Below are 114849 nucleotides of genomic sequence, written 5' to 3'. Positions count from 1 at the left end.
GACGAGCTCGTGACCGACGCCGAGGGCAACTCGGAGATCTCGGGCACGGACTTCGCACTGGCCTACGTCGACGAGATCGAGCAGGGCAAGCACCCGCGGCAGCGGTTCACCGTCGCCCACTGAGGCCGATGACCTTCGGCCCGGGCGGCGGACCGCCCGGGCCGAAGGTCAAGATCCGGTGACGACCTCTGCGACTCGCGGACACACAGCGCAATGTGTGCTGCGCAGTGCCACGGTGGAGGGCATGAACCTCACGACTGGCCTCATGACAGGGGCGGCCATGATCTCGGTCGCCGGCCTCCCCTTCGTCATGGCCTGGGTCGAGCAGACCCTGATGACCAACACCCGCGTCAAGCCTCCCCGGAGCTGACCTACGCCACGAAGTCCGGCCACCCCGCGTCGAGGTAGTCGACGAAGCGGTCACTCACGCTCTCCGCGTGCAGGTGCTCCCGGGTCACGGGCAGCGCCTGCATGGCGAAGGCCCCGTCCGCCTCCACCCTCCGCGGGAAGTCGTGGTGGACGATCGCGGCGCGGCCGAGATCGACGAAGTCGGCTCCCTTTGCCAGGCACCACCGAGCCTGCTGGGCCGAGCGGATCTTGCCGGCGACGCCCAGGCGCGTCTGCCCTCGCTCGAGACGGGTGAAGGCGTCGATGAGCAGGTCGCCCTCCTCGTCGACGGTCATGAAGGCGTCCCACAGCGACATGTCGACGTAGTCGACGAGGCCCGAGTCGAGCACCCACTGGGCGACGGTGACGCCCTCATCGAGGACGATCCCGTTGCCCTGCGGCGTGAGGCGGATCCCCACCTGGAAGTCGGGGCCGGTCCGCTCCCGGATCCCACGCAGAACCTCGAAGAGCATCCGAGCACGGTCCTCGAGGGAGCCGCCGTAGCCGTCGGTGCGGTGGTTGTGCCGGCCGTCGAGGAACTGGCAGATGAGGTAGCCGTGGGCGCCGTGCACCTCGACGCCGTCGAAGCCGGCGCGCTCCGCACGTTCGGCACCGACGACGAAGTCCTCGACCGCCTGCTGCACCTCGCCGGTGCTCAGGGCGCGGACCCCGCGCTCGGGATCGGCCCACGGGGCGACGTTGTCGACACCGGTGACGGTCGGGTCGGAGCGGCGGCCGCCGTGGTGCAGCTGGACGGACGAGACGCTGCCGGCCGCGCGGATGCCGTCGGCCAGACGCGTCAGGCCCGCGAGGTGCCGGTCGTCGCTGATCCCGAGCTGCCCACCCCACGCCTGCCCCGCCCGCGAAACGTAGGTCGCGCAGGTCATCGTCAGGCCGAAGCCCCCTTCGGCACGGGCCACGAGCCAGCGGTACTCATCGTCGGAGAGGGTGCCGTCGGCGTGGCTCTGGGTGTTGGTGAGCGGGGCGAGGGCGAAGCGGTTGGCCCAGGCAGGGCCGTGCCCCAGCTCGAGGCGGTCGTGGAGAGTGGTCATGGCGCCATCCTCTCAACGCCCGGCCGGCCGGCCGCACGCTGGTCGAGGTGCGAAGGCCGCCAGGCCTGAGGTGCGAAGCCAACGCTGGTCGAGGTGCGAAGGCCGCCAGGCCTGAGCCTCGAGACCCCGGATCCGACGCTACGCCGCTGCTCCGTACGACGGGTCAGATCCGGTGCCTGTGGATCGTCGAGATGCGATCGGCGGGGATCTCGCTACCGTGGATGCAGTTCGGGGGCGGGCTCTGCCCCACATGCGACGAAGGGGAGAACCCGTGCAGTCCACGCGAGGCGCAGCGATCCTTGCTGCCGTGGCGGTCCTGACCGGTGGCCTGACGGCCTGCGGCGACGACAGCGAGCCGCAGGAGTCGACGACCACCGCCTCCCCGATCGACCGCAGCACCGACTCCCCCTCTTCGTCGGAGTCGAGCTCTTCGTCGGGGTCCGAGACCTCGTCCGGCGACGGCTCGGGTGGCGACGCTGAGCTCCCTGACGACTTGCCGGCCGAGGCCCGCGAGAACACAAAGGAAGGAGCCGCGGCTTTCGGTGAGTACTACCACACTGCATTCGGCGACGCCGCAGAGTCGGGCGACACCCAGTTGATCGAGTCGCTGCGGTCTCCGGATTGCAAGGCGTGCATCGCTGGCGAGAAGCAGATTTCGGATGACAAGGCGAAGGGCTGGGTTCGAGACAGCAACCCCTACTCATTCAGCAAGTTGTCCGCAACCAAGCGACCCGACGAGGGGTACAAGGTGACGATGGATGTCAAGGCTAAGAAGCACTACCGAGTCGACGCCTCCGGAAAGCGCAATGCCACGGTGAAGCCTGTCAGCTTCGACCTCACCCAGCACGTCATCTGGACCGGTGACCACTGGACCATGAACTCGTGGATCGCCCAGATCCAATGAAACTCACATTCACCTTTGCCGCTATGGCGTTGATCGCAGCACTGATCGCGCCGCAGGCCAGTGCCGAGCCGACCGACCCTCCAGCCGTGGTCGACGACGCCAGCATCTCGGCCTCGGCCGTGGGCAATAACATCGATCCTGGCACCGAGAAGGCGGGCGCTAACGGCGACGCCCCGCCGGTCGACCTCAGCCGTCCCGTGTCGCAGCACATTTCCAGCACCACCGTCAGGGGCCCCGCCAAGAAGGACAAGGTCGAGGTCAAGTACGTCCCCTGTGACAATTCGATGCCCCAGTGCGAGGGCACTCGAGCGGGGTGCATCACCGAGTCCGGGAACCCCAACAACTTCGACCTGCCGGTCATCACCCAGGTCAGTGTCAACGACGGACCGTGGCAGTCCTCGGCTCGCGCATCGTGCGGGCCTCCCCGAGCCGTCACGGTTCCGGGTGCCCCGGGCGAACCGCCGCGAACCGTGCCGGTCCAGCCCCCGCCAGTGCCGACCATGGCCCAGATCCAGACCGCCTTCCGCGAGCTGCCCTTCAGCAAGCCCAGCGTGAGCATCCAGCCCAAAGGCAACAAGACGCTCAAGGGCCTGAAGACCTTCTACGCCGCCGCCTGGCCCGGCGACTCCGGCCTCCAGCCCGGCGAGACGAGCAAGCCGGTGAAGCTGTTGTCCTGGACCATCGACTTCCGGGTCGCTGCGCAGGACTACCGCTACGACTTCGGCGACGGCACCACCTCAGGGTGGACGACCAGCACCGGCGGCACCTACCCCGACGGGGACGTCACCCACACCTACAAGAACACCGGCGACAAGGACGTCAAGGTCGACGCCCGCCTCACCGGCCAGTACCGCGTCAACGGCGGCCAGTGGCAGGACATCGCCACCGTCGCCGACCTCCAGGACGAGCCCGTCGACACCCTCGAGGTCCTCGGCACCCGCACCCGCCTGACCTCCTACACCTACTGACCGGGCAGCGACGCCACGTTCCGCTCCGCATGATTCACAGCACGAGTCAGGGGCGTACCGGCCGATTCAGCCATGCCAACACGGTCACCAGGAGCGCGTGACCCACCAGCCGGAGCAACGGCGTAGCGTCCGATTCACCCCCTTCATCCCCTCCCCGCTGCCCTCACCCAAGCGCGAGACTGGCCTCATGGCTCTCACCGACGCTGCCTACCAGTCCGACCCCGGCGGTCCCCTCGACGTCGACCACGAGCTCTACGACCGCATCGGGTCGATGACTCAGGGCCGGGAGCTCGTCGACTCCTTCACCATCCCGATCCGCAGCGGCCGGGCCTGGGAGGTCCCCGCCGGGCACGTCTGCCGCATCGTCACCATCGAGGGCCCGCAGGTCGCCGACCTCAACCTCTGGAACCTGCACGACCCCCGCGAGCGCCTCTGGGCCTCCCGCACCCGCCAACTCCAGGCCGCCCACGTCTCGCTCCACGACCGGCTGTGGTCCAACCTGCCCTTCCTCCGCCCCCTCGTGACGATCACCGGCGACTCCCTCGCCGACTACGGCGTCGACGACGAAGGGGGCCGCGTCCACGACCTGCTCGGCACCCGCTGCGACCCCTACGTCAACCAGATGCTCAACGACGCCCCCTTCGACTACCACTGCCACTCCAACCTCACCCGGGCCGTGCGGCCGTGGCATCTCACCGAGCTCGACGTCCACGACGTGCTCAACGTCTTCCAGTGCACCGGGCTCAACGACCGCGACGAGTACTTCATGAAGACCTGCCCCGCCAAGCAGGGCGACTACTTCGAGTTCTTCGCCGAGATCGACGTGCTCGCGGCTCTGTCCACGTGCCCGGGCGGCGACCTGTCGGTCCCGATGTTCGGCCCGGACGCGGGCGACGCCGAGTCCGTCTGCCGCCCGCTCGGCATCGAGGTCCACCGGGTCCCGGACGAGGCGCTCGAGGGCTGGTCCCCGCCGGCGCGCGCCGCCTACGCGCAGGACCACGGGCTGGCGGCCCGCCCCTGGCGGTGAGGGGCTCCCCCTTCGCCCGACGTCACCGACGCCCCCGCCACCCGGAGTCGTTGTGGTCATTGCGCCCACCGACCACGACCCAGGTCCGCGCCCCCTGCGGCGTGACGTGCAGCGAGAGCCCCCGGGGATAGAAGCCGGACGCCCCGCTGGCGAAGACCCGCCCGGGCGGCATCGGTGCCGGCCTCACTCCCCGACCCCACGAACCGATCGGGGTCACCATGACCTGCGGCCTCCACGGCACATCCGTGACGTCGTGCACCAGCGCCGGCGGGGCCCCAGCGAGGATCCGCCGCACCCGCAGGTGCGTCCTGACCGCGCCCCAGACGACACCGAGCCCGACGGCCCCGAGCACCGCGAGCAAGACGACGATCCCGAACTGCCACAGCCCAGGAGACGAGGTGTGGACGTCGTCGTCGGTCACCCACACCTGCATCTGGTCGCCGACCTGGTCGTGGCCGCCGCACTCCGTGACGGTGTCGACCCGGCTCCGTCCGTCCTGCTGCCACTCGAGCGTCAGGTGCTTCCGCGTGCCATAACTCCGACGGCCGGAGCGGCACCGCCCGTCGACCTCGATCTGGGTGATCGTCGCGGTGTACTCCTCGCTCTGCCACAGGACGTGCTGACGCATCTCGCTGTCGACGGCGACCAGCCCGAGGCCGACGACGGCCATCGCGAGCAGCACCACGCACCAAGCGATCGCCTTCTTGACCGCAGACCGGACGTGGTGGTGGAGCAGGCGGATCTCGGAGGGCGGCACAGCCAGTTGTCTACCAGCGACGAGCGCGCCCGCGCCCGAGGCGAAGGGGGGAGCACTCCCCTTGGCCCCGGGCGGGGCCCGCATCAAGCTAGTGCCGCACCCCGCGCATCGCCCGACGGACCGCCTCGTCGAAGCCGACGAGACCCTGCGCCGGCAGACCCACGAGCTCGTCGAGGTCGTGCTCGCGCCGCACGACCTCGTGCACGAGGCTGCCGACGAGGGGCTTGGCCACGGCGGCGTCGACCGGCGTGACGAGCCCGACCCAGTGGCTCGCGAGCCACGGCGTGAGCACCGGCAGCGTGAGCACCACCCGTCGCCGCAGCCCGGTCACTGCCGCGAAGCGCTGGATCATCTGCTCGTAGGTCAGCACCTCGGGACCGCCGATGTCGAAGGCTCGGTCGACCTCCGCAGGCAGGGAGGCCGCACCGACGAGGTAGTGCAGCGCGTCGTCGATCGCGATCGGCTGGATCCGGTTGCGCAACCACTGCGGGGCGACCATCACGGGTAGCCGCTCGGTGAGGTAGCGCAGCATGTCGAAGGAGACCGACCCGTTGCCGAGCACGACCGCTGCCTGGAGGACGGCCGCCGGCACCGGACCGTCCAGCAGGATCTGCCCGACCTCGACGCGCGAGGCGAGGTGCTCCGACAGGTCCGCACCCTCGGGGTGCAAGCCGCCGAGGTAGACGATGCGCCCCACCCCGGCCTCGCCCGCGACCGCGGCGAAGCCCTCAGCGAGCTCTCGGTCGCGGCGCGCGAGATCACCCCCGCCGTCCATCGAGTGCACGAGGTAGTAGGCGACGTCGGTCCCCGACAGCGCCCGGCGCAGGTCGGCCTCGGACGTCGCGTCGCCCTCGACGACCTCGACACGGTCGGCCCAGTCGCGGCCGCGCAGTCGCTCGCTCGAGCGCGTGAGGACCCGCACCTTCCAGCCGTCGTCGAGCAGTCGGGGCACGAGCAGCCCGCCGATGTAGCCGGTGGCGCCGGTGACGAGTGCGGCGCCGGGCTCTTCCGGCGCGGCGAAGGGGGTGGAAGTTTCGGACATGGGTGGATCACCTCAGGAGGTCGAGGGCGGGTGGAAGGAGCACGAGCATCGAGCTGGACCAGATGACGTGGGTGATGACCGGGGCGAGCACTCCCCCGGTGACCCGACGCTGGGCCCCGGTGAGCAGCCCCAGCAGCAGGGCAGCAAAGGTGAGCATGACGTTGCCGGTGGCGGCGGTGACAAGTGTGTAGACGAGGGTCGTCACGGCGAGCGCGTGCCGACTACCGACCGCGGCGAAGAGGGCCCCGCGGAAGAAGAGCTCCTCGCCGACCCCCGTCACGACGGTGATGAGCCAGACGATCGGCAGCGAGCCGTAGCGGGCGTGGTCGAGCACCGCATCGACCCGGTCGGCGAGCCACGGCACCGCGCCGACGACGACGGCGCCGGCGACGAAGACTCCGACGGCGAGCAGCGCCAGTGCCACGGGCTGCACCACCGGTCGCGCCAGCCCGGACTCGCGCGTGTGTGCCCACCCGACGTGCAGCCTCCCGGCCGCCAGGCCCCCGACCGCCCACACCCCGGCGAGCGCCAGCCCGCCGACGTAGAAGGACTCGTCACCAGGCGGGATGCGCAGGGTGACCGCGAGGACGACCGCTCCGACGACGAGGGTCAGCGCGCTGACCACCCGGCGTCGGCGTACCAGCGCGTCGGGCTCCCGGTGATCACGCGGCACCGGCGCGACAACCGCTGCTGCGATGAAGGCCCGCAGTTCCACCACGGGGTGGATCATGCCCGGGTCCGCTCGTACCGGTCCAGCGCCTCACGTCGCTCCTCCGCGTGGTCGACGACCCGCTGCGGGTAGCCGTGCGCGTACCCCTCGTCGTGGTCCCACGGGGTGTGCGCCGTCGCGCCCGGCAGGTGCGCGAGCTCGGGCACCCAGCGGCGCACGTAGGCGCCGTCGGGGTCGAAGCGCTCCCCCTGCCGCACGGGGTTGAAGACACGGAAGTACGGCGCCGCGTCCGTCCCGGTGCCGGCGACCCACTGCCAGCCGTGGGAGTTGGAGGCGAGGTCGCCGTCGACGAGGTGGTCGAGGAAGTGCCGCGCCCCGACCGGCCACCACACGTGCAGGTCCTTGGTGAGGAAGCTCGCGACGACCATCCGCACCCGGTTGGGCATCCAGCCCTGCGCCGCGAGCTGGCGCATCCCCGCGTCGACGAAGGGGTACCCGGTCCGCCCCTCGCGCCAGGCCGCGACGAGCCGGTCGGTCTCCGGACCCTCGTCGTAGGGCAGGTGGGCGAGGACATCACGCAGGTCCTGCCAGGCCGACTCCGGGTGGTGCCACAGGACGTCGGCGTAGAACTCGCGCCAGGCGAGCTCGGTGACGAAGCGCTGCGCGCCCTCGCGGTCGCCGTCGGGGTGCGCAGCGAGGTCGGCGAGCATCGTGCGCGGGTGGATCTCGCCGTGGGCGAGGTGCACCGACATCCGGCTCGTCGCGTCGAGGTCCGGTCGGTCGCGAGCGGTGTCGTAGTCGACGAGGTCGTCGTCGAGGAAGGCCTGCCACCGGCGCAGGGCAGCCTCCTCCCCTGCCGGTCCGTCGACCGCCTCTTCGTCGGCGGCGGCCAGGACCGCCGGGAGCCCGTCGTCGCCGAGGCCGTCGAGGAGGTCGGCGTCGACGCGCCTCCACTCGACGTCGGTCCTGCCCGCGGGCTCCGGCCAGCCGTGGTCACGCCAGGCCCGGGCGAAGGGGGTGAACACCTTGTAGGGGGTGCCCTCACCGGTGCGGACCAGGCCCGGCCCGATGGCGTAGGGACTGCCGGTGGTCACCAGCTCGCGACCTGCAGCAGCGAGCTCGTCGGCGACAGCCGCGTCACGCTCGCGGCCCTCCGGCGTCGTGTCCCGGGTGACGTGCACCCGGTCCGCGCCCACCACCTCGGCCGCCCGCGCCACGAGGTCCACCTGGTCGCCGACGCGTACGACGAGGGCGCCCCCGGTCGCCCGGTGCAGCGCGGCGAGCGAGCGTCGCAGCCGCTGCGCCGGCGGACGCTCGTCGTCCACCTGACCCGGTTCGAGCACGACGAAGGGCAGGACCTCCCCTTCGTCATGGGCGGCGAGGAGCGCCGGTTGGTCGGCCAGACGCAGGTCCCGGCGAAACCACATCACGCTCGTCACGAGCGCCCCGCCAGTCGCGAGGACAGCGCCGTCCACGCGCGCACGGGCAGGAGGCGGGCGAGCTTCATCGTCACCGCCATGGGCCACGGGAAGACGATCTCGGGTCGGCCCGACTCGAGGCCGTCGGCGATCTCGCGCGCCGCCTCGTCGGCGTCGATGATGAAGGGCATGGGGAAGGAGTTGCTCTCCGTCATCTCCGTCCGGACGAAGCCGGGGCAGACCGTCGTGACGCGAACTCCCTTCGCGGACAAAGACGCTCGCATGGACTCCAGGAGGGTGATCTGGGCCGACTTCGTCGCGGCATAGGCCTCGGCCCCGGAGAGGCCGCGGTATCCGGCGACCGAGGCGACGCCCACGAGGTGACCGCTGCGTCGGGCGACCATGTCGGGCACGGTCGCGTCGACGACGTGCCCGAGACCGAGAAGGTTGACCTCGACGTGCCGGGCGAACTCCTCGGCCTGCCAGTCGGTCGCGTCGAAGGTGTGCCAGTAGCCGGCACACCACACGACCGTGTCGATGGGCCCGATGGTCTCGCCCACCTGCCGTGCCCCCTCGAGCACCGCGGCGTGGTCGGTCACGTCGACCGGGACGGTCGCGAAGCGCCCCCGGGACAGCTCGTCGAGGCGATCCGCCCGGCGCGCGCTCACGGCGACGATCGCTCCGCGCTCGTGCAGCTCCTCGGCGAGAGCCGCGCCGATGCCGCTCGACGCCCCGACGAGCCAGACCCGCTGCCCCACCAGGCTGCTCACAACAGCACCTCGCGCTCGAGGCGGATCTGCGCCACGTCGAGGTAGCCGGCGGCGAAGCCGGCCTCGCAGTAGGCGAGGTAGAACTCCCACGTGCGCCGGAAGGTCTCGTCGAAGCCCGCCGCGGAGATCGTCGGCCACTGCTCCAGGAAGCGCTCGCGCCACCGGCGCAGCGTCACCGCGTAGTCCTGGCCGAAGTGGTGCGCGCTCGTTACCCGCAGCGAGGTGTGCCGCTCGGTCGTCTCCTCGATCGCCCGGGTCGAGGGGATGAGCCCGCCGGGGAAGATGTGCTTCTGGATCCAGCCGTAGGACCGCCGGGTCGCGAGGTAGCGATCGTGCGACATGAGGATCGACTGGATCGCGGCCACACCTCCGGGTGCGAGCAGGTCGTCGATCGCCCGGAAGTAGGTCGGCCAGTACTCCTCGCCGACCGCCTCGATCATCTCGACGCTGACGATCGCGTCGAACTGGCCGGTCACCTCGCGGTAGTCCTGCAGCCGCACCTCGACCCGGTCGGCGAGCCCGGGGTCGAAGGCGTCGGCCGCGGCGATGCGCTCCCGCGCCAGGTCCGCCTGCTCGCCCGACAGCGTGATCGTCGTGACGTGCGCCCCCCGGCGGGCCGCAGCGATCGCCAGCGACCCCCAGCCGGTCCCGATCTCGAGGACCCGGGCACCAGCCCGCACGTCGGCGGCGTCGAGCACCGCCTCGATCTTGGCGCGCTGCGCGTCGGCGAGGCTCTGCTCGGCCACCGGTCGGCGGTCGTCGAAGAGGGCCGAGCTGTAGCTGAGCGTCTCGTCGAGGAAGGCGGCGAAGAGCTCGTTGCTCAGGTCGTAGTGCGCCTCGATGTTGGACCGCGACCCGGAGAGCGTGTTGCGGGTGGCGGCGGGGATGCTCCGGTCGACGACCCGGCGCAGTCGGCTCAGCCCGGCGGGGATCATCGTCGTCATCCGCTCCGCGAAGGGCACGAGCGCGTCGGCGAGGTCGGTGCCCGGCGCCGCGTCCCAGTCACCGGCCATGTAGCCCTCGCCGAGACCGATCTTCGGGTGGTGCGCCATCCGCTCGTAGAGCGCCGTCGGGCGCAGCATCCGCAGGGTCGGCGCGGCGGGGTCGTCGGCCGCGCCGCCGAGCGCGCGACCGTCGGGCAGGGTGACCCGGACCGGGACCCGGCCGAGCACGGTGGTGAGGATCGGGCGGTTCAGATGTGCGCGCACGCACCACGGTCGCAGGGAGGGCCGGCGCAGGCACAGCGGTCGGTCGAGAGCGGGGGCGGTCATCTCAGGTCCTCCTGGTGGTGGGGGCTGCGGGGCTGGATCGGCAGGCGCCTGGCCCACAGCCAGACGCCGTGGAGTCGGATCAGGGCGGTGACCCGCCAGGTCATGGGCAGGTGACGAAGGGCGGTGCGCACCACCGCAGCTCGTGACGCCTGCCGGATCGCCCCGGTGGTCGTCGCCGTGAGCACCCGCTCGCCGTCGCGATCGAGCGCGACGGTGACCGCGACCCGGTCGGCGTCGAGGTGCATGCGCACATCGTAGGTGCCGCGGGTGTCGTTGAAGGGCGAGACGTAGAACTGCTTGTCGGTGCGCGTCCGCCCTCGGTCGTCGAGCTCGAGCAGGTAGGCGTGCCGCTCGCCGTAGGTGTTGTGCACCTCGAGGACCGTGGCGCGCAGCCCCCCGTCGGGCGCGAGGCACCAGTAGACGGTGAGCGGGTCGAAGACATGCCCGAGGACCCGGGCGTGGGTGAGCATGACGATCCGGTCGTCCGCCGCGAGGGTCGTGCCGCGGCGGGCGAGGAAGCGCTCGAGGTCCCCCGGATGCCACCACCGAGCCGGCCGTCGTCGAGGTGGTCGCGAGCGCAGATGCGCGTCAGGAGCGACAGCGGCCAACGGCGCCGCGGCAGGTCGTCGACGTCGACGAGCCACTGGTAGTGCCGGTGGGTGAAGGCGTGCTCCATCGGGGTCCGTCGTCGGTGGCTCACCGTACCGACGACGAGGCTCGGCAGGGTCGGCAGCGTGGTGAACGTGGGCGCGGTCGTCACCACGACACCCCGAGACGCTGCGCGGCCTCGACGCCCGAGCGGCACCCGTCCTCGTGGAATCCCCACCCCAGGTGCGCCCCCGCGAAGGCGAGCCGGTCACCGCCGGCGGTACGCAACCGGGCGGCAGCAGCGACCGCCTCGCGCGTGAAGACCGGGTGCGCGTAGTCCATCCGGGCGACGACACTCCCTTCGGCGAAGTCATCGGCAGAGTTGAGCGAGACGAGCAACTGGTCACCGGTCTCGTCGAAGCCCTGCAAGCGGTTCATCCAGTAGGTGACCCGGGGCCGGTCGGCGCCACCGCACGTGGCGCTGCGGTAGTTCCACGAGGCCCGGGCCCTCGGCGCCGTCGGGAGCAGGCTGGCATCGCGGTGCAGCACCGTCGCGTTGCGGGAGTAGCGGATCGCGGCGAGGTCCTCCCTCTCCTGCAGAGTCGCGTCGGCGAGCAGGGCGAGCGCCTGGTCGGCGTGGGTCGCGACGACCGCCCGGTCGAAGGACGTGACCCCGGCGGCGGTGCGCACGTCGACGCCGTCGGGGTGTCGCGTCACGGAGGTGACCGGAGCACTGGTGCGCACATCGCCCAGCCGCGCGGCGAGCACGTCGACGTACGTGGCCGACCCGCCGACCACTGTCCGCCACGTGGGCGAGCCGGAGACGCTGAGCATCCCGTGGTGCTCGAGGAAGGCGAAGAGGTGCCGGGCGGGGTAGTCGAGCGAGTCATCGTCCCCGGAGGACCAGACGCAGGAGACGAGCGGCAGCGCGAAGTGGGCGATGAAGTACGCAGAGAAGCCGCCCTCCTCGAGGAACTCGCCCCACGTCGGGTCGCCCGGGGACCTCCCTTCCCCCGGTCCGTGCAGGAGGGCTCGCGCGGCCCGGTGGAAGCGCGGGATCTCCCAGAGCATCCGCACGAAGTGCGGGTCGGCCGCCCGCCGGGGCTGCGCCAGCACCGCTGCGGCGCCACGCCCCCCGGCCCACGACAGGCCGCACCCGTCGCAGGTGATGGACATGCTCATCTCGGTCGGCCGCGTCGCGATGTCGAGCTCGCGGAAGAGCCGCAGCAGGTGGGGGTAGGTGCGCTCGTTGTGCACGATGAAGCCGGAGTCGACTCGGACCGGACCGGCGGCGGTGTCCACGGAGTGCGTGTGGGCGTGGCCGCCTAGGCGCTCGTCGGCCTCGAAGAGGGTGACCTCGTAGGACCGGGCGAGGACGTGGGCGGCGGTCAGGCCGGAGACCCCGCCGCCGATGATGGCTGCGGTGGGTCGAGAGGCTCGATCTCGGGGCTCGGTCACGTCGTGCGCTCCAACGGGGGACGAAGGGGGGACCTCACGGGTTCGTCGCCGAAGGGCCGCAAGGATTGTTCAACCTTTGTCCAAAAGGTAGGGTGAGATCTGTCCACATGTCAAACCTTTGTCCAAGGATGGTTTCGTCGTGAAGATCACCCGCACGATCCCCGCCCCCGAAACTCCTCCGAGTGCCGTCTTCGCTTACCTCAGCAACTTCACCACGAGCGAGGAGTGGGACCCCGGCACGCTCGAGACGACCCTCGTCGAGGGTGACGGTGGCGTCGGCAGCCGCTACCGTAACCGGTCGGTCTTCAACGGACGCAAGACAGAGCTGACCTACGTCACCGTCGACCTGCAGCCGGACCGGCTCGTCGTCATGCGCGGGGAGAACTCGAGCGTCGTCGTGCACGACCGGATGTCGATCCGCCCGGGTGCCGGCGGGAGGGGTAGCGCGCTCGTCTACGAGGCCGACTTCCGCTTCAAGGGACTCGCCCGGCTGGCCACGCCGCTGCTCCGGCGTCCGCTGACGCGCCTGGGTGACGACGCCGAGCAGGCGCTCGCGCGGGTGCTGCCACGACTGTGACGGAGCCGGAGGCCCCCTGATGTACACGATCAAGCGCGCCGCCGAGCTGACCGGCGTCCCCGCCGCCACGCTGCGGGCCTGGGAGCGCCGCTACGACGTGGTCGAGCCGCAGCGCACCGACGCCGGATACCGCCTCTACGACGACGAGACGCTGGCGCGGCTGCGCACGATGGCCGAGCTCGTCGCCGACGGCTGGACAGCGAGCAATGCTGCGGCAGAGGCGGGCCGACGCCACAGCGGCACGGGGTCACCCTCCCCCGCACCATCGGCGCCCCCCGGCCCGCCCGCCCCCTCGCGGGCGGACGGCCCCCACGTCGAGGCTCCTCCGTCGCACCTCAGCACACCGCCTTCGTCCGGCGACGAGGCGACCCGGCGTCTGCTCGACGCCGCCGCTGCGATGGACCCGACCGGGGTCGCCGCAGTTCTCGACGAGCGATTCGCCACCGGCTCCTTCGAGGCGGTCGTCGACGACTGGCTGATGCCCGCCCTCGTCGAGCTCGGCGAGGCGTGGGCCGACGGCCGGGTCACGGTCGCCGGCGAGCACCTCGTCGCGCACACCGTGCTGCGGCGGCTGGCTGCCGCCTACGACGCAGCTGCCAGCCGGACCGGTGGACCACGCGTGATCGTCGGCCTGCCCGCCGGGGCGCACCACGAGCTGGGGATCTTCGCCTTCGCCGTCGCCCTGCGTCGGCTGGGCGTCGACGTCGTCTACCTGGGCGCCGACCTGCCTACCGACGCCTGGACCGCTGCTCTGACGGCCCACACCGCGCGGTGCGTGGTCATCGGCGTGCCGCGGCGCCCGGACGCTCGCACGGCCAGCACGCTCGCCAAGGCCTTGGCCGACCACCACGGGGTGACCGTCTGCGTGGGCGGCAGCCACCAGGACGACGTCGACGCCACCCGACTCGGTCACGCGGTGGGGCCCGCCGCCGCCGAGGTGAGCCGGCTCCTGCGAGGCGGCCGCAGTCGGCGCGCCCACGCGTAGACTCCGGGGCACCCGACGACAAGGACGGATCAATGTCGATCTCCCCCACCCTCGTGGGCTCCGGCCCGACCAAGGTCATCGCGGTGCACGGCTGGTTCGGCGGCGCGGACGGCTGGGGCCTCCTGCCGGACCTGGTCGACACCGACGCCTGCACCTTCGCCTTCTTCGACCTGCGCGGCTACGGCTCGCGACAGGGCGAGGCCACCGACTTCTCGCTCGATGACGTCGCCGACGACGTCTTCGCCCTGGCCGACGAGCTCGGCTGGGAGCGCTTCGCGCTCGTCGGGCACTCGATGGGCGGCGCTATGGTGCTGCGCGTCTGGAGCCGCCACCCCGAGCGGGTCACTGCCCTCGTCGGCATCTCCCCCGTCCCCGCCTCGGGCGTGCCGCTCGACGAGGACGCGCAGGCCCTCTTCGGCGGAGCCGCCGAAGAGCCGGGCAACCGCCGCGCGATCATCGACTTCACCACGGGCAACCGGCACCCCGGCAGCTGGCTCGACGCGATGACCGCCTACACGCAGGAGCACTCGACGCCCGAGGCCGTCGGCGGCTACCTGACCTCGTGGACCGGCGCCGACTTCGCCGCTGAGCTGCCCGAGCCGAGCATCCCGGTGCACGCCGTCGTCGGCGCCCACGACCCCGCCCTTGGCGAGGAGACGATGCGCGCGACCTGGCTGAAGCAGATCCCCGGCTGCGAGCTCACGGTGCTGCCCGATGCCGGGCACTACGCGATGTTCGAGTCGCCCCTGGGCCTGCTGGCAGCCATCGAGGCGACCCTGCCCGCTGCGTAGACTCCGGGAGCCATGAGCACCCTGCAGACCCTCGACCGCGGCCTCGAGGCGATCGAGATCATCTCGCGGCGCACGAGCGGCACCTCGCCGGCAGCGCTCGCTGACGAGCTCGGGGTGCACCGCGCCGGGGCCTACCGGGTGCTCGCGACCCTCGAGCAGCGGCACCTCGTGGCCAAGGGCAGCGACGGCCTCTACCGCCTCGGGTCCGGCGCTCTCGCCTACGCGGGGCGCTTCATGAGCCAGTACCGCCTCGCCGCGCAGCCGCTCGTGCAGGACCTCGCCGACGACACCGGGTGCACGGCCTTTGTCTCGATCGCCGACCGCGACGAATCGGTCGCGATCGCGGTGGCCGAGCCGGGCGCGCGCGGCGCGATCGGCATCAGCTACCAGATCGGCACCCGGCACGCGATCACCCAAGGCGCCGACGGCATCGCCATGCTCGCCCAGCGCGCACCCTCCCCGAGCGACGCCGAGGCCGTGCGGGTGGCCCGCGACCTGGGCTACGCCGTCTCCGACGGCCAGGTCCAGCCCGGCACAGTCGGTCTGGCGATGGGCACCGGCAGCATCGCAGACGAGGTCGAGGGCTCGATCGGCGTCATCCGCCTCGGCGCCCCCGCCGACCTCGACATCGAGGGGCTGCTCTCCCACGTCCGGCAGGCGAGGGACCTCGTCACCCGGCTCTGACCAGGCCCGCACCCGACGCTGACCCACTCGGCCTCGGCGGGACCCCCGCGCCTCTTGACCGGACCCCACACCTGCCCTAGGTTGTGCGCTGAACGCACATGACGTGCGCTGTCCGCACAAGGGAGTGCCCAGCATGACCACCTGTCCCATCACCGGAGCCGTGTCGGCGGCTGCGGCCGACTTCGACCCCTTCGGCGACGGCTACCAGCAGGACCCGCCGGCCTACGTCGCGTGGTCGCGCGAGGAGGAGCCGGTCTTCTGGTCACCGCAGCTGGGCTACTGGGTCGTCACCCGCTACGACGACATCAAGGCGATCTTCCGCGACAACCTCGCCTTCTCCCCCGCGGTCGCGCTGGAGAAGATCACGCCGACGAGCGACGAGGCCGATGCCGTGCTGGCCTCGTACGACTACGGCATGGCCCGCACCCTGGTCAACGAGGACGAGCCGGCCCACATGGAGCGACGACGTGCGCTCATGGCCCCCTTCGCCCCGGAGCACCTGGCCCACCACCAGCCGGCCGTGCGACGACTCGTCCGTGAGCACGTCGATGCCTTCATCGACACCGGTCGCGCCGACCTCGTCGACGAGATGTTCTGGGAGGTCCCGCTCACCGTGGCGCTGGAGTTCCTCGGCGTCCCCGACGACGACAAGCCCAAGCTACGGGAGTACTCCGTGGCGCACACCGTCAACACCTGGGGTCGGCCCGAGCCCGAGGAGCAGGTCGCCGTCGCCCACGCCGTCGGCAACTTCTGGCAGTACGCCGGCGGGGTGCTCGAACGGATGCGCCAGCGCCCCGACGACGAGGGGTGGATGCAGTACGGCATCCGGGCCCAGCGGGAGCAGCCCGAGGTCGTCACCGACTCCTACCTGCACTCGATGATGATGGCCGGCATCGTCGCCGCCCACGAGACCACGGCCAACGGCATCGCCAACGCCGTCAAGCTGCTCCTCGAGCACCGCGTCATCTGGGACCAGATCTGCGCCGACCCCTCGCTCATCCCCAACGCCGTCGAGGAGTGCCTGCGACACAACGGGTCCCAGGCCGCGTGGCGTCGCATCACGACCCGGGCCACCGAGATCGGCGGTGTCCCGATCCCCGAGGGCGCCCGGATCCTCATGGTCTCCTCCTCCGGCAACCACGACCCGCGGCGCTTCGAGGACCCCGAGCTCGTAGACGTCCACCGCGACGACGCGGCCGACCACCTGACCTTCGGCTACGGCGCCCACCAGTGCCTGGGCAAGAACCTCGCCCGCATGGAGATGCAGATCTTCCTCGAGGAGCTGACCTCGCGGCTACCGCACATGCGGCTGGCCGAGCAGGAGTTCAGCTACGTGCCCAACACCTCCTTCCGCGGGCCGGAGCACCTGTGGGTCGAGTGGGACCCGGCGGCCAACCCCGAACGCACCGACCCCTCCGTCCTCGAGCCCCGGCTGCAGGTCAACATCGGCGAGCCAACCGCGGCGCACCACAGCCGGCCACTGCGGGTCGAGCAGGTGGTCGACGCCGCCGACGGGGTCCGCCACATCACCCTCGTGAGCGCCGACGGCACCGCCCTGCCGGCCTTCACCCCCGGCGCCCACATCGACGTCCAGTGCGGCGACACCGGCATCGTGCGCCAGTACTCGCTGTGCGGCGCGCCGCCCACGCCGGTCCAGCCGGAGGGCTGCCCGGTCCCCCACACCCCGCGCCCCGAGCGCTACGAGATCGCCGTGCTGCGCGAGGAGGAGTCGCGGGGCGGCTCCACATGGGTGCACGACCACGTGCGCGAAGGGGAGATCCTCACCGTCCGTGGACCGCGCAACCACTTCCGGCTGCCGGAGCAGGCGCAGCGCTACGTCTTCGTCGCCGGCGGCATCGGGATCACCCCGATCCGGTCGATGGCGGCGCGGGCGCGACGCGACGGCATCCCCTACGAGATCCACTACCTCGGGCGCGAGCGCTCCCGCATGGCCTTCGTCGACGAGCTCGCCGACGAGCACGGTGAGCACCTGCACGTCCACTGCTCGTCCGAGGGCGGCCGGGCCGACCTGCGCCGTCTCATGGACGACCTCGCCGAGGAGGGCCGCGCGGGCGGGGTGCACGTCTACGCCTGCGGACCCCAGCGGATGATCGACGACCTCACCGCCGGCAGCGAGGACTGGCCGGAGGACACGGTCGTCTTCGAGCACTTCTCCTCGACGCTCGGCGCCCTCGACCCCGAGCAGGAGCACGAGTTCACCGTGCACCTGGAGGACTCCGACGTCGACCTCGTCGTCACCAACGACCGCACCCTCCTGCAGACCCTGCGCGACGCCGGCCGGGAGATCCCGTCCAACTGCGAGGAGGGCCTGTGCGGCACCTGTGAGGTGCCGGTCCTCGACGGGGCGGTCGACCACCGCGACGTCGTCCTGTCCACCGCCGAACGCCGAGCCGGCGACCGGATGATGTCGTGCTGCTCGCGAGCAGTCGGCAACCGGCTCGTCCTCGGGCTCTGACACCCCAGTCCACCCACCGACCCACACCTAAGGCAACCAATGTCGCTTGCACTCCTGGGCATCTTGATCTCCCTGGCACTGCTCATCACCCTGGCCTACCGCGGCCACTCCGTGATCGCCGTCGCCCCCATCGCGGCCTCGATCGCCGTCCTCATGTCGGGCGCGCCACTGCTCGCGAGCTACACGCAGGTCTTCATGCCGGCGCTCGGCGGCTTCATGGCCAACTTCTTCCCGCTCTTCCTCGTCGGCGCGATCTTCGGCCGGCTCATGACGGTCAGCGGGTATGCGCATGACATCGCCGGATGGATCTCCGGGGTCCTCGGGCCGCGCTTCGCCATCCTCGTCACGACGCTCGCGACCGCGCTCCTCACCTACGGCGGCGTGAGCGCCTGGGTCGTCGTCTTCACAATCTTCCCGATCGCCACCTCGCTCTTCGCGCAGGTCGACATCCCGCGTCGTCTGATGCCGGCCGCGATCGCGCTGGGCATCTTCACCTTCGCCACCGCCGCCCTGCCCGGCTCGCCGCAGATCCACAACACGATCCCGACGAAGTTCTTCGGCACCAACACCTTCGCCGCACCCGGTCTGGGTCTGCTCGGCGCGGTCATCGTCTTCGGCCTGGGCATGCTGTGGCTCGAGCGTCGGCAGCGTCAGCTGGCCGCGGCCGGTGAGTCCTTCGCCGACCCGACCGAGGCGGAGATCAAGGAGACCGAGCGCACCGGGGCACCGCTGCCGACCGGCGCCGCGCGGGTCAGCGACCCCGACGTGCTCGACGGCGAGCGGCCCGACGGCGACGGGGCCACGCAGGCCGGCCCCGCGCGCACCTCCGTCGCGACGGCCGAGCGTCCCTCCCCTTCGTCCGCCGTGGCCATGGCCACTGAGGGCACCGAGGGCAGCGGCCAGCGGCCCACCGCTCTCGCCGGCCTCGTCGGGCTGGCCCCGATCCTCGTCATCGTCGCGGTCAACGCGCTGTGCACCTACGTCGTCTTCCCCGCCCTCGACGTCAGCTACCTCGCCGAAGAGAAGTTCGGCGCGACGGACCTGGGTGCCGTGACCGGCATCTGGTCGGTGACGGTCGCGATGCTCGCCGGCATCCTGCTCGTCTTCGCCCTGCGACCGGGGTCCTTCACCCCGTACGTCGAGGGGATCACCGAGGGCGCACGCAACGCCGTCCTGCCGGTCTTCAACACCGCGAGCGAGGTGGCCTACGGCGCCGTCATCGCCTCGCTGGCCGTCTTCGCCACCGTCCGCGACGGCCTCTTCGGCGTCAGCGACAACCCGGCCATCGTCGCCGCGGTCTCGACGACCGGCATCTCCGGCCTCACCGGCTCGGCCTCCGGTGGCCTGACGATCACGCTGTCGACCTTCGGCGAGCAGCTCGCGCAGATGGCGACCGAGCAGGGGATCTCGATGGAGCTCATGCACCGGGTGACGGCGATGGCCGCGACGGGCTTCGACTCGCTGCCCCACAATGGAGCGATCATCACGCTCCTGCTCGTCTGCGGGCTCTCGCACCGTGAGTCCTACAAGGACATCTTCGCTGTGACCGTGGTCGTGCCGATCATCGGCCTCGTCGTCGTCACCGCGCTCGGCCTGACGGTCGGAACCTTCTGACCCCCTCCGCCCCAGACCCGACACCCACCAGGCGGAGACCCCGCCGCAGACGAAGGAGTGACCATGGCCCACTACCGCCAGGTCGGACCCGTGCCGGGCAAGCGGCACACCCTCTTCAAGGACGACGACGGCCGCATCCTGTCCGAGGAGCTCATGGGTGAGGAGGGCTTCAGCTCCGACAGCTCGCTGCTCTACCACCGGCACATCCCGTCGAGCATCGTCGGTGCGCGACCGTGGGAGCTGCCCGACCAGACGCTCACGCCCAACGAGCCGCTGCTCCCCCGGCACCTCAAGCTCCACGGCCTCTTCACCGACGAGCAGGCCGCGAGCACCGACGCGGTGACCGGGCGCCGGCTCGTCCTGGGCAACGGTGACGTGCGCATCTCCTACGCCCACGTCGGGCTCACGTCCCCGTTGTACAAGAACGCGATCGGTGACGAGTGCGTCTACGTCGAGCGCGGCTCCGCGCTCCTCGAGACGCAGTTCGGCGCGCTCGAGGTGGCCGAGGGCGACTACGCGATCATCCCCCGCGCGACGATCCACCGGTGGGTGCTGCGCGAGGGCGAGACCGCGCGCCTCTACGCGATCGAGGCGAGCAGCCACATCGCCCCGCCGAAGCGCTACCTCTCCCGCTACGGCCAGCTGCTCGAGCACGCGCCCTACTGCGAGCGCGACCTGCGCGGACCGACGCAGCCGCTGCTCGTCGACGGGCAGGACGTCGACGTCCACATCAAGCACCGCGGGCGCGGCCCGAGCGGCATCACCGGCACGATCCACACGGTGCCGGAGCACCCCCTCGACGTCGTGGGCTGGGACGGCTGCCTCTACCCCTACGTCTTCAACATCCGCGACTACATGCCGATCACGGGCAAGGTGCACCAGCCGCCACCGGTCCACCAGGTCTTCGAGGGGCACAACTTCGTCATCTGCAACTTCGTGCCGCGCAAGGTCGACTACCACGAGCTCGCCGTGCCGGTGCCGTACTACCACTCCAACGTCGACAGCGACGAGATCATGTTCTACGTCGACGGCGACTACGAGGCGCGCAAGGGCTCGGGCATCGGCAAGGGGTCGATCTCGGTGCACCCCGGCGGGCACGCACACGGCCCGCAGCCCGGTGCCGTCGAGGCATCGCTCGGCGCGGAGTACTTCGACGAGACGGCCGTCATGGTCGACACCTTCCGCCCGCTCGACCTCGGCGAGGGCGGCGTGGCCGTCGACGACGGGGTCTACGCGCGATCGTGGACCGGCGGGCGATGGGTGGGCGACGCATGAGCGCCGTGCCCGAGCAGTTCGTCGCGTTCTTCGACGACGCCGCGACCTTCCCGCCCGGGCTCGCGCCCGTGACGCAGGCCGTGACCGACCACGTCGCGCGCCGCTCGACGCTCCTCGAGGGTGCTGTGGGTCCGGCCGTGCTGTCGCTGGCGGACCTGTCGGAGGCACGCCGGGTCGCGGCCGGCCTCGACCTCTCCGGTGGTCCGGTCGAGGTCTCCGTGGTCACGCCGGCGGGGCGGCTCGGCGAGGCCCTCGAGATGGCGAAAGGGGTGGCCCCCGAGCTGCAGGTCGTGGCCGTCGAGCTCAAGACCGACCCCGACGACCGCGCGGTGTGGGAGGCGCAGATCCGCGAGGCCGCTGCGGTGGCCGACGTGCCGGTCTACGTGGAGCTGACGGCAGCCCAGGTCACGCAGGGCGCCCTCGACCTGCTGGCGGGGACCCCCCTTCGGCTGAAGTACCGGACGGGCGGCATCGAGGCGCACCTCTTCCCCACCCCGCAGGAGCTCGGCGACGTCCTCGTCGCCGCGGTGGCCGCCGGGCTGCCCTTCAAGCTCACGGCCGGGCTGCACGAAGCGGTCCGCTACACCAACGCCGAGACCAGCTTCACCCACCACGGCTTCCTCAACATCGCCCTGGCCACGCAGGCCGCGCGCGCCGGCGAGGACCGGGACGTCGTCGCCGGCTGGCTCGCCGAGACCGACCCGGCGCGACTCGGCGGGGCCGCGGCCGCCTCCGACGGGGCGTGGCGCTACTCCTTCACCAGCTTCGGCACGTGCAGCGTCGGCGAGCCCGCCGACAGCCTGCACCGACTCGACCTCTTCCCCGCCCTCTGACGACAGGACGCTCCATGACGACTGCGGCACAACGACTTTCGACCGAGGGCTTCGGGCCCGACAACCTGCCCTACGGCTCCTTCTCCCCCGCCGGTGGCGACCCGCGACTGGGCGTGCGCCTCGGCGACGCGGCGATCTCGCTGCGCGACCTCGTGCCGGCCGTGGCCGCTGCCGGCGGTCCCGCACTGGCCGTTGAAGCGGGCGACGCGGCGTCCGGGAGCAATCTCGACGCCCTGCTCGCGGCCGGCCACACCGTGTGGCAGCCACTGCGGACGTGGCTGCACCAGGTCGTCACGACCGACGGGCTCGATGGCATCGTCGCGGCGGTGTCGACGCCGGTGTCCGAGGTGACGATGCACATGCCCTTCACCGTCGCCGACTACGTCGACTACTACGCGTCGGAGCAGCACGCGAGCAACATCGGGCGGATGTTCCGCCCCGACCAGGCACCGCTGCTGCCCAACTGGAAGCACCTGCCCGTCGGCTACCACGGCCGCGCCGGCACCGTCGTGCCGTCCGGGACCAACGTGCCGCGACCCAAGGGGCTGCGGCCCGAAGAGGGCGGGACCCCGAGCTTCGGCCCGTCGCGCCGACTCGACATCGAGGCCGAGCTCGGCTTCGTCGTCGGCGGGTCCGCGCCCGAGGGTGAGGTGTCGGTGGACCGCGCCGCAGAGGAGCACCTCTTCGGGGTCGTGCTCTTCAACGACTGGTCGGCCCGTGACATCCAGGGCTTCGAGTACGTGCCGCTCGGGCCGTACCTCGGCAAGTCCTTCGCCTCGTCGATCTCGCTGTGGGTCGTGCCGTGGGAGGCGTTGGCCGCCGCGCGGGTGGCGCCGCCCGAGCGAGAGCACGCCCTCGCGGAGTACCTCGACGACACGGGCCGGGACTGGGCCCTCGACATCACGATGGAGGTCGAGCTCGACGGCGAGGTCGTCTCGCACCCGCCCTACCGGACGATGTACTGGACCGCGCCGCAGATGGTCGCGCACATGAGCGTCAACGGCGCCTCGCTGCGACCGGGCGACTTCTTCGGCTCTGGCACCGTGTCGGGCGACGAACGCGACCAGCGCGGGTCCTTCATGGAGCTGTCGTGGGGCGGCAAGGAGCCGCTCGTGCTCGCCGACGGTCGCGAGCAGCGCTTCCTCGAGGACGGGCAGACGGTCGTGCTGCGGGGTCAGGCGCCGGGCGCCGACGGGTCGGTCATCGACTTCGGTGAGTGCGTGGGGACGATCCTGCCGGCGCGGTGAGTCCCTGTGTAGGTCAAAGACACCCCGCGTGCCTTTGCACGCGGGGTGTCTTTGACTCGCAGGGATGGTGACCTGCTGGACGGTCGCCATCACCTCTACCTGCGCGGTCGGGCGGTGACGGCCGGACGCCTCCGATCAGCTGACGAGCCGGGTGCGCGTCCCGAGGACCTCGAGCTCGGTCACCGGCTCGTCCTGCAGGTCGGCCACGGCACCGAGGTCCTGCCAACCGCCGCCGTTGACGCGGTACTGGCCGACCAGCCTCGCCTCCCTCGCTCCAGTAGTACCTGGCAAACGCCGTCGCGCCCTCGTCGGTGTGCTCCTTGGCCTCTGCCGGGACCTCGGGAGGGTCCCCCTTCGCGCTGGAGGACGACGAGCTCGACCCGGAGCTCGACGACGAGCTGCTGCTCGAGGAACTCGAGGGCTCCAGGGGCTTGACGGTGCTCGAGCTGCTCGACCCGTCGCCGTCAGGCTCGTCATCACCGCAGGCGGACAGGCCACCGATGGCCAAGGTCATGGCGGCTATCAGGGCAGCAGGTCGTCGAACGGATCGCACGCGCCTCCTCCCTCGGACCCGTCGCCGGGCCCTCGCTCGACCATCCACAGTAGAGAAATCGCTGGGGTTCGTACGTCGAGTTGTCCACAGGGGGCTTCGAGGCTTCGGCCGCGGGCGGCCTCGCACCTCAGCCACCGGGCAACGCGGGCGGCCTCGCACCTCAGCCACCGGGCAACGGACAGCTCGCTGGGTGGAGGTGTGAGCGACCGCCTATGCGGTCGCTGGCACCTCGACCCACGACGCCGGGGCGGGTGCGTCTACATTGACGCCGTGACGACGACCGAGCGCATCCACGCGCGCCTCATCACGCGCGACCTCGACGCCGAGGCGGCCCTGCCGGAGCCGGTGCGGCGCGACGTGCCGCGCAACTCCCTTCGCCTCATCGGGGCCAACGCGCTCCAGTCCTCCGGCGACCAGACGGTCAGCGCGTCGACGGTCCTGCCGTGGCTCTTCCACGCGATCGGTGTGCCGGCGGCGCTCACCGGTGCCCTGGTCCCGATCCGCGAGTCGGGCTCGATGCTCCCGCAGGCCTTCCTCACCCCCTTCGTCGTCCGGGTCCGCCGGCGCAAGCTCGTCAACGTCGCCGGCGCGCTCGTCCAGGCCGCGGCCGTGGCCGTCATGGCCATCACCGCAGCCGTCGGCAGCGGGGTCGTCGCCGGTCTGGTGATCCTCGCGGCGCTCGCCGTCTTCTCCCTGGGCCGGTGCCTCACCTCGATCGCCTCCAAGGACGTGCAGGCGAGGGTCGTGCCGAAGGGAGAGCGCGGCCAGATCAACGGCCTCGCCACGACCGCCTCCGGACTCGTCGCCATCACCCTCGGTCTCGCCGTGCGCGCCCTCGGCGAGGGGCTTGACGCCCAGACCCTCGCCGCGATCCTCGGTCTCGGGGCCGCGCTCTGGGTCGCCGTCGCCGGCGTGTGGGCGAGCATCCGCGAGCCGGTGACCCTTCGAGACGGCGCTGGCGCGCCTCCTCAGGGACCGGACAGTGACGAGGCAGACGAGGGGCAGAGCTGGTTCGCCGAGACGATCACCCTGCTGCGGGAGGACGCGACCTTCCGCAACTTCGTCACCGTCCGCAGCTTCCTGCTCGTCTCCTCGCTCAGCCCGCCCTTCATCGTCACCATGGCCGTGCAGGCGGGGGCGCCGGCGCTCACCGGGCTCGGCGGCTTCATCATCGCGTCGGGTCTGGCGGCGCTGCTCGGCGGCCGGGTCTTCGGCCGGATGGCCGACCGCTCCAGTCGCCGACTCATGATGCTGGGCGCTGCCCTGGCCTCACTCGTCCTCGTGGCCCTCGTCGTGGTCGACACCGCTCTCGACCTGGCCGGCGACAGCCTGCTCACCTACGCGATCTTCGTCGGCGCCTACTTCCTCGTGACGATGCTGCACACGGGCGTGCGCGTCGGACGCAAGACCTATGTCGTCGACATCGCCGACGGCGACCAGCGGACGACCTATGTCGCCGTCTCCAACTCCGCGATGGGTCTGGTGCTGCTGGTCGTCGGTGCGATCACCTCGGCCATCGCCGGGCTGGGCATCGTGTGGGCGCTGCTCTTCCTCGCCGGGCTCGGGGTGCTCGGCGTCCTCTCGTCGAGGCGGCTCCCGGAGGTCGAGGGCGCGGCCTGACCGGGGAAGGCACGTGGGGCGGCCACGTGGGGCGGCGACGCGCCACGGCCACGCACGACGAGGCCGTACCGTTGGGCCGGTGACCGGCAACACACGTGACATCGAAGCAGGCGTCCACCGCGACTTCCGGGAGGAGATGTCCTACGGGTCCTACCTGGCCCTCGACACCCTGCTCGACGCGCAACGACCGATGAGCGAGCACCACGACGAGATGCTCTTCATCGTCCAGCACCAGACCTCCGAGCTCTGGCTCAAGCTCGTGCTCCACGAGACCCGCTCGGCGATGGCGCTCCTCGCCGAGGACGAGATGCGCATGGCACTCAAGCGGATCGCCCGGGTCAAGCACATCCAGCGCACCCTCACCGACCAGTGGTCCGTGCTCGCGACCCTCACGCCGACGGAGTACCAGGAGTTCCGGCCCTTCCTCGGGCACGCGTCGGGCTTCCAGTCCTGGCAGTATCGCGCGGTCGAGTTCGCCCTCGGCAACAAGCACGCCGGCATGCTCCCGGTCCATGCCAGCGACCCCGAGGCGCACGCCGTGCTCAGCGAGCTGCTCGAGGCGCCGAGCCTCTACGACGAGTTCCTGCGGTACCTCTCCCGCCGCGGCTACCCGATCCCGCAGCGCGTGCTGGAGCGCGACGTCACCACGGCCCACGTGCTCGACCCCGAGCTGACGCGAGTGCTCACCGACATCTACCGCGACGCCGAGCAGCACTGGGACGTCTACGAGGCCTGCGAGGAGCTCGTCGACCTCGAGGACAACTTCCAGCTGTGGCGCTTCCGCCACCTCAAGACCGTGCAGCGCACCATCGGGATGAAGACGGGCACCGGCGGCTCCTCCGGCGTCGGGTTCCTCCAGCGGGCGCTCGACCTGACCTTCTTCCCCGAGCTCTTCGCCGTGCGGACGGAGATCGGGGCATGAGCGGGGCGACGGCGGGCACCGGTGCGGGAGCAGTGGGCAGCGGTGCGGGAGCAGCGTGCAGCGGTGCGGGAGCAGCGCAGCTGCGCGCCCGGGCCGCGCAGCTCGACGCGGCGGATCCCCTGCGCCACACCCGGGACCTCTACCTGCCCTCCCCCGGGCTCGTCGCCTATCTCGACGGCAACTCGCTGGGGCGCCCCCTTCGCGCCACCGCGGAGCGGATCGCCGACCTCGTCGCCGGGGCCTGGGGCACGCGGCTCATCCGGTCGTGGGACGAGCAGTGGATGGAGCTGCCGCTGCGGCTCGGTGACCGGATCGGCGAGGTCTGCCTGGGCGCCGCCGCCGGCCAGACGGTCGTCGGCGACTCGACCACGGTCATGCTCTACAAGCTGCTGCGGGCAGCCGTCGCCGCGGCCGGTCCGGAGCGACCCGAGATCATCCTCGACACCGAAAACTTCCCCACCGATCGCTATGTGGCAGAAGGCATTGCGGCCGAGACCGGCGCGCAGCTGGTCTGGCTCGAGCCGGACCCGGCGAAGGGGGTCACCCCCGATCTCGTCGCCGGCGCCCTGACCGACCGCACCGGTGTCGTCCTGCTCTCCCACGTCGCCTACAAGTCGGCCTGGATCGCCGACCTGCCCGAGATCACCCGGCTCGCCCACGACGCCGGCGCGCTCGTCCTGTGGGACCTGTGCCACTCCGTCGGCGTCGTGCGCAGCGACCTCGACGCGCACGGTGTCGACCTCGCGGTGGGGTGCACGTACAAGTTCCTCGGTGGCGGGCCGGGGGCGCCGGCCTTCGGCTACGTCGCGGCGCGCCACCAGGAGCGGCTGCGCCAGCCGATCCAGGGGTGGATGGGGCACGCGGACCCCTTCGTCATGGGGCCGGGGTACCGGCCGGGCGCGGGGATGCGCGGGTTCATCTCCGGCACTCCCCCGGTGCTCGGCATGGTCGGCATCGAGGACACCGTCGACCTCATCGAGTCCGTGGGGCTGGATGCGGTGCGCGACAAGGCTGCCCGTCTCGGGCGCTTCGTCATCCAAGCCGTCGACGAGGTGCTCGCGCCGCACGGCGTCCGCGTCGTCTCACCGCTCGACGACGAGGTGCGCGGCGGGCACGTGACCCTTGCGCACCCGCGGTTCCGCGAGGTGTACCGGACGCTGTGGGAGCAGGACGTCGTGCCGGACTTCCGCGAACCGGACGGGATCCGGATGGGCCTGTCGCCCCTGAGCACGAGCTACGGCGAGGTCGCCGAGGCGCTCGTCATGATCGAGGCGCAGCTGCGCGACTGATCGCGTCGACGACGGCCGGCCAGTGCGGTGAGGTCGGGTCGATGAGGTCGAAGTGGTCCGCGCCGCGCAGGACCGTGCGCTCGAGACCCGCCGACTGGCGAAGGGGGACGCTCACGTCCTCGTCACCGTGCAGGACCGTGATCCGTTGCGCTGCAGCGGGATCGGCGGCAAGGAGCCGGGTCGGGTCGAGACGGGCGTAGTGGTCGGGGTCGTCGTCCGGGGAGGCGCCCATCCAGTCGCGGACGGCGTCGGAGCCGAGGCGTTCGGCGACGGCGGCGGCGAAGTCGGCGACCGGGGCCAGCGCGACGGCTCGCGCCGGCGGCAGGTGTGGTGCGGTGGCGCGCCAGAGCACCAGGGCTCCTCCGGCGCTGTGCCCGACCCAGGCGGCGACGTCGTGACCGCCGGCGCGCAGGTGGGTGTCGAGGGCGGTGAGGTCGGCGGCGCTCGCCCCGGGGTCGCCGGGGACGCGGCGGTACTCGGCGAGCACGACCCGCCAACCCGCTGCGGCGAGCGCACGGGCCTGGGGTCGGGCGTGGGTGCGGTCGACCGCCGGTCGGAAGTAGCCGCCGTGTACGACGACGAGGGTCGGCGGTGACTGGGGCACGGGCGATTGGGGCACGGGCGATTGGGGCACGGGCGACTGGGGCACGGCGGGCTCATGGAGCTCGGCGGGCTCGTGGAGCTCGGCGGGCTCGTGGAGCTCGTAGACCTGGTCGGGCAGGTCGCCGTAGGTGACCACCTCGACGGGGCGAGGGGTCTCCCCTTCGCTCAGGAGGCGGGTGAGGGTCTCGTCTTCGCGGGCCACGGGCCCACTGTCCCACCCCGGCGATCCGCGGCCTGGGAGGGCTGTCGGTGGGCCGGTCCAGGATGGGGATGGATGGTCACGAAGGGCGGCGGCGCGCGCAGGAGCGGCGTCGGAGCGATTGTCCACAGCGAGGGTTGACCTCGAACTGGTGTTCGATTAGGTTGGAGTCATGGCAACGGTGTCAGGGGTTGAGGCGGCGATGGCGGAGCAGTTGCACCGCATCGAGGTCGCCTGGCCGCGCACGCCCATCCGACTCGCGGCGCCCACGCTCGAGGCGCTGCTGCGCCACACGCACGCGCAGGTCGACGCGATGCTGGGCACCCTGACCGACGGGTCGGATCTCGGCGACCTGCGGGCACGGATCGCGGAGGTCGAGCGACTGTCACGGAGAGTCGACGCGCTCAAGCTGCGACTGGTCGCGCGCGCCACCAAGACGGGCGCGACGACACGGGCAGGGCACGCCGACTCGGGGTCGTGGCTCGCGGGCGCGACCGACAGCGACCGCCACACGTCGGCCAGTGATGCCGACCTGGCCGACGCCTTGGGGGACACGCCCGCGCAGCCCGGTGGCGAGGGCGCAACGGACCGCGACACCACCGGCACCGGCAGCGGCCCGGACGACGGCACGAACGGCACGAACGGCACGAACGGCACGAACGGCGAGGCTGGCACGTCGGACGAGGCAGGCCCGGATGGAGACGCGGGCCCGACTGGTCAGGCCGATCCGGGCGACGACGACTCGACGCCGGGTGAGCCGGGCCAGGGCGACGGGTCCGACGCCTCCCGGGGCCCCCGATTGACGGCCACGAGCGCGGCGCTCGACGCCGGCACGATCAGTGCCGCGCACGCCAAGGTGATCCTGCGCGCTCTCGACGACCTGCCGGAGGGCGTCACGCCCGAGCAGCGCCGTGAGTGCGAGGCCGAGCTGTTGCGGCTCGCGGTCGGCCGCTCCCCCAGCCAGCTGCGTCGCGCGGCCCGCCGGGTGCTCGAGGCGATCGAGCCCGACGAAGCGGTCGTCGACGACCACGAGCAGGAACTCGTCGTCAGCGAGGAGGAGCGGGCGCTCGAGAAGGCCGCCTTCTGGATCAAGGACAACCACGACGGCACGATGACCGGCCGGTTCACGGTGCCGTGGGCCTCCGGGGCGGCCCTCAAGAAGGTCATCGACGCCATGACCGCACCGCGTCGTCGCACCGGCAGCGCGGCGGGTGCGAGCGGTGCGGCGAGTGAGAGCGGTGCGCCGAGCCACGATGCGCCATCGGCCAAGGACCGCACCCTGGACTGGCAGCACCGTCGCGGGCTCGCGTTCGCCGACCTGCTGCTGCGCCTCCCGACGGACCACCTGCACCACAAGGTCGCGGCCACCCTGATCGTCAGCGTGCGGGCGGAGGACCTGGCGACCGAAGGGAGCGCCTTCCGTCGCCCCCGGACCGGGAGCACAGGGACCGGGAGCACAGGGACCGGGAGCACAGGAAACACGGCACCCGGGAGCGCGGCCACCGGGAGCGCGGCCACCGGGACCAAGGTGGCTGGCACCGACTGCCACGGGGACATCAGCGCGGGCGCCGCCCGACGGCTGGCCTGCGGGGCAGGCATCATCCCCATCGTCCTCGGGAGCGACTCGGTGCCCCTCGACCTCGGGCGACAGTCGAGGCTCTTCACCGACAACCAGCGGATGGCCCTGGCCGGCCGCTACGACAGCTGCGCGGCCGAGGGGTGTGACCGGCCGTTCGCGTGGACCGAGACGCACCACCTGAGAGCCTGGGAGCACGGCGGGTCGACCGACCTCGACAACGCCGTACCCCTGTGCGGCACCCATCACCGGATGATCGACCAGCACATGCGGTGGTCACACTCGGTCACGCGAGGCGAGCGAGGGACGGTGTCGATCAGGTTCCACCGGCGGACGTAGACACCGGCGCCCTCGTCGTCACGCGCCGGGAACGACCTCGTCCCCGACCCGCAGCTCGCCGGGGCCGAGCGGCACCAGCCGGGTGCCGAACCAGGTCTTGCCGTCCCACTTCCGGTGCCGGGAGAGGGTGCGCGTGGGCTCCGGGCCCGTGGTCAGCGTGACCGGGTCGATCGTCGCCATGACGCACCGGTCGCAGACCTCGGCGGTGCGGTACTCGACCTCGCCGACCCGCACGGTCGGCCAGGCGTCCTCGGCGAAGGGCTCGTCACCGTCGATGACGACGTTGGGGCGGAAGCGCAGCATGTCGAGTGGGCCCACCGCCACGCCGTCCTCAGTTCGCGCGCCCGCGCTCTGTGCTCCTCCCAGCTCGGCGGCCACCTCGTCCACCCAGACCTGCAGCTGCGCCAGCGAGGCCTGCGACGTGAGCAGCAGCGGTCCGGCGTCGGCGAGCGAGAGCGTGTCCCCCTCGAGCCCGCCGTGGGCACCGGAGACGCGGCGCACGCGCGGGTCCTCCTGCCAGACCAGCCGCAGCGGACGGCCGACCCGCTCACTGATCCATTCGCTGACGTCCTGGTCAGCGGGCGCCGCAAAGCCCTGCCGCGAGTGGCTCACCGGGATCGGTGGCAAGCCGAGCGGGACGTCGACGAGGATGCTCTCCTCTCCGGAGTGGATCCGGATGGTCTCCTCGTCGACCTGCTCGGCCCGCATGCCGAGCAGGGCGCTTTCCTCGCGCGCGGTGACCTTCTCACCGGCGGGGTCGACGAGACCCCAGCGACGGTCGCCCTCGAGACCCCACGGCTCGACGCGGGCGGAGTCGACCTCCATGCCCGCGAGGGACTTGACCGGGTAGACGCGCACGCTGGTGACCTGCATGCCCCGATCGTGCCACGCGGTCGGGCGGGCAACCCCCGCCGACCGCGGTGTGCCTCAGACGCCGATGGGGACGTCGTCGGTGCTGATCTCCTCGGCGCCGGGGACGCCCTGGGGCAGGTGGACGTCGCCGGCGCGCTTGAGGGCGAACCACCCACCGAAGAAGGCCGCGAACATCCCGCCGTCGGCGTCCTTGATGACCACCTGCGCGCAGTGACCCGACTGGACGCGGAAGGCCACGGCGCCCGAGGTCGTCAGACCATCCTTGAGGTAGAGCACGTGCTTGCCCGACGAGATGTCGTAGCGCACCGTCGACGCGCTCCCGTCGAGGACTCCCAGCTCGACACCGCCGAGCATCACGCGCTTGCCCGCAAGGTGCTCCGGACCGATCGACCCGGTGCTGATCTCGACTGCTGCGCCCATGGCGGAACCTCCTGGTTCGACTCCGGGCCGGGGCACCCGGCCCTTCCCCCATCATGGACGACCGTGGCGGCCCTGTCTCCCCCATGACATCTGTCATTGCGCAGTCGTGACATCGGGGCATGGCCGGGTCACCCCCTTCGCGACGAGGGTTGTGGCCATGACCACGACCAGCCCGACACGGGCCGCGACACCACCCGTCACCGACGCCATCCGCCTCGACGGGGTCACCAAGCGCTTCCGCTCCGGCGGGCAGACCGTCCACGCCGTCCGCGGCGTCGACCTGACGATCACCCCCGGAGAGGTGGTCGCCCTGCTCGGCCCCAACGGCGCCGGCAAGACGACGACCCTCGACATGGTCCTCGGGCTCACCGAGCCGACGGCTGGCCGGATCACCGCCTTCGGCTCGGCGCCCCGGACCGCCGTGCACGAAGGGAGGGTCTCGGCCGTCCTGCAGACCGGCGGGCTCCTGCGCGACCTCACCGCCCGCGAGACGGTCCGGTTGATCGCCTCGACCTTCCCGCGGCACCGCCCGCTCGACGAGGTGATCGAACAGGCGGGCCTCGCCGGCCGGGCCGACCGGCTCGTCTCGAAGCTCTCCGGCGGCGAGCAGCAGCGGCTGCGCTTCGCGCTGGCCCTGCTCCCCGACCCCGACCTGCTCGTGCTCGACGAGCCGACGGCCGGGATGGACGTCACGACGCGCCGGGAGTTCTGGCGGACGATGCACACCGACGCGAGCGCGGGGCGGACGGTGCTCTTCGCCACCCACTACCTCGAGGAGGCGGACGACTTCGCCGACCGCATCGTCATGATGGCCGGCGGCCGCGTCGTCGCCGACGGGACGACCGAGGAGATCCGGGCCCGCGCGAGCGGTCGGACCGTGAGCGTGGACATCCGCAGGGGGGATGTCCACGCCGCTGCCGAGCGCCTGCGCGGGCTGCCGGGGGCCTCGTCCGTGACCGTCACGGGTGATCGCCTCAGCGTCGTCGGCGAGGACTCCGACCGCCTCGCGCGGATCCTCCTCACCGAGCTCGACGGCACCAACCTCGAGGTGACGACCGCATCGCTCGACGCCGCCTTCCTCGCCATCACCGGCGAGCCCACCACCCAGGAGCAGTCATGAACCCCACGTACATCGGACTCGAGCTCAAGCGCATCGTCCGCGACTACGTCGGCTTGTTCTTCGTCGCCGGCCTGCCCGCCTTCATGTACGTGATCTTCGGCGTGAGCCAGGCCTTCGGTGACGAGGACCTCGGGCGAGGCAACGTCTCCCTCTACATCATGATCTCGATGGCCGTCTACGGCGCCGTGACGGCGACCGTGGGCATCGGTGGCAGCGCCGCGGTCGAGCGCATGCAGGGCTGGGGACGACAGCTGGGGCTGACCCCCCTTCGCGATGCGGCGTACGTCGCGACCAAGGCGGTCGTCGCCCTGACCATCGCGTGCATCCCGATCGCCCTGATCTACGGGATCGGCGCCACGACCGGGGCGAAGGGGGACTGGCAGGTCTGGCTGTACAGCGCCGTCATCGTGCTGGCCGGCGCGATCATCTTCGCGCTGTACGGCCTCGTCTTCGGCCTCGTCTTCCGTTCGGAGTCGGCCGTCTCGGCGGCGAGTGGATCGCTCGTGGTCCTCGCCTTCCTGGGCAACATCTTCATCCCCTTGTCCGGCGTCATGCTGACGATCGCGAAGTTCACCCCGCTCTACGGTCTCGTCTCGCTCGCCCGGTACCCGCTGACGCAGGGCTACGGCGTCGCCGGTGACGACGTGGTGCACGAGGCCCTGTGGGTACCGGTGACTAACGTGGTCGTGTGGGCCCTCATCCTCGCGACGCTGACCGTCCTCCTCGTGCGGCGCAGCCGGGGTCGTCAGTGACCGGTCCGCCGCAGGACGCCCCGATCGACAACCCGTGGGAGCGGTACGGCTGGACCCTCGCGGCGATCTGGCTCGTCTTCCTCGCGTTCCCGGTGATCGCCGTCGTCGAGCAGACCGCCGGCCGACCGCTCCTGCGGGGGCTGCACCTCGGTCTGCTGGTGCTCTTCGCCGTGATCTACCTCTGGGCCTTCATGCGCGGGCAGCAGGCGCAGCGTTGCCGGGTCTGGTCGGGCCGCGACCGGGCCATCGTCTACGGCGGGTTCGCCGGCCTGGCGGTGATCGTGGTGGTCGTCGGGTCGCTCATCGGCCCCCAGGTCTTCGGGGCGACGGCCTACATGGGTGCCCTGGCTGCCTGGTCCTTCCGGACCCAGCGGGCTGCGGTGGCCGGGGTCGTCGGCTCCCTCGTCTTCGCCGCGGTGATCATCGCCGCGGTCGACGACCTGGGTGAGCTGTGGGGCCTGCTCGCCATCCCGGTGCTCGTCAGCGCCTTCAGCCTGATGATGCGGGTGCTCACCGACGGTGACTACGCGCGGGAGCTGCTCCAGCGGGACCTCGCGGTGTCGACGGAGCGCGACCGGGTGGCTCGCGACGTCCACGACGTGCTCGGCCACTCGCTGACCGTCATCTCCCTCAAGGCCGACCTCGCCGAGCGGCTCATCGACATCGACCCCGACCGGGCGCGCGACGAGGTGCGCCAGATCCAGTCGCTGACCCGGCAGTCGCTCGCCGAGATCCGCGCGACCGTCGCGGGTCTGCGGGTGGCGCGGCTGGCCGAGGAGCGGGAGTCCGCGGCCACCGCCCTGCGGGATGCCGGCATCGCGGCCACCCTGCCGGCGGACCCGGACGTCGTCGACCCGGGTGCGCGGATCACCGCCGCGTGGGTGCTGCGCGAGTCGGTGACCAATGTCGTGCGGCACAGCGGTGCCCAGCGGGTCGAGGTCGACTGGGGCCCCACCTGGCTCGAGATCGCCGACGACGGCCGGGGCCTGCGCGGCCGGCGCGAGGGCTCCGGCCTGACCGGCCTGCGCGAGCGGGTGGCAGCGGTGGGCGGCCGCATCGAGATCGGCGACGGGCTCCCGGGTGGCTCCGGTCCGGGCACCCGGGTCCGCGTGGAGCTCGGGCCGACGCCGCTCGAGTCCACCCACGGCCCGGCCGCCGCCGACGGCCCGGCCACCACCCACGGCCCGGGCGCCACCGACGACCCGGCCGCCACGCCTGCCACCCGCGGCACCGCCCCCGAGGAGACCTCGTGATCACCGTCCTGCTGGCCGACGACCAGGCGCTCGTGCGCGGCGCCATGGCCGCGCTCCTCGGGCTCGAGGGTGACGTCGAGGTCGTGGCCGAGGTCGGGTCGGGGGACGCGGTCGTGCCGGAGGCCCTGCGCACCCGCCCCGACGTGGCGGTCCTCGACATCGAGATGCCGGGCCTCGACGGCATCTCTGCCGCGGCAGAGCTGACCCGGCAGCTCCCGGCGACACGGGTGCTCATCGTGACGACGTTCGGTCGGCCCGGCTACCTGCGGCGGGCTCTCGAGGCGGGCGCGAGTGGCTACGTCGTCAAGGACACACCCTCCGACGAGCTCGCCGAAGCCGTGCGCACCGTCGCGCGAGGTGGTCGCGTCGTCGACCCCGCGCTGGCCACCGAGGTGGTCGTCGGCGGGCCCAACCCGCTGACCGATCGCGAGCGCGAGGTGCTCGTCGTCGCCCTCGACGGTCACTCCGCCGCGGAGATCGCCCGGCGCGTGCACCTCTCCCCCGGCACCGTGCGCAACCACCTGTCCTCGGCGATCGGCAAGACCGGCACGAGCAACCGCGTCGAGGCGGCCCGGCACGCCCAGGACCGCGGCTGGTTGTAGGCCTGCTGCGCCGCACGGCACAGGACTCGGCCCGACCGGACGAGCAGCCGCCCTACCGTCGGGTCACAATGGGGCGGGGGATGTCCCCCCTTCGTCCTGACACCAGCGACCCGCAGGAGCCCGCATGCGACGCACCCGCGCGATCGCGGCCCTGGTCGCGCTCGCCGTCGGCGGCGGCCTGCTCGCGGCGTGCACCGACGACGGGCCGGAGCCGGCCTGCGAGGCCCTGACCGCGGACTTCGACTGGGCCACGCCGAGCCCGGGCGACGACGCGCGCTTCGAGCTCCTCGGACCGGGGTGGATCGCCGGTGACTCGACCTACTCCGTGGAGCTGCCGGACGGGCGCACGGTGTGGCTCTTCAGCGACTCCTTCATCGGTCAGGTGACGACCGACGGCACACCCGTGCCCGGCATGGCGATGGTGCACAACGCCCTCGTCGCCGAGGACGAGGACGGGCGCCTGAGCACCCGGACCTCCGAGGGGCCGGAGTCCTACTTCGCCGATCCTGACGAGCGGAGCTACTACTGGGTGCAGGACGCGGCCGTCCAGGGTGATGAGCTCGTCGTCTTCCTCTCCCGGACCCGCCAGGTGGGCAGCGAGGGCTTCGAGTGGAGCCACAACGCCATCGCCCGGGTCTCGCTGCCCGATCTCGAGGTGGTCGCGATCGACGACCCGGGGCCCGGCGCGGACGACGTCGCGTGGGGAGCCGGCGTGCTCACGACCAGCACGTACACCTACGTCTACGGCATCGAGGACCTCGAGGAGACCAAGCACCTGCACCTGGCGCGCGTCCCCGCGGGCTCGCTCACCGACCGGAGCACCTGGGAGTACCGCACCGCCGACGGCTGGACCGATGACGTCACCCGCAGCGCCCGCCTGTCCGACGGGGTGGCCAACGAGCTGAGCGTGTCGCCCTACCGGGACGGCTACCTGATGATCTCGTCGGACACCTCGGCGCCCTTCAGCCCGAAGATCAACGCCTGGACCGCCTGCTCACCCGAGGGACCGTGGACCGACCGGCAGACGATCTACGAGACCCCCGAGTCGGGGCGCGGCCAGCACTTCACGTACAACGCGCACGGCCACCCCGAGATCTCGCCCGAGGGCCGACTGCTCATCTCGTACAACGTCAACACCTTCGACTTCGACGAGCTGACGCAGGACCCGACCCTCTACCGGCCGAAGTTCATCACCCTCGACCTCGAGTGAGGACGACGCCGCTCAGCGCCGCACGATCTGACCGTCGGCCCACGTGGTCCGCAGCTCACGCTTGAGGACCTTGCCCGTGGCCGTGCGCGGGAGCGCGTCGACGAAGTGGACCGCCTTGGGGACCTTGAAGCCGGCCTGCCGCTCGCGCATCCACGCGATGAGCTCGTCCTCGGTCAGCTCCGCGCCGGGCCGCAGGGCCACCACCGCCGTGACGGCCTCGCCCCACCGGTCGCTGGGGACGCCGATGACGGCCGCCTCGGCGACGGCCGGGTGCTGGTAGATGGTCTGCTCGATCTCGGACGGGTAGACGTTTTCGCCACCCGTGATGACCATGTCCTTCTTCCGGTCGACGATGTGGTAGTAGCCCTCCTCATCGCAGCGGGCCAGGTCGCCGGTGTGGAACCACCCACCGCGCAGGGCCTCGGCCGTGGCCTCCGGCTTCTCCCAGTAGCCGTGGAAGACGTTGGGCCCCTTGACGAGCAGCTCGCCGACCTCGCCGGGGGCGACGTCCTGGTCGGCCTCGTCGACGATGCGCAGCTCGTCGTGCAGCACCGGCTTGCCCACCGACCCGGCGTGGGTGACCGTCTCGTCCGGCCCGAGGACGCAGGCGAAGGGGGCGGTCTCGGTCAGGCCGAAGCCCTCTATGAACGCGACCCCGTGGTCCTGCACGGCCTGGATGAAGGTGAGTGGGCAGGGCGCACCGCCCGAGAGTGCATACCGAAGGGAGGACAGGTCCCGGCCGTCGAGGCCCGCCGCGATGACCGACCCCCACATCGCGGGGACGAGGAAGCCCATCGTCGGGCGGTGCTGCTCGACGCCGTCGAGCCATCCCTCCGGGCTGAAGGTCTCGTAGACGATCGACGTCCCGCCGAGGTAGGCGAGCGGGAGCGTGAAGATGCCCAGGGCCCCGATGTGGAAGAGGGGAGCCATGATGAGCGTGACGTCGCGCGGGGTGAGCCCCTCGGAGAAGGCGACGTTGTTGATCGCGTTCCACAGGTGGTTGCCGTGGGTGAGCATCGCGCCCTTGGGGAACCCGGTCGTCCCCGAGGTGTACATGAGCATCGAGAGGTCGTCCTCGTCGATCACCGTGACGACGCGCTCGCTCGGGTGCTCGGCGATGAGGTCCTCGTAGGCGGACGGCGCCCCGTCGCGACGGGCCTGCGCCGTGGTCACCTCGGTGACCTCCCGGACGACGGTCCCCTCGCAGGCTTCCCGCACGGTCTCGATGACCTGCGTCGACGCGAAGACGTACGTGGTGGCGGAGTCGGTGAGCACGTAGTTGAGCTCGGGCGCCGAGAGCCGGAAGTTGAGGGCCACGGTCACCGCTCCGACCTTGGCGACGGCGAAGATGATCTCGAGCACGTGCGGGCTGTTGAAGCAGCAGAAGGCGACCCGATCACCCTTGCGGACACCCTTGCTGCGCAGGGCGGCGGCGAGCGCGTTGGTCCGAGCCTCGAGATCAGCCCACGTGAGCTCGGCCCCCGTGTCGCCGTCGATGAGGGCCACCCGCTCGGGGGTGCGACTCGCGTGCTTGGTCGGCCAGGAGCCGATGCCGTCGTCCATGCCTGTCCTCTCTCACTCCGTCGTGATGCCATTTAGTAAATCGCCATTCACTACCGGGGTCAAGGGTGGCCCTCGCGGGTACGGTGAGGTCGTGCCGCGAGACAGCTCCCCCGCCCGTGTACGCGACCCCGAGCGCGCGGAAAAGATCCTCACGGCCGCCGAGACGCTCTTCGCGACGCGCGGGTTCCACGAGGTGAGCCTGGCCGACATCGGCCGGGAGGCCGGCATCGTCGGGTCGGGCGTCTACCGCCACTTCGACGGGAAGGTCGCCGTGCTCAGCGCCGTCCTGGACCGCTCCCTCAGCGCACTGCTGGAGCGGGCCGAGGCGATCCTCCGCGACGACGAGCGGCCTCCCGAGGAGACGCTCGACGCGCTCATCGGCACCCAGGTCGACTACTGCCTCGACGACCGGTTCGCCGTTCGCCTCTACCGCACGGAGGTGACCGCGCTCCCCGAGGAGACCGTCCGTCGACTCCGCCGCCTGCAGCGGCGCTACATCTCCGACTGGGTGGGGGTGCTCGTCGAGATCCGGCCGGAGCTGGAGGACGTGCGGGCCCGCGCGCTCGTCCAGGCGGCGATCGGGGCGATCCACTCCTCGGTGTACTTCCGCAGCGGCCTGGGTCGTGAGGCCTACTCACGGATGCTGACCGAGGTCGCCTGGCAGGTCCTGCGCTCCCCCCTTCGCTGACCCCGGCGCCGTGTCTAGTCTGAGCGCATGAGCGCCTCCTACACCGAGATCACCTACGCCGTCGACGAGCGGATCGCGACCATCACGCTCAACCGGCCGCAGGCGCGCAATGCCATCACCTCGCGGATGGCCCAGGAGTACGAGCAGGCACTCCTCGCCGCGGACGCCGACCCCGAGGTGCGGGTCGTGATCCTCACCGGGTCGGGCCGGGACTTCTGCGTCGGCGCCGACCTGTCGAGCGGTGGCTTCGACGTCGCGGACGAAGGGAGTGACTCCGGTTCGTGGCAGGAGCCGGCCGGACGCGCGTCGAAGACGATCAACGAGATGAACACCCCGGTCATCGCGGCGATGCGCGGGGCCGCCGTCGGCGGCGGACTGACGATCACGCTGTCGGCGGACTTCCGTCTCGGCGCGACCGACTCGACGTTCGGCCTCGTCTTCGCCCGCCGCGGGATCTTCCCCGAGGGCGCATCGGTCTGGTACCTGCCCCAGCTCGTCGGTCGCACCAAGGCCCAGGACTGGCTGATCACCGGGCGCCTCTTCGGCGCCGAGGAGGCGCTGGCCGCGGGGCTGCTGACCTCCGTGCACGCACCCGAGGAGGTCCTCGACGCCGCGCTCGACCTGGCCCGGGAGATCCGTGACCACACGGCCCCGGTCTCCGTCGCCGTCATCCGGCAGATGCTCGCCCGCCTGAGCGGCACCGACTCCCCCGACCTCACGCACCGGATCGACTCCGGGCTGATCGCCTCGCTCGGGACGCACGCCGACGCGGTGGAGGGGGTCAGGTCCTTCCTCGAGAAGCGCGCCCCCGACTTCCCGCTGACGGTCCCCGACGGCCTGCCCGAGCTGCCCTGGACGACAGCCCGCTAGCAGGCACGTCGAGGCCGTCGACCGCCGACGGAGCCGCGCTCAGCCCAGGCTGTCGCGCACGACCTTCTTGAGGATCTTGCCGGTCGCCGTCTTGGGCAGCTCGTCGACGACGCGCACCTCCTTGGGGACCTGGAACCCGGCCAGCCGCTCCTTGGCGCGCGACACCACCGCCGCTTCGAGCTGCTCCGCAGGCACCGTGCCGTCGGCGACGACGACGGCGCACACGGCCTCGCCCCACTTCTCGTGCGGGACGCCGACGACGACGCACTCCGCCACCCCCGGTGTCCCGAGGACGACGGCCTCGACGGCGACGGACGAGACGTTTTCACCACCGGACTTGATGATGTCCTTGAGCCGGTCGGTGAACCATACGACGCCCTGCTCGTCGACGTGCCCGATGTCGCCGGAGTGGAACCACCCGTGTGCGAAGGCCTCCGCGTTGGCCTGCGGGTTGTTCCAGTAGCCGAGCTGGACGTTGGGGCCGCGGTAGACGATCTCGCCCGTGCCGCCCGGACCCTGCAGCTCCCCGTCCGGGGCCATGGTCCGCACGTGGACGGTCGGCACCTGCGGCCCCCACGAATCGGGCGCGCTGCGGCGGTGCTCGGGCCACTGCATGACCGTCGCGGGGACGACCTCGGTCTGACCCGAGCCGAGGATGACGTCGGCCTCGGGGTACAGCTCGTCGACGGCGTCGAGCAGCTCGGCCGGCATCGGCGCCATGGCGTAGATCGCGGTCGTCACGGACGTGAGGTCACGCGCCCGGTTGGCCTGCTCGGCCACGCACGCCCGGTGCATGAGGGGCAGCATCATCGTGTGCGTCGCGCGGTGCTGCTCCATGGCGTCGAGGCTGCGCACCGGGTCGAAGGCCATGCCGACGAGCAGCACGGTGCCGCCCATGAGCAGGGTCGGCATGCTCAGCGTGTTGAGCGCCGTGACGTGGAACATCGGCAGCACGACGAGCATCCGGGTCGGGTTGGGTCCCCAGGACTGGCGCGTGGCGAGGGCATTGGACAGCAGCGCCGTGACGAGGGAGTTGTGGCTGACGAGCACTCCCTTGGGTCGGGACGTCGTGCCCGAGGTGTAGAGGCACTGCACCGCCGCGCGGTCGTCGACGAGCACCGCCAGCGGGCCGTCGGGCGCTCCCTCGACGAGCCCCTGCCACCCGTGCGTGGGCAGGCCGGCGATCGGCTCCGGGGCGTCCTCGTCCGAGACGACGACGTGCTGGATCGACGCGACCCCCGGCAGCAGCTGGTCGTGCAGCTGGCGGAAGGCCGAGTCCGTGATGATCGCGGAGGGCTGCGAGTCCTGCAGGATCCACGCCTGGTCGTCGGCGCCGAGCAGGAAGTTCAGCGGCATGCACACGAGCCCCGCCCGGGCACAGGCGAAGTACGCCACCAGGACGCGCCACGAGTTCATCATCGTCAGGCCGACCGGGGTGCCCGGCTCGAGCCCCAGACCGAGGAGGGCGTGACCGAGACGGTCGATCATCTCGGCGAGCTCCCGGTAGCTGATCTGCCGGTCACCGTCGATGATTGCGATCCGGTCCGGGAAGAGAGCGGCGGTGCGGATGATCGCGTCACCGGCGTTGTTGCGCGTGGCGAGGTTGTACTCGAGGGGGTCCACGAGGGAGACGTCGGGCTGCATGGGCGTGCTCCTTTGCACGAAGGGGGATCAGCTGCGGTGGGACGGGTCGGTTCGCGTGGTCAGGCGTCGAGGAAGAGGTCGAGCTCGAGGTCCTGGCCGCCGTAGGGCGACAGGTCGGTGACGCCCTCCTGCGCCAGGACCTCGTCGTCGATGAGGAAGTTGCCGGTGCACTCGCGCGGGTCGCGGGTGAGCACGGCGTGGGCGGCGTCGGCCATGATCTCCGGCGTCCGGCTGCGGGCGACGACCTCCTCGCCGCCGAGGAGGTTGCGCACCGCCGCGGTGGCGATCGTCGTGCGCGGCCACAGGCTGTTGGCCGCGATGCCGAGCTCGCGCCACTCCTCCGCGAGGCCGAGGGTCACGAGGCTCATGCCGTACTTGGCGATCGTGTAGCCGAGGTGCCGCCCGGCCCAGTACGGCGCGAGGTTGATCGGCGGCGACAGGGTGAGCACGTGGGCGGCCTCGGACTCCCGCAGGTTCGGCAGCGCGGTCTTGGCCAGCAGGAAGGACCCGCGGCAGTTGATGTCCTGCATGAGGTCGTACTTCTTCACAGGCAGGTCCTCGGTCGAGGACAGGTCGATGGCGCTCGCGTTGTTGACGACGACGTCGATCCCGCCGAAGCGCTCGACGGTGCGTGCCACCGCCTCCTGCACCGACTCCTCGGACCTGACGTCGCCGAGGACGGCGAGGGCCTGGCCGCCCGCCTCCTCGATGGCCGCGGCGGCGGTGTGGATGGTGCCCTCGAGCTTCGGGTGCGGGGTGTCGGTCTTGGCGACGATGGCCACGTTGGCCCCGTCACGGGCGGCGCGCAGGGCGATGGCCAGGCCGATGCCGCGGCTGCCGCCGGACATGAGGATCGTGCGGCCGGCGAGGGTGCGGGTCATGGTGGGCTCCTTGGGTGACGTCGTTGTCGGGGCGGGAGGCGAAGGGGGTCAGGCCGGCAGTCCGTCGAGGCGGGCGAGCACCTGGAGCATGACCTCGTCGGCGCCGCCACCGATCGACCCGAGGCGGGTGTCCCGGAAGTAGCGCGCGGTCCAGGTCTCCTCCATGTAGCCCATGCCGCCGTGGAACTGGATGCACGCGTCGGCGACCTCGCGGGCCAGCCGGCCGGCCGTCAGCTTGGCGACGCTCGCGCCGCGGGTGATGTCCTCGCCGGCCATGTGCGCCTCGCACACGGCCATGTTGTGGTTGCGCAGCAGCTCGACCTGCGCCTGCAGCTCGGTGAGGCGGAAGGCGACGGCCTGCTTGGAGGCGAGCGACTGCCCGAAGACCTCGCGCTCGCTGACGTAGCGGCGGGTGCGCTCCAGCGCCCGCTCGCAGCCGCCGAAGGTCGAGTAGGCGGCCCACATCCGCTCGACGATGAACTGCTGCATCTGCTGCTGGAAGCCACGCCCGATCTCGCCGATCGTGTTGCTCACGGGCACCCGCACCTCGTCGAGCGCGAGCTCGGCGGTGTCGGAGCAGCGGTTGCCGAGCTTGTCGAGTCGCTTGGCGACGGAGAAGCCGGGCGAGTCGGTCGGCACGATGATCTGCGACATGCCGCGATAGCCGCCCTCGTCGGAGGTGCGGGCGAGCAGGCAGAGCCAGTCGGCCTGGGTGCCGTTGGTGATGAACATCTTGCGGCCGGTGATGACCCAGTCGTCGCCGTCGCGGACGGCGCGGGTGCGCAGCCGGGAGACGTCGGAGCCGGTGTCGGGCTCGGTCACGGCGATCGCGGCGACCTGCTCGCCGGCGAGCGCGGGCGCCAGGTGGGCGCGCTTGAGCTCATCGGTGCCGAAGGTCGCGAGCGACGGCGTCGCCATCATCGACTGGACCCCGATCGCCATGGCGACCCCGGCGGCGTCGGATCGCCCGAACTCCTCCGCCGCGACCATCTGGAAGGAGTGGTCGGCGCCCTCTCCCCCGTACTCCGGGTCGCGCTCGAGGCCGAGGAGGCCGAGCTTGGCCGCCTTGGGGAAGAGCTCGTGCGCCGGGAAGATCCCCGCCGCCTCCCACTCCTCGACGTGCGGATCGATCTCGGTCTCCACGAAGGAGCGGACGCTGGAGCGGAAGGCGATGTGCTCGTCGGTGAGGCGCATGACGGCGACGCTAGTGGGGTCGGATCGATAAAACAAGCATGCTTGCTTGTTTTTGTTTTTCGTGCAAAGGTCACCGTCATGAGCGACACCGTGGCCGCCTTCCTCGACGAGTGCGCCGATCTCGACGCCCTCGTCGCCGACATCGACGCCGAGACCTGGGCGAAGGACACCCCCGCCGAGGGATGGACCATCGCCCACCAGATCGCCCACCTCGCGTGGACCGACGAGGTGGCCCTCGTCGCGGCGAGCGACCCCGACCGCTTCCGCGAGGAGGTGGTTGCCGTCGCGCAGGTCGATCCGCTCGGCCACGTCGACGAGCAGGCGGCGAAGGGGGCGGCCGCGCCCCCGACCGAGCTGCTCACCCGCTGGCGCACCGGCCGGGAACGGCTCGCCGACGCCCTCCGGGCGGCTCCCGCCGACGTGAAGCTGCCGTGGTTCGGCCCGCCGATGAACGCCCGCTCGATGGCCACCGCCCGCCTCATGGAGACCTGGGCCCACGGCCAGGACGTCGCCGACGCCCTCGGCGTGCGCCGCGAGCCGACGGCCCGCCTGCGCGACATCTGCCACCTCGGCGTGCGCACCCGCGACTTCGCCTACGCCATCAACGCCGAGGACGCCCCCTCCGCGTCCTTTCACATCCAACTCACCGGACCGGACGGCGACGAGTGGGTCTGGGACGATGCACGCTTCCTGAGGAGCGACGAGCGCCAGCGAGGAGCCTCGAAGGATGCGGGGACGGTCACCGGGACGGCCGAGGACTTCTGCCTCGTCGTCACCCAGCGGCGCGATGCCGCCGACACCGGGCTCGTCGCGACGGGCGAGGCGGTCCACTGGCTCGAGATCGCCCAGGTCTTCGCAGGGGCACCGAAGGGAGCGCGGGCATGAGCACCGGCACGAGTGACGACCTGCTGCGCGTCGGCAACTGCTCCGGCTTCTACGGCGACCGCATCTCGGCGATGCGCGAGATGCTCGAGGGGGGCGAGCTCGACGTCATCACCGGCGACTGGCTCGCCGAGCTGACGATGCTCATCCTCGGCCGCGACCGCGCCAAGGACCCCGGTACGGGCTTCGCCAAGACCTTCCTCGTCCAGCTGCGCGACTGCCTGGGGCTGGCCCTCGACCGCGGCGTGACGATCGTCGCCAACGCCGGCGGGGTCAACACCCCGGGGCTGGTGACCGCCATCCGCGAGCTGGCGACCGAGCAGGGCCTCTCCCCCGCCGTCGCCCACGTGCGCGGCGACGACCTCACCCCGCGCGCCGCCGAGCTCGGTCTCGGCACGCCGCTCGGCGCCCACGCCTACCTCGGCGGCTTCGGCATCGCCCGCGCCGTCGCCTCCGGCGCCGACGTCGTCGTCACCGGCCGGGTCACCGACGCGTCGGTCATCGTCGGGCCGGCCATCGCCCACTTCGGCTGGGGACGCGAGGACCACGACGCCCTGGCGGGAGCCACCGCCGCCGGGCACGTCATCGAGTGCGGCACCCAGGCCACCGGCGGCAACTACGCCTTCTTCACCGAGATCGCCGACCTCGTGCGGCCCGGATTCCCCATCGCCGAGATCCACCGCGACGGGTCGACCACGATCACCAAGCACCCCGGCACCGGTGGCGCCGTCACGGTCGACACGGTGACCAGCCAGCTGCTCTACGAGGTGCAGGACGCGCGCTACCCCGGCCCGGACGTCACCACGCGACTGGACTCGATCTCCCTTCGTCAGGAGGGGCCGGACCGGGTGCACATGAGCGGGATCCGCGGCGAGGCACCCCCGCCGGACGTCAAGGTCTCGCTGACCTCCCTCGGTGGCCACCGCAACGAGATGACCATGGTCCTCACCGGCCTCGACATCGAGGCCAAGGCCGACCTCGTGCGGCGGCAGTTCGAGGACGCCCTCCCGGCCACCCCGGCCGAGCTCACCTGGCGGCTGGCGCGCACCGACGTCGCCGACGCCCCGACGGAGCAGCAGGCCTCCGCCCTGCTCACGGTCGTCGGTCGTGACAGCGACCCCAAGGTCGTCGGTCGGGCCTTCTCCAACGCCGCCGTCGAGGTGGCGCTCGGGTCCTACGCGGGCTTCCACACGCTCACCCCGCCCGGCAACGCCACGCCCTACGGCGTCTTCACCCCCGGCTACGTCCCCCAGGCCACGCCGGTGCACGAGGTCGTCCTCGACGACGGCACCGTCGAGGCCGTCGCGCCGCCGGAGACCACCCGGCCGCTCGAGCCGCTGACGGACCCCGCGGCCGACACGACGCCGCCCGCCACGGGCCCGACCCGGCGCCTGCCACTCGGGACGATCGCCGGCGCCCGGTCCGGTGACAAGGGCGGCAACGCCAACATCGGCGTGTGGGTGCGCGAGGAGGCCGGCGCCGCCGGCCACGCCTGGCTCGTCGACCTGCTCACTCCCGACACCGTCGCCGAGCTGCTCCCCGAGGCCGCCGGCCTGCCGATGACGATCACGTCGCTGCCCAACCTGCGCGCCGTCAACATCGTCATCGAGGGGCTGCTCGGTCAGGGCGTCGCCTACAACGCCCGCTTCGACCCCCAGGCCAAGGGCCTGGCCGAGTGGCTGCGCTCGCGCCACGTCGACATCCCGCAGTCCCTGATCCCCGAGGAGGTCCGATGAGCCACGCCGACTGGCAGAGCGATGAGCTGCGCGCACTGCGCGCCTCGACCACCGAGTTCGTGCGTCGTGAGGTGCTGCCGCACCAGGACGAGTGGGAGCGCGTCGGCGAGCTGCCGCGCGCCCTGCACCGGGCCGCAGGGGCGCAGGGCCTCATCGGCGCGTCCTTCCCCGAGTCCGCCGGTGGTGGCGGTGGCGGCCAGCGGGCCATGGTCACCGTGACCGAGGCCTTCCACGAGGCCGGCGGTGCGGGCGGCGTCTCGGCGTCCCTCTTCACGGCCGGCATCGCCTGCCCCCACATCGTCACCGCCGGTGACGCCGACCAGATCGCGCGCTGGGTCGCGCCCACCCTCGCCGGCGAGATGATCGGCGCGCTCGGCATCACCGAGCCCGACGGGGGCTCGGACGTCGGCAACCTGCGCACGACCGCCCGAAGGGAGGGCGACGAGTACGTCGTCAACGGCGCCAAGACCTTCATCACCTCCGGGGTGCGGGCCGACTTCGTCACGACCGCCGTGCGCACCGGTGGCCCCGACCGGCGCGGCGCCCGCGGCATCTCCCTGGTCGTCATCGAGCGTGGGATGCCTGGCTTCGAGGTCAGTCGCCGGCTGGACAAGATGGGCTGGCGCAGTTCGGACACCGCGGAGCTGTCCTTCACCGACGTGCGGGTGCCCGCCGACCACCTCGTCGGCGCCGAGCACGGCGGCTTCGCCCTGATCGGGACCGCCTTCCTCAGCGAGCGGATCATGCTCGCGGCGCAGGCCTACTCCCAGGCGCAACGCTGCCTCGACCTCGCCACGGCGTGGTGTCGGGAGCGACGCACCTTCGGCGAACCGCTCATCGCGCGGCAGGGCGTGCAGAACACGCTCGTCGAGATGGCCTCGCGCATCGACGTCGCCCGCACCTACACCCGGGCACTCGTCGACCGCTACGACGACGGCGAGCCCCTCGCCGACCTCATCCCGATGGTGTGCTTCGCCAAGAACACCGCGACCCAGTCGGGTGAGTGGGTGGCGAACCAGGCCGTGCAGCTCTTCGGCGGCATGGGCTACATGGCCGAGAGCGAGGTGGAGCGGCAGTACCGCGACATGCGCATCCTCGGCATCGGCGGAGGCACCGTCGAGATCCTCAACCAGATGGCCGCACGACGATTGGGACTGGTCGCATGACGATCCTGCAGAGCACCCTGGACACCAGCACGCCCGAGGCACAGGCTGCCGCGCAGGCGATGCACGACTCGCTCGCCGACATCGGCGTGGAGGTCGCCAAGGCCGTCGCCGGCGGTGGCGAGCGCTACACGGCTCGCCACCACGAGCGGGGCAAGCTGACCGCCCGCGAGCGGATCGAGCTCCTCCTCGACCTGGAGTCCCCCTTCCTCGAGCTCGCGCCCATCGCGGGGTACGGGTCGAAGTTCACCGTCGGTGGCTCGGTCATCGCCGGCATCGGTCTCGTGAGCGGCGTCGAGTGCATGCTCATCGCGAGCGACCCGACGGTCAAGGGCGGTGCGCTCAACCCCTGGTCGCTGCGCAAGACGCTGCGGATGCACGAGGTGGCCCTCGCCAACCGGCTCCCGGTGATCTCGCTCGTCGAGTCCGGTGGCGCCGACCTGCCGACGCAGAAGGACATCTTCGTCCCCGGTGGCGGCAGCTTCCGCAACCTCACCCGGCTGTCGAAGGCGGGCATCCCGACGATCGCCCTCGTCTTCGGCAACTCGACCGCCGGGGGCGCCTACCTGCCCGGCATGAGCGACCACGTCGTGATGATCGAGAAGCAGTCCAAGGTCTTCCTCGCCGGCCCTCCGCTCGTCAAGGCGGCCACCGGTGAGGTCTCCGACGACGAGTCCCTCGGCGGCGCCGACATGCACGCCCGCGTCTCCGGGCTCGCCGACCACTACGCCCGCGACGAGCAGGACGCCATCCGCATCGGACGGCGGATCGTCGCGCGGCTGCGGTACCGCAAGGCCGGCGGCCCGACGACCACCGAGCCCCTCCCCCCGCGCTACCCGGCCGAGGAGCTGCTGTCCATCGTCCCGCCGGACCTGAAGTCCCCCTTCGACCCGCGCGAGGTCATCGCCCGCATCGTCGACGACAGCGACTTCGACGAGTTCAAGCCGCTCTACGGCAGCTCGCTCGTCACCGGCTGGGCGCAGCTGCACGGCTTCCCGATCGGCATCCTCGCCAACGCGCGCGGCGTGATCTTCAGCGAGGAGGCGCAGAAGGCGACGCAGTTCATCCAGCTGGCCAACCGCTCCGACACGCCCCTGCTCTTCCTGCACAACACGACCGGCTACATGGTCGGCAAGGAGTACGAGCAGCGCGGCATCATCAAGCACGGCTCGATGATGATCAACGCCGTCTCCAACTCGACCGTCCCGCACATCTCCGTGCTGCTGGGCAACTCCTACGGCGCCGGTCACTACGGCATGTGCGGCCGGGCCTACGACCCCCGCTTCGTCTTCACCTGGCCGTCGGCACGCTCGTCGGTCATGGGCGCCGAGCAGCTCGCCGAGGTGACCTACTCCGTGTCCAGGGCGTCGGCCCTCGCCCAGGGCAAGCCCTTCGACGAAGAGGGCGCCCAGGCGGTCCGGGCCGCGATCGAGGCGCAGATCAGCGCCGAGGCGATGCCGATGGTCATGTCGGGCATGGTCTATGACGACGGCATCATCGACCCCCGCGACACCCGTGACGTCCTCGGGATCGCCCTGTCCGCGATCCACACAGCACCTGTCGAGGGGACCTCCTCCTTCGGCGTCTTCCGGATGTGAGGTCCTCCATGAACCCCACCGCACCCCAGCCCACCGCTGCCCAGCACCCCGCTCCCCGGCCGATCACGTCGGTCCTCGTCGCCAACCGCGGCGAGATCGCCCGCCGCGTCTTCGCCTCCTGCCGCCGACGGGGCATCTCGACCGTCGCCGTCTTCAGCGACGCCGACGCCGACAGCCCGCACGTGTCCGAGGCCGACGCCGCCGTCCGGCTCCCCGGCAACAGCCCCGGCGAGACCTACCTGCGCGGGGACCTCGTCATCGCCGCCGCGCTCCGCGCCGGCGCCGACGCGATCCACCCGGGCTACGGGTTCCTCTCCGAGAGCGCGGACTTCGCCGAGCAGGTCATGGCCGCCGGGCTGACCTGGATCGGTCCCGACCCGGACGCGATCCGGGTCATGGGCAGCAAGGTGGAGTCCAAGCAGCGCATGGCCGACGCCGGCGTCCCCGTCCTCGACCGCCTCGACCCGGACGAGGTGAGCGAGGACCACCTGCCCGTGCTCGTCAAGGCCTCCGCCGGTGGCGGCGGTCGCGGCATGCGGATCGTGCGCACGCTCGGTGAGGTCGCCGACGCGGTGACCTCGGCCTCGCGTGAGGCCGCCTCCGCCTTCGGCGACCCGACGGTCTTCGTCGAGCGCTACCTCGAGGCCGGGCACCACGTCGAGGTCCAGGTCATGGCCGATGCCCACGGCACGGTGTGGGCCCTCGGCGAGCGCGAGTGCTCGCTCCAGCGGCGTCACCAGAAGGTCATCGAGGAGGCACCCTCTCCCCTCGTCGAACGGGTCGGACCGCAGATGCGCGAGCGACTGCTCGCCGCAGGCCGGGACGCGGCGGCGGCCGTCGGCTACCGGGGCGCGGGCACGGTCGAGTTCCTCGCCCTGCCGGACGGGTCCTTCTCCTTCCTCGAGATGAACACCCGCCTCCAGGTCGAGCACCCGGTCACCGAGCAGGTGACCGGCACCGACCTGGTCGGCCTGCAGATCGACGTGGCCGAAGGGAGGGCCCTCCCTTCGGAGCCGCCCGCCACGCGGGGCTGGTCGATCGAGGCCCGTCTCTACGCGGAGGACCCGGGCGACGACTGGCGCCCGCAGACCGGGAGCATCGCGGCGCTCGACGTGCCGGGTGTCGTCGCCGGCTTCGAGCTCGTGCCCGAGCACGGCATCCGTCTCGACTCCGGGGTCGAGACGGGCTCCGTCGTCGGGACGCACTACGACGCGATGCTCGCCAAGGTCATCTCGTACGCGCCGACGCGTGAGGAGGCCGCCCGTGAGCTCGCGGCCGGCCTGCGCCGCAGTCGGATCCACGGCATCACGACCAACCGTGACCTGCTCGTCGCGAGCCTGGTGCACCCCGAGTACCTCGCGGGCACGGCCGACACCGGCTTCTACGGACGGCACGACCCGGTGGGGCTCACGCAGGGCCACGCTCTCCCTCTCGGCCTGGCCGCCCTCGTAGCGGCCGTCGCCGACGGCGCCCGTCAGGTCGCCCGCCGACCGGTCCTCGGCCCGGTGAGCAGCGGGTACCGCAACGTGCCGTCGGCCTTCCAGCGGCGCACCTTCTGGGACGGTGACACCGAGGTCGTCGTGGCGCACCGGATGGGACGCTCCGGTCTCGAGCTCGAGGATGCCTTCACCGACCACGAGTCGGTCCACGTCGTCGAGGCCCGGCCGGAGCACGTGGTGCTGGAGATCGACGGCGTGCACCGCTCCTTCGACGTCTCGTGGCTCCCCGGCGACGAGGAGACGGTCGTCATCGACTCGCCGCTCGGGTCGCGGTCGCTGCACCTCGCGCCGCGCTTCACCGACCCCTCCGCCCAGGCTCCCCCCGGGGCACTCGTCGCCCCGATGCCGGGGACGATCGTCCACGTGGCCGTCGAGGCCGGCACGGCCGTCGAGGCCGGGCAGGTCCTGCTCACCCTCGAGGCGATGAAGATGGAACACTCCGTCGCCGCCCCCGTCGCCGGCACGGTCACGTCCGTGTCGGTCGCCGTCGGCCAGCAGGTCGACCAGGGCGCCACGCTGGCGGTCGTCGATGACGGCAGTGGCGACGCCGACGAGAGCGCCGACGAGAGCGCCGATGAGAGCGAGGCACGATGAGCACCCCGGACACCACGACAGCGCCCCGGAGCCCACGGGTGCGGACCGAGACCAACAGGGGTGTCCTGACGATCACCCTCGACTCACCGCACAACCGCAACGCCCTCTCCGACCAGCTCGTCGAGGAGGTGCACGCAGGCCTCGCCGCCGCCGGTCACGACGACGCCGTGCGCTGCGTGGTGCTCACCCACACGGGAACGACCTTCTGCGCCGGGGCCGACCTCTCCGAGGCGAGCAGCACCACCTCCGACGACCCGGCCCGGGCCCGGGCGGACCAGATGGTCGACCTGCTCCGGGCGATCGTCGCGCTGCCCAAGCCGGTCATCGGGCGCATCGACGGTCACGTCCGGGCGGGCGGCATGGGTCTCGTCGGGGCCTGCGACATCGTGCTCGCCAGCGACGCCTCGACCTACGCCCTCACCGAGTCCCGACTCGGCCTGGCGGCCTCGGTGATCTCGCTGACGGTCCTGCCGCGCATGGACGAGCGCGCCGCGGGTCGCTACTTCCTCACCGGGTCGACCTTCGACGTCGCCGAGGCCGAGCGCATCGGGCTCGTCACGCGCGCCGTTCCGGCCAGCGACCTCGACGCCGCGGTGGTCGAGATCACCGACGACCTCGCCCGGTGCTCCCCCCAGGGCCTGCGGGAGAGCAAGGCCCTGATCACCCACGACCTGCTCACCCACCTCGACGCCCACCGTGACCGGGTCGCCGACCAGTCCTCCCGGCTCTTCCGCAGCGAGGAGGCCATGGAGGGGATGACCGCCTTCCGTGAGAAGCGTCCCCCGCGATGGGCGACGCCGTGAGCACCGCCCGGGTCGGCACCGAGCCGAAGCAGGACCGCAGCCGAGCAACCCGGCAGCGGCTGCTCGAGGCGACGGTGCGCTGCCTCGCCGAGCACGGGTGGACCGCCGCCACTGTCTCGGTCATCGCCAAGGAGGCCGGGATCAGCCGAGGCGCGCTCCAGCACCACTTCCCCACCCGCGAGGCCCTCGTCGTCACGGCGCTCGAGTACATGTTCGAGGAGCGCACGGCCGCCGTGGAGCTCACGGACGCCACGGCCGGCAGCGGCGCCGAGCGGGTCCACGCGGTGGTCCACGGCCTCACCGAGCTCTACGCCGGAGAGCTCTTCCGGGCGTCGCTGCAGGCCTGGACGGCGGCGGCGACCGACGAGCAGCTGCGTGAGGTCATCGAGCCCCTCGAGCGCCGCTTCGCCCGCAAGGCCCACGCCCAGGCGGTGCTCCACCTGGGCGTCGACGACGCGGACCCCCACGTGCGCACCCTGATCCAGGCCACGCTCGACCTCGCCCGAGGTCTGGCCCTGGCCAACGTGCTCACCGACGACTCCAAGCGCCGCGACCGCATCGTCCGCACGTGGTCGGCCACCCTGGCCTTCGAGCTCGGGCTGGCGGACTGACGGCTGACCCGCCCCCCTTCGCTCCCCGCCCTCACCCACCCACCCGCACAGGAGGCGGCTCGATGACGAGCAGCACGACCCACCACGCCCACCTTCGCTCCGCGGCAGAGGAGTACCCCACCAAGGTCTTCCTCGAGACCACCTCGGCCGACGGCAACCCGCTCTCCCTGACCTTCGCCGACCTCGAGGAGCGCAGTCGTCGGGTCGCGGCGGGCCTGCTGCAGCGCGGCATCCGTCGCGGCGACCGGGTCGCGGTGGCCCTGCCCAACCACGCGGAGTGGCTCGAGCTCTTCTACGGGGTGACCCGGATCGGCGCCGTGCTCGTCACGCTCAACGTGCGCTACCGCGAGACGGAGCTGGACTACATGATCAACCAGTCCGGCGCGCGCATGGTCGTGACGGCGGCGGAGTCCGCCGGCTTCGACTTCGTCTCCTTCTACGAGGGCTTCCGCGCGCAGATCCCCGGGGTCGACGAGGTCGTCTTCGCGGGCCGCAGCGGAGCTGATGGCTGGGACGCCCTCCCGCAGGACCCGGCGGACGAGGCCCTGGCAGACCACGAGGCCGCCGTCGCGCCGGACGACGCCGCGGTCATCCTGTACACCTCGGGCACGACCGGGCGCCCGAAGGGAGCCGTGCTCACGCATCGCAGCATCCTCGCGTCCGCCGCGGGCCAGGCCGAGCGGCTCGGCACCACCTCCGAGGACACCATGCTGTGCGTGATGCCGCTCAACCACGTCGGCGGGATCACCTGCGCCATCACCTCCTGCCTGCTCACGAGGACCACCGTCGTGATGCCGCCGGCCTTTTCACCGTCAGCGGCCCTTGCCGACTTCGCACGGCACTCGGTCACCTTCTTCCTCGGCGTGCCGACGATGTGGTCGCTGATGCTCGCCGACCCGTCGCTGTCCACGCTCGACACGAGCACGATCCGCCTCGCCGTCGTCGGCGGATCCAACCTCGAGCCGACCCTGGCGACCAATCTCCTCACCGCCTTCCCGAGCGCGCGGCTGGTGAACCTCTACGGCCTCTCCGAGTGCTCCGGCGCGTCCATCCTGTCGGCTCCCGACGACGACCTCGACCAGGTCTCGCGCAGCCTCGGCACCGCCCTCACCGGGGTCGAGCTGCGGGTGATGGGCCCCGACGACACGGAGTGCGCGGTCGGCGAGGACGGAGAGCTGCAGCTGCGCGGGGACAGCGTCGCCTCGGGGTACTGGGAGCGTCCCGAGGAGACCGCGCAGACCTTCGTCAGGGACGGCTGGCTGCGGACCGGCGACATCGTGAACCGGGACGAGGACGGTCACGTGGTCATGCTCGGCCGCCTCAAGGAGATGTACGTCCAGGGCGGGTACAACGTGTACCCGGTCGAGGTCGAAAACGTCCTGACGTCGCACCCGGCGGTGGCCATGGCGGCCGGTATCGGCGTCCCGGACGAGGTGCTCGGCGAGGTCGGCTGCTACTACGTCGTCCTGCGCCCCGGCGAGCAGGTCTCCGAGGACGAGCTGCGGGAGCACTGCGGACGTCGGGTGGCCGACTACAAGGTCCCCCGTCGGATCGTCGTCGTCGACGAGCTGCCCACGACGCCGTCGGGCAAGATCGCCAAGGCGGTGCTGCGCGAGCAGCACGCGACCGGCTGACCCCCTCGCGCGGGTCGGCGGTCACACCCGCTCGGTGGCCCCGATCCGGTCGAGCACCCAAGCCCACTCCCACGCCGCCTGCTCCCAGGCGTCGTAGCGGCCCGACCGACCGCCGTGGCCGGCGCTCATCTCGGTGCGCAGCACGATCGGCCGGTCGGCGTCGTGCCGGGTCACCTCACGCAGGCGGGCCACCCACTTCGCCGGCTCGGTGAAGTAGACCCGCGTGTCGTGCAGCGAGGTCGTCGCGAGGATCGCGGGGTACTCGGCGGGCGCGATGTTTTCGTACGGGGTGTAGCCGCGCATGTAGGCGTAGACCTGCGGGTCCTCGAGCGGGTTGCCCCACTCCTCCCACTCACCGACGGTCAACGGCAGGTCGGGTCGCAGGATCGTCGTCAGCGCGTCGACGAAGGGGACGGCCGCGAGGACCGCCGCGAACCGCCCCGGCGCGAGGTTGGTCGCGGCACCGACGAGCAGACCGCCGGCGGACCCCCCTTCGATCGCGAGGCGGTCGCGCGCCACCCAGCCGGTCTCGTGGAGGTGCTCGGCCGCCGCGACGAAGTCGGTGAAGGTGTTGCGCTTGGCGAGCATCTTGCCGTCGTCGTACCAGTGCCGGCCGAGCTCGCCGCCGCCGCGCACGTGCGCCACGGCGTAGACGACGCCACGGTCGAGCAGCGACAACCGTGCGATGGAGAAGTAGGGGTCGAGGCTGATCTCGTAGCTGCCGTACCCGTAGAGCAGGCCGGGGTGGCTGCCATCGGGCTCGGTGCCGCGCCGCATGACGAGCGAGACCGGCACCCGGGTGCCGTCGGGCGCGGTGGCCCAGGTGCGCTGCTGCTCGTAGGCGTCGAGGTCGACCCCGATGACGGGCTGCCGCTTGAGCACGCTCTGCTCACCCGTGGCGACGACGACGTCGAGCACGGTGCGCGGGCTGACCCACGACTCGTGGACGACCCGGATCCGGTCGGTGTCGGGGTCGGAGACCGGTCCGAGCGCGAGGCTGGCCAGGTCGCCGTCGAGGCCGAGGGCGAGGGGCGGTCCGTAGTCCGAGGCGACGAAGGGGGTCTCCCCCGCGGCCCGAACCCGCGGCAGCACCCGCAGCGTGGGCAGCCCGTCGGCGCGCAGGGAGAGCACGGCGAAGTCGTCGAAGGCGTCGACCCCGACGAACCGCTCGCCCTCGTCGCGCTCGAGCAGCGGCTGCCACTGCTCGTGGCTCGTCGCGTCGAGGGGGGCCCACGCGAGGTTGCCCTCGGGCTGGCGTTCGTTGTGGACGATGAGCAGGTGGTCGGCCGCCGGCTCGACGTCGTACTCGACGCCCTCGCGCCGGGGGGCGACGCAGCGCATCGGGGCGGTCGGGTCGTCGGCGTCGATGAGGTGGACCTCCGACGTCGTCTTGCTGCCGAGGCCCAGGACGATCCAGCGCTCGTCGCGGCTCGTGCCGAGGCCCATCCAGAAGCGCTCGTCGTCCTCGCGGTGCACGAGCGCATCGGCCTCGCGCGCGGTGCCGATCTCGTGCCGCCACACCTCGTGGGGGCGCCAGGCGTCATCCACGGCGACGTGGAAGAGGTGGCGCCCGTCGCGGGAGAAGGCCAGGCCGTACCCGGCGCCGGTGATCGACTCGTCGAGGACCTCGCGGGTCGCGATGTCCAGCACCGTGACGTCGAAGCGCTCGTCGCCGGTCACGTCGACCGCGTAGGCCATGCGGGAGTGGTCGGCGCTCACCTCGAAGCCCCCGAGCGAGAAGAACTCGTGCCCCGCAGCGAGCTCGTTGCCGTCGACGAGGACGACCTCGCCGGGCAGCGGCTGCGAGGGGTCGAGCTCGGGGACGGCCGAGCGGTCGGTCAGCGGTGCGCGGCACTGGATGGCGTACTGGCTGCCCTCGACGGTGCGCGAGTAGTACCACCAGTCGCCGGAGGCGACGGGCACGCTGAGGTCGGTCTCGAGCGTGCGGCTCTTGATCTCGTCGAAGATCTGCTGACGAAGGGGGGCCAGGTGCGCCGCGGTCGCCTCGGCGTAGGCGTTCTCGGCCTCGAGGTGGGCGAGGACCTCCGGGTCCTCGCCGTCACGCAACCACTCGTAGGGGTCGGCGACGTCGTCGCCGTGGTGGCTGCGGGTCCAGGGTCGCTGGGCCGCGACGGGAGGGGTGAGGTGCTCCCCCTTCGCCGGCGTGGTCACGTCGCTCATGCCGACACCGCCCGAGCGCCGAGGATCACCTTGAGGTCACCGATGAGCGCCTCGGTCGGCTCGACCCGGTAGGCCGCGTCGACGGACATCGTCACCGACCGTCCGGGCTGGACGAGCTTGATCTGCACGTCGGTGCTGCCGGGGTGCTGCGAGAGGACCTGCTTGACCTCCTCGATGCGCCCGGTCGTCGCCCGGGCGTAGTCGAGGGTCAGCACGACCGGGCCACGCGGCCCGTCGGTGAGCTCGGGGATCTGCAGGTCCTCGGCGTAGATGGAGACCGAGTCGTCTCGGGCGTTCACGCGGCCGCGGACGACGGCGACGATGTCCTGGGTGAGCATCGTCTGGACCGTCAGGTAGGTCTTGGGGAAGAAGAGGCACTCGATGGCACCCTCGAGGTCCTCGACCGTCGCGATGGCCCAGAGGTCGCCCTTCTTGGTCCGCTTGACGCTCAGGCCCGTGACGAGCCCGGCGATCGTGACGGTGGCATTTTCCTTCACCCCCGAGTCGGCCTGGGTGAGGGTCGCGATGGACGTGTCCGCCGCGCGCTGGAGCACGTGCTCGACGCCGAAGAGGGGGTGGTCGGAGACGTAGAGACCGAGCATCTCGCGCTCGTTGCTCAGCTTGGCGCGCTTGTCCCACTCGACCTGCGGGATCGGCCGCAGCCCCATCCCCTCGATGCCCGCACCGCCGGCGTCGGCCTGGTCGTCCCCGCCGAACATGTCCCACAGCGAGTCCTGGCCGACGGCCTCCTGCCGCTTGACCCCGACGAAGGCGTCGACGTACTCCTCGTGGACCATGACGAGGCCCTGGCGCGGGTGGCCGAGGTCGTCGAAGGCGCCGGCCATGATGAGCGACTCGATGGTCCGCTTGTTGCACACGACCGCCGGGCACTTGGCGAGGAAGTCGTCGAAGGAGGTGAAGGCGCCCTTCTCCTCGCGGGCCGCGATGATCGCCTCGACGACGTTGCGGCCGACGTTGCGGATCGCGTTGAGGCCGAAGCGGATGTCGGCGTCGACGGCGGCGAAGGGACCGACCGACTCGTTGACCGACGGCGGCAGCACCTTGATGCCCATCCGGCGGCACTCGTTGAGGTAGAGGGCCGACTTGTCCTTGTCGTCACCGACGGACGTGAGCAGCGCCGCCATGTACTCGGCCGGGTAGTTGGCCTTGAGGTAGGCGGTCCAGTACGACACGAGACCGTAGGCAGCCGTGTGCGCCTTGTTGAAGGCGTAGTCGGAGAAGGGGACGAGGACGCCCCACAGCGCGGCGATCGACTCCTCGTTGTAGCCGTTGGCCTTCATGCCCTCGGAGAAGGGGATGTACTCGGCGTCGAGCACCTCCTTCTTCTTCTTGCCCATGGCGCGGCGCAGGAGGTCGGCGTTGCCGAGCGTGTAGCCCGCCAGCTTCTGCGCGATCTCCATCACCTGCTCCTGGTAGATGCAGAGACCGTATGTCGTGCCCAGGATCGGGCCGAGCGCCTCCTCCATCTGCGGCTGGAGCTTGCCCTTGAGCGCCGGGTCGAGCGGGATGACCTCCTGCCGACCGTTCTTGCGCAGCGCGAAGTTGGTGTGCGCGTTGACACCCATCGGGCCGGGTCGGTAGAGCGCGAGGGCGGCGGAGATGTCCTCGAAGTTGTCCGGCTGCATCAGCCGCAGCAGGGTGCGCATGCCGCCACCGTCGAGCTGGAAGACGCCGAGGGTGTCACCGCGCGAGAGCAGGCGGTAGGTCGCCTTGTCGGTCATGTCCTTGGAGAGGGCGTCGAGGTCGATCTCCTCGTCGCGGTTGCTCTTGATGTTGATCAGCGCGTCGTCGAGGATCGTCAGGTTGCGCAGGCCGAGGAAGTCCATCTTGACCAGCCCGAGCGTCTCGCACGTCGGGTAGTCGAACTGCGTGAGCACCTGGCCGTCGTTGAGCCGGCGCATGATCGGGATGACGTCGATGAGCGGCTCGCTCGACATGATGACGCCGGCGGCGTGCACGCCCCACTGGCGCTTGAGCCCCTCGAGGCCCTTGGCCAGGTCGACGACCTCGCCGAGGTGCTTCTCCGACTCGACGAGCTCGCGGAACTCCTGCCCCTCGCCGAAGCGGTCGTGCTCCTTGTCCCACATCTTCGCCAGCGGCACGCCCTTGCCCATGACGTCGGCGGGCATGGCCTTGGTCAGCTGCTCGCCGACGTTGAAGGGGTGGCCCATGACGCGGGCCGCGTCCTTGACCGCCTGCTTGGCCTTGATCGTGCCGTAGGTGGCGATCATCGCGACCCGCTCGTCGCCGTACTTGTCGGAGACGTAGCGGATGACCTCGGAGCGCCGACGCTCGTCGAAGTCGACGTCGAAGTCGGGCATCGACTTGCGCTCGGGGTTGAGGAAGCGCTCGAAGATCAGGCCGTGCGGGATCGGGTCGAGGTCGGTGATACCCATCGCGTAGGCGCACATCGAGCCGGCACCGGAACCACGCCCCGGCCCGACGCGGATGCCGTTGTCCTTGGCCCAGTTGATGAAGTCGGCGACGACGAGGAAGTAGCCCGGGTAGCCCTTGCCGACGATGACGTCGATCTCGTAGTCGGCCTGGCGCTGCGCGTACTCGGGGATGCCGTCGGGGAAGCGCCGGTGCAGCCCGGTCTGGACCTCCTTGATGAACCACGAGGTCTCGTCCTCGCCCGGCGGGCAGTCGAAGCGCGGCATGTAGCGGCCCTCACCCTCGGTGAAGGAGACCTCGCACATGTCGGCGACGAGCAGGGTGTTGTCGCAGGCCTCGGGCAGCTCGCGCCACAGCTGGCGCATCTCGGCGGGCGACTTGAGGTAGTAGCCCTCGCCGTCGAACTTGAATCGGTCGGGGTCGTGCAGCTTGGAGCCGGAGTTGATGCACAGCAGGGCGTCCTGCGCGATCGCGTCCTCCTGCTTGACGTAGTGCAGGTCGTTGGTCGCCAGGAGCGGCAGCTGGAGGTCCTTGGCCAGACGCATGAGGTCCTCGCGGACCCGACGCTCGATCTGGTTGCCGTGGTCCATCAGCTCGAGGAAGTAGTGCTCACGACCGAAGATGTCGCGGAACTCCGACGCCGCCTCGATCGCCTTGTCGTACTGCCCCAGGCGCAGGCGGGTCTGGATCTCGCCCGACGGGCACCCGGTCGTGGCGACCAGCCCCTCGCCGTACTGCGAGAGCAGCTCGCGGTCCAGCCGCGGCCACTTGGCGAAGACCGAGTCGAGCGACGCCCGGCTGCCCATCGTGAAGAGGTTGTGCATGCCGGTGTTGTTGCGCGCCAGCAGCGTCATGTGGGTGTAGGCGCCACCACCGGAGACGTCGTCGCCGCGCGGGGTCCGCTCGTCGCCCCACTTGACCTTGACCTTGTCGGTGCGGTGCGTGCCGGGCGCGACATAGGCCTCGAGCCCGATGATCGGCTTGACGTCGTAGGACTGCGCCGTCTTCCAGAACTCGTGCGCGCCGAAGAGGTAGCCGTGGTCGGTCATCGCGATCGCCGGCATGCCCATCTCCTGGGCGGTGGAGAACATGTCCTTGATGCGCGCGGCGCCATCGAGCATCGAGTACTCGGTGTGGTTGTGCAGGTGGACGAAGTTCTCGGAACGCGGCAGCTCGGACATCGACCCGAGTCTAGATCGCCCCACCGACACCCCGGAACGCCGCCGGTCGCCTCCCGCGCACCACTCGGCGCGCCGCCGCTCGAGACGTGCGGTACCCGCGCGCGAAGGGGGTTAACGTCGCCTTGACAGAGTCGTCCACACCTCATGGAGGTTCCACCGGATGTTCGTGCCCATGTCCGTCAACGACTTCATCGACCGCGCTGCCGCCGTCTACGGCGAGCGCCTGGCGGTCGTCGACGAGCCGGACCAGCCGGCGCCCCCGCTCGAGGGCGTGACCTACGCCCGCATGCGGCAGCTCGCCAACGCGCAGGCCGCCCACCTCGACTCCCTGGGCATCGAGGTCGGCGACCGCGTCGCCGTCGTCTCGCACAACTCCGCGCGGCTGCTCACGAGCTTCTTCGGGGTCGCCGGGTCCGGCCGCGTCCTCGTGCCGATCAACTTCCGCCTCGCCCCCGAGGAGGTGAAGTTCATCGTCGAGCACTCCGGAGCGCGCGTCCTCTACATCGACCCCGAGCTCACCTCGCTCATCGACGAGGTGTCCGCGGAGCACACCTTCGTCCTCGGCGAGGACGAGCACCTCTTCGGCGCGGGGGCCGACGGCACCCCTGCCGAGCCTCGCGCCTGGGAGGCCGACGAGAGTGCGGTCGCGACGATCAACTACACCTCCGGCACCACCGCGCGGCCCAAGGGGGTGCGGATCACCCACCGCAACATCTGGACCAATGCGGTGACCTTCGGCCTCCACGCCGGCATCAGCGACCGCGACGTCTACCTGCACACGCTGCCGATGTTCCACGCCAACGGCTGGGGCATGCCCTTCGCCATGACCGGTGTGGGCGCCCAGCACGTCGTCATCCGCAAGATCGACGGCGCCGAGATCCTGCGCCGCGTGGAGCGGCACGGGGTCACGGTCATGTGCGCCGCACCGGCCGTGGTCAGCTCCGTCCTCGCCGCCGCGGCGGAGTGGGAGGGCGAGATCCCGGGCCGCGACCGGGTGCGCATCATCGTCGCCGGCGCTCCCCCGCCCACGCAGACGATCGCCCGCGTCGAGACCGAGCTGGGCTGGGAGTTCATCCAGATCTACGGCCTGACCGAGACCTCTCCCCTGCTGACGATCAACCGGTCCCGGGCCGAGTGGGACGACCTGACCCCCGAGGAGCGCGCCGGCAAGCTCGTGCGCGCCGGGTCCCCCGCCATCGGCTGCCGGATGAAGCTCGACGAGGAGAGCGGCGAGGTCCTGGCCCGCTCCAACGTCGTCATGGAGGGCTACCACGACCTGCCCGAGGAGACCGAGCGCACCTTCGACGGCGGCTGGTTCCACACCGGTGACGGCGGCACGATCGGCGACGACGGCTACGTGACGATCAGCGACCGCAAGAAGGACGTCATCATCACCGGCGGCGAGAACGTCTCCTCGATCGAGGTCGAGGACGTCCTCTTCTCCCACCCTGACGTCACCGAGGTCGCGGTCATCGGCGTTCCCGACGACAAGTGGGGCGAGACGATCAAGGCCCTCGTGGTCGTCGACACGGACGCCAGCGTGACCGAGGCCGACCTCATCGCCTGGTGCAAGTCCAAGGCCGCCGGCTACAAGGCGCCGACGTCGATCGAGTTCCGCGACGAGCTGGCGCGCACCGCGACCGGCAAGCTGCAGAAGTTCAAGCTGCGCGCCCCCTACTGGGAGGGCCGCGACCGTCAGGTCAACTGACCCATGACGAAGGGGAGGGTGCCGGTCCGCCGGCCCCCTCCCCTTCGTCGTGTCAGTGCATCTCTGCGAGCCGGTCCAGCGCCGTCTGCAGGTCCTGCGGGTAGGTGCTCTCGAAGTGCACGTAGTCGCCGGTGCCGGGGTGGATGAACCCCAGCCCCATGGCGTGCAGCCACTGGCGCTCGAGGCCGAGCTTGCGGGCCAGGGTCGGGTCGGCCCCGTAGGTCGGGTCACCGACGCAGGGGTGACGCAACGCGGCCATGTGCACGCGGATCTGGTGGGTGCGCCCGGTCTCGAGCTTGATCTCGAGCAGCGACGCGTGGCGGAAGGCCTCGAGGAGCTCGTAGTGGGTCACGGCGTGCTTGCCGGAGTCCATGACGGCGAACTTGTAGTCACCGCCGGGGTGACGGCCGATCGGCGCGTCGACCGTGCCGACGTGCGGGTCGGGCAGGCCTTGGACGAGCGTGTGGTAGGTCTTGTCGACCGTGCGCTGCTTGAAGGCGCGCTTGAGGACCGAGTAGGCGTACTCGCTCTTGCACACGACCATCAGGCCCGAGGTGCCGACGTCGAGCCGCGAGACGATGCCCTGCCGCTCGCTCGCACCACTCGTGCTGATCCGGTAGCCCGCGGCGGCGAGCCCGCCGAGCACGTCGGGGCCGGACCAGCCCACGCTGGGGTGGGCGGCGACGCCGACCGGCTTGTCGACGACGACGATGTCGTCGTCGTCGTGGACGATGCGCATCCCGGGGACCGGTTCGGCGACGACGGCGAGCGTCGGACTCTCGTCGACGGCGGGCAGGGTGACCTCGATCCGGTCGCCGGCGCTCACCCGGGCCGACTTGGCCACCGTGGCCCCCTCGAGGAGGACCTTGCCCTCGGCGGCGAGGTCGGCCACCCGAGTGCGCGAGAGACCGAAGAGCCGCGAGACGGCGGCGTCGACCCGCTCCCCCTCGAGCCCGTCGGGCACGAGCACGTTGCGGACATCACCCATCGGTCTGCTCCTCGTCGTCGTGGCGGCCGGCGGCGTGCTTCGGGCGGGACCCGTCGAGGCCGATGTTGGCGAAGGTCAGCCACACGAGCACTGCCGCCCCGCCGACGATCGCGATGTCGGCGACGTTGCCGACGAAGAGCCCGCCGTAGTCGATGAAGTCCACGACGTGACCGTGCAGCGGTGCCGGGTCGCGGAAGAAGCGGTCGTAGAGGTTGCCGAGGGAGCCGCCGAGGAGCAGGCCGAGGGCCAGGGCCCAGCGGCCCGACCCCACGCGCAGCGCCGCCCACAGGATCGCGATGGTCACGCCGACGGCGACAAGGGTCATCACCCAGGTCATGTCGTCGCCGATCGAGAAGGCCGCGCCGGAGTTGCGGATCAGGCGAAGGGAGAGCAGGTCACCGACGAGCGGCACGACCCGGCCGTCGGTCAGGGCACCGAGCGCCCAGACCTTGGTGGCCTGGTCGAGCACGAGCGTGACGACGGCTGCGATGACATACCAACGAAGCACCCCGGGGCGCGATCGGCTCGCGGGGGTGTCGTGGTCGGGTGGGGTGTCCGGGGCGCTCAGCGCCGCTCCTGTCGACTCTTGCATGACATGCACAGGGTCGCACGAGGATAGGCCTGGAGTCGAAGCTTGCCGATCGGGTTGCCGCAGGACTCGCAGATGCCGTAGGTCCCCTCGTCGATCCGCTCGAGCGCGTGGCGGTTCTGCTCGAGGCCGGTGCGGGCCCCGGCGACGAGGCTCAGCTCGTGCTCCCGCTCGAAGGACTTCGCCCCGGCGTCGGCTTGGTCGTCGCCGGCACCGTCGATCGGCTCCTTGAGGAACTCGTTGAGGTCGGTCTCGGCGGACGCGATCTCGGCGGTGAGCCGCTCGATCTCGGTCTCGAGCTCGGAGCGGACCTCCTTGAGCTCCTTGGCGGTCCAGGGGCTCTCGTCCTCACGGACGACGAGTCGCTCGGGCGCCGCCTTCTTCGTGACCGTCTTCTTCGCCGGCGCTTTCTTCGTCGCCGCCTTCTTCGTCGCCGACTTCTTGGCAGCGGCCTTCGTGGTGGCCTTCTTCGGCGCGGGCTTCGTCGCCGGCGCCTTCTTCGTCGCCGACTTCTTGGCAGCGGTCTTGGTCGCTGCGGTCTTGGTGGTGGTGCTCGTCTTCTTCGCCGCGGACGTCTTCTTCGCCCCGCTCGTGGCCGCAGGCTTGGTGGCCCCGGTCTTGTTGGCCTTCGAGGCACCCGACCCCTTGGTCGCCGCCTTCGTGGCCGTCTTCTTCGCCGCCATGACCGTCCTCACTCGGAGATGGTCCGTACCCCTGCACGGACCAGAGTCAACGAAGGGTACGACGTTTTCGGGCCGTGAGCGCGCTCACCGCGCCGTGTTCTTCGTTTGCTCACCCGACGGGTGCGCCGGGAGACGACGACGCGGCGTCACCCGCGTGGGGTGACGCCGCGTCGTGGTCGCGCAGGTCAGTGCTTGGCGCTGGCCTCGGGGGCGACGCTCGCCTGGGTGTCCAGACCCTTGAGCTGGCCGGAGATGAAGTCCTTGAGCTTGCGGCGGTAGTCGCGCTCGTAGGTCGTCAGCTCGGCGATCTGGCTCTCGATCTTCGACTTCTGGGCGTTGAGGTCGTCGAGGATCTTCTTGCGCTGGGCCTCGGCCTCGCTGACCATCGTGGTGCTCTTGGTCTGGGCGTCGGAGACCAGCTTGTCGCGCTGAGTCGTGCCCTCGCCGATGAACTGGTCGCGCTTGCCCTGACCGGTCTTGATGAACTCGTCGTGCTTGCTCTGACCCGTCGAGAGCAGCTCGTCGTGCTTGCTCTGGCCCGTCGAGACGAGCTCGTCGTGGCGGCGCTGCGCCTCGGCGATGAGCTTGTCGCGCTGGGTCTGGCCCTCGGCGACGTGCTCGTCGTGCAGGCGCTGCGCGAGGGCGATGAGGCCAGAAGCCCCGGCACCGCCACCGGCGGCGGCAGCCATCTGGCCCGCCCCGGAGTCGTTGCTCGCGGCCGCGGCCGCGGGAGCCTTGGCGGCCTCGTCCTGGCGAGCCTTGGCCTCGGCCTCGGCCTTCTCGGCGGCGGCGTTGGCGGCCTTGATGCGCTCCTGCGCGGCAGCCTCGGCCTCGTCGGCGCGGGCGTTGACCGTCGCGATGCGCTCGTCGGCACCCTGCTGGGCCTTGGAGAGGTTGGCGGCGTCGCCCTTGGCGCGCTCGTCGTCGGCGCGCGCGCTCTGCTCGAGGTCGCTCGCGCGCTTCTCGGCGGCGGCGCGGGCGGCGGTCTCCTTGTCGAAGCGCGAGCGCAGGTCCTCCAGACGCGTGCGCAGGTCGCGGTTCTCCCGGGTCAGCGCCTCGTCGGCCTTGCCGGAGTCGGTCGCGGCGGCGACCGGCATGGCAGCCTTGCGGGAGCCGGATCCGTCCTGGGCGCGAGCCCGCAGGTCCTCCGAGTCCTTGACCATGCGACGCATCTCGGCGACGACCTCGTCGAGGAAGTCGTCGACCTCGCGCTCGTCGTAACCACGACGGAACTGAGTCTGGGTGAAGGTCTTGTTGAGGACGTCCTCGGGCGTGAGCGCCATTGTTCCTCCGTATGCGTTCGGACAGGTTGCTTGCTCGTGGCGCAAGTGCGCGCACGGGCATCGAGGCCAGCCTAGACGATGCGCAGGAGCAGTGAGACCACGATGATCAGCACGAGGAAGGCGAGGTCGAGGGCGACCCCGCCGATCCGCACGGGCTTGATGACCTTGCGGATCGCTCGCAGTGGCGGATCGGTGAGGGTGTAGATGGCCTCGGCGACGACGAGGATCACGCCCTTGGGCCGCCACTGGCGGGCGAAGACCTGGATCCAGTCGAGGACGAGACGTCCGATGAGGATGAGGAAGTAGACGTACAGCACGAGGTGCAGCACGTCACGGACGATCGACATGGAACCAGCCTAGGTCGGGGGTCTGGACCCCACCTGTGAGGTCGTGCGGAAGCTCAGCTCTGGTTGAACAGGGCGCGCGGCTGGGGCGCCTCGCCACCCTCGGCGTCGACCTCGATGTGCTCCGGCGAGAGCAGGAAGACCTTGTTGGTCACCCGCTCGATCGACCCGTGCAGACCGAAGACCAGACCCGCGGCGAAGTCGACGAGCCGCTTGGCGTCGGAGTCGTCCATGTCGCTGAGGTTCATGATGACGGGCGTGTTGCTGCGGAAGCTCTCGCCGATGGCCCGGGCGTCGTTGTAGGTGCTCGGGTGGATCGTCGTGATGCGGTTCATCGGGGTGACCTCCACCTCGCGGACGGCCGGTGCGGTGGGGACGCGACGCAGGGGGGTGACCTCCGCGGCGGCGTGCTCCTCCTCGAGGACCTCGTGGCCCGCGTCGTACTCGTCGACGTAGTCGTCGTACTCGTCGTAGCGCTTGTCGTCCTCGGCGAGCCCGAGGTAGACCATCGCGTTGCGCAGTGCCGTCATGTCCTCAAATCCTTTGTCGTACCGGTTGCCTCGTCGGTGTCACCGAAGTTACCGGTGTGACGGACGATCTCCGAGGATTGCCGTCCCGACACGCAGGTGTGTCGCGCCGTGGCGCACCGCTGCCTCGAGGTCCCCGCTCATGCCGGCCGAGACCCAGGTCGCCTCGGGATGGTCGGCCCGCAGCGCGTCGGCCAGCGCGGCCAGCCGGGCGAAGGCGGGCTCCGGGTCGGCGCCGAGCGGCGCCACGGCCATGAGCCCACCCAGGCGAAGGGAGCTGCTCGCGATCGCGTCGGCGAGGGCGGGCACGTCCTCGGGGGCCGCTCCCCCACGTCGGCTGTCCCCGGCGGGGTCGAGGTCGACCTGCACCAGGGCGGTGACCTCGCGACCCGCGGCCTCGGCGCCGCGCGCGAGCGCACCGACGAGCTTGGGCCGGTCCACCGACTGCACGACGTCCGCCCAGCGGGTCACGGCGCCGGCCTTGTTGGACTGCAGCTGACCGATGAAGTGGGTGCGCACACCCGGCGGCGGCCCCCCGTCGGCCAGCTTGGCCGCGGCCTCCTGCTCGCGGTTCTCCCCGAGGTCACGCATGCCGAGCTCGGCCAGCAGGTCGACGTCGCTGCGGGGGAAGAACTTCGTCACGACGACCAGGTGGACCTCGTCACGGCTGCGGCCGGCGGCCTCGCAGGCCGCGGCGATCCTCCCTTCGACGGTGGCGAGGCGCTCGGCCAGCTCCTCCCGGCGGCTCATGCGGGACGCCCGACGATGCCGGCGAAGCGGCCGGTGAGGCCGTCGCGGCGGTAGGAGTAGAGCGCGGCGTCCTCGCGGGCGCAGCCCGGGATCCACTCGACGGGCACGCCCGCGGCCTGCAGCTGGTCGACGACCCCGGTGGCGACGTCGATGGCCGGCGTCCCGGTCCAGGTGAGAGCGGCAGAGGCCGGCGAGACCTCGATGGCCGCCGCGCGCATGTCGGCCGGCACCTCGTAGCAGCGCCCGCACACCGACGGCCCGACGGTGGCCCGCAGGTCGCTGGCCCCGAGGTCCCGCATCGCCTCGACGAGTCGGCGCACGACTCCGCCGACCATGCCCGGACGGCCGGCGTGGGCCGCGCCGACGAGCGGCCCGGCGGTGTCGTGGAGCAGGACCGGCGTGCAGTCGGCGACGAGGACGCCCAGGGCGGTGCCGGGCAGGTCGGTGACGAGCGCATCGCCCTCGGCGACGGCGCCCGTGGCGGTACGGGGCCCGTCGAGCAGCTCGCGGGTCACGTGGACGACGTCGGTGCCGTGCACCTGGTCGGCGACCACGAGCGACAGGCCGAGGGCCTGCTCGACGGCCCCGCGGTTGGCGCGGACGGCGTCGGGCTCGTCGCCGACGTGGGCGCCGAGGTTGAGACCGGCGAAGGGAGCCACACTCACCCCGTCGTGGCGGTCGGTGAAGGCTCGCACGAGCCCCGGCGCGTCATCTCTCCAGGCGAACACGCCTGCAACCTATCGCCCGGGACCCCCGGGACGACGCAGGGCCCCGACCGGATCGGTCGGGGCCCTGCGGGAGGTCGCTCAGCTCACTTGAGGAAGTCCGGGACGTCGAGGTCGTCGCCGTCGTCGAAGGTGACCTGCCGCGGCGGGGTGGCCTGACGCGGCTGCGCCGGCTGCTGCTGCGGCTGCCCCTGGGCCGGCTGCTGGGCGGGCTGCTGCGGCTCGGCCTGCGCCGGCTGCTGCTGTGCCGGGGCCGGCTGCTGGGCGGGCTGGGTCTGGGCCGGACGCTGCTGCGCGGGCGCCTGCTGCTGGGCAGGGGCCTGCTGCGCAGGCACCTGCTGGGCCGGGCGCTGCTGCGCCGGACGCTGCTGGGCGGGCGCGGCCTGCTGCTGCGGCTGCGCCGGGCGCCCCTGGCCGCCGGACTGGACCTGACCGAGGGCCCGGTCGTCCGGTCGCTGCTGCGGGGCACCCCCGTCGAATCCGGCGGCGATGACGGTGACCCGCACCTCGTCGCCGAGGGCGTCGTCGATGACCGCACCGAAGATGATGTTGGCCTCGGGGTGGGCGGCCTCCTGCACCAGACGGGCGGCCTCGTTGATCTCGAAGAGACCGAGGTCGCTGCCACCCTGGATCGACAGCAGGACACCGTGCGCACCGTCGATGCTCGCCTCGAGCAGCGGCGACGAGATCGCCAGCTCGGCGGCCTGGACGGCGCGGTCCTCGCCCCGGGCCGAGCCGATGCCCATGAGGGCGGAGCCGGCCCCCTGCATGACGGACTTGACGTCGGCGAAGTCGAGGTTGATCAGACCGGGCGTGGTGATCAGGTCGGTGATGCCCTGGACACCGGAGAGCAGGACCTGGTCGGCGCTGCGGAAGGCGTCGAGCATGCTCACGGCCCGGTCGCTGATCGACAGCAGCCGGTCGTTGGGGATGACGATGAGCGTGTCGACCTCGTCGCGCAGCGCGCCGATGCCGGACTCGGCCTGGTTGGCCCGACGGCGACCCTCGAAGGTGAACGGGCGGGTCACGACACCGATGGTGAGCGCACCGAGGCTCTTGGCGATCTTGGCCACGACCGGGGCACCACCCGTGCCGGTGCCACCACCCTCACCGGCGGTGACGAAGACCATGTCGGCCCCCTTGAGGACCTCCTCGATCTCCTCCGCGTGGTCCTCGGCGGCCTTCTTGCCGACCTCGGGGTCGGCGCCGGCGCCCAGACCGCGGGTCAGCTCACGGCCGACGTCGAGCTTGACGTCGGCGTCGGACATCAGGAGCGCCTGGGCATCGGTGTTGATCGCGATGAACTCGACGCCCTTGAGGCCGACCTCGATCATCCGGTTGATGGCGTTGACGCCACCGCCGCCGATGCCGACGACCTTGATAACGGCCAGATAGTTCTGGGCTGATGCCACGGGGACTCCTGTTGCTGCTGCTCGGTGGTGCCTCAACCCCAAAACTCAAGGTGAACTTCAGGGTTACAGTTTGGTCACGCTCGGTGTGCGGGTGACGTTATGCGGCCCGGGCCGCAGGGGCAAACGCCACGCCCGCGTGTCGTCAGCCTATCCCGTGGTGACCGGCGTGTCCGGCGCGGAGACGTCGATCGTCTTCGGCTTCTTGTCGAGGAGGATCTTGATGACCCTCACCTTGAGATCGGGACTGCTGCCGTCCCCCCACACGACCTCGGTCCGCCCGAGCGTGAAGGTGATCTGGTCGGCCGAGTCGACGGTGACGTCGTCGACCTCCTCGCGCAGGTCGTCCGGGAGGGCCGCGAGCATCCCCTGGGCAGCTCGCACGCCGTGGCCGGAGACCTCCGCGCCGCCGTCCGCAGTCACCGTCGGCACGCCCTTGGGCGGCGAGCCGACGGTCCGGATCGCCACGCCGTCGAGGTCGAGCAGGCGGTAACGGTCACCCTCGAGACGCACCGCCAATGCCGGAACCCTCGATGTCACCTTGACCTTCAGGGTGCGGGGCCAGCCCCGCTCGACGCTGGCGTGCGCGGCACCGGGCACCTCGGAGGTGATGGTGCGCGAGACGCCGTCGCCGTCGACCCGGGCCAGCGGCGTGCCGATCTGCTCCTCGGCGATCTGCTCGATCTCGGCCCGGTCGGCGGGATCGGCCCCGGTGACCTCGACCTCGCGGGTGGCCAGCAGGGAGGAGAACCCGACGACCCAGCCGAGCCCGACGGCGAGCGCGACGACGACCAGGAGGACCAGCCACCGACGAGCGCGCTGCCCGCGCACCTGAGCGGCGCGCTGGGCGAAGCGCTCCTCGGTCGCCTCCCGGGTCCCGCTCCCCCGGCTCATCGGCCCAGGGCCTCGAGCAACCGCGGGCCGAGGTGGGTGACGTCGCCGGCGCCGACGGTGAGCACGAGGTCGCCGTCGGTGGCGCCCTGAGCGACGGCCGCGATCGCGTCGTCGGTGGAGACGACCCGGGCCGAGCGTCCCTGCGCCACGAGCGGCTCGCTGATCAGGTGCGAGCCGACGCCGGGCACCGGGTCCTCACGGGCGCCGTAGACGTCGAGCAGCAGCACCTCATCGGCCGGAGCCAGACCGGCGGCGAAGCCGGCCGCGAAGTCGCGGGTGCGGGAGTACAAGTGCGGCTGGAAGATCACCCACAGGCGGTGCTCGCCGGCGATCTCCTTGGCGGTGCGCACGACCGCCTCGACCTTGCCGGGGTTGTGCGCGTAGTCGTCGACGACGGTGACGCCGCGCGCCACCCCCTTCGTCTCGAAGCGCCGTCGGGTCCCGCCGTAGGCGGCGAGCCCGTCGAGGACCGCCTGGGCCTCGGTGCCGACGCCGTGCGCGGCGGCGGCGTAGGCCGCTGCGGCGTTGAGCAGGTTGTGCCGCCCCGGGACGCTGATCGACAGCTCCCTGCGGGCACCGCCCTCGACGAGCGTGGCGCTCGCGCTGGTGCCGTCGAGCACCGGGTCGACCAGCCGCACGTCGGCGCCCTCGCCGAAGCCGTAGCGCAGCACCCGCACCCCCGCGGCCTCGGCCCGGGCGGCCAGCCGCTCGGAGCCGGCGTCGTCGGCGCAGGCGACGAGCAGCCCGCCGTCGGTGATCGTCTCGGCGAACTCGAGGTAGGCGGCCTCGACCGTCGCGAAGTCGCCGTAGAAGTCGAGGTGGTCGGGCTGGACGTTGGTGACGACCGCGACCTGCGGCGTGTAGGCGAGGAAGGACCCGTCGGACTCGTCGGCCTCGGCGACGAAGGGGGTGCCCACACCGAGCGCGGCGTTGACCCCCTGCGTGGCCAGCTCGCCACCGAGGGCGAAGGAGGGCTGCGCCCCCGCCTCGAGCAGGGCGACGGTGAGCATCGAGCTGGTGGTCGTCTTGCCGTTGGCTCCGGCGACCGCGATGCGGGTCTGCTCCCCCATCGCCGAGGCGAGCGCCTGGCTGCGGTGCAGCACCCGCAGACCGGCGGCACGCGCAGCCGCCAGCTCGGGGTTGTCCTCACGGATCGCCGAGGAGACGACGACGGTGTCGGCGCCTTCGAGGTGGGCCGGGTCGTGCCCCACCCAGATCGTCGCGCCGCGCTCGCGCAGCCGCTCGAGGAGCGGCGAGTCGTGGGCATCGCTGCCCCGCACCTCGACACCCGCGTCGAGCAGCAGCCGCACGATGGCCGACATGCCGGCGCCACCGGCGGCGAGCACGTGGACGACTCCGAGCTCGGCCAGTGGCACCCGTGGTGCCAAGACGTCGAAGCGGGGGTTGCGCGGGACCTCGGGCAGCGCGTCAACCACGACGGCCACCTCGTGCCCACGCGTCGGCGACCATGTCGGCGAGCGTCTCGTCGGCGTCGCGGTGCCCCACGGACTCCGCGGCCTGCGACATCGAGCGCAGACGCGCACCGTCGCCCAGCAGCGGCACGATCTCGCGGGCCACCCAGGCCGGGTCGACGTCGGCGTCCTCGACGAGCAGGCCACCGCCCGCCTCGACGACGCCTGCGGCGTTGAGCCGCTGCTCGCCGTTGCCGATGGGCAGCGGGACGTAGACGCCGGGCAGCCCGACCGCGGTCAGCTCGCAGACGGTGTTGGCCCCGGCGCGGCAGACGACGGCGTCGGCGGCGGCATAGGCCAGGTCCATCCGGTCGACGTAGGGCAGGACGACGTAGGGCACCGACGGGTCGCCACCCGTCGCGACGAAGTCCTTGCCCGCGCCGGTCGCGTGCAGCACCTGCACCCCGGCGTCGCGCAGCGTCGCGACGCTGGCCTCGAAGGCGTCGTTGAGCCGCTTGGCGCCGAGCGAGCCGCCGGTGACGAGGAGGACCGGCAGGTCATCGCGCAGCCCCAGCCCGGAGCGCGCCTGCGCGCGGGTCGCCGCACGGTCGAGCGCGACGATCTCGGGCCGCAGCGGCATGCCGATGACCCGACCGCCGGCGAGCTTGGTCCCGGGGAAGGTCACCCCGATGTGGTCGCTGAAGCGGGCCCCCACCTTGTTGGCGACGCCGGCCCGCGCATTCTGCTCGTGGATGACGATCGGGACGCCGGCCTTGCGGGCGGCGAGGTAGGCCGGCGTCGAGACGTATCCGCCGAAGCCGACGACGACCTGGGCGTCGACCTGCTCGATCGCCCGCCCGGCGGCCGCGACGGCCCGCCGCAGGTTGACCGGCAGGCGCACGAGGTCGCCGGAGGGCTTGCGGGGCAGCGGGACCTTGGGGACGGTCGCGAAGTCGTAGCCGCGCTCGGGGACGAGCCGCGACTCCAGGCCCTCGCTCGTGCCCAGGGCGAGGATCTCGACTGCGGGGTCGCGGCGGCGCAGGCAGTCGGCGAGGGCGAGCAGCGGGGACACGTGCCCTGCGGTGCCACCCCCCGCCAGCAGGATGCGTGAGGGGCGGGTGGGCGTCATCGCGACGATGTCCTCCTGCTCGGGATGCGGGCGAGCAGGGCGCGCGCCCGCGAGGGCTTGGCGGCGATCATCTCAGAGCACCCCGGCTCGCTTCGAGCGAAGCTCAGCAGGATGCCGACGGCGAGCATCGAGGTCACGAGCGATGACCCGCCGGAGGAGACGAAGGGCAGCGGGACGCCGATGACCGGGAGCATCCCGATGACGGCGCCGATGTTGATCATCGCCTGCACGAGCACCCAGGTGCAGATGCCGGCGGTGGCGACGCGGACGAAGAAGTCGTCGGTGCGCGTGACCAGGCGCAGCCCGGCCACGGCGAAGGCGGCGAAGAGCGCGAGGATCGTCAGCGTGCCGATGAGGCCGAGCTCCTCGCCGATGATCGCGAAGATGAAGTCGTTGTAGGGCTCGGAGAGCCAGCCCCACTTCTCGCGGCTGGCGCCGAGGCCGACGCCGAACCAGCCACCGTCGGCGAGGGCGTAGCGCCCGTGGATCGACTGGCGGCAGATGCCGTAGTAGAGGTCGGAGCCGGGCGCGCACTGCGTCGGGTCCAGCCAGATCTGGATGCGCTGCATGCGGTTGTTGCCGATGTTGGCGGCGAGCATCCCCAGCAGGGCCAGCAGCCCACCGCCGAGCGCGAACCACCGCAGCTGCACGCCGGCCGCGAAGAGCATGCCGACGGCGATCGCGCAGATGACCATCGCGGTCCCCATGTCGTGCCCGAGCATGACGAGCCCGACGATCAGCAGCATCCCCGGCAGGACGAAGGGGATGAGCGCGTGCTTGATCGAGCCGAGCAGCGCCCGCTTGCGCTCGAGGACCAGCGCACCGGCGAGCACGAGACCGACCTTGGCCACCTCGCTCGGCTGGATCGACAGGGACCCGACACCGATCCAGTTGCGGTTGCCCTGGAAGCCGAAGCCGAGGGGCGTCAGCACGAGCAGCAGCAGCACGATCGAGGCGCCCACGGCCGGCATGGCCATGCGCTTCCAGAAGGCGATGCTGCGCCGCGAGGACCACCACAGCGCGAGCCCGCCGGCGAGGGCGAAGACGAACTGCTTGAGGAAGATCGTGAAGGAGCTGTCGTTTTCCTTCAGCGAGACGATCATCGACGCCGACAGCACCATGACCAGGCCGATGCCGACGAGCAGGCCGACGATGCCCAGGAGCAGGTAGTAGGTCGTCATCGGCGACTCGAAGCGCGCGGTCCACTCGTCGACCCGGGTGGAGCGGGTGCGGCGCGCGCCGCTGCGACCGGACCCGGTCGCTGCGCTGCTGCTCACGCTCACCCCTCCTGCAGGTACCTGTGCACCGCGGCGGCGAAGGCGTCGCCGCGGGCCCCGTAGTTGTCGAACATGTCCATGGATGCGGCTGCCGGGGCCAGCAGCACCGCGTCTCCCGGCATCGCGAGCGTGGCCGCGTGCCGGACGACGAGGTCCATCGCCCCAGTGTCCGTCGCGGCGACGTCGATCACGGGGACATCGGGCGCGTGTCGGGCGATGGCCGCGGCGATCTGCTCGCGGTCGCGACCGATGAGCACGGCGGCGCGCAGTCGACCGGCGGCCGCCGCGACGAGCTCGTCGACGTCGGCACCCTTGAGCAGGCCGCCGGCCACCCACACGACGTGCTCGTGGGAGGTCAGGCTCGCGAGAGCGGCGTGGGGGTTGGTCGCCTTGGAGTCGTCGATCCAGTGGACCTCGCCGGCGGTCGCCACGTGGGCGATGCGGTGCGGCTCGGGCTGCCAGGCCCGCAGCCCGTCGCGCACGGCGACGGGCGGCACCCCGTGGGCCCGGGCGAGCGCGGCGGCGGCCAGGGCATTGGCGACGAGGTGCGGGGCCACGCTCGGGGCCTCGCCCTGCAGGTCGGCCAGCGTGCCGAGCTCGGCGGCGGAGGTCTCGCGCTCGGCGACGAAGGCCCGGTCGGCGAGGACGTCCTCGACGAGCCCGAGCATCGACAGGCCGGGCGTGCCGAGGGTGAAGCCGACGGCGCGGCAGCCCTCGACGACATCGGCCTCCTCGACGAGTCGGCGGGTGGCCGGGTCCTGCTCGTTGTAGACGCAGGCGACCTCGGCGTTGGCGAAGACCTTGCCCTTGGCCGCGGCGTACTCCTCGAGCGAGCCGTGCCAGTCGATGTGGTCGGGCGCGATGTTGAGGCAGGCCGCAGCCTGCGGGCGAAGCGAGTGGCTCCAGTGCAGCTGGAAGCTCGACAGCTCGACGGCGATGACGTCGTAGGGCTCGGGGTCCTGGACGAGGTCGAGCACCGGCGTGCCGACGTTGCCGGCGCTCGCGGCCCGCAGGCCCGCGGCGCGCAGCATCGAGGTGAGCATCTGCACCGTCGTCGTCTTGCCGTTGGTGCCGGTGACGAGCAGCCAGGGCGCTCCCCCGGCGCGCGGGCGCATCCGCCACGCGAGCTCGACGTCACCCCAGATCGGGATGCCGGCCGCGGCCGCCGCGGCGAGCAGCGGCTGGTGCGGGGGCCAGCCCGGCGAGGTGACGACGAGGTCGATCTCGTCGGCCGGCACCGGCAGCGCGCTCTCGGCGCCGTCACCGAGGTGCAGCTGCGCGTCGAGCACCTCGAGGATCTGGGCCCGCTGGGCCATCTGGGTGTCGGGCTCGGGCGTCTTGGCGTCGACGACGTGCACCCGGGCGCCGTACTCGAGGAGCGCGTCGGCGGCCGCGAAGCCGGAGACGCCCAGCCCGGTGACGACGACCCGCAGGCCGGCCCAGTCGGCCTCGCGGCAGGTCAGACCGGCCAGACGCTCCTCGCGGGAGGCGGCGTCGGTCACGGTGCCCCCACGACCCACTCGGCGTAGAAGATCGCCAGGCCGAGCGCGACGAAGAGGCCGGCCACGATCCAGAAGCGGATGACGATCGTCACCTCCTGCCACCCGAGCAGCTCGAAGTGGTGCTGCAGGGGCGCCATGCGGAAGACCCGCTTGCCGGTGGACTTGAAGGAGGCGACCTGGATGATCACCGAGAGGGTGATCGTCACGAAGAGGCCGCCGAGGATGACGACGAGCAGCTCGGTGCGCGAGAGGATCGCCAGACCGGCGATCGCGCCGCCGAGGGCGAGCGATCCGGTGTCCCCCATGAAGATCTTGGCCGGCGAGGCGTTCCACCACAGGAAGCCGAAGCAGGCACCGGTGCCGGCCGCGGCGACGACGGCGAGGTCGAGCGGGTCCCGCACGTCGTAGCAGTTGGCGCCGGGGCTGGTCTGGCAGTTCTGGTTGAACTGCCAGATGGAGATGACGACGTAGGCCCCGAAGACCATGACCGAGGCGCCTGTCGCCAGACCATCGAGACCGTCGGTGAGGTTCACGCCGTTGGACGTGCCCGCGATCATGAGGTTGGCCCAGAGCACGAAGAGGATCACGCCGACGAAGGGGGCGAAGAAGGCCAGGTCGAGCGCGGTGTCGCGCACGAAGGAGATGCTCGTCGAGGCCGGGCGGCGCAGCGCGTCGTTGGGGAACTGCAGGGCGAGGACCGCGAAGGTCACGCCGACGAGGGTCTGCCCGATGAGTTTCTCCCCCGACTTCAGGCCGAGGCTGCGCTGCTTGCTGATCTTGATGTAGTCGTCGGCGAAGCCGACGGCACCCAGACCCACCATGAGGAAGAGCACGAGGACGCCGCTGGCGGTCGGCGACTGCCAGGTGACGAGGTGCGCGACGGCGTAGGCGATGACGGTCGCGAGGATGATGACCGCGCCGCCCATCGTCGGCGTGCCGCGCTTGGTGTGGTGCGAGGTCGGACCGTCGTCACGGATGAACTGGCCGTACCCCTGCTTGACGAGGTACGTGATGAACATCGGCGTGCCGAGCAGGGCGACGACGAGTGACACGACAGAAGCGATGACCACGGCCATCATGCGTGGGCCTCCCTCTGGACGATGCGGTCTCCGAGCCACCGTAGCCCGGCGTCGCGGCTGGACTTGAAGAGGACGACGTCCGGCGCGGCGAGCTCGGCGACGAGCACCGCCTCGGCCGCGTCGGCGTCGGGCACGACCCGCACCCGCGGGCCGTCCTCACGAGCAGTGTCCCGTGCGCCGTCCGCGATCGCCGCAGCCGTCTCGCCGACGACGAGGACCTCGTCGACCCCGAGCTCCGCGGCCTCGCGGCCGACGGCGGCGTGCAGCTCGGCGGAGGCGTCTCCGAGCTCGAGCATCGTGCCGAGCACGGCCCAGCGACGACCGCCGGCGCCCATCGTCGCCAGGCTGCGCAGGGCGGCGGACATCGAGTCGGGGTTGGCGTTGTAGGCGTCGTTGACGACGACGACGCCGTCCTCGCGCCGGGTGACCTCCATGCGCCACCGGCTGAGCGGGCGGGCGTCGGCCAGGGCCGGCACGATCTGCTCGAGGCCCATCCCCGCGGCGTGCGCCGCCGCGATGACCGCCAGGGCGTTGCCGACGTGGTGGCGCCCGACGAGCCCCAGCCGCACCTGCGCCGTGCCGAAGGGGGCGATGACGGTGAAGGAGGGGGCGCCGGCCTCGTCGAGGGTGACGTCGGTGGCCCGCACGTGCGCCGCCTCCGACTCGCCGACGAGGACGACCTGCGCGGACGTGCGCTCCGCCATGACGGCGACGAGCGGGTCGTCGGCGTTGAGCACCGCGACACCGTCCGCGGGCAGGGCGGCGGGCAGCTCCCCCTTCGCCTCGGCGATCGCCTCGACCGAGCCGAACTCGCCGACGTGGGCGTGACCGACGTTGAGGACGATGCCGATGCGCGGGGGCGCGATCCGGGTGAGGTAGTCGACGTGACCGATGCCGCGGGCGCCCATCTCGACGACGAGGTGCCGCGTCGACGGGGTGATCCGGCAGACGGTGAGCGGGACGCCCACCTCGGAGTTGTAGGAGCCGACCGGGGCGATCGTCTCGCCGTCGGCGGCGAGCACGGAGCCGAGGAGGTCCTTGGTGCTCGTCTTGCCGGAGGACCCGGTGATGCCGATGACCGTCAGGTCGGGTCGGGAGTCGACGAGGTGCCGGGCCAGCGCGACGAAGCCGGCCTGCTCGTCCTCGACGACGACGCAGGGCAGCCCGTCGACCTCACGGGTCGTGAGGGCCGCGACGGCACCGGCGCGCGCGGCGCCGGGGACGAAGTCGTGCCCGTCGGCGCTCTCGCCGACACGGGCGACGTAGAGGCTGCCCGGGGCGGCCTCGCGGGAGTCGGTGACGACGGGACCGTCGACGAGGACCTGCGCGGCCTCGTCGGGTCCGCAGCCGTGGAGGCGCCCGCCGGTGATGTCGGCGACGGCGCCCAGGGTCGTGGGGATCATCCGGTGACGCTCCGGCGGTCGAGGGCGGCCCGCAGGACCGCCCGGTCGTCGTGCTCTCGGATCTCTCCGCGCACCTCTTGGCCTTGCTCGTGGCCCTTGCCCAGGACGGCGACGGTGGCGCCGGGCCCGGACTCGTGGGCGATCTCGACGGCCCGCTCGATGGCCGCCACGCGGCCTTCGACGACCTCGAGGCGGGCGCGCGAGCGGGGCCAGACGCCTTCCGCGACGGCATCGCGGATCACGGCGGGGTCCTCGTCGCGCGGGTTGTCGTCAGTGACGATGACGACGTCGGCGTGGGCGGCCGCGGAGGCACCCATGCCGGGCCGCTTGCCGGGGTCGCGGCTGCCGCCGGCGCCGAGGACGACGACGAGCAGACCGTTGGTCTGGGGCCGCAGCGCGGCGAGGGCCGCCCCGACGGCGTCGGGCGTGTGCGCGAAGTCGACGACCGCCGTCGGCAGGTCCTCACGGGTCGGGTCGCTCGGCACGACGAGCTCCATGCGGCCCGGCACGTAGGGCCGGGTGAGGATCGCGCCGGCGACCTGGCGGGAGGGGATGCCCGACTCGACGAGCGCCACGGCCGCCATCGCGGTGTTGACGCGGTTGAAGTCACCGGGCAGGGCCGACTCGAGGTGCAGCACCTCGTCGGCGCCGGTGAGTGTCATGGCGGGCTCGCGCGGGTCGCCGCCGACGACCCAGTCGGCCTCGACGTCGAGCCGGGAGGTGACCGTCGTGACGGGGACGGTGGCCTCCTGCGCCAGCCGCGCGCCCCACTCGTCGTCGACGCAGACGACGCCACGGCGGGAGCGCTCGGGGGTGAAGAGGCTCGCCTTGGCGAGGAAGTAGTCCTCCATCGTCCCGTGGAAGTCGAGGTGGTCCTGACTGAGGTTGGTGAAGAGCGCCACGTCGTAGACGACCTCGTCGACGCGGTGCAGCGTGAGCGCGTGGCTCGAGACCTCCATGACGCAGTCGTCGACGCCGCGCTCCCCCATCGTCGCGAGCAGGGCGTGCAGGTCGGTGGTCTCGGGGGTGGTGCGCACGGACTTGATCCGCTCGTCGCCGATGCGCGTCTCGATGGTCCCGATGAGCCCGGTCGTGTGGGCCAGCGCCTCGAGGGCCGAGACCATGAGGTAGGCGGTCGTCGTCTTGCCGTTGGTCCCGGTGATGCCGAACATCGTCGAGCGGCGGTCGCCGCTGTCGTAGACCGCCGCGGCGACCCGGCCGAGGACCGCACGCGGGCGTTCGACCACGACGAAGGGGAGGTCACTCCCCTTCGCCTGCAGCCGGGAGGCCCCGTCGGCGTCGGTGAGGACGGCGACGGCACCGGCCGCGACGGCCTTGTCGACGAAGTCGGCTCCGTGGGCCCGGGCACCGGGCAGGGCGGCCCACAGGTCGCCGGGGCGCACGGTCGAGGTGTCGAGGGAGACGCCGGTGACCGAGGTGGCCGGGTCACCGGGCACGGGCGCGGCGCCGCCGACGATGTCGGCGACGTCCACGAGAGTCAGCGGGCGCACCCGCTCAGGACGAGGAAAAGACACGATCCGCGACCTTACCCGCCATCCGGAGCGCCCCGGTCAAGCAGCAGACCCGGGGTGTCGGCAGCCGGCTTCTTCGGCAGCTTGGTGCGCACCTTGGGCGCCTTCTCGTCCTGCGGCGTCGGCGGGACCTTCTCCTTCTGCAGGGCGTAGGTCATGACGTCCTTGAAGACCGGCGCGGCGACCGTGCCGCCGTAGTAGCCCTTGATGGGGCGCTGGAGGATCACCGAGACGACGAGCTTGGGGTCGTCGGCCGGGGCGAAGCCGATGAAGCTCGCGGTCTTGCCGCTGTAGCCGCCGGTCTCGGAGTCGTAGCGGTCGGCGGTACCGGTCTTGCCGGCGACGCGATATCCCTTGATCTTCGCCTCGGGGGCGGTGCCCTCGTCGCTCACGACGCCCTCGAGCATCCGGGAGACGTCGTTGGCGGTCTTCTTCGAGACGGCGCGGTTGCGCTTGCCGGCCGGGGCCGCCTCCCAGCCGCCGTCACCGTCGCTGACCTCCTTGACGAAGGTCGGGCTGATCCGCACCCCGTCGTTGGCGATCGCCTGGAAGACGTTGGTCACCTGCACCGCGGTCGTCGAGACGCCCTGGCCGTAGGTGATCGTGTAGCGCTGCGAGCCGTTCCACGTCTCGGACTTCGGCAGCAGGCCACCGGACTCACCCGGGAAGCCGGAGCCGCTCGTCGACCCGAGGCCGAAGCGCCGCAGGTACTCCTCGAGGGTCTTGGGCGTCATCGTCTCGCCGATGAGCATCGTGCCGGTGTTGCTCGACTCGGCGAGGGCGCCGGCGACGGTGCGGTACTGGTCGGGGTGCGGGTGGCTGTCGCTCAGCGTCTGGTCCCCGCGCTGCATCGAGTAGGGCAGGATCATCGGCGTCTCGGGGGTGATCGTCCCCTCCTCGAGGCCCGCCGCAACCGTCATGATCTTGGAGGTCGACCCGGGCTCGAAGACATCGCTGAAGGCGAGGTTGGTGAAGACGCCCTTGCCGTCGCCGATGTTGTTGGGGTCGAAGGTCGGGTAGGACGCCAGGGCGACGAGCTCGCCCGTGTCGACCCGCTGGACGACGACGGTGCCGGAGAGCGCCTTGGTCTCCTTGACCTTGTCGGCCAGGGCATTTTGCGCGTACCACTGCACGTCGTTGTCGATCGTCAGGCGCACGTCCTTGCCCGCGGTCGCCGAGCTGACGTCGTCGGAGGCATTGGGCAGGCGCGAGCCGTCCTGGGCGATCTCGTAGGTCGCCTGGCCGGGGGTGCCCTTGAGGACGTCGTCGAGCTGCAGCTCGAGGCCACCGCCGGCGGTCTGGTCCTGCGGCTGGACGAAGCCGACGAGAGAGGCGACCGTCGTCGACTGCGGGTAGGTGCGCTGGGTCGAGCGCTCGGAGTAGATGCCGGGGATGCCCAGGGCGTTGATCCGGCGCCAGGTGAGCGGCGAGATGTTCTTGGCGAGGACCCGGTAGCGCTGCGAGCCGGTGAGCTTGGGCTCGATGTCCTCGGCGCTGGTGCCGAGCGGCTCGGCGAGGTCCTTGGCGGCGCCCGCCACCCCGACCTTGGTGGTCGTGCCGTCGACCTTCTTGTCGTACTCCGGCACGGCCGTCTGGTCGACGACGACGGTGCGCCGCTCCTGGCTCTGCGCCAGGACGGTGTCGTTGGCGTCGTAGATCGTGCCGCGGTGGGCGGGGATCGCCTCGGTCTGGGTGCGCTGGCGCAGTGCGTCGGCGGCGACGGCGTCGGAGTCGAAGCCCTGGATGCGCAGCAGCTGCGCGGCGAAGAGGCTGAGCACGATGAGCGAGACGACCATGAGCGCCCGCATGCGGGTGCGCGGGCTGGCCGAGCGCGCGGTCGCCGCCGGTCGACGAGCAGGGGCCTTCGTGCGGGGCGGGGTGGCCTTCCGCGCCGACGTCGCCTTCTTGGCAGGAGCGGCCTTCCGGGCAGGAGCCGCCTGCTTGGCCGCCGGTGCCGCCTTGCGAGCCGGCGCGGACTTCCTCGCCGGCGCCGCCTTGCGCGCGGACGCGGCCTTGCGAGCAGGTGCCGCCTTGCGGGCAGGCCGTGCCTGGCCGGAGGAGGGTCGACCGGTGCCTCGAGGGCGGTCAGGTCGGCGCTGGCTCACGTGCGGGCCTCTCCTGTCAGTTGCTCGGGCGGGCGGTGGAGGTCTTCTTCTGGGCGGCCCCGGTGGACTTCGAGGCGGACTTCGACGTGGACTTGGACGAGGTTTTGGACGTGGACTTCGTGGACTTCGAGGAGCTGCTCGAGGACTGGTCCGCCGTCGCCGTGGCGGCCGCTCCCACGGTAAATCCGTCGGGCCTCTTGGCGACCGACGCCACGCCGAGGATGCTCCCCTTGTCGACGTCGATGAAGGCTGCGCTGCCGGCCGGGACCATGCCGAGCGCGTCGGCCTCGGTCGCCAGGCGCTGCGGTGCGGCCCGGTCGTTGATCGTCTGGGTCAGCGAGTCCTCCTTGTCGGCGAGCGACGCGGAGCGGGCCTCGAGAGCCGTCACCTCGAAGGAGTCCTGGGCCATCGAGGTGTTGAGCCCGAGGACGGCGCCGAGCCCGGCGACGAGCAGGGCGAAGCACAGCACCGGGAACCACGCGGACCCGGCCCGGTCGGTCGGTGTGACGACCTCGAGCGAGGCCCGGGTGCGACGGGCGGGGGCACGACGGGCGACGGTCGTGGCGACGGACGACTGGCTCATCGGGTGCGGCCTTCCTGGTGACGGGGCGGTCGGATGCGCTCGGCGCCGCGCAGGCGCACCGAGGCGGATCGGGGGTTGGTCTCGAGCTCGCGGGCACTCGGGGTGAGCGCCCCGCGGGTGAGCAGGCGCAGCTCGGGTGCGTGCTCGGGCAGCTCGACGGGCAGGTCGGGCGGGGTGGTCGAGGCGGCACCGGCGGCGAGCGCGCGCTTGGTGATGCGGTCCTCGAGCGAGTGGAAGGACAGCACCGCGATCCGGCCGCCCACGGCCAGCCGGTCGAGGGCGACGGGCAGCGCGCGGGCCCAGCCGGCGAGCTCCTCGTTGACCTCGATCCGCAGCGCCTGGAAGGTCCGCTTGGCCGGGTGGCCACCGCCGCGCTGGGAGGCCATCGGGATCGTGGCGCGCAGCAGCTCGACGAGTCGGCCGGAGCGGTCGAAGGGGGTGGCCTCCCGCTCGCGGACGATCGCGCCGGCGATCTTGCGGGCGAAGCGCTCCTCGCCGTACTCCGACAGCACCCGGGTCAGGTCGCGGGCGTCGTAGGTGTTGAGCACCTCGGCGGCGGTGACCCCGGTCGTGGGGTCCATCCGCATGTCGAGCGGCGCGTCGTGGGCGTAGGCGAAGCCGCGCTCGGTCTCGTCGAGCTGCAGCGACGAGACCCCGAGGTCGAAGAAGGCCGAGGTGACGCTCTCGAGGTCGAGGTCGTCGAGGACCTCGCCGATCTCGTCGTTGACGGCGTGCACGAGGGTGACGCGCTCGCCGAAGCGGGCCAGCCGCTCCCCCGCGAGGGCCAGCGCCTGCGGGTCGCGGTCGATGCCGACAAGGCGCACCTGCGGGTCCGCCTCGAGGACCGCCTCGGCGTGGCCGCCCATGCCGAGCGTGCCGTCCACGTGGACGGCGCCCTCCGTGGAGAGCGCCGGGGCGAGCAGGTCGAGGACCTCGTCGAGCATGACGGGCACGTGGCGGGAGGCCGCGTCGCGGCCGGTGTCGGTCGTGAGGTCACGGTCCTCGTCGTGCTCCACGGTGCTCCCTTCGTGCTCGTCGGTGGTGGGTGGTGGTGGTGATCTCCGGGTCCTGCTCGCTGCTGCCGCCTGGTCCCCATCCGGGACGTTCCGGCCCGGGGGAAGTCGGGTCGGGGCCGTCACGGCTGGAGGCCGGGCGGCAGCTGCATCACATGAGTCCGGGGATCACCTCCTCGGACTGGTCGGCGAAGGCCTGCTCGGTGCTGGCCAGGTACTCCTCCCACGCGGCGGTGTCCCAGACCTCGACCCGCGAGCCGGTGCCGATGACGGTGCACTCGCGGTCGAGGCCGGCGTACTGGCGCAGCGCCGCGGGCACGGTGACCCGGCCCTGCTTGTCGGGGATCTCGTCGCTCGCGCCGGAGAGGAAGACGCGCATGTAGTCGCGAGCGGCCTTGCTCGAGGTGGGGGCCTCCTGGAAGCGCTGGGTGATCTTGACGAACTCGTCCATGGGGAAGACGTAGAGGCAGCGCTCCTGACCACGGGTCATGACCAGGCCGCCGGCGAGCTTGTCGCGGAACTTCGCGGGGAGGAAGAGGCGGCCCTTGTCGTCCAGGCGCGGGGTGTGGGTACCGAGGAACACGGCGACCACCTCCCCTTCGTCTCGACCCGAGGGCTCCCTGCGCTTCCTTGATCCCCCACTTTACTCCACCTCTGCTCCAGATCACACCCCGTCTGGCACATTTCGGCGACTTCTTTGCTGACTTTTCCCTGATAAATCAAGGGTGGTGCAAAGTGGGGCGGATTCACCGTCCGGACGGCACGAAGGGGGGTCCCCCAGGGCCGGGACCGACGGTGCCTGTGTCTCGTGGCCCCGATTCCTAGGGCTGGAGGCCGAGCGCGACGTAGGGTCGGGAGCACATCGGAGCGAAGTGGGGACGCCACCAGCGCGGCCCCGGGACGGAGACGTGGTGACCCTCAGCAGGGAAGGCGCCCCCGAAGTGGCGGCACACGGGGACCTCGAGTACGTCGTGTCCGTCGGCCGGGCGCTCGCCGAGACGATGAATGCCGTCATCGAGGGCAAGCCCGATGTCGTGCGCACCGCCATCACGGTCCTGCTCGCGGAGGGGCACATCCTCGTCGAGGACGTGCCCGGGGTCGGCAAGACGATGCTCGCCAAGGCGCTCGCGCGCAGCATCGACGCCTCGGTGCGTCGGGTGCAGTTCACCCCTGACCTGCTGCCGAGCGACATCACCGGTGTGAGCATCTACAACCAGGACCAGCACGAGTTCGAGTTCCGCCCCGGGGCCGTCTTCGCCAACGTCGTCATCGGTGACGAGATCAACCGCGCCTCGCCCAAGGCCCAGTCGGCCCTGCTGGAGTGCATGGAGGAGGCCCAGGTCACCGTCGACGGGCGGACCTACGAGCTGCCCCGGCCCTTCATCATCATGGCGACCCAGAACCCCGTGGAGATGGAGGGCACCTACCCCCTCCCCGAGGCCCAGCGCGACCGCTTCATGGCCCGGCTGTCCATGGGCTACCCGACCGCCGCCGCCGAGGTGGCCATGCTCGACCACCACGGCGCGAGCTCCCCGCTCGAAGGCTTGCGCCCGGTCGCCGACGCGGCGGGCATCGCCCGACTCATCGCCGCGGTGCGCACCGTCCACGCCTCGACGGCGGTGCGCCAGTACGCCGTCGACATCGCGACCGCGACCCGCACGAGCTCGCTCGTGCGCCTGGGCGCCTCGCCGCGGGCGACGCTGCACCTGCTGCGCGCCGGCCGGGCGCACGCAGCGCTGCACGGACGCGACCACGTGCTCCCCGACGACATCCAGACCATCGCCCCGGTCGTCCTCGCCCACCGACTGCTGCTGAGCAGCGAGGCGCAGCTGGCCCGGCGCGACCCGGTCGACATCGTCAGCGAGATCGTGCGGCACACGCGCGTCCCCGCCGCCCGGTGAGTGCTCGACCATGACCGGTCGCGGGCGGCTCTTCGTCGCGGCCGGGGTGCTCGTGGCCCTCACCGGTCTGACGCTCGGCCTGCACGACCTGACCAAGGTCGGCGCACTGCTCGTCGTGCTGCCGGCCCTGGCACTGCTGCTCTCCCGCCGCGAGCTCGACCTCGAGGTCACCCGTGAGGTTGCCCCCTCTCGCGTGCCCACCGACGGCCACGCCGACGTCACCGTCCGGGTGCACAACTCCGGCCGGCTGCCCAGCCCCCTCCTGCGGGGCGAGGAGACGCTGGCCTACGCCCTCGGTGACCGACCGCACCTGCTCGTGCCGCGCCTCGACGGCGGCGAGACCCGCCAGCTGACCTATCGCGTGCGCTCCCACGTGCGCGGCCACCACGCGATCGGTCCGCTCTCGGTGCGGGTCACCGACCCCTTCGGCCTGGCGACCCGGGCGGTCCCGGTGCCCGGCGAGACCGCGCTCGTCGTCCTGCCGCGGGTGCTGCCACTCACCCCCGTGCGGGGCGTGCCCGCCGGAGGGGGCGGCGAGACCTCGGTCGCCTCGCGGGTCGCCCTGCAGGGTGAGGACGACGTTGGCGTGCGCGAGTACCGCATCGGCGACGACCTGCGCCGCATCCACTGGCGCTCGACGGCCCGCACCGGCGAGACGATGGTGCGGCAGGACGAGCAGCCCTCCCGACGGCGTGCCCTGGTCCTGCTCGACGACCGCGCCGGCGTCCACGCCGGCACCGGGGGCGGCGGGTCCTTCGAGTGGTCGGTGACGGCGGCGGCGTCGATCACCACGCTGCTCCTCGGTGAGCGCTTCGAGGTGCACCTTTGCCCGTCCGCCGACGAGGGCGGCGCGGTCGAGCCGCTCGTCGACGTCGACCACGCGCTCGACGAGCTCGCCGCGGTCCAGCCGGCCGAGACCACCTCGGCGCGCGGGCTCCTCGAGGCCCTCGACGACTTCATGCAGCACGGCGGGGGCCTCGTCGTCGGCGTCCTCGGCGAGCTCGACGACGACATCGTCGACCTCTGCGCCACCCGCGCCCGCCACGGGCTCGGGCTGGTCGTCGACCGCGGCGGCTTCTCCTCCGGCACCCGGGGCACCGGGCCCGCCGACGAGACCGCCCACCGGCTGGCCCTCGGCGGCTGGCGCACCGAGGTCGTCCGCCCCGGCGCCCAGCTCCCCGAGCTGTGGGCCCGACTCACCGTGAGTCTGGGGGTGCGCGCCTGATGCGGCACGAGCCCCGGGTGGTCGCCGGCCTCCTCGCCGGTCTGGCGACGATCGTCGTCGCCCTCCCCCTCGGCCGGCTCTTCGACGAGGCCCCCTGGGCCCTCCCTTCGGTCATCGGCGTCGCCGTCGTCGCGGGCACCGGCATGCTCCTGCGCTCGCTCACCACCCACGCAGGGTTGGTCGTCCTCGGGCAGGCCGCCGCGGCCGGCCTCTACCTGCTCGTCACCCAGCTCGGCGAGACGACAGTCTTCGGCGTCGTCCCCACACCCGAGACGCTTACCGCACTGCTCGACCACTTCGAGCAGGCCCAGGACACGATCACCCGCTACGCGGCCCCCGCGCCGGCGACGCCCGGCATCACCGTCATGCTCGTCGTGATCATCGTCGTCGTCGCCCTGGCCGTCGACATGGCCAGCGCCACTGCAGCATCGCCGTCGGTCGCCGGCCTGCCGCTGCTCTCGCTCTTCCTCGTCTCGGCAGCCAACTCCGGTGGCTCGATGCACTGGGCGTGGTTCCTCGCCGGCGCCGGGCTGTGGCTCGCGATGGTCGTGCACCAGTCCGACCTCGACCTGCACGGCTGGGCCACCTCGGTCCCCCGCATGGCGCGCGGCGACGGCGAGGACAGCGCGGGGCGCTCGCACCGCTGGCAGGCCGCGCGACTCGGGGCCTTCGCCCTGGTCGCCGCCGTCGCCGCGGCCACCTTCGTCCCCCACCTGCCGACCCGCTACGTCCTCGACGGGCTGGGGCGCAGCCAGGGCGGAGCGACGACCGGGTCCGGCGTGCGCCTGGCCACGGCCCTCGACCTGCGCCGCAGCCTCGAGTCGCCCAGCGAGGCCCCGGTGCTCACCTACACGTCGAGCTCCCCCACGCCGGGGCCCCTGCGGGTGGCGGTCGTCGAGGACTTCTCCGACGGCCTGGGCCGCATGCGCTCCGACGCCCCCGAGCCCGTCGAGGGCTTCTCCGCCCCGGACCCGACCCTGCGCCTCCCCGGCAATGTCGTCGGTGAGCGACGCACGATGGTCGTCGAGTCCAACGGCGTCGCGGCACCGCAGCTGCCGCTCCCTTCGCTCGTCAGCTCGGTCGACACGGGCGGCATCGCCTGGGCTCTCGGCGACGACGGCACGGCCGCGGTCCAGCGCACTCCCGGGACCTACTCGGCGACCTACACCGAGCTCGCCCCCGAGGAAGAGGACTTCGACCAGCCGACGGGCGAACCCATCGACCCGCTCGCCCAGAGCGACTCCTACCTCACCCTCGACCCCGGGTCGGCGCAGGAGATCGGAGACCTCGTCGACGAGGTCGTCCCGCACGACGCCACTCCCCTGCGCAGCGCCCAGGCCATCCAGGAGTACCTGCGCGGCAGCGAGTTCACCTACAGCCTCGACCTGCCCTCGTCGCAGGGGCGTGACCCGATCGTCGCCTTCCTCGACCACAAGACCGGCTACTGCCAGCAGTTCGCCGTGACCATGACGCTCATGGCCCGGGCGCGCGGGATCCCCGCCCGCGTCGCCGTCGGCTTCCTCCCCGGCTCCCTGACCAGTGGCGACGAGCGCGTCGTGCGGGTCAGCGACGCCCACGCCTGGCCCGAGCTGTACTTCGAGGGGGTGGGCTGGACGCGCTTCGAGCCGACGCCCGGCTCACGTGCTGCGTCGACGCCCGGCTACACGATCGACACCTCCGACGCGAGCGCCGGCACCGACACCTCGACCTCGTCCGACGAGACGACGAGCTCCTCGACCCGCCCCGACGACCAGCAGGAGGACGTCGCGGTCCCGGAGGCCGCGACCGCGCCCGACGAGGGTCGCCCCGCCTGGGTCACCGCGCTGCTCTGGCTGCTCGGCATCGCCGCCGTGCTGGCGATCATGCCGCTGTCGGCGCTCGTGGCCCGTCGCCGCTCCCGCCGCTCGGCCGTCGACGACGCCGAGCGGGTCGAGCGCGAGTGGCACGAGCTGATCACCCAGCTCGACGACCTCGGGCTGCGCCCACCGGTCGGCGCGACCCCGCGGCAGACCGGCGCCTGGCTCAGCCGGCGCCTGCATCTCGAGGGCGAGCCGCAGGAGCAGCTCGACCACGTCGTCGCCACCCTCGAGCGCGCCCGCTACGCCCCGCCCGGAGCCGACCTGCCCGACATCTCCCACGAGGTCGGCGGGGTCGTCGACGAGGTCCGCTCCGGCCGGCAGCGCTCGCGACAGGTCCGCTCGATGCTGTGGCCCCAAGACGGCGTCGACGCGTGGCGCGCGTTCGGCCGCTCGCTCCTGCGCCGCCTGCCCCGTCGCCGCTGACTCCCCCCTTCGCCCCGGAGGTCGCCGAGAGGCTCAGTCGAGGTAGTCGCGCAGAACCTGGGAGCGGCTCGGGTGACGCAGCTTGCTCATCGTCTTGGACTCGATCTGACGGATGCGCTCACGCGTCACGCCGTAGACCTTGCCGATCTCGTCGAGCGTCTTGGGCTGACCGTCGGTCAGGCCGAAGCGCATCGAGACCACGCCGGCCTCGCGCTCGCTGAGCGTGTCGAGGACCGAGTGCAGCTGCTCCTGCAGGAGCGTGAAGCTCACCGCGTCGGCCGGCACGACCGCCTCGGAGTCCTCGATGAGGTCACCGAACTCGGAGTCGCCGTCCTCGCCGAGCGGGGTGTGCAGCGAGATCGGTTCGCGGCCGTACTTCTGGACCTCGACGACCTTTTCGGGGGTCATGTCGAGCTCCTTGGCCAGCTCCTCCGGGGTGGGCTCACGGCCCAGGTCCTGGAGCATCTGACGCTGCACACGGGCGAGCTTGTTGATGACCTCGACCATGTGCACCGGGATGCGGATGGTGCGGGCCTGGTCGGCCATGGCGCGGGTGATGGCCTGACGGATCCACCACGTCGCGTAGGTCGAGAACTTGTAGCCCTTGGTGTAGTCGAACTTCTCGACCGCACGGATCAGACCGAGGTTGCCCTCCTGGATCAGGTCGAGGAAGAGCATGCCGCGGCCGGTGTAGCGCTTGGCGAGCGAGACGACGAGACGCAGGTTGGCCTCGAGGAGGTGGTTCTTGGCGTTCTTGCCGTCCTGCGCGATCCACCACAGCTCGCGCTTGAACTTCATCTCGATCTTCTCGCCGGAGGCCAGCTTCTCCTCGGCGAAGAGGCCGGCCTCGATGCGCTTGGCCAGCTCGACCTCCTGCTCGGCGTTGAGGAGGGCGACCTTGCCGATCTGCTTGAGGTAGTCCTTGACCGGGTCGGCGGTGGCGCCGGCCGTCACGACCTGCTGCGCGGGAGCGTCGTCCTCGTCGTCGTTGCTGATCGTGAAGCCGGACTTCTCGTCCTGCTCCGTCTCGGGCTTGGCCTTGGCCTCCGGCTCCTCGCCGAGGACCTCGTCCTCACCGGGTGCCGGCTCCTCGGCCGTGGTGGTCGTCGGGTTGGCCGCGGCCTTCTTCGCGGCAGCCTTCTTCGCGGCGGCCTGCTTGGCGGGTGCGGCCTGCTTCACCGGGGCGGCGGCCGCGGCTGCCGTGGCGGTGGAGGCGGCCTTCTTCGCCGCGGTCTTCTTCGCCGGGGCAGCCTTCTTCGCGGGGGCGGCGGCCTTCTTCGTGGCCGTCTTCTTCGCCGCGGTCTTGCTCGCCGCCTTCTTGGCGGGGGTCTTCTTGGCCGTCTTCTTCGCCGGAGTGGACTCTGGCACCTGAACCTCGATTCCCTGTTCGCCCAGCGCGCGCAGGACGACCCGCCCCCGACTGGGGCTGATCTTGGCCTCGCCGAACGCGGCCTGCAGCTGATCGCTGGTGATGGATCCGGTCGTGCGGCCCTTCAGGACGAGCTCCTGCAGCGAGGGATGCGAGAACTCCTTGGGGAGGGAGCCCTGCGTCTCGACGGACCGTGGGGACACAGCAGTCACCAACAACCTTTCGTCACGGAGGATTCCGCCGGGACGAAGGGAGTGGCGTGACCCCGTCTGACCCGACTCGCCCGGTCGCTGTGCGCTGGGCTCGTGACTATTATAAAACGCGTGGCCGCCGGGTGCCGCCACCAGGGGCGGTCGGAGGGTCTCAGCGGGCCTTGACCGCCAGCACGTCGCAGGGCGCGTCGAGCAGCACACGCTGAGCGTTGGACCCGAGGATCAGCTTGCCGACGGGGGTGCGACGACGCAGGCCGATGATGATCAGGCTGGCGTCGGTCTCCTCGGCGACGACGATGAGGTCCTCGGCCGGCTCCTTGCCTCGGACGAGGCCACGGACCTCGCCGTCGACACCCGCCTCCTCCATGCGGGAACGCACCTGCTTGAGGTCGTCCTCGTTCTTGCGGGCGGTGTCACCGCTCAGGCCCACGCCACCACGGTCGGAGTGGATGACGACGAGCTTGTCGTTGCGCAGGCGGCACTCCTCGAAGGCGCGCTCGAGAGCGGCCTCGCCCTCCTTGGTCGACACGTACCCCACGACGATGGTCATCGCTCGCTCCTCGTCACAACTCGGCTGATGGACTACCTGGGCCAGACGCTACACCGCGGCCCCGTGACCTGTCTCACTCCGGCGCTGGTGTCGTCGGCGTGTCCCGATCAGTCGCCGCGCAGCACGTCCCGGAGCAGCTCGGCCACCTGGTCGACCTCGGTGAGGAAGCCGTCGTGACCGACCGCCGAGGAGATCGTGCGCAGCTGCGTCCCGGGACGTGCCGCGACGACCTCGTGCGACAGCCGCGGCGGGTAGAGCCGGTCGGAGTCGACCGGCGCGACGACGAGTCGACCGGTGAAGGCCTGCAGCGCCGCGGACATCCCCCCACGGTCCCGGCCGAGGTCGTGGGAGTTCATCGCCTCGGAGAGCACCGCGTAGGAGTTGGCGTCGAAGCGGCGCGCGAGCTTGCCGCCGTGGTGGTCGAGGTAGCTCTCGACCGTGTAACGCGGGCGGCCCTCGGGCCCGGCGGGCTCGTCCTGGACCCGTCGGTCGAAGCGCTCGTGCAGCTCGAGCTCGCTGCGGTAGGTGATGTGGGCGATGCGGCGGGCGATGGCCAGCCCGGCCTCGGGGCCCTGCGGGTGGTCGTAGTAGTCACCCCCGGCGAACCACGGGTCGTTGCGGATCGCGAGGATCTGCGTCTGGCTCCACCCGATCTGCTCCGCGGTGGCGTAACCGCCGGTCGCCAGGGCGATCGCCGTGCCGACGCGCTCGGGGTGGCTCGCGACCCACTCGAGCGTGCGCATGCCCCCCATCGACCCGCCGATGACGGTGTGCCAGCGCTCGATGCCCAGGACGTCGGCGAGGCGCGCCTCGGCCGCGACCTGGTCACGGATGGTGAGGCGCGGGAAGCGACTGCCCCACGGCCGGCCGTCGGGCGCGGCACTGCCCGGCCCGGTGCTGCCCTGGCAGCCACCGAGGACGTTGATCGCGATGACGAAGTAGTCGTCGTCGAGCGGCGCCCCCTGCCCGATGAGGCCCGGCCACCAGCCGGCCGTCGGGTGACCGGGGCCGGCCTCGCCGACGACGTGGCTGTCACCGGTGAGCGCGTGCTCGACGAGCACGGCGTTGTCGCGCTCGGGACTCAGGCGCCCCCAGGTCTCGTAGGCCAGCACGACGTCGGGCAGGGACTCGCCCGACTCCAGCTCCAGCCGACCGATCGAGACGAAGCGTCGCTCGCCCGGGTGGTCGCCGTCGCGCCACAGCGCGGTGCTCGCGGGGGGTGTGGTCGTCACGCTCACGGAGTGCTCCCGAAGTGTCTCGCCTTGCCACGTCGCCTCGACGCGGCCCGGTCATCACCCGGGGCACCCCGTCGCGAGGAGGGTTGCCGGCCAGCAAGCCGGGGCTTGACGCTGGCACTCATGACCTGCCGACAACTCTAACGTCACGAGGCGCGCCCGATCGAGTCGCGTCCGGGCTGCGGACCCTCGGCCGGGGGCAGGGCCCACGGACGCACCCCCGTGGCCAGCAGACGGAGCATGAGGTCGGCCAGCCGGTGCTCGGGGTCGATCTCGAGGGCCCGCTCGAGGCAGATGCCGGTGATCGTGCCGTCACCGGCCCACCATGCGAGGTGCGCCACGGTGACGAGCACCGTGGGCGTGAGCGGCTGCGGCAGGAGCCGGGCGAGCTCGACGAGCCGACCACGGACGACGAGCAGCTCGTCGGACCACTCCCCTGCCTGCGGCAGCTCGTCGTCGCCCTCCCAGCAGTCGACCCAGGGGCACTCCGCCGCCGCGTCGAGGGCGAGCCAGCCGACCTCGAGCGGCACGTCGTCGAGCGAGAAGAACCCCGGCGCGAGCACGGCCATCAGCGCGTCGCGCCACTGGACGTCGAGCAGCGAGCCGCCCAGCACGGCCAGCTCGGCATCGGGCAGGTCACCGACCGGTCGCGCGCTGCGCCGCGGGTCGAGCACGTGGGACCACAGCGCGGCGAGCTCGTCGTCGTCGACCGGCACGGGCTCGCCCGACACGATGACCTGCGCCACCCCCTCGGCGCGCGTCTCGTCCGTCGGCGGCACGACGGTGGCGACCAGCTCCTCACGACTGGCGAGCGGCCGCACCCCGGCCATGACGAAGGGGGCGACCGCCGGCACCTCCTCGGGTCGCGGGAGCGCGCGCACCTGCGGCGGGCAGCACCCGTCGTCGCACCCCGGGACCCAGCACCGGCCGTCGCGCACGACGACGTGGTCAGGGACGGCGAGACCGGCCGCCAGGGCCGCCGAGGTGACGGCCGCGCGGAAGGGGCGGGAGCCCCCTTCGTCGTCCTCGAAGGCGAGCACCACGACCCCCTGCGCCCGCTCGCGGACCATGATCGCGATGCTGTGCTCGGCGAGGGCGGCGCAGGCCCGGGGGTCGTCGACGAGGTCGAGGCGCTGGACCATCCCGAGCCGCCGACCGTGCAGGGCGGCGAGGACGAGGGATGGACCCGGGTGGTAACCGAGCTGGTAGGGCACGAGGACGGCGAGCTCGGAGGCGTCGCGGGGGCTGGCGGTCGGTGTCATGCCCCGACCATGCCGAGCGGCCCGCCCCCTCGACAGAGGGGACGGGCCGGCTGTGGACGAGCGGGTGGGCGCCCGCAGGTCTGGGGTCAGTCGGGGACGACGTGCGAGCGCACCGTCGAGCTCCAGGCTTGCTGCTGGCTCCAGTCCTGCTGCTGGGCCCACTGCGCCTGGTGCGCGGCGACACCCTGCTCCCACGCGATGAACTCCTCGGTCTCCTTGACCAGGGTCGCCGCGACCCAGCCGATCACCATGACGTCGTCGAGCAGGCCGAAGGCGAGCAGCAGCCCCTCAGGGACGACGTCGACCGGCGAGACGATGTAGCCGACGCCCGCGAGCATCATCAGCAGCCGCGTGGAGGTCAAGCCGGTGTAGGTGCCGGCCCGCACCGCACGCACCATGCGTGGCACGGCACGCAGCCGCTGGAGCAGGCTCGGCCCACCGGGGCGCGAGGCGCTGCGGACGGCGGACGCGAGATGGACCGCGCTGCGGGCTCGTCGACTTATGACCATCGAGGTCTCCTGACGCTCGGGCGCCATCGGATGAGGGCGCTCCCACCCGTCATCAACGACGCGGGTCCGCAGAGGATTCCGCAGGGTCGCCGGGTGCGCCCTGGGTCACCAGGCCATCTGCCCGCTGCTCCCAGAACTGTGCCCCCTCGATCCCGAGCTCACGCGGGTCGAACTGCGGGTCGAGGCCCTGCTTCTTCTGGGCGTGGTAGTCCTTGAGCGCCTTGAGCGCCGGGACCTGCAGCAGCAGGATCCCGAGGATGTTCAGCCAGGCCATCGTGCCGACGCCGATGTCACCCAACCCCCACGCGGAGCCGGCGGTCGTCGTCGCGCCGTAGGCGACGGACACGAGGATCAGGGCCTGGAGCGCGCGGATCATGCCCCGACGCACGACGCCGTTGCGGATCTTGCGGGTCAGGTAGGCGAGGTTGACCTCCGCCATGTAGTAGTAGGCGACCATCGTCGTGAAGGCGAAGAAGACGAGGGCCAGCGCGACGAAGCTCGAGCCCCAGCCCGGAGCCAGCGTGTCGAAGCCCGCCTGGACGAAGCCCGGCCCCGGCTCGGTGTCGGTGCCGACCCCACCGACGTAGAGCGTCTCGTCGCCGAAGGTCTCGCCCTTGAAGACGGTGTACATGTCGGTCGAGATGATGATGAAGGCCGTGGCCGTGCACACGAAGAGCGTGTCGATGTAGACCGCGAAGGCCTGCACGAAGCCCTGCTTGGCCGGGTGCGAGACCTCGGCGGCCGCCGCGTGGTGCGGGCCCGTGCCCTGGCCGGCCTCGTTGGAGTAGATGCCGCGCTGGACGCCCCACTTGACCGCCTGGCCGATGATCGCGCCGTAGACCGCGTGTCCGCCGAAGGCTCCGGAGAAGATCTCGCCGAAGACGTGGCCGATCTGGTCGATGTTGACGAAGAAGACGACGAGCGCGAAGAGGATGTAGAGGATCGCCATCGGCGGCACGACGAACGCGGCGAAGGCAGCGATCCGCTTGACGCCACCGATGACGATGAAGGCCAGGGCGATGACCACGCCGATGGCGGTGGCCCACGTCGGCACGCCCCAGGCCGACTCGATGGCCGAGGACATGCCGTTGGCCTGGACTCCCGGCAGGAAGAAGCTCATCGCGAAGACGGTGACGACGGCGAAGACGATCGCGTAGACGAGCGAGAGAGTCCTGGCCTTGTGGGCGTAGGCCTTCTCGAAGTAGTAGGCCGGGCCACCGCGGTACTCACCGGTGTCCGGGTCCTTCTCCTTGTAGATCTGGCCCAACGTGGACTCGATGAAGGAGGTCGCGGCCCCGAAGAAGGCCACGGCCCACATCCAGAAGACCGCACCCGGACCACCGAAGGCGATGGCGGTGGCGACGCCGCCGATGTTGCCCATGCCGACGCGGTTGGCCAGCGACATCATCAGCGACTGGAAGGAGGAGGTGCCGTCCTGCGACTTCTCGCCTTTGGTCAGCTGCCGGATCATGTCCGGGATGCCGAGGACCTGCACCAGGCCGGTGCGGACAGTGAAGTAGACACCTGCGACCAGGCACAGCCCGACCAGCGGTATCGACCAGATGAAACCGTTGGCGGAGTCGACGAGTTCGGCGAGTGACATGAGACGAGAGCTCCCTGTGGCGAGTGTCACGGACCCGCGGGAGGCTACCCGACGTCGACGCTCGCCGCCGGGAACTCGGTGCGCACGTGCGCGCCGATCTGCCGCATCAGCCACACGTCCATACCGGCGCCCACGGCACCGCCGACGACCGGCACGGCCTTGCCGAAGCGCGTGAAGACGCCCTTGCCGGCGGTCGAGAGGATGCGGAAGCCGACGGCCTTGTTGACCACCATCAGGGCCGGCCCGGGCAGTCGCTGGGCGGCCATGCCGGCGAGCCGGCCGGTGGGCGCGACGACCCCTGCCTTGGCGAGCAGGTCCTGGGCGTCGGCACCCACGAGGCTGAGCAGGACGGCGGAGCGGATCTCGGGCTGGGCGAGGTCATAGCCGCGCAGTCGGGCCACGGCCGCCGACATCCGGGTCGCCAGGACGTAGAAGCCCAGGACATTGGCCGGCAGGGCGACGACCATGGTCGCGAAGCCGCCGAGGTTGGTGAGGAAGCCGCTGGCACCGGCGAGCTTGAGCGTGTCGCCGACGACCTCGTCGACCGCCTTGTCGACGTCGCCGCCGTGCTTGGCCAGCGCCTTGTCGGCGACCTGCGCCGCGGAGTCGAAGGGGCCGCGACCGTCGATGCCGGTGTCGAGGAGGTTTTCGACGAGCTTGAGCGAGGAGCCGGACAGGCCTTGGCGGCTCTTGGGGTCACGCGCCTGCTCGAGGGCGGTCCGCGTGTCCTGCACCTGCTTCTTCTTGCCGAAGCCGAGTCGGTCGGAGATGAATCCCATGTCGGCATCCTGCCACGGCGCAGGGGGCTCGTCGGTGGACGCGGGTAGCCTCACGCACCGTGGGTGGACAGCAGCCGGGAGCCGTCGTCGTCGGGGTCGACGGCGTGGGTGCGGCGCTCCCCCCGCACGGCGATCCCGTGCTCGCGCGGGACCTCCCTTCGCTCGTCGCCGCCCTCTCCCCCGACACCCGCTGGGTGACCTGGTCGGCCGCCGCGGTCGCCCCGCTCGTCACCGCCGGCGCCCGTCTGGACCGCACGTGGGACGTCGCCGAGGCGCACCGCCTCGCCCACGGCGGCTGGGCCGCGGGACCCGAGCTGGCGTGGGCCGCCGTCCGCGGCCTCGACCCTGCAACCGCGCCGGCCGCACCGACCGGCGACCTCTTCGACCTGCTCTCCGACGAGCTGCCGGCCGAGCAGCTCGTCCGCGACGACGGCCACCTGCGGGCCGATGCCGTGACCGGGGCGTGGCTGACGACGCCTGAGCGGTGCGCCGCCTTCGCCGACGCGGCCCGGCAGGTCGCCGCCCGCCAGCACGAAGGGATGACCGCTCGCGGTGGTCGTGCGCTCGCCACCGCGCACGCCGAGTCCGCGGCCGCCGTGCTGTGCGTCGAGCTCGAGCAGCACGGGCTGCCGATCGACCGGGCGACCGCCCGCCGTCTGGTGACCGAGGCCGCTGGCGACGAGCCGCACAGCCTCGACGAAGAGCTCGCGGCCCGCAGCACCCGCGATGCGCCGGTCCTCGCGGCGCTGCCCGGCACCGGGCACGTCGACCTGCGCAACCCCGCCCAGGTCAAGGCGATGCTCGCCCGCGCGGGGGTCGACGTGCCGTCGACGCGCAAGTGGGTCCTCGAGGCGCACCGGGCCACCCACCCGGTGGTGCCGGCGCTGCTCGAGTGGCGCAAGCGCGAGCGGATCGCGACGACCTACGGCTGGCGGTGGCTGCGCGAGCACGTCGGCGCCGACGACCGGCTGTGCGGCGCGTGGGCGGCCTGCGACGGGGCGGCCGGCCGGATGACGGCCCAGGCGGGGCTGCACAACCTCCCGGCCGAGCTACGGCCGGCGGTCGCCGCCGACGAGGGCTGGCTCTTCGTGCGGGCCGACCTCGGTCAGGTCGAGCCACGCGTGCTCGCGGCCGTCTCGCGCGACGAGGCCTTCGCGGCCGCCACCCGCGAGGACGACCTCTACGCCCCGGTGGCCCAGCGGCTCGGCGTGGAGCGCTCGGTGGCCAAGATCGCGGTGCTCGCCGCGATGTACGGCCAGCGCTCGGGTCCGGCGGCCGAGGCGCTCGCGGGTCTCGAGCGCGAGTACCCCGTCGCGATGGCGCACCTGCAGCGCGCCCAGGACCACGGGCGGCGCGGTGAGCCGGTGCGCACCTTCGGCGGGCGTCTGGTGCGCACGGACTTCTCGAGCGGCGCGCTCGACGCGGAGGCCCGCGACGGGCTCGCCGCGGCGCGGGGGCGCTTCGCCCGCAATGCCGTCATCCAGGGCTCGGCCGCCGAGCTCTTCAAGGCCTGGGCGGCGACGGTCCGGGTCGCGGTGCGCCCGCTGCAGGGGCGGATCGTGCTGTGCCTGCACGACGAGCTGCTCGTCCACGTGCCGCAGGAGCACGCGGAGCAGGCCGCGGCCCTCGTCGACCGGGCCCTCACCGACGCCGCGCGCCGGTGGCTCGGCGGCGAGCAGGTGCGCTTCGTCGCCGACACCAGCATCGTGCGCCGGTGGTCGGAGGCGACGTAGGACTACTGCTCCGAGTCGTCGACCGTGCGCAGGAAGTCCTCGAACTCCGCGCCGAGCTCGTCCGCAGAGGGCAGGTCCTCCCCTTCGCCCGCGAGCAGGCTGGGCCGCTCGAGGCCACGCAGGTGCACGTCGTACTGACGCTCGAGGGCCTGGACGGCCTCGCGGACCTCGTCGTTGTCCTCGATCTCGCGCTCGATCTGCATCCGCCCCTCGCGCGCAGCCTCGGCGAGCGCGTCGTTGGGCAGGTTGAGGCCGGTGCAGTCGACGATGGCGTTGAGCGCGGTGAGCGCGCCGTCGTGGAAGGTCGACTGGGCCAGGTAGTGCGGCACGTGGATGCTGAAGCCGACGGCATCGCGCGAGCTCTCGCCAAGGCGCAGCTCGAGCAGGGCGGCGAGCGAGGCCGGGACCTGAACGGTGCCGAAGACCGGCTTGTGCTCACCGATGAGGCGCTCGTCGGAGCCGTGGACGGTCATGCCGACCGGCCGGCTGTGCGGGACGGCCATGGGGATGCCGTGGGCGTGCACCGCGAGGGTGATGCCCATGTCGTCCATGATCGTCGTGACCGCGTCGACGACGGCCTCCCACCGGTAGTCCGGCTCGGGCCCGGTGAGGATGTAGTAGGTCTGCCCGTCGCGGTCGAGCAGGTGGTAGAGCAGCAGCGACGGGTCGGAGTAGTCGGTGTAGCGGTTGGCGTCGAAGGTGATCACCGGACGTCGGCTGCGGTAGTCGATGAGCGAGTCGACGTCGAAGGACGCGACGACGGTCGGGTCGCCCGCCTCGAGGAGGTGGTCGACGAGCAGGCGCTGGGCCATGCCCGCGTCGAAGAAGCCGTCGAAGGCGACGATCATCGGCCCGGGCTGGAGCAGCGCGGGGTCGGTGTCGACCTCGTAGCGGTAGAGGCGCTCGGTCACGTCAGGTCCTCCTGGTCGGTGAAGCACTCATTGTCGCAACCCCGCTCGCCCCGCGGCCATTCCCCCTGCCCCGTCAGGGTGTCGGGATCGCGGCGATCGCCGCGCGCACCCGCTTGGCGGAGACGGTCCGGGCGGTGCCGACGGACTGCGCGAAGAGCGAGATCCGCAGCTCCTCGATCATCCAGCCGATGTCGACGACGTCTGCCGAGCGGCGCCGCAGCGGGGGCAGCGCGTCGAGCAGGTCGGCGTAGGCGGCCTCCACCGCGTCGACCGCCTCCTGGTGGCCGGCGTCGCGGCGCGGGTTGGCCGCGGCGCGCTCCAGACGAAGGGAGATCCCGCGCAGGTAGCGCCGTAGGTCGGGCAGCCGCGACAGGCCGGTGTCGGCGATGAAGCCCGGCCGGACGAGCCCGTCGAGCTGGGCCCGTACGTCGGCGACCGTCGTCGCCAGCGCCGGGGCGGTCATGCGGTCGAGCAGCGCGAGAACCTCGGTGCGCTGGGCGAGCACCGGCTCGACCTCGGAGACCGCGGTGAGCACGCGCTGGGCGACGTGGGTGCGGGTTGCCGCGAGGGCCTCGTCGAAGGCCGCCCGCGAGCGCACCGGCCCGGTGACGTGCTGGGCGACGATGTCGTCGACGGCGGCGGCGAGCGCGTCGTCGAGGAGCTTGGGGACCGAGCCGTGCGGGTTGTCGGCGAGGGCGAGCTTCTGCGCATTGGTCAGCCGGGCGAGCACCCGCTTCCACGGCGGGGTCGTGCCGAGGAGGAGCAGGCGGCGTACGCCGGCGGTGTGGGCCGCGGCGGCCTGCTGCTCGTCGGGCAGCACGCGGATGGCGACGCTGCTCCCTTCGTCGACGAGGGCGGGGTGACCGACGACGGTGTGCTTGCCAGTCTTCGTCGAGAAGGTCTCGGGGAGGTCGTCGAGGTCCCACGTCGTCAGGCCGCTGCGCTCGATGGAGGCACCGGCCCGCGACATGCCCTGCTGGACGTGCCCGGCGAGGCCCTCGCGCAGCTCCTCGAGATCCTTGCCTCGGCCCAGCCGCCGTCGACGGCCGTCCTCGACGGCGAAGGTGACCCGCAGGTGGTCGGGCACCTTGGACCAGTCCCACTCGCCCTCGTCGATGCGGATCCCCGCGCGACGGCCGAGGACGCTCGACAGCTGGCTGGTGATCGACGTGCCTGCGGCGGGGTCGAGCTGGGTCAGCGCGGCACGGGCGTGGTCCGGCGCCGGCACCAGGTGGCGCCGGGTCGCCTTGGGCAGGGACTTGATGAGCGCGGTGACGAGGTCGGCGCGCAGCCCCGGGACCTGCCAGTCGAAGCCGTCGGCGCCCAGCTGGTTGAGCACGGCGACCGGCACGTGCACCGTGACCCCGTCGTCCTCGGTCCCTGGCTCGAACTGGTAGGTCACGGCGAGCTCGAGACCGTCGCTGCGCCAGCGCCGCGGGTAGTCGCGCCCGTCGACCTGCTCGGCGTCCTCGCGGGTGAGCAGCTCCTCGGTGAGGGTGAGCAGGTCGGGCTGGTCGTGGCGCGTCTTCTTCCACCAGCTGTCGAAGTGCGCCCCGGAGACGACGTGGTCGGGGATGCGCTCGTCGTAGAAGTCGAGCACGTCCTGCTCGTCGACGAGCAGGTCACGCCGTCGGGCGCGCTCCTCGAGCCGCTCGAGCCGACGCACGAGCTTGCGGTTGGTCGTCAGGAAGTCGTGGTGGGCGTCCCACTCCCCCTCGACGAGCGCGTGCCGGATGAAGAGCTCGCGGCTGGCGACCGGGTCGATCTTGCCGTAGCTGACCGCCCGGCCGACGACGAGCGGCACGCCGAAGAGGGTGACCCGCTCGGTCGCCATGACCGAGGCGGCCTTCTTGCTCCACCGTGGCTCGGAGTACGTGCGCTTGACGAGGTGCGCGCCGGCGCGCTCGGCCCACACGGGGTCGATGCGGGCGGACGAGCGGGCCCACAGCCGGCTGGTCTCGACGAGCTCCCCCGCCATGACGAAGGGGGGTTGCCGCCGGAAGTTGGTCGTGCCGGGCTGGATGGAGAAGCGGGCACCCCGGGCGCCGAGGTAGTCGCGCTTGTCCTCGTCGCGCAGGCCGATGTGGCTGAGCAGCCCGGTGAGCAGGGCCTGGTGCACGCGGTCCCAGTCGGGTTCGGCATCGGGCGCCGAGGTGCGCTGGCGGGTGTCGATCTTGCACTGCTTGGCGGCACGCACCAGCTGGCTGTGCAGGTCCTGCCACTCGCGGGTACGCAGGAAGTGGATGTACTCCCGCTTGCACATGCGGCGGAAGGCGCTGCCGGACAAGGCCTTCTGCTGGTCCTTGAGGTAGACCCAGAGGTTCCACCAGCTGGCGAAGTCGGACCCCTCCTGGCGGAAGCGGGCGTGCTGCTGGTCGGCCTGGGCGCGCTGCTCGCTGGGCCGCTCGCGGGGGTCCTGGATCGACATCGCGGCGACGATGACGAGGACCTCGGTGGTGCACCCGAGACGGTCGGCCTCGATGAGCATCCGGCCGAGCCTGGGGTCGACGGGCAGCCGGGCGAGGGTCCGGCCGGTCGGGGTGAGGCGACGCGCCCCCTTCGCCTGGTGCGTGGTGTCGAAGGCCTGCAGCTCCTGCAGCAGCCGGACACCGTCGGTGATCTGGCGGGAGTCGGGCGGCTCGACGAAGGGGAAGCGGCTCACGTCGCCGAGGCCGAGGGAGGTCATCTGGAGGATGACGCTGGCGAGGTTGGTGCGCATGATCTCGGGGTCGGTGAACTCCGGGCGGGCCTCGAAGTCCTCCTGCGAGTACAGCCGGATGCACACGCCCTCGGCGACGCGACCGCAGCGGCCGGCGCGCTGGTTGGCCGAGGCCTGCGAGATGCGCTCGATCGGCAGGCGCTGGACCTTGGTCCGCTGGCTGTAGCGGGAGATGCGCGCGGTACCGGTGTCGATGACGTAGCGGATGCCCGGGACGGTCAGCGAGGTCTCGGCGACGTTGGTGGACAGCACGATCCGGCGCCCGGAGTGCGGCGCGAAGACCCGGTGCTGCTCGGCGGCGGACAGGCGTGCGTAGAGCGGGATGATCTCGGTGTCGGGCAGGCGCATCCCGGTGAGGGCCTCCTGCGCGTCACGGATCTCCCGCTCCCCCGACAGAAAGACGAGGGCATCGCGCGGGCCGCCGGACTCGGGCTCGGTCCACAGCTCCTCGACCGCCCGGCAGATGCCGGTCACCTGGTCGACGTCCCCATCCTGATCGTCGTCCTCACGATCTTCTCCAAGCGGGCGGTAACGCACCTCGACGGGGTAGGTGCGGCCGGATACCTCGATGATCGGCGCGGGCTCGCCCTGCTCGTCGGCGAAGTGCGCGGCGAAGCGCTCCGGGTCGATCGTCGCCGAGGTGATGACGACCTTGAGGTCCGGGCGACGCGGCAGCAGCTGCTTGAGGTAGCCGAGGATGAAGTCGATGTTGAGCGAGCGCTCGTGCGCCTCGTCGATGATGATCGTGTCGTAGCGGCGCAGGTCGCGGTCGCGCTGCATCTCGTTGAGCAGGATCCCGTCGGTCATGACCTTGACCGCCGTGCTGTCGCTGCTGTGGTCGGCGAAGCGCACCTGGTAGCCGACGAGGCCGCCGAGATCGACCCGCAGCTCCTCGGCGATGCGCTCGGCCACCGAGCGGGCGGCGATGCGTCGCGGCTGGGTGTGGCCGATCTGCCCCTCGCGGCCGCGCCCGATCTCGAGCGCGATCTTGGGCAGCTGGGTCGTCTTGCCGGACCCGGTCTCCCCCGCGACGATGACGACTTGGTGCTCGCGCATCGCCGCGGCGATGTCGTCCTTGCGCGCGACGACCGGCAGGTCCTCGGGGTAGTGCAGGTCCTCCGCCGCGATGGGTTCGCGCAGGGAGGCTTCGGGCATGGGGGGCAGGATATCCACGATCCCTGAGGAGGTCGCGAAGCGACCGTCTCGAAAGGTCAGAAGTCGATCGTCGTCACCGGCCCGACCGGCGTGCGCAGCGCGGCGTCGAGCGCCGCGACAGAGGCCGGGTCGCCGGTGACGTAGCCGGCGGCCGCCCGGGCCACGATCGTCTGCCCGCCGAGCCACACCGCACCGAGGTCGGCGATGTCGAGGGTGACGTCAGCGCCTGCGTCAGTGCGCTCGAGTGCACCGACACCGTCTCGTGTGGCGGTCCAGCGCCAGCGGCCGGCCTGCTCGGGCAGGATCGCGTCGCCGATCTCGACGACGACGTCGAGGTCGGCGACGTGACCACGCTCGGTGACGGCGGTCGGCAGGTCGACGATGCGCAGCCAGAGGTTGTCCGTCGGACCGCCGCCGCCCAGGGCGCGGGGCGAGGGCAGCCACTGCACCAGCGGGTCGTCGAGGGTCACCCGGTAGCCGGTGCTGCCCATGAGGTCGAGGTCGACGAGCCGCTCGGCGAGCGCGAGTCGGGCGGCGACGTCGGTGGAGACGAGGAAGAAGACGCCCACCTCGCCCTCGGGTCGCCCGTCGGACCAGCGCGGCGTCCGGTGGAAGTACGCGGCGCCGACGTCACGGCCGTCGCGGGTGGCCCACAGCAGGCGGGCGGGCTCGCGGTCGCCGCGGCTCTCGGGGCTGTCGTGGAGCAGGCGGACGCAGTCCTCGCGGCTGCGCACGACCTGCCCGGCGCCGGTGGCGGCGGCCGCTCGGGCGATGTCGTGCCACCGGTCGCCCTGATCGGGGCCGGCCGTCGTGGTGTGCAGGGTCGTCGCGTCGGCGAGCGCCCGCACCTGCGGCGGCGCGGCGAAGCTCGTGCCCCGCCCGAAGCTCGAGCGCAGCACCGTGCTCGCGACGCCGTAGCCGTAGCGCCCGTAGATCGTGGGCTCCGACGCATTGAGCACGGACAGCGAGCGCCCCTGCTCGTCGCGGGTCCAGCGCAGGTGGTGGCCCATGACGGCGGTGAGCACGCCGCGACGCCGGTGGTCGGGGTGCACCCCGATCCAGGTCAGCCCCTCCGCACGACGAAGGGAGGCCACCTCGCCTCCCGCAGCCGGCACGGAGACCTCGACATCCCACGAGCCCGCGGTCGCGGCGGGCTCTCCCCCACGGGTGGCGATGAAACCCGCCCGCTGCGGGGTGTCGCGCAGCTGCGCCTCGCGCGGTCGGCGCCCGGCGTCCGCCCAGACGAGCTTGTCGAGCTCGAGCAGGGCCTCGACCTGGCTCTCGTCGCTCGGGTCGATCCGGGTGACCTCGATGTCGCTCGTCATGCCGCCACGCTCGCACCACCCCCTCTGCGCCGCAACGGCTTTATCGCACGCGCTCGACCTGGGGGTCCAGCACCGGCCCTGCCGCGAGATCGTTGGCGCTGCCCCGACGGCGCTCTTCCTCCGCGGCTCGGCGGTCTGCCCGGGTGTCGTCGTCCACGAGGTCCGCTGCGGAGGTGCCGGACCCCACGTTCGACTGCACCCGTTTCGTCTGCGCGGCCGTGTGCTTGACGACGACGCTCACCTTGGCGACACGTCCCGCACCGGCCACTTCCTCCCAGTCTGCGAACGCGTCCTCGACGTCGGACAGACCCGTCTTGCGCTTGACCGTCTCCTGCGCCTTGGCCTTGGCTGCGCCCACCACCCGCTGACGCTTGCCCACCGTCGCCGTGGACGTCGTGGGAGAAGCTTTGATGATCGGGTTGTCCTTGATGGCAACCGGCTTGCTCGGCAGGTCGTCGACACGGTCGACGTGCCTGCCGTCGAATCGCTTCTTCGCCGCCTTGGCGACCTTGCCCGCACCGAAAGACACGGTGTCCAGCCCGAATCCCACGCCGGACTTGCCCACCTCGGTGTAGGACCCCTCGTCGTAGAACATGCGTCGGCCTGCCGTGCCCATGGGGTCGGCCACCCCGACGACGGCAACGGGCTTGGCCACGATGCCCACCGTGCTCGCCGACTCACCCAAGGAGCTCATGCCCTCGAAGAGGTCGTACATCTTCGGGTCGCCCATCGCACTCGCGGTGTCACTCAGCTTGACCGCCACGAGATTTTCGTCGCGACGGGCGTCCTCGAGCTCCTTGTCGAACCCTCGCTCGGCTCGGAGCAGTGCCGTGCTCGCGCGCGCTCGCTCCCGTTCGACGCGCGGTCGGTCGGGGTCGTCGGATGGCATCTCCTTGAGCCGACGGTCGCAGTCCTTGAGGGTGGCGGAGGCTTCGGCTGCCGCATCGTCGTGCTTGATCACGGCCCGCTTGCTGGACTCGAGCAGGTCCGCGTACGGAGTGATCGCATCCGCTGTACTGCGCAGCCGCTCGGCCACCTTGTCCAGGGTGCGCGGGGTCCGGCCCACCTCATCTGCGAAGGCGTCACCCGACGGTGCATCCCACACGCCGTGGACGGACAGCTGACGAAGCTGGCGGGCCGTCCGCTCGATGGCGTTGACGACGTTGCGCAGGTCCCGCGCCCAGCTTCGAAGGTCAGCCGGACTGGCGTCCTCGAGTCCGTAGTCGCTGACGAAGTACCTCACTCGATACCCCGGTTCCGCGAGGTGATGTCACGCTCGGTGATCAGGAAGCACCCACCGGCGTCACGCGCCAGGGTGCGGAGGTTGCGCAGCTCCTTGCACAGACGGATGCGGTCGAGCTCGTAGTCACCCAGGACTCCGTCCATGGCCCCCCACCCGGTCACGGTGGGGAATCCGTAGGTGTCGTCGTGGCCGTCACGCGTGTAGGTCGCCGCCACCTCGAGGTAGTCGGCGATGTTGGCGAGCTGATGACCGAGCCCGTCGATGCCGGTCGAGGAGATCCTGAAGGCTTGGCGCGTTCCCATGCCCCAACGCTAGGAAAAAGCGCCGAGGGGCCCGTGGAGATTTCCACAGGCCCCTCGGCGCTCCTCAGGGAGCGAAGATCACTTCGCGGCGGCGAAGCCCTCCTCGAGGTCGGCGACGATGTCCTCGATGCTCTCGAGACCGACCGCCAGACGAACGAGGCCGGGGGTCACGCCCGCAGCGAGGCGGTCCTCCTCCGGCCCCTGGGAGTGGGTCGTCGACGCCGGGTGGATGACGAGCGAGCGCACGTCGCCGATGTTGGCCAGGTGGCTGTGCAGGGTGAGCCCCTCGACGAACTTCTTGCCCGCCTCGAGGCCGCCGGCGATCTCGAAGGAGATGACGGCACCGGCCCCCTTCGGCGTGTAGCGCTGCGCCTGCTCGAAGCTCGCGGAACCCTCGATGGACGCCCAGTTGACCGCCTCGACCTGCGGGTGCCCCGAGAGGAAGTCGACGACCTTGCGGGTGTTGTCGAGGTGGCGCTCGATGCGCAGGCTGAGCGTCTCGATACCCTGCCCGATGAGGAAGGCGTTGAAGGGCGAGATCGCCGGACCGATGTCCCGCAGCAGCTGCACGCGCGCCTTGAGGATGAAGGACAGGTTGGCCCCGAGGGCACCATTGACGCCGAGGTCGGGCCCGAAGCGCAGCCCGTGGTAGCTCGGGTCGGGCTGGTTGTAGTTGGGGAACTTGTCCGGGTCGGCCGCGTAGTCGAACTTCCCGGCGTCGACGATGACGCCGGCGATCGCGGTGCCGTGGCCACCGAGGTACTTCGTCGCCGAGTGGACGACGACGTCGGCGCCGTGCTCGATCGGGCGCAGCACGTAGGGCGTGGCGATCGTGTTGTCGACGACGAGCGGCACGCCGGCCTCGTGGGCGATCTCGGCGATGCCGGCGATGTCGAGGACGACCGGCTTGGGGTTGCCGATGGTCTCGCCGAAGAAGACCTTGGTGTTGGGCTTGACCGCCGCGCGCCACTGCTCGAGGTCGCTCGGGTCCTCGACGAGGGTCGTCTCGATGCCGAACTTCGCGAGGGTGAACTTCAGCAGGTTGACCGTGCCGCCGTAGAGCGCGGCGCTGGCGACGATGTGGTCACCGGCCTCGGCGATGTTGACCAGGGCCAGGTGCGTCGCGGACATCCCCGACGCGGTGAGCAGGGCCCCGACGCCGCCCTCGAGCGCAGCGATCTTCTGCTCCACCGCGTCCTGGGTGGGGTTCATGATCCGCGTGTAGATGTTGCCGAACTCCTTGAGCGCGAACAGGTTTGCCGCGTGCTCGGTGTCCTTGAAGGCGTAGGAGGTCGTCGCGTGGATCGGCAGCGCCCGCGAGCCCGTCGTGGGGTCGGGTGCCTGGCCGGCGTGGATCTGACGGGTGTCGAAGCTCCAGGTGGAGGGATCGGTCATGGTGGTGCTCCTGTGCTGTGCGCGCTTGACCGCGACGGTCGTCGCGGACCAGGTCGTCTCCCGGGGCACCCCACCGCGGAGGAGGGTTGCCGGCCAGCGAGCCGGGGCTTCGCGCTGGCGCTCAAGACCTGTCGCAAGACTAGGAGATGCTCGCGTCGCCGATCAGGCGCGTCTCACACGGTGGATCCACCACAGGCCGACGAAGGGGAGGACGAGCGGCAGGTAGCCGTAGCCGGACCCGAAGTGGGACCACACGGTCTTGTCCGGGAAGAGCTCCGGTCGCACGTAGGACAGGGTCCCGACCGTGAGCACGCCGACCGCCTCGACCGTGATCGCCGCCGTCGCCAGGCGGGCGCCGGAGGCTCCCCCCTTCGCCAGGGCCACGGTCGCGACGACGTAGATGACGGCCGCGAGCGCCGAGAGCACGTAGGCCAGCGGTGCCCGGTTGAGGTACTGGGTGATCTGCAGGACCGAGCGGCCCGTGGCCGCGAGCGCGAGGACGGCATAGACGGCGACGACGACCCGGCCGGGTCCGGTGCCCGTGCGCACCTCAGGCGGGGCCATGGGTCTGCCAGATCTGCAGGATGCGGTAGGCCATGACGCCGACGGTGAAGGCGCCGGCGAGGACGACGCCCATCGCCCAGCGGGTCTTCTCCTTCAGGGCGATGAAGACGACGATCGGCGGCAGGATCGGCAGGGTGAGCGCGTAGGCGAGCATCGTCGCGCCCTCGCCCTCCCCCGACACCTTGCCCATGGCGATCGCGCTGGCGACGACGAGGGCGACGAGGGCCAGCTCGAGGACGGCGGTCACGAGCAGCATGAGGTCGTCGACGAGCCGGTCGATGATCAGGTAGGCCAGGGCCAGGAGTCCGAGCACGCCGACCGCGACGATCACGACAGTGGTCAACGGCACAAGCACCGGGCAAGGGTACCCAGCGCCGCGGCTGGGACGATCACTGCCATGAGTGACCAGCGCCCGGGTGCCCATCAGCTCATCGCCTCCGTCGTCGACGAGGGCAGCTATGTCTCGTGGGACGAGCCCATCGACCTGACGGCCCTGTCCCCCGACTACCGCGCCGCCGTCGACGCGGCCGCCGAGCGGGCCGGCACCGACGAGTCCGTCCTCACCGGGCGGGCGAGCATCCAGGGTCACGACGTCGCCCTCGTCGTCGGCGAGTTCCGCTTCCTCGGCGGGTCCATCGGCCGGGCCGCGGCGGCCCGGATCGTCGCGGCGATCCGCCGGGCGACGACCGAGCGGCTCCCCCTCGTGGCCGCCACCTCGAGCGGCGGCACTCGGATGCAGGAGGGCACGCCGGCCTTCGTGACGATGATCGACATCTCCGCGGCGGTCGTCGCGCACAAGGCCGCCGGCCTGCCCTACCTCGTCTACCTGCGTCACCCGACGACCGGTGGCGTCTTCGCCTCGTGGGGGTCCCTCGGCCACATGACGATCGCCGAGCCGGGCGCGCTCATCGGTTTCCTCGGCCCGGTCGTCTACGAGACGGTCAACGGCGTGCCCTTCCCCGAGGGCGTGCAGGTCGCCGAAAACCTCGTCGACAAGGGCATCGTCGACGCCGTCGTCCCCGTCGAGGGCCTCGCCGAGATCGCTGCTCGCGCCCTGACCCTGCTGTCGACGACCACCGAGCGCACCGCCGACCCCGCCGACCACCCCGCGTGGCCGATCACCCCCTTCGTCTCCCGTCCGGAGCCGGACGAAGGGGAGGTTGCTCGTCTCTGGGAGGCCATCGAGACCACGCGGCGCGAGGACCGCCCGGGCGTGCGTGAGCTGCTGCGGCACGCCGCCGACGACGTCATCCCGCTCAACGGCACCGGCTACGGGGAGTCGGACAAGGGCGTCATGCTCGCGCTGGCGTCCTTCGGCGGGCGCCCGTGCGTGCTCGTCGGCCAGGACCGGCGCTACCAGGTCGCGCAGTCGATGGGCCCGGCCGCGCTGCGCGAGGCGCGGCGCGGCATGCGGATGGCAACCGAGCTCGGACTGCCGCTCGTCACGGTCATCGACACCCCGGGTGCCGACCTGTCCCCCAACGCCGAGGAGGGCGCCCTCGCCGGCGAGATCGCCCGCTCGATCTCCGACATGACCGCCCTCACGGTGCCGAGCGTGTCGGTGCTGCTCGGTGAGGGCACCGGAGGCGGGGCTCTCGCGCTGCTGCCGGCCCGGCGGATCATCGCCGCCGGCAATGCCTGGCTCTCACCGCTGCCGCCCGAGGGCGCGAGCGCGATCGTCTTCAAGGACACCGAGCACGCCGCGCTGCTCGCCGCGCGCCAGCGTGTCGGCGCCGCGCAGATGCGCGAGGACGGGACGGTCGACGTCATCGTGCCGGAGGGGCCGGCGGCCCACGAGGACCCGGAGGGCTTTGCCGCGGCCATCGGCGCCGCGATCGCCGCAGAGCTCTAGCCCGCGGCCGCCAGCCCGGTCCACCGGGGCATCTCGATGACCGCGTGCACGGTCGCCAGGTAGGTGCCGAGCAGGGGCACGTCGTGCTCCCGGCTCGCGGCGATCGCTGCCTCGTGCCAGCCGCGGGCGACGTCGTCGGGGACATAGCCCCGTGGGCGACCGACGGCGACGACGATGCCACCGAGCCGGTCGCCGAAGCCGCTCATGAAGAGGTCGAAGGGGCGGCGCCGCTCGTGGGCCGGGACGTCGTCGATGTCGTTGATCGTCAGGGGCTGCACGAGGCGGTGCTCGTGGTTGCACAGCAGGATGCCGAGGCACCCCTCCGCGCGGTCGGTCTCCCGCACGACGAGGTCCACGACGTCGGCGGTGAGGGTGGGGTCGGTGAGTGGTCGCTGTGGCCAGTCGGCCGGCAGGTCGTCGTAGGTCATGCCCTTCATCATGGCCACGTGCGAGGTCGCCTCCGCGAGCTTTTCCACAGCACCCGTCCAAGGAGCGAGACGCGGGTAGTGTGACGGGCGGCACCGCGACCCACCCCGTCGCCGGCCCCACGACGACCCCCCGGGAGACCCCTGTGGCACTCAGTGTCTTCGACCTCTTCTCGATCGGCATCGGCCCCTCGAGCTCGCACACCGTCGGCCCGATGCGCGCGGCCGTGATGTTCGTCGAGGGGCTGCGCGACGAGGGGCTGCTGCCGCAGGTGCGGCGGGTGCGGGCCGAGCTCTTCGGCTCGCTCGGCGCGACCGGGCACGGCCACGGGTCGGCCACCGCGGTCCTGCTCGGCCTCAGCGGCGAGCGTCCCGAGCTGTGCGACCCGCGCACCGTGACCGGCACCCTCGAGCAGATCCGCGCCGCCCGCCGGGTGAGCCTGCTCGGCGAGCACGAGATCGACTTCGTCGAGGACGACGACCTGATCCTCCACCGGCGCAAGTCGCTGCCCCTGCACCCCAACGGCATGACCTTCACCGCCTGGGGCGAGAGCGACGACGCCCCGGTCTCGGCGCACACCTACTACTCCGTGGGCGGCGGCTTCGTCGTCGGCGAGGACGCGTCCGGCTCGACCCGGATCGTCGCCGACACCACCCCGGTCAAGCACCCCTTCACCACCGGCGACCAGCTGCTGGCGATCTGCGCGGAGACCGGGCTGTCGATCTCGCAGGTCATGCTCGACAACGAGCTGTCCTGGCGCGCCGAGGCGGAAGTCCGCAAAGAGCTGCTGCACATCTGGTCGGTGATGCGCGAGTGCATCGACAACGGCATGCGCACCGAAGGGGTCCTGCCCGGTGGGCTCAAGGTCCGCCGTCGTGCACCCCAGCTGCACCAGCGGCTGCGCACCGAGGGCCGCAGCGACGACCCCCTTCGCGGCATGGACTGGCTGTGTCTCTACGCGCTGGCCGTCAACGAAGAAAATGCGGCGGGCGGCCGCGTCGTCACCGCCCCGACCAACGGCGCCGCGGGCATCATCCCGGCCGTGCTGCGCTACTACACCGACTTCGTGCCGGGGGCCGACGACGACGGCATCTGCCGCTTCCTGCTCACGGCCGCCGCGATCGGCGTGATCTACAAGGAAAATGCGTCGATCTCCGGCGCCGAGGTCGGCTGCCAGGGCGAGGTCGGGTCGGCGTGCTCGATGGCCGCGGGCGCGATGGCCGCGGTGCTCGGCGGCTCCCCCGCCCAGGTCGAAAATGCCGCGGAGATCGGCATGGAGCACAACCTCGGCCTGACCTGCGACCCCGTCGGTGGCCTCGTGCAGATCCCGTGCATCGAGCGCAATGCCGTCGCCTCGGTCAAGGCGATCACGGCCGCGCGCACCGCGCTGCGCGGCGACGGCTCGCACGTCGTCTCCCTCGACAAGGTCGTCAAGACGATGCGCGAGACCGGCCGCGACATGAAGGTCAAGTACAAGGAGACGGCGCGCGGCGGCCTGGCCGTCAACGTCATCGAGTGCTGACCGGCGCGCCCACGACATGACGAAGGGCGGTGCTCCCGTGAGGTGAGCACCGCCCTTCGGCGTGGTGACCGGGCCTACTTCTTGGTGAGGGTGTAGTCCCCGGCGGCCTCGACGATGAGGTACTTGGTCCCGTCCTGGACCGTCGTCGTGCCGTCGTAGTTGTCGTACTCGCTGATCAGGCGGTCCGGGTAGTCCTTGGCGCCGACGGCCTGGACACGGAAGCTGCCGATGAAGGAGTCGGCGGGCTGGGTGTACTTGGCCGACAGGTCGCTGCGCTTGCCGTCCCACTTGAAGACGTTGGGGCCGCTGCCCTTCTGCGTGGTGCCGAAGTCGGGGGCCTGGCTGATCCGGATGAACTTGACCGACCAGTCACCCTCGGAGTCCATCTCGATGCGCGAAGTGGAGGCCGAGTAGTTGGTGAGGTTGTAGGCGACGGTGCCCTTGTCCGCGTTGGACGCGGTGAGGACGTACTCGGAGCTGCGGCCGTTGCCGTCGGTGCCCTTGATCGTCAGGCTGTCGTACTTGTCGCCCTTGTGGGTGAACTCGACGAGACCGGCACCGTCACCGGCGGGGACGCCGATGAAGGCCTTGCCGCTGCCGGTGTACTTCTTGTTCCACTCGGCCGCCTTGTTGCGGTTGTCGAGGATGCTCGTGCCCGGGTCGTCTGACGTCGAGGAGGAGCTCGACGAGCTCGGGTCGGTCGTCGTGGTGTCGGTCGTCGAGGAGTCCGTCGGCGTGTCGGTCGGCGAGTCCGTCTGCGAGGTGCTGCTCGGCGAGGCGGTGTCGTCGTCATCGCCGCCGCTCAGCAGCGAGAAGCCGACGAAGCCGAGGACGACGATCAGGACGAGGCCGACGACGCCCGCGCCGATGATCCACGGGAGCTTGCTCTTGCCGCCGCCGGGCTGGCCACCCTGGCCGGCCGCCGCGTAGGCGGGCTGACCGTAGCCACCCTGCTGCTGGTCGTAACCACCCTGCTGGGCGTAGGGCGACTGCTGGCCGTAGGCGGACTGGTCCTGGCCGTAGCCGGACTGGCCGTAGGAGGAGGCGCCGTAGCCCTGCTCCTGCTGACCGTAGGACGACTGGCCGTAGCCCTGCTCCTGCTGACCGTAGGACGTCTGGCCGTAGCCCTGCTCCTGCTGACCGTATGAGGAGGCGGCACCGTAGCCGGCAGCCTCATTGGTCGAGATGGCCTCGGTCTCGGGGGCGCGGTCGGCGCTGGGGCGCACGCGGGTGGCCTCGTCAACCTCGCTGGTGTCACCCACGGTGTCCTGGCGCGTGCCCGTGCCCGACGCGTCGGGACCGGGCTGGCCGACCCCGAAGCCCTCGGGCGTCGCCTGACGGTGCTCAGTCCATCCATGACCGTCCCAATAGCGGATCTGACCCTGCTGCTCAGGATCCTGATACCAACCGGCAGCCCAGGAACTCATCGAGGCCCCCTCCATATCTCTCGAATGCAGTGATTGCTGGGGCAAGCGTACCTGCGGTTCCGCAGGTCCAGCATGGGGAGAACTCCCCACGCCCCGAAAGGTCGGTCAGTTGGCGTAGCCGTTGCGGCGGTTGAAGTCCACGGCTCCCTGGTAGGCGTGGTACATGCCCCAGCCCCAGGCGACGAGCATGAGCGGCACTCCGATGAAGCCGACGAGGATCCAGCCGAGGCAGATCACCAGCACGAGTCCGAAGAGCCAGAGCCCGAGGAACCCGATCCCGGGCCCCACGTCGCCGTTCATCATCGATCCCACACCGGGGATGAGGAAGGAGACGACGAGTGCGATGGCCGGCTCCTTGCGGGCGACGGGCACGGCACCCGGGTGGGGAGCCCCGTAGGCGGGAGGCGGCGCGTAGGGCACGACCTGCCCGGTCGTCGGCGGCGGGGGTGCAGCGGCCGGGGACGGGGCGGGTGCGGATGCGCTGTGGGTCCACTGGGTGCCGTCCCAGTAGCGCCGCTCTCCCTGGTGCTCGTACCAACCCGGTTTGTGCTCGGTCATCCTTGTCCCCCTTGGTGGTTCGCCGCGATGCTACCCGCTGCCCTCCAGGGCCCGCGCCACCTGCTCGCCGGCCCGGGCGATGACCTCGAGGTCACCCACGACGACGAGTCGGTCGGTGGCCCTCGACAGCCCGACGTAGAGGCGCTCACGGAAGCGGTCGGTGTGACCGGACTCGTTGATACAGAGCACGACGGCGCGACGTTCCATCCCCTTCGCCCCGAGGACGTGGCCGTAGAAGACGTCCTCGTTGTCCCAGAAGGTGTCCCAGTAGCCGCGCTGCCCGAGCTCGTCCTGGCGCTCGATCTGGACCGGGTGTCGCCGGCCCGTGGTGAGCAGGGCGACGTGGCCGGGGTCCCAGCCCTCGTCGAGCAGGACGTCGACCTGGTCGTCGGCGACGTCGAGGGCTGCGGTGGACGGGGACTGGACGAAGACGACGGCGGGACCGTCGCCCCCTTCGAGCCGCATCCGTAGCGGGGCCAGCGGACGGAAGACCTCGGCGATCTGCTTGGTGTTGCGCAGGTTGTGGTCCAGGACGAGGGGCACGAGCGGGACCGGGGGCCGGCCGAAGCGCTGGAAGATGCGCTGGTTCTCGTCGGAGTAGAGGAAGAGCCCGCCCTCCGTCTCGTCGGTGAGGGCGCCGACGAGCGGCTGCCACCACGACTCGGCGAAGTCCTGGGCCTCGTCGACGACGAAGGAGTCGAAGCGCTCCCCCGGCGGCAGCTCCGCGGCGCGCTCGGCCATGAGACGCGGCATGGTCTCCTCCCAGTAGGCGGGGTCCTCGCGGGAGCCCGAGGGCACGCCCCACCGGTTGCCGAGCTCCTCGAAGGTCCCGACGAAGGCCGGGCGCTGCCGGTGCGGCCAGCTCGCGACCTCGCGCTTGAACCAGGTGGCCAGACCGATGGAGTAGCAGAGCAGCGCGACGCGCTCGGACGTGCGACCACGGTGGCCGGCGGTCAGCTGCTTGGCCTGCGTCAGCGCGAGGACGGTCTTGCCACTGCCCGCTCCCCCACGGATCTCGACTCGGCGCAGCAGTCGGGTGACGTCGAGGACGAGCGACTGCTCCTGGGTGAGCCGGTCGGCCCTGGCCTCCCGCTCGTCGGCCTCGTCGGCGACGGTGGGCACGGCGGACGTGCCGCGGGCGGTGAGGATGTCGACGACGACCTCGCAGTCGTCCTCGGTCGGCACCCGGCAGTGGGTCTCGAAGCCGAGCGGGATGTCGGCCAGGCGCGCGGCCAGGTCGTCGAGGTCGTCGCGGTCGTGGATCATCCACCGCGGGCAGTCCGGCAGGTCGAAGTCCAACCCCAGACCGACGAAGGGGGTGACGACCGCGTGCGCGAAGCGCACCTTGCTGCGGGACGAGTCCGCCCACCGGCGGTCCGACTCGACGTACTGCCGGATCGCGTAGCGCGTGTCCCGGGCCTGCCCCACGGGGTCGATCGGCACCCGCTTGCCGTGGCGACGGATCGTCCACTGCCCGTCGTCGATCCGCACGCCCGTGCCCTTGACCTCGACGGCGACGACCCCGACGTCGGGCATGACGACGACGAGATCGGCCTCGTGGTCCTTGCGGGTGTCGGTGAGCCGCAGGTTGGCGATGAGCGTGTCCTGCGGGCGAAGGGAGTCGCGCAGCCGCTCCCACACCACCCGCTCCGACTCGGTCGTGAAGCGCGGGTCGTCAGGGATCAGACGTGGCATGTGGTCAAGGTAGCGACCTCGCCGGCCGCCGTGGCTCAGAAGGGGGCGGGCTGCGAGTAGTCGACCTCCGGCAGGCTCGGCCGGGTGAAGAGGTTGGCCAGCTCCTCGTCCTCGTCGAGGACGTAGGTCGGGCGGCTTGCCCCCTCCACAGGGGGCGAAGGGGGCCGCTCCCCCTCGTCGAGGGAGTGCACCCAGTGCGCCGGATGGGCGCTCGCCGCGACCCCGGTCGGGCTGGTCCACTCGGTGCGGCCGTCCTCGTGGAGGGTGTGCGACCAGCGGGGCGAGTGCTTGAGCCGGTGGTGGTGGCGGCACAGACCTGACAGGTTGCTCGGGCACGACGGGCCCTGCGGGTGGGGCACCGCGTGGTCCAGATCGGCGCCGAGACCGGCGCAACCGGCGAGAACCCGACGGTTGCAGCCCCACATTCGGCAGGTCTCGTCGCGAGCCGCGACGAACTCGCGCATCGAGTCGGTGACGACGTAGCGGGGGTTGGAGGTCTCGACGAGCACGCCGGTCCGGGCGTCGATGAGGGCTCGCGAGACCTTGGTCTCGAGGCGTGTCGTCAGGGCCGCGACGACGTCGGCCGGGATGAAGCCCACGCCAGGCACCTCGCAGCCGCTGATCCACGAGGTCTGCCCGCCCGGGCCGAGCGTCGTCGGCACCTGCGAGGTGATGGCGTCGCCGGCCCACTCCTCCGGCAGCACGTCGACGGCGTCGGGCCCCTCACCTGTGACGAACCGGCCGCTCACCGCCGTCGGCCCGTGCAGCGCCTCGGCGATCTCCTGCCGGTGGTGGAGGTGCGACGCCTCGCCATGCTGGTCGAGGTGCGACGCCTCGCCACGCTGGTCGAGGTGCGACGAAGGAGCCTCGAGACCCCCTTCGCCCCCTGTGGAGGGGG

The 114849-nt window shown here is 71.7% G+C and carries 99 protein-coding genes, 2 pseudogenes and 2 riboswitches (1 of these 103 only partly in view); of the genes and pseudogenes, 40 read left to right on the top strand and 61 right to left on the bottom strand.

Translation table 11 applies throughout. The features are described from left to right. On the top strand, positions 1-123 hold the 3' portion of the coding sequence (locus NYE39_RS00505; protein ID WP_192911839.1) for an NAD(P)-dependent oxidoreductase. The gene continues 522 nt to the left of window position 1, outside the view; only the last 123 of its 645 coding nucleotides appear in the window; the start codon falls outside the window, past its left edge; its stop codon occupies positions 121-123. 121 nt (positions 124-244) lie between these two features. Beyond that, complete coding sequence (locus NYE39_RS00500) at positions 245-370, top strand: hypothetical protein (RefSeq protein ID WP_255494286.1); 126 nt, start codon at positions 245-247, stop codon at positions 368-370. Between the two features lies 1 nt (position 371). On the opposite strand, the gene NYE39_RS00495 is transcribed toward NYE39_RS00500, so the two are convergent. Next, entirely contained in the window at positions 372-1439 is a 1068-nt protein-coding gene (locus NYE39_RS00495; protein ID WP_192911838.1) for an NADH:flavin oxidoreductase, read from the bottom strand. Positions 1440-1746: 307 nt separating this feature from the next. Between NYE39_RS00495 and NYE39_RS00490 the strand changes: the two genes are divergently transcribed. The 3 genes from NYE39_RS00490 (at position 1747) to NYE39_RS00480 (ending at position 4338) form a co-directional block, all read left to right on the top strand. Beyond that, complete coding sequence (locus NYE39_RS00490; protein WP_341011564.1) at positions 1747-2343, top strand: DUF6318 family protein; 597 nt, start codon at positions 1747-1749, stop codon at positions 2341-2343. 500 nt (positions 2344-2843) lie between these two features. Continuing rightward, entirely contained in the window at positions 2844-3311 is a 468-nt protein-coding gene (locus NYE39_RS00485) for a hypothetical protein (RefSeq protein ID WP_226283074.1), read from the top strand. A 187-nt stretch (positions 3312-3498) separates the two neighbouring features. Next, entirely contained in the window at positions 3499-4338 is an 840-nt protein-coding gene (locus NYE39_RS00480) for an urea carboxylase-associated family protein (protein WP_341011563.1), read from the top strand. A 22-nt stretch (positions 4339-4360) separates the two neighbouring features. Here the strand turns inward: NYE39_RS00480 and NYE39_RS00475 are convergent, their stop codons facing one another. The 9 genes and pseudogenes from NYE39_RS00475 to NYE39_RS00435 form a co-directional block, all read right to left on the bottom strand. Beyond that, the gene (locus tag NYE39_RS00475; RefSeq protein ID WP_341011562.1) at positions 4361-5179 is read right to left on the bottom strand and encodes a hypothetical protein; all 819 of its coding nucleotides are present in this window, start codon (positions 5177-5179) and stop codon (positions 4361-4363) included. Positions 5180-5183: 4 nt separating this feature from the next. Further along, positions 5184-6137 carry an NAD(P)H-binding protein gene (locus NYE39_RS00470; RefSeq protein ID WP_192911834.1) on the bottom strand — a complete coding sequence of 318 codons (954 nt, stop codon included), beginning with the start codon at positions 6135-6137 and terminating at the stop codon, positions 5184-5186. A gap of 7 nt (positions 6138-6144) precedes the next feature. Beyond that, on the bottom strand, positions 6145-6867 hold the full coding sequence (locus NYE39_RS00465; protein ID WP_072624322.1) for a CPBP family intramembrane glutamic endopeptidase: 723 nt from the start codon (positions 6865-6867) through the stop codon (positions 6145-6147). Continuing rightward, entirely contained in the window at positions 6864-8246 is a 1383-nt protein-coding gene (locus NYE39_RS00460) for a cryptochrome/photolyase family protein (RefSeq protein WP_083546287.1), read from the bottom strand. The genes NYE39_RS00465 and NYE39_RS00460 overlap by 4 nt, the downstream gene beginning before the upstream one ends. After that, entirely contained in the window at positions 8243-8995 is a 753-nt protein-coding gene (locus NYE39_RS00455; RefSeq protein ID WP_192911833.1) for an SDR family NAD(P)-dependent oxidoreductase, read from the bottom strand. The genes NYE39_RS00460 and NYE39_RS00455 overlap by 4 nt, the downstream gene beginning before the upstream one ends. Further along, positions 8992-10266, bottom strand: a complete 1275-nt coding sequence (locus NYE39_RS00450; RefSeq protein WP_192911832.1) for an SAM-dependent methyltransferase — start codon at positions 10264-10266, stop codon at positions 8992-8994. Before NYE39_RS00450 ends, NYE39_RS00455 begins: the two co-directional genes overlap by 4 nt. Next, positions 10263-10874, bottom strand: a complete 612-nt coding sequence (locus NYE39_RS00445; RefSeq protein WP_341011561.1) for a DUF1365 domain-containing protein — start codon at positions 10872-10874, stop codon at positions 10263-10265. Before NYE39_RS00445 ends, NYE39_RS00450 begins: the two co-directional genes overlap by 4 nt. 2 nt (positions 10875-10876) lie before the next feature. After that, a pseudogene (locus NYE39_RS00440) lies at positions 10877-10942 on the bottom strand (hypothetical protein); the annotation flags it as partial. Between the two features lie 80 nt (positions 10943-11022). Beyond that, positions 11023-12312, bottom strand: coding sequence for an NAD(P)/FAD-dependent oxidoreductase (locus NYE39_RS00435; protein WP_341011560.1), 1290 nt, complete (start codon positions 12310-12312; stop codon positions 11023-11025). A gap of 139 nt (positions 12313-12451) precedes the next feature. On the opposite strand from NYE39_RS00435, the gene NYE39_RS00430 reads away from it, so the two are divergent. From NYE39_RS00430 to fahA, 9 genes are all read left to right on the top strand, one after another. Beyond that, complete coding sequence (locus tag NYE39_RS00430; RefSeq protein ID WP_341011559.1) at positions 12452-12889, top strand: SRPBCC family protein; 438 nt, start codon at positions 12452-12454, stop codon at positions 12887-12889. 19 nt (positions 12890-12908) lie between these two features. Beyond that, a complete protein-coding gene (locus NYE39_RS00425; RefSeq protein ID WP_341011558.1) occupies positions 12909-13874 on the top strand; it encodes a MerR family transcriptional regulator in 966 nt (321 codons plus the stop codon). A gap of 32 nt (positions 13875-13906) precedes the next feature. Continuing rightward, on the top strand, positions 13907-14665 hold the full coding sequence (locus tag NYE39_RS00420) for an alpha/beta fold hydrolase (RefSeq protein ID WP_072624315.1): 759 nt from the start codon (positions 13907-13909) through the stop codon (positions 14663-14665). 12 nt (positions 14666-14677) lie between these two features. Next, the gene (locus tag NYE39_RS00415) at positions 14678-15349 is read left to right on the top strand and encodes an IclR family transcriptional regulator (RefSeq protein ID WP_072624314.1); all 672 of its coding nucleotides are present in this window, start codon (positions 14678-14680) and stop codon (positions 15347-15349) included. A 133-nt stretch (positions 15350-15482) separates the two neighbouring features. Beyond that, complete coding sequence (locus NYE39_RS00410; RefSeq protein WP_072624313.1) at positions 15483-17825, top strand: cytochrome P450/oxidoreductase; 2343 nt, start codon at positions 15483-15485, stop codon at positions 17823-17825. 39 nt (positions 17826-17864) lie between these two features. Next, positions 17865-19439: a GntP family permease gene (locus NYE39_RS00405; protein ID WP_341011557.1), complete on the top strand. Its 1575-nt coding sequence runs from the start codon at positions 17865-17867 to the stop codon at positions 19437-19439. Between the two features lie 63 nt (positions 19440-19502). Next, positions 19503-20714 (top strand): homogentisate 1,2-dioxygenase, encoded by a 1212-nt coding sequence (locus NYE39_RS00400; protein ID WP_341011556.1) that lies wholly within the window; start codon positions 19503-19505, stop codon positions 20712-20714. Next, positions 20711-21547, top strand: a complete 837-nt coding sequence (locus NYE39_RS00395; RefSeq protein WP_341011555.1) for a hypothetical protein — start codon at positions 20711-20713, stop codon at positions 21545-21547. Before NYE39_RS00400 ends, NYE39_RS00395 begins: the two co-directional genes overlap by 4 nt. A gap of 14 nt (positions 21548-21561) precedes the next feature. Next, entirely contained in the window at positions 21562-22794 is a 1233-nt protein-coding gene (gene fahA / locus NYE39_RS00390; protein WP_341011554.1) for a fumarylacetoacetase, read from the top strand. A gap of 135 nt (positions 22795-22929) precedes the next feature. Here the strand turns inward: fahA and NYE39_RS00385 are convergent, their stop codons facing one another. Further along, positions 22930-23085: a hypothetical protein gene (locus NYE39_RS00385; RefSeq protein WP_192912353.1), complete on the bottom strand. Its 156-nt coding sequence runs from the start codon at positions 23083-23085 to the stop codon at positions 22930-22932. 532 nt (positions 23086-23617) lie between these two features. Between NYE39_RS00385 and NYE39_RS00380 the strand changes: the two genes are divergently transcribed. From NYE39_RS00380 to NYE39_RS00370, 3 genes are all read left to right on the top strand, one after another. Beyond that, positions 23618-24967 carry an MFS transporter gene (locus NYE39_RS00380; protein ID WP_192911824.1) on the top strand — a complete coding sequence of 450 codons (1350 nt, stop codon included), beginning with the start codon at positions 23618-23620 and terminating at the stop codon, positions 24965-24967. Between the two features lie 79 nt (positions 24968-25046). After that, a complete protein-coding gene (kynA, locus tag NYE39_RS00375; RefSeq protein WP_192911823.1) occupies positions 25047-25889 on the top strand; it encodes a tryptophan 2,3-dioxygenase in 843 nt (280 codons plus the stop codon). After that, complete coding sequence (locus NYE39_RS00370; protein WP_192911822.1) at positions 25886-27178, top strand: kynureninase; 1293 nt, start codon at positions 25886-25888, stop codon at positions 27176-27178. The genes kynA and NYE39_RS00370 overlap by 4 nt, the downstream gene beginning before the upstream one ends. Here the strand turns inward: NYE39_RS00370 and NYE39_RS00365 are convergent. Then, positions 27150-27983, bottom strand: a complete 834-nt coding sequence (locus tag NYE39_RS00365) for an alpha/beta hydrolase family protein (protein WP_192911821.1) — start codon at positions 27981-27983, stop codon at positions 27150-27152. The two genes, NYE39_RS00370 and NYE39_RS00365, sit on opposite strands and share 29 nt — an antisense overlap. Before the next feature lie 169 nt (positions 27984-28152). Here NYE39_RS00365 and NYE39_RS00360 point away from each other — a divergent pair, with 169 nt between their 5' ends. Beyond that, entirely contained in the window at positions 28153-29895 is a 1743-nt protein-coding gene (locus tag NYE39_RS00360) for an HNH endonuclease signature motif containing protein (RefSeq protein WP_192911820.1), read from the top strand. 18 nt (positions 29896-29913) lie between these two features. Here the strand turns inward: NYE39_RS00360 and NYE39_RS00355 are convergent, their stop codons facing one another. Both NYE39_RS00355 and NYE39_RS00350 read right to left on the bottom strand, forming a co-directional pair. Further along, on the bottom strand, positions 29914-30768 hold the full coding sequence (locus NYE39_RS00355; RefSeq protein ID WP_192911819.1) for an MOSC domain-containing protein: 855 nt from the start codon (positions 30766-30768) through the stop codon (positions 29914-29916). Between the two features lie 54 nt (positions 30769-30822). After that, entirely contained in the window at positions 30823-31188 is a 366-nt protein-coding gene (locus NYE39_RS00350) for a hypothetical protein (protein WP_192911818.1), read from the bottom strand. Positions 31189-31345: 157 nt separating this feature from the next. On the opposite strand from NYE39_RS00350, the gene NYE39_RS00345 reads away from it, so the two are divergent. The 5 genes from NYE39_RS00345 (at position 31346) to NYE39_RS00325 (ending at position 36125) form a co-directional block, all read left to right on the top strand. Beyond that, on the top strand, positions 31346-32308 hold the full coding sequence (locus tag NYE39_RS00345; protein ID WP_192911817.1) for an ABC transporter ATP-binding protein: 963 nt from the start codon (positions 31346-31348) through the stop codon (positions 32306-32308). Continuing rightward, on the top strand, positions 32305-33060 hold the full coding sequence (locus NYE39_RS00340; protein ID WP_192911816.1) for an ABC transporter permease: 756 nt from the start codon (positions 32305-32307) through the stop codon (positions 33058-33060). The genes NYE39_RS00345 and NYE39_RS00340 overlap by 4 nt, the downstream gene beginning before the upstream one ends. Then, the gene (locus tag NYE39_RS00335) at positions 33057-34313 is read left to right on the top strand and encodes a sensor histidine kinase (protein ID WP_192911815.1); all 1257 of its coding nucleotides are present in this window, start codon (positions 33057-33059) and stop codon (positions 34311-34313) included. Before NYE39_RS00340 ends, NYE39_RS00335 begins: the two co-directional genes overlap by 4 nt. Beyond that, positions 34310-34915 (top strand): response regulator transcription factor, encoded by a 606-nt coding sequence (locus NYE39_RS00330; protein WP_192911814.1) that lies wholly within the window; start codon positions 34310-34312, stop codon positions 34913-34915. Before NYE39_RS00335 ends, NYE39_RS00330 begins: the two co-directional genes overlap by 4 nt. A 124-nt stretch (positions 34916-35039) precedes the next feature. Then, positions 35040-36125, top strand: coding sequence for a DUF4185 domain-containing protein (locus tag NYE39_RS00325; protein WP_192911813.1), 1086 nt, complete (start codon positions 35040-35042; stop codon positions 36123-36125). A 12-nt stretch (positions 36126-36137) separates the two neighbouring features. Here the strand turns inward: NYE39_RS00325 and NYE39_RS00320 are convergent, their stop codons facing one another. Then, positions 36138-37688, bottom strand: a complete 1551-nt coding sequence (locus tag NYE39_RS00320) for an acyl-CoA synthetase (RefSeq protein WP_341011552.1) — start codon at positions 37686-37688, stop codon at positions 36138-36140. Positions 37689-37779: 91 nt separating this feature from the next. Here NYE39_RS00320 and NYE39_RS00315 point away from each other — a divergent pair, with 91 nt between their 5' ends. Together NYE39_RS00315 and NYE39_RS00310 are read left to right on the top strand one after the other, a co-directional pair. Further along, positions 37780-38376 (top strand): TetR/AcrR family transcriptional regulator, encoded by a 597-nt coding sequence (locus NYE39_RS00315; RefSeq protein ID WP_226283068.1) that lies wholly within the window; start codon positions 37780-37782, stop codon positions 38374-38376. Positions 38377-38403: 27 nt separating this feature from the next. Further along, positions 38404-39246 carry an enoyl-CoA hydratase-related protein gene (locus NYE39_RS00310; RefSeq protein ID WP_192911810.1) on the top strand — a complete coding sequence of 281 codons (843 nt, stop codon included), beginning with the start codon at positions 38404-38406 and terminating at the stop codon, positions 39244-39246. A gap of 39 nt (positions 39247-39285) precedes the next feature. Here NYE39_RS00310 and NYE39_RS00305 read toward each other — a convergent pair whose 3' ends face one another. Genes NYE39_RS00305 through NYE39_RS00295 form a run of 3 tightly spaced genes read right to left on the bottom strand, consistent with a single transcriptional unit; the run spans position 39286 to position 42965 of the window. Continuing rightward, positions 39286-40890, bottom strand: a complete 1605-nt coding sequence (locus tag NYE39_RS00305; RefSeq protein ID WP_192911809.1) for a class I adenylate-forming enzyme family protein — start codon at positions 40888-40890, stop codon at positions 39286-39288. Between the two features lie 59 nt (positions 40891-40949). Then, the gene (locus NYE39_RS00300) at positions 40950-41771 is read right to left on the bottom strand and encodes an SDR family oxidoreductase (RefSeq protein ID WP_192911808.1); all 822 of its coding nucleotides are present in this window, start codon (positions 41769-41771) and stop codon (positions 40950-40952) included. A gap of 48 nt (positions 41772-41819) precedes the next feature. Next, positions 41820-42965 (bottom strand): acyl-CoA dehydrogenase family protein, encoded by a 1146-nt coding sequence (locus NYE39_RS00295; RefSeq protein ID WP_192911807.1) that lies wholly within the window; start codon positions 42963-42965, stop codon positions 41820-41822. 78 nt (positions 42966-43043) lie between these two features. Between NYE39_RS00295 and NYE39_RS00290 the strand changes: the two genes are divergently transcribed. The 8 genes from NYE39_RS00290 to NYE39_RS00255 all read left to right on the top strand — a co-directional run bounded on the left by NYE39_RS00290 (position 43044) and on the right by NYE39_RS00255 (position 53485). Next, positions 43044-43850, top strand: coding sequence for a TIGR03084 family metal-binding protein (locus NYE39_RS00290; RefSeq protein ID WP_192911806.1), 807 nt, complete (start codon positions 43044-43046; stop codon positions 43848-43850). Beyond that, complete coding sequence (locus NYE39_RS00285; protein WP_192911805.1) at positions 43847-45583, top strand: acyclic terpene utilization AtuA family protein; 1737 nt, start codon at positions 43847-43849, stop codon at positions 45581-45583. The genes NYE39_RS00290 and NYE39_RS00285 overlap by 4 nt, the downstream gene beginning before the upstream one ends. Beyond that, on the top strand, positions 45580-46749 hold the full coding sequence (locus tag NYE39_RS00280) for an acyl-CoA dehydrogenase family protein (RefSeq protein WP_192911804.1): 1170 nt from the start codon (positions 45580-45582) through the stop codon (positions 46747-46749). The genes NYE39_RS00285 and NYE39_RS00280 overlap by 4 nt, the downstream gene beginning before the upstream one ends. After that, positions 46746-48344, top strand: coding sequence for an acyl-CoA carboxylase subunit beta (locus NYE39_RS00275; RefSeq protein ID WP_341011551.1), 1599 nt, complete (start codon positions 46746-46748; stop codon positions 48342-48344). The genes NYE39_RS00280 and NYE39_RS00275 overlap by 4 nt, the downstream gene beginning before the upstream one ends. Positions 48345-48352: 8 nt before the next feature. Continuing rightward, the gene (locus NYE39_RS00270) at positions 48353-50437 is read left to right on the top strand and encodes an acetyl/propionyl/methylcrotonyl-CoA carboxylase subunit alpha (RefSeq protein ID WP_192911803.1); all 2085 of its coding nucleotides are present in this window, start codon (positions 48353-48355) and stop codon (positions 50435-50437) included. Beyond that, positions 50434-51240: an enoyl-CoA hydratase family protein gene (locus NYE39_RS00265; protein ID WP_192911802.1), complete on the top strand. Its 807-nt coding sequence runs from the start codon at positions 50434-50436 to the stop codon at positions 51238-51240. The genes NYE39_RS00270 and NYE39_RS00265 overlap by 4 nt, the downstream gene beginning before the upstream one ends. Beyond that, positions 51225-51851: a TetR/AcrR family transcriptional regulator gene (locus NYE39_RS00260; protein ID WP_192911801.1), complete on the top strand. Its 627-nt coding sequence runs from the start codon at positions 51225-51227 to the stop codon at positions 51849-51851. The genes NYE39_RS00265 and NYE39_RS00260 overlap by 16 nt, the downstream gene beginning before the upstream one ends. A 62-nt stretch (positions 51852-51913) precedes the next feature. Beyond that, positions 51914-53485, top strand: coding sequence for a class I adenylate-forming enzyme family protein (locus tag NYE39_RS00255; protein WP_192911800.1), 1572 nt, complete (start codon positions 51914-51916; stop codon positions 53483-53485). A 21-nt stretch (positions 53486-53506) separates the two neighbouring features. On the opposite strand, the gene NYE39_RS00250 is transcribed toward NYE39_RS00255, so the two are convergent. Both NYE39_RS00250 and dnaE read right to left on the bottom strand, forming a co-directional pair. After that, a complete protein-coding gene (locus NYE39_RS00250; protein ID WP_341011548.1) occupies positions 53507-55666 on the bottom strand; it encodes a S9 family peptidase in 2160 nt (719 codons plus the stop codon). Beyond that, complete coding sequence (gene dnaE / locus NYE39_RS00245) at positions 55663-59262, bottom strand: DNA polymerase III subunit alpha (RefSeq protein WP_341011547.1); 3600 nt, start codon at positions 59260-59262, stop codon at positions 55663-55665. Before dnaE ends, NYE39_RS00250 begins: the two co-directional genes overlap by 4 nt. Before the next feature lie 172 nt (positions 59263-59434). Between dnaE and NYE39_RS00240 the strand changes: the two genes are divergently transcribed. Next, positions 59435-60970 carry an AMP-binding protein gene (locus NYE39_RS00240; RefSeq protein ID WP_341011546.1) on the top strand — a complete coding sequence of 512 codons (1536 nt, stop codon included), beginning with the start codon at positions 59435-59437 and terminating at the stop codon, positions 60968-60970. Positions 60971-61022: 52 nt separating this feature from the next. Here the strand turns inward: NYE39_RS00240 and NYE39_RS00235 are convergent, their stop codons facing one another. From NYE39_RS00235 to mraZ, 21 genes are all read right to left on the bottom strand, one after another. Then, complete coding sequence (locus tag NYE39_RS00235) at positions 61023-61958, bottom strand: RluA family pseudouridine synthase (protein WP_341011545.1); 936 nt, start codon at positions 61956-61958, stop codon at positions 61023-61025. Further along, positions 61951-62550, bottom strand: coding sequence for a signal peptidase II (gene lspA, locus NYE39_RS00230; RefSeq protein WP_341011544.1), 600 nt, complete (start codon positions 62548-62550; stop codon positions 61951-61953). The genes NYE39_RS00235 and lspA overlap by 8 nt, the downstream gene beginning before the upstream one ends. Then, positions 62523-63242, bottom strand: a complete 720-nt coding sequence (locus NYE39_RS00225) for a TraR/DksA family transcriptional regulator (RefSeq protein WP_341011543.1) — start codon at positions 63240-63242, stop codon at positions 62523-62525. Before NYE39_RS00225 ends, lspA begins: the two co-directional genes overlap by 28 nt. A gap of 173 nt (positions 63243-63415) precedes the next feature. Further along, positions 63416-64513 carry a DivIVA domain-containing protein gene (locus tag NYE39_RS00220; protein WP_341011542.1) on the bottom strand — a complete coding sequence of 366 codons (1098 nt, stop codon included), beginning with the start codon at positions 64511-64513 and terminating at the stop codon, positions 63416-63418. A gap of 71 nt (positions 64514-64584) precedes the next feature. After that, positions 64585-64860 carry a YggT family protein gene (locus NYE39_RS00215; protein WP_072624286.1) on the bottom strand — a complete coding sequence of 92 codons (276 nt, stop codon included), beginning with the start codon at positions 64858-64860 and terminating at the stop codon, positions 64585-64587. Between the two features lie 53 nt (positions 64861-64913). Then, complete coding sequence (locus NYE39_RS00210; RefSeq protein WP_341011541.1) at positions 64914-65387, bottom strand: cell division protein SepF; 474 nt, start codon at positions 65385-65387, stop codon at positions 64914-64916. Between the two features lie 48 nt (positions 65388-65435). Then, positions 65436-66134, bottom strand: coding sequence for a YggS family pyridoxal phosphate-dependent enzyme (locus NYE39_RS00205; protein WP_341011540.1), 699 nt, complete (start codon positions 66132-66134; stop codon positions 65436-65438). After that, the gene (locus tag NYE39_RS00200; RefSeq protein WP_341011539.1) at positions 66131-66862 is read right to left on the bottom strand and encodes a polyphenol oxidase family protein; all 732 of its coding nucleotides are present in this window, start codon (positions 66860-66862) and stop codon (positions 66131-66133) included. The genes NYE39_RS00205 and NYE39_RS00200 overlap by 4 nt, the downstream gene beginning before the upstream one ends. An 83-nt stretch (positions 66863-66945) precedes the next feature. Next, a complete protein-coding gene (ftsZ, locus tag NYE39_RS00195; protein WP_341011538.1) occupies positions 66946-68271 on the bottom strand; it encodes a cell division protein FtsZ in 1326 nt (441 codons plus the stop codon). Positions 68272-68418: 147 nt separating this feature from the next. After that, positions 68419-69162, bottom strand: a complete 744-nt coding sequence (locus NYE39_RS00190; RefSeq protein ID WP_341011537.1) for a cell division protein FtsQ/DivIB — start codon at positions 69160-69162, stop codon at positions 68419-68421. Beyond that, on the bottom strand, positions 69159-70598 hold the full coding sequence (murC, locus tag NYE39_RS00185; RefSeq protein ID WP_341011536.1) for a UDP-N-acetylmuramate--L-alanine ligase: 1440 nt from the start codon (positions 70596-70598) through the stop codon (positions 69159-69161). The genes NYE39_RS00190 and murC overlap by 4 nt, the downstream gene beginning before the upstream one ends. Next, on the bottom strand, positions 70591-71703 hold the full coding sequence (gene murG, locus NYE39_RS00180; protein WP_341011535.1) for an undecaprenyldiphospho-muramoylpentapeptide beta-N-acetylglucosaminyltransferase: 1113 nt from the start codon (positions 71701-71703) through the stop codon (positions 70591-70593). Before murG ends, murC begins: the two co-directional genes overlap by 8 nt. After that, a complete protein-coding gene (gene ftsW, locus NYE39_RS00175) occupies positions 71700-72980 on the bottom strand; it encodes a putative lipid II flippase FtsW (protein ID WP_341011534.1) in 1281 nt (426 codons plus the stop codon). The genes murG and ftsW overlap by 4 nt, the downstream gene beginning before the upstream one ends. Positions 72981-72982: 2 nt before the next feature. Continuing rightward, the gene (murD, locus tag NYE39_RS00170) at positions 72983-74482 is read right to left on the bottom strand and encodes a UDP-N-acetylmuramoyl-L-alanine--D-glutamate ligase (RefSeq protein ID WP_341011533.1); all 1500 of its coding nucleotides are present in this window, start codon (positions 74480-74482) and stop codon (positions 72983-72985) included. After that, on the bottom strand, positions 74479-75561 hold the full coding sequence (gene mraY / locus NYE39_RS00165) for a phospho-N-acetylmuramoyl-pentapeptide-transferase (RefSeq protein ID WP_084450661.1): 1083 nt from the start codon (positions 75559-75561) through the stop codon (positions 74479-74481). Before mraY ends, murD begins: the two co-directional genes overlap by 4 nt. Continuing rightward, on the bottom strand, positions 75558-76964 hold the full coding sequence (locus NYE39_RS00160) for a UDP-N-acetylmuramoyl-tripeptide--D-alanyl-D-alanine ligase (protein WP_341011532.1): 1407 nt from the start codon (positions 76962-76964) through the stop codon (positions 75558-75560). The genes mraY and NYE39_RS00160 overlap by 4 nt, the downstream gene beginning before the upstream one ends. Then, positions 76961-78499 carry a UDP-N-acetylmuramoyl-L-alanyl-D-glutamate--2,6-diaminopimelate ligase gene (locus tag NYE39_RS00155; protein WP_341011531.1) on the bottom strand — a complete coding sequence of 513 codons (1539 nt, stop codon included), beginning with the start codon at positions 78497-78499 and terminating at the stop codon, positions 76961-76963. Before NYE39_RS00155 ends, NYE39_RS00160 begins: the two co-directional genes overlap by 4 nt. 11 nt (positions 78500-78510) lie before the next feature. Then, positions 78511-80601, bottom strand: coding sequence for a peptidoglycan D,D-transpeptidase FtsI family protein (locus tag NYE39_RS00150; RefSeq protein WP_341011530.1), 2091 nt, complete (start codon positions 80599-80601; stop codon positions 78511-78513). A 16-nt stretch (positions 80602-80617) separates the two neighbouring features. Next, positions 80618-81184 (bottom strand): hypothetical protein, encoded by a 567-nt coding sequence (locus NYE39_RS00145; RefSeq protein ID WP_341011529.1) that lies wholly within the window; start codon positions 81182-81184, stop codon positions 80618-80620. Beyond that, positions 81181-82200, bottom strand: coding sequence for a 16S rRNA (cytosine(1402)-N(4))-methyltransferase RsmH (rsmH, locus tag NYE39_RS00140; protein ID WP_341011528.1), 1020 nt, complete (start codon positions 82198-82200; stop codon positions 81181-81183). The genes NYE39_RS00145 and rsmH overlap by 4 nt, the downstream gene beginning before the upstream one ends. Positions 82201-82348: 148 nt before the next feature. Further along, positions 82349-82780 carry a division/cell wall cluster transcriptional repressor MraZ gene (gene mraZ, locus NYE39_RS00135; protein WP_072626159.1) on the bottom strand — a complete coding sequence of 144 codons (432 nt, stop codon included), beginning with the start codon at positions 82778-82780 and terminating at the stop codon, positions 82349-82351. A 328-nt stretch (positions 82781-83108) separates the two neighbouring features. Here mraZ and NYE39_RS00130 point away from each other — a divergent pair, with 328 nt between their 5' ends. Genes NYE39_RS00130 through NYE39_RS00120 form a run of 3 tightly spaced genes read left to right on the top strand, consistent with a single transcriptional unit; the run spans position 83109 to position 87605 of the window. Beyond that, the gene (locus NYE39_RS00130; RefSeq protein ID WP_083546285.1) at positions 83109-84098 is read left to right on the top strand and encodes an AAA family ATPase; all 990 of its coding nucleotides are present in this window, start codon (positions 83109-83111) and stop codon (positions 84096-84098) included. 10 nt (positions 84099-84108) lie between these two features. Further along, the gene (locus NYE39_RS00125; RefSeq protein ID WP_072624270.1) at positions 84109-85323 is read left to right on the top strand and encodes a DUF58 domain-containing protein; all 1215 of its coding nucleotides are present in this window, start codon (positions 84109-84111) and stop codon (positions 85321-85323) included. Next, positions 85323-87605 (top strand): transglutaminase family protein, encoded by a 2283-nt coding sequence (locus tag NYE39_RS00120; RefSeq protein ID WP_125932795.1) that lies wholly within the window; start codon positions 85323-85325, stop codon positions 87603-87605. The genes NYE39_RS00125 and NYE39_RS00120 overlap by 1 nt, the downstream gene beginning before the upstream one ends. 33 nt (positions 87606-87638) lie before the next feature. Here the strand turns inward: NYE39_RS00120 and NYE39_RS00115 are convergent, their stop codons facing one another. The 7 genes from NYE39_RS00115 to NYE39_RS00085 all read right to left on the bottom strand — a co-directional run bounded on the left by NYE39_RS00115 (position 87639) and on the right by NYE39_RS00085 (position 95124). After that, on the bottom strand, positions 87639-89177 hold the full coding sequence (locus tag NYE39_RS00115; RefSeq protein ID WP_072624268.1) for an RNA polymerase sigma factor: 1539 nt from the start codon (positions 89175-89177) through the stop codon (positions 87639-87641). A 160-nt stretch (positions 89178-89337) separates the two neighbouring features. Beyond that, on the bottom strand, positions 89338-89736 hold the full coding sequence (locus tag NYE39_RS00110) for a universal stress protein (protein WP_072624267.1): 399 nt from the start codon (positions 89734-89736) through the stop codon (positions 89338-89340). Positions 89737-89843: 107 nt separating this feature from the next. Then, positions 89844-90974 (bottom strand): homoserine O-acetyltransferase MetX, encoded by a 1131-nt coding sequence (metX, locus tag NYE39_RS00105; RefSeq protein ID WP_072624266.1) that lies wholly within the window; start codon positions 90972-90974, stop codon positions 89844-89846. Positions 90975-90989: 15 nt separating this feature from the next. Then, positions 90990-91100: riboswitch (SAM riboswitch) on the bottom strand. Between the two features lie 17 nt (positions 91101-91117). Then, positions 91118-92233, bottom strand: a complete 1116-nt coding sequence (locus tag NYE39_RS00100) for a DUF4192 domain-containing protein (protein WP_072624265.1) — start codon at positions 92231-92233, stop codon at positions 91118-91120. 86 nt (positions 92234-92319) lie between these two features. Beyond that, positions 92320-92769 (bottom strand): YkvA family protein, encoded by a 450-nt coding sequence (locus NYE39_RS00095; protein WP_236953440.1) that lies wholly within the window; start codon positions 92767-92769, stop codon positions 92320-92322. A gap of 25 nt (positions 92770-92794) precedes the next feature. Then, the gene (locus NYE39_RS00090) at positions 92795-94345 is read right to left on the bottom strand and encodes an alanine/glycine:cation symporter family protein (protein ID WP_341011527.1); all 1551 of its coding nucleotides are present in this window, start codon (positions 94343-94345) and stop codon (positions 92795-92797) included. A gap of 44 nt (positions 94346-94389) precedes the next feature. Next, positions 94390-95124, bottom strand: coding sequence for a hypothetical protein (locus NYE39_RS00085; protein ID WP_341011526.1), 735 nt, complete (start codon positions 95122-95124; stop codon positions 94390-94392). Between the two features lie 59 nt (positions 95125-95183). Here NYE39_RS00085 and NYE39_RS00080 point away from each other — a divergent pair, with 59 nt between their 5' ends. Then, positions 95184-96857 (top strand): DNA polymerase, encoded by a 1674-nt coding sequence (locus NYE39_RS00080; protein ID WP_341011525.1) that lies wholly within the window; start codon positions 95184-95186, stop codon positions 96855-96857. Between the two features lie 2 nt (positions 96858-96859). Here NYE39_RS00080 and NYE39_RS00075 read toward each other — a convergent pair whose 3' ends face one another. The 8 genes and pseudogenes from NYE39_RS00075 to NYE39_RS00040 all read right to left on the bottom strand — a co-directional run bounded on the left by NYE39_RS00075 (position 96860) and on the right by NYE39_RS00040 (position 106814). Next, a complete protein-coding gene (locus tag NYE39_RS00075) occupies positions 96860-97768 on the bottom strand; it encodes a proteasome assembly chaperone family protein (RefSeq protein ID WP_072624261.1) in 909 nt (302 codons plus the stop codon). Between the two features lie 73 nt (positions 97769-97841). Further along, entirely contained in the window at positions 97842-101642 is a 3801-nt protein-coding gene (gene hrpA, locus NYE39_RS00070; RefSeq protein ID WP_341011524.1) for an ATP-dependent RNA helicase HrpA, read from the bottom strand. A 56-nt stretch (positions 101643-101698) separates the two neighbouring features. Further along, positions 101699-102967 (bottom strand): GNAT family N-acetyltransferase, encoded by a 1269-nt coding sequence (locus NYE39_RS00065; protein ID WP_341011523.1) that lies wholly within the window; start codon positions 102965-102967, stop codon positions 101699-101701. Positions 102968-103007: 40 nt separating this feature from the next. Then, on the bottom strand, positions 103008-104210 hold the full coding sequence (locus NYE39_RS00060) for a WXG100 family type VII secretion target (RefSeq protein ID WP_341011522.1): 1203 nt from the start codon (positions 104208-104210) through the stop codon (positions 103008-103010). After that, positions 104207-104512, bottom strand: coding sequence for a hypothetical protein (locus tag NYE39_RS00055; protein ID WP_341011521.1), 306 nt, complete (start codon positions 104510-104512; stop codon positions 104207-104209). The genes NYE39_RS00060 and NYE39_RS00055 overlap by 4 nt, the downstream gene beginning before the upstream one ends. Positions 104513-104590: 78 nt before the next feature. Beyond that, positions 104591-105964: pseudogene (locus NYE39_RS00050) on the bottom strand (bifunctional o-acetylhomoserine/o-acetylserine sulfhydrylase); the annotation flags it as partial. Continuing rightward, positions 105924-106036: riboswitch (SAM riboswitch) on the bottom strand. Its footprint overlaps the pseudogene before it by 41 nt. A gap of 33 nt (positions 106037-106069) precedes the next feature. Then, complete coding sequence (locus NYE39_RS00045; protein ID WP_341011520.1) at positions 106070-106471, bottom strand: hypothetical protein; 402 nt, start codon at positions 106469-106471, stop codon at positions 106070-106072. Beyond that, on the bottom strand, positions 106458-106814 hold the full coding sequence (locus NYE39_RS00040) for a hypothetical protein (protein WP_143445492.1): 357 nt from the start codon (positions 106812-106814) through the stop codon (positions 106458-106460). The genes NYE39_RS00045 and NYE39_RS00040 overlap by 14 nt, the downstream gene beginning before the upstream one ends. 54 nt (positions 106815-106868) lie before the next feature. Between NYE39_RS00040 and NYE39_RS00035 the strand changes: the two genes are divergently transcribed. Then, the gene (locus tag NYE39_RS00035; RefSeq protein ID WP_341011519.1) at positions 106869-108323 is read left to right on the top strand and encodes a carboxyl transferase domain-containing protein; all 1455 of its coding nucleotides are present in this window, start codon (positions 106869-106871) and stop codon (positions 108321-108323) included. Here NYE39_RS00035 and NYE39_RS00030 read toward each other — a convergent pair. After that, positions 108320-108751, bottom strand: coding sequence for a hypothetical protein (locus NYE39_RS00030; protein ID WP_143445493.1), 432 nt, complete (start codon positions 108749-108751; stop codon positions 108320-108322). The two genes, NYE39_RS00035 and NYE39_RS00030, sit on opposite strands and share 4 nt — an antisense overlap. Before the next feature lie 143 nt (positions 108752-108894). Between NYE39_RS00030 and NYE39_RS00025 the strand changes: the two genes are divergently transcribed. After that, the gene (locus NYE39_RS00025) at positions 108895-110271 is read left to right on the top strand and encodes an L-serine ammonia-lyase (RefSeq protein WP_341011518.1); all 1377 of its coding nucleotides are present in this window, start codon (positions 108895-108897) and stop codon (positions 110269-110271) included. A 74-nt stretch (positions 110272-110345) separates the two neighbouring features. Here NYE39_RS00025 and NYE39_RS00020 read toward each other — a convergent pair whose 3' ends face one another. The 4 genes from NYE39_RS00020 to NYE39_RS00005 form a co-directional block, all read right to left on the bottom strand. Further along, on the bottom strand, positions 110346-111698 hold the full coding sequence (locus NYE39_RS00020; RefSeq protein ID WP_341011517.1) for a DUF2510 domain-containing protein: 1353 nt from the start codon (positions 111696-111698) through the stop codon (positions 110346-110348). A gap of 105 nt (positions 111699-111803) precedes the next feature. Then, positions 111804-112256, bottom strand: a complete 453-nt coding sequence (locus NYE39_RS00015; RefSeq protein ID WP_083546043.1) for a hypothetical protein — start codon at positions 112254-112256, stop codon at positions 111804-111806. A 30-nt stretch (positions 112257-112286) separates the two neighbouring features. Further along, positions 112287-113951, bottom strand: a complete 1665-nt coding sequence (locus NYE39_RS00010) for an NERD domain-containing protein (RefSeq protein ID WP_341011516.1) — start codon at positions 113949-113951, stop codon at positions 112287-112289. A gap of 35 nt (positions 113952-113986) precedes the next feature. Continuing rightward, positions 113987-114849, bottom strand: an 863-nt coding sequence (locus NYE39_RS00005; RefSeq protein ID WP_341011515.1) for an HNH endonuclease signature motif containing protein, incomplete at its 5' end; no start/stop codon positions are given.

Source organism: Janibacter sp. FSL W8-0316 (assembly GCF_038004165.1).
Classification (GTDB): Bacteria; Actinomycetota; Actinomycetes; order Actinomycetales; family Dermatophilaceae; genus Janibacter; species Janibacter indicus.
This window is presented reverse-complemented; position numbering and strand designations above follow the sequence as displayed.

What these genes read in the sequence shown, in the direction of transcription:
- NYE39_RS00275 (WP_341011551.1), top strand. Translation starts at nt 46,746, where the DNA reads ATGACGATCCTGCAGAGCACCCTGGACACCAGCACGCCCGAGGCACAG.
- NYE39_RS00095 (WP_236953440.1), bottom strand. Translation starts at nt 92,769, where the DNA reads ATGGCGCCCGAGCGTCAGGAGACCTCGATGGTCATAAGTCGACGAGCC.
- fahA (WP_341011554.1), top strand. Translation starts at nt 21,562, where the DNA reads ATGACGACTGCGGCACAACGACTTTCGACCGAGGGCTTCGGGCCCGAC.
- NYE39_RS00300 (WP_192911808.1), bottom strand. Translation starts at nt 41,771, where the DNA reads ATGACCCGCACCCTCGCCGGCCGCACGATCCTCATGTCCGGCGGCAGC.
- NYE39_RS00015 (WP_083546043.1), bottom strand. Translation starts at nt 112,256, where the DNA reads ATGACCGAGCACAAACCGGGTTGGTACGAGCACCAGGGAGAGCGGCGC.
- mraY (WP_084450661.1), bottom strand. Translation starts at nt 75,561, where the DNA reads ATGATGGCCGTGGTCATCGCTTCTGTCGTGTCACTCGTCGTCGCCCTG.
- NYE39_RS00325 (WP_192911813.1), top strand. Translation starts at nt 35,040, where the DNA reads ATGCGACGCACCCGCGCGATCGCGGCCCTGGTCGCGCTCGCCGTCGGC.
- NYE39_RS00415 (WP_072624314.1), top strand. Translation starts at nt 14,678, where the DNA reads ATGAGCACCCTGCAGACCCTCGACCGCGGCCTCGAGGCGATCGAGATC.
- NYE39_RS00495 (WP_192911838.1), bottom strand. Translation starts at nt 1,439, where the DNA reads ATGACCACTCTCCACGACCGCCTCGAGCTGGGGCACGGCCCTGCCTGG.
- NYE39_RS00120 (WP_125932795.1), top strand. Translation starts at nt 85,323, where the DNA reads ATGCGGCACGAGCCCCGGGTGGTCGCCGGCCTCCTCGCCGGTCTGGCG.
- NYE39_RS00235 (WP_341011545.1), bottom strand. Translation starts at nt 61,958, where the DNA reads ATGGGTGATGTCCGCAACGTGCTCGTGCCCGACGGGCTCGAGGGGGAG.
- NYE39_RS00280 (WP_192911804.1), top strand. Translation starts at nt 45,580, where the DNA reads ATGAGCCACGCCGACTGGCAGAGCGATGAGCTGCGCGCACTGCGCGCC.
- NYE39_RS00215 (WP_072624286.1), bottom strand. Translation starts at nt 64,860, where the DNA reads ATGTCGATCGTCCGTGACGTGCTGCACCTCGTGCTGTACGTCTACTTC.
- NYE39_RS00420 (WP_072624315.1), top strand. Translation starts at nt 13,907, where the DNA reads ATGTCGATCTCCCCCACCCTCGTGGGCTCCGGCCCGACCAAGGTCATC.
- lspA (WP_341011544.1), bottom strand. Translation starts at nt 62,550, where the DNA reads ATGCAAGAGTCGACAGGAGCGGCGCTGAGCGCCCCGGACACCCCACCC.
- NYE39_RS00190 (WP_341011537.1), bottom strand. Translation starts at nt 69,162, where the DNA reads ATGAGCCGGGGGAGCGGGACCCGGGAGGCGACCGAGGAGCGCTTCGCC.
- NYE39_RS00205 (WP_341011540.1), bottom strand. Translation starts at nt 66,134, where the DNA reads ATGAGCCGCCGGGAGGAGCTGGCCGAGCGCCTCGCCACCGTCGAAGGG.
- NYE39_RS00395 (WP_341011555.1), top strand. Translation starts at nt 20,711, where the DNA reads ATGAGCGCCGTGCCCGAGCAGTTCGTCGCGTTCTTCGACGACGCCGCG.
- NYE39_RS00010 (WP_341011516.1), bottom strand. Translation starts at nt 113,951, where the DNA reads ATGCCACGTCTGATCCCTGACGACCCGCGCTTCACGACCGAGTCGGAG.
- NYE39_RS00240 (WP_341011546.1), top strand. Translation starts at nt 59,435, where the DNA reads ATGTCCGTCAACGACTTCATCGACCGCGCTGCCGCCGTCTACGGCGAG.
- NYE39_RS00085 (WP_341011526.1), bottom strand. Translation starts at nt 95,124, where the DNA reads ATGGGATTCATCTCCGACCGACTCGGCTTCGGCAAGAAGAAGCAGGTG.
- NYE39_RS00290 (WP_192911806.1), top strand. Translation starts at nt 43,044, where the DNA reads ATGAGCGACACCGTGGCCGCCTTCCTCGACGAGTGCGCCGATCTCGAC.
- NYE39_RS00340 (WP_192911816.1), top strand. Translation starts at nt 32,305, where the DNA reads ATGAACCCCACGTACATCGGACTCGAGCTCAAGCGCATCGTCCGCGAC.
- NYE39_RS00220 (WP_341011542.1), bottom strand. Translation starts at nt 64,513, where the DNA reads ATGGCGCTCACGCCCGAGGACGTCCTCAACAAGACCTTCACCCAGACT.
- NYE39_RS00265 (WP_192911802.1), top strand. Translation starts at nt 50,434, where the DNA reads ATGAGCACCCCGGACACCACGACAGCGCCCCGGAGCCCACGGGTGCGG.
- NYE39_RS00310 (WP_192911810.1), top strand. Translation starts at nt 38,404, where the DNA reads ATGAGCGCCTCCTACACCGAGATCACCTACGCCGTCGACGAGCGGATC.
- NYE39_RS00100 (WP_072624265.1), bottom strand. Translation starts at nt 92,233, where the DNA reads ATGACACCGACCGCCAGCCCCCGCGACGCCTCCGAGCTCGCCGTCCTC.
- NYE39_RS00320 (WP_341011552.1), bottom strand. Translation starts at nt 37,688, where the DNA reads ATGGACGACGGCATCGGCTCCTGGCCGACCAAGCACGCGAGTCGCACC.
- NYE39_RS00270 (WP_192911803.1), top strand. Translation starts at nt 48,353, where the DNA reads ATGAACCCCACCGCACCCCAGCCCACCGCTGCCCAGCACCCCGCTCCC.
- NYE39_RS00470 (WP_192911834.1), bottom strand. Translation starts at nt 6,137, where the DNA reads ATGTCCGAAACTTCCACCCCCTTCGCCGCGCCGGAAGAGCCCGGCGCC.
- NYE39_RS00500 (WP_255494286.1), top strand. Translation starts at nt 245, where the DNA reads ATGAACCTCACGACTGGCCTCATGACAGGGGCGGCCATGATCTCGGTC.
- NYE39_RS00450 (WP_192911832.1), bottom strand. Translation starts at nt 10,266, where the DNA reads ATGACCGCCCCCGCTCTCGACCGACCGCTGTGCCTGCGCCGGCCCTCC.
- NYE39_RS00485 (WP_226283074.1), top strand. Translation starts at nt 2,844, where the DNA reads ATGGCCCAGATCCAGACCGCCTTCCGCGAGCTGCCCTTCAGCAAGCCC.
- NYE39_RS00400 (WP_341011556.1), top strand. Translation starts at nt 19,503, where the DNA reads ATGGCCCACTACCGCCAGGTCGGACCCGTGCCGGGCAAGCGGCACACC.
- murG (WP_341011535.1), bottom strand. Translation starts at nt 71,703, where the DNA reads ATGACGCCCACCCGCCCCTCACGCATCCTGCTGGCGGGGGGTGGCACC.
- NYE39_RS00045 (WP_341011520.1), bottom strand. Translation starts at nt 106,471, where the DNA reads ATGGCCCCGCCTGAGGTGCGCACGGGCACCGGACCCGGCCGGGTCGTC.
- NYE39_RS00425 (WP_341011558.1), top strand. Translation starts at nt 12,909, where the DNA reads ATGTACACGATCAAGCGCGCCGCCGAGCTGACCGGCGTCCCCGCCGCC.
- NYE39_RS00255 (WP_192911800.1), top strand. Translation starts at nt 51,914, where the DNA reads ATGACGAGCAGCACGACCCACCACGCCCACCTTCGCTCCGCGGCAGAG.
- NYE39_RS00260 (WP_192911801.1), top strand. Translation starts at nt 51,225, where the DNA reads ATGGGCGACGCCGTGAGCACCGCCCGGGTCGGCACCGAGCCGAAGCAG.
- NYE39_RS00305 (WP_192911809.1), bottom strand. Translation starts at nt 40,890, where the DNA reads ATGCAGCCCGACGTCTCCCTCGTGGACCCCCTCGAGTACAACCTCGCC.
- NYE39_RS00250 (WP_341011548.1), bottom strand. Translation starts at nt 55,666, where the DNA reads ATGAGCGACGTGACCACGCCGGCGAAGGGGGAGCACCTCACCCCTCCC.
- NYE39_RS00355 (WP_192911819.1), bottom strand. Translation starts at nt 30,768, where the DNA reads ATGCAGGTCACCAGCGTGCGCGTCTACCCGGTCAAGTCCCTCGCGGGC.
- NYE39_RS00345 (WP_192911817.1), top strand. Translation starts at nt 31,346, where the DNA reads ATGACCACGACCAGCCCGACACGGGCCGCGACACCACCCGTCACCGAC.
- NYE39_RS00410 (WP_072624313.1), top strand. Translation starts at nt 15,483, where the DNA reads ATGACCACCTGTCCCATCACCGGAGCCGTGTCGGCGGCTGCGGCCGAC.
- NYE39_RS00160 (WP_341011532.1), bottom strand. Translation starts at nt 76,964, where the DNA reads ATGATCCCCACGACCCTGGGCGCCGTCGCCGACATCACCGGCGGGCGC.
- dnaE (WP_341011547.1), bottom strand. Translation starts at nt 59,262, where the DNA reads ATGTCCGAGCTGCCGCGTTCCGAGAACTTCGTCCACCTGCACAACCAC.
- hrpA (WP_341011524.1), bottom strand. Translation starts at nt 101,642, where the DNA reads ATGCCCGAAGCCTCCCTGCGCGAACCCATCGCGGCGGAGGACCTGCAC.
- NYE39_RS00405 (WP_341011557.1), top strand. Translation starts at nt 17,865, where the DNA reads ATGTCGCTTGCACTCCTGGGCATCTTGATCTCCCTGGCACTGCTCATC.
- NYE39_RS00065 (WP_341011523.1), bottom strand. Translation starts at nt 102,967, where the DNA reads ATGACGAGCGACATCGAGGTCACCCGGATCGACCCGAGCGACGAGAGC.
- NYE39_RS00145 (WP_341011529.1), bottom strand. Translation starts at nt 81,184, where the DNA reads ATGAGCCAGTCGTCCGTCGCCACGACCGTCGCCCGTCGTGCCCCCGCC.
- NYE39_RS00210 (WP_341011541.1), bottom strand. Translation starts at nt 65,387, where the DNA reads ATGACGGCACTGCGCAACGCGATGGTCTACCTCGGGCTCGCCGAGGAC.
- NYE39_RS00035 (WP_341011519.1), top strand. Translation starts at nt 106,869, where the DNA reads ATGAGTGACCAGCGCCCGGGTGCCCATCAGCTCATCGCCTCCGTCGTC.
- NYE39_RS00480 (WP_341011563.1), top strand. Translation starts at nt 3,499, where the DNA reads ATGGCTCTCACCGACGCTGCCTACCAGTCCGACCCCGGCGGTCCCCTC.
- NYE39_RS00090 (WP_341011527.1), bottom strand. Translation starts at nt 94,345, where the DNA reads ATGTCACTCGCCGAACTCGTCGACTCCGCCAACGGTTTCATCTGGTCG.
- NYE39_RS00285 (WP_192911805.1), top strand. Translation starts at nt 43,847, where the DNA reads ATGAGCACCGGCACGAGTGACGACCTGCTGCGCGTCGGCAACTGCTCC.
- NYE39_RS00055 (WP_341011521.1), bottom strand. Translation starts at nt 104,512, where the DNA reads ATGGGAACGCGCCAAGCCTTCAGGATCTCCTCGACCGGCATCGACGGG.
- NYE39_RS00030 (WP_143445493.1), bottom strand. Translation starts at nt 108,751, where the DNA reads ATGACCTACGACGACCTGCCGGCCGACTGGCCACAGCGACCACTCACC.
- NYE39_RS00370 (WP_192911822.1), top strand. Translation starts at nt 25,886, where the DNA reads ATGAGCGGGGCGACGGCGGGCACCGGTGCGGGAGCAGTGGGCAGCGGT.
- NYE39_RS00295 (WP_192911807.1), bottom strand. Translation starts at nt 42,965, where the DNA reads ATGCGCCTCACCGACGAGCACATCGCCTTCCGCTCCAGCGTCCGCTCC.
- NYE39_RS00465 (WP_072624322.1), bottom strand. Translation starts at nt 6,867, where the DNA reads ATGATCCACCCCGTGGTGGAACTGCGGGCCTTCATCGCAGCAGCGGTT.
- NYE39_RS00360 (WP_192911820.1), top strand. Translation starts at nt 28,153, where the DNA reads ATGGCAACGGTGTCAGGGGTTGAGGCGGCGATGGCGGAGCAGTTGCAC.
- NYE39_RS00350 (WP_192911818.1), bottom strand. Translation starts at nt 31,188, where the DNA reads ATGGGCGCAGCAGTCGAGATCAGCACCGGGTCGATCGGTCCGGAGCAC.
- NYE39_RS00125 (WP_072624270.1), top strand. Translation starts at nt 84,109, where the DNA reads ATGACCGGTCGCGGGCGGCTCTTCGTCGCGGCCGGGGTGCTCGTGGCC.
- NYE39_RS00475 (WP_341011562.1), bottom strand. Translation starts at nt 5,179, where the DNA reads ATGCGGGCCCCGCCCGGGGCCAAGGGGAGTGCTCCCCCCTTCGCCTCG.
- NYE39_RS00020 (WP_341011517.1), bottom strand. Translation starts at nt 111,698, where the DNA reads ATGAGTTCCTGGGCTGCCGGTTGGTATCAGGATCCTGAGCAGCAGGGT.
- NYE39_RS00110 (WP_072624267.1), bottom strand. Translation starts at nt 89,736, where the DNA reads ATGACCATCGTCGTGGGGTACGTGTCGACCAAGGAGGGCGAGGCCGCT.